Origin of the sequence: Mesorhizobium sp. M0340 (genome assembly GCF_040321535.1) — a bacterium.
Lineage (GTDB): Bacteria > Pseudomonadota > Alphaproteobacteria > Rhizobiales > Rhizobiaceae > Mesorhizobium.
This window is the reverse complement of the sequence record NZ_JAMYRR010000002.1, coordinates 166,344-281,686: the sequence shown is the minus strand read 5'-3', so window position 1 is coordinate 281,686 and position 115,343 is coordinate 166,344. Positions and strand designations below refer to the sequence as shown.

98 protein-coding genes and 2 tRNA genes (2 of these 100 cut by a window edge) are annotated in these 115,343 nt (G+C 63.3%); 52 read left to right on the top strand and 48 right to left on the bottom strand.

Features of this window, described 5'->3' with window-relative positions:
• From NKI79_RS04055 to NKI79_RS04035, 5 genes are all read right to left on the bottom strand, one after another.
• Positions 1-788, bottom strand: the 5' portion of a protein-coding gene (locus tag NKI79_RS04055) for an ABC transporter substrate-binding protein (protein ID WP_254816998.1). Its footprint begins 247 nt before the window's first position; 788 of the gene's 1,035 nt are visible here — the first part of the coding sequence; the start codon lies at positions 786-788; its stop codon lies beyond the left edge, outside the window.
• A 23-nt stretch (positions 789-811) separates the two neighbouring features.
• The gene (locus NKI79_RS04050) at positions 812-1,612 is read right to left on the bottom strand and encodes an ABC transporter permease (protein ID WP_352478301.1); all 801 of its coding nucleotides are present in this window, start codon (positions 1,610-1,612) and stop codon (positions 812-814) included.
• Entirely contained in the window at positions 1,605-2,525 is a 921-nt protein-coding gene (locus NKI79_RS04045) for an ABC transporter permease (protein ID WP_352800028.1), read from the bottom strand. Before NKI79_RS04045 ends, NKI79_RS04050 begins: the two co-directional genes overlap by 8 nt.
• A complete protein-coding gene (locus NKI79_RS04040; RefSeq protein WP_352478297.1) occupies positions 2,525-3,619 on the bottom strand; it encodes an ABC transporter ATP-binding protein in 1,095 nt (364 codons plus the stop codon). Before NKI79_RS04040 ends, NKI79_RS04045 begins: the two co-directional genes overlap by 1 nt.
• Before the next feature lie 139 nt (positions 3,620-3,758).
• Positions 3,759-5,429 carry an amidohydrolase gene (locus NKI79_RS04035; protein WP_352800026.1) on the bottom strand — a complete coding sequence of 557 codons (1,671 nt, stop codon included), beginning with the start codon at positions 5,427-5,429 and terminating at the stop codon, positions 3,759-3,761.
• Between the two features lie 141 nt (positions 5,430-5,570).
• Here NKI79_RS04035 and NKI79_RS04030 point away from each other — a divergent pair, with 141 nt between their 5' ends.
• The 6 genes from NKI79_RS04030 (at position 5,571) to NKI79_RS04005 (ending at position 12,450) form a co-directional block, all read left to right on the top strand.
• Positions 5,571-6,602, top strand: a complete 1,032-nt coding sequence (locus NKI79_RS04030) for a histone deacetylase family protein (RefSeq protein WP_352800024.1) — start codon at positions 5,571-5,573, stop codon at positions 6,600-6,602.
• A 204-nt stretch (positions 6,603-6,806) separates the two neighbouring features.
• A complete protein-coding gene (locus NKI79_RS04025; RefSeq protein WP_352800022.1) occupies positions 6,807-8,450 on the top strand; it encodes an MFS transporter in 1,644 nt (547 codons plus the stop codon).
• Between the two features lie 137 nt (positions 8,451-8,587).
• Positions 8,588-9,448: an FAD binding domain-containing protein gene (locus tag NKI79_RS04020; RefSeq protein WP_352689977.1), complete on the top strand. Its 861-nt coding sequence runs from the start codon at positions 8,588-8,590 to the stop codon at positions 9,446-9,448.
• Positions 9,448-9,924, top strand: a complete 477-nt coding sequence (locus NKI79_RS04015; RefSeq protein ID WP_352478287.1) for a (2Fe-2S)-binding protein — start codon at positions 9,448-9,450, stop codon at positions 9,922-9,924. The genes NKI79_RS04020 and NKI79_RS04015 overlap by 1 nt, the downstream gene beginning before the upstream one ends.
• A 16-nt stretch (positions 9,925-9,940) precedes the next feature.
• Positions 9,941-12,205: a xanthine dehydrogenase family protein molybdopterin-binding subunit gene (locus NKI79_RS04010; RefSeq protein WP_352800020.1), complete on the top strand. Its 2,265-nt coding sequence runs from the start codon at positions 9,941-9,943 to the stop codon at positions 12,203-12,205.
• On the top strand, positions 12,205-12,450 hold the full coding sequence (locus tag NKI79_RS04005) for a MoaD/ThiS family protein (RefSeq protein ID WP_023675441.1): 246 nt from the start codon (positions 12,205-12,207) through the stop codon (positions 12,448-12,450). The genes NKI79_RS04010 and NKI79_RS04005 overlap by 1 nt, the downstream gene beginning before the upstream one ends.
• Positions 12,451-12,644: 194 nt before the next feature.
• Here the strand turns inward: NKI79_RS04005 and NKI79_RS04000 are convergent, their stop codons facing one another.
• The 7 genes from NKI79_RS04000 to NKI79_RS03970 all read right to left on the bottom strand — a co-directional run bounded on the left by NKI79_RS04000 (position 12,645) and on the right by NKI79_RS03970 (position 19,229).
• A complete protein-coding gene (locus NKI79_RS04000; RefSeq protein ID WP_352478285.1) occupies positions 12,645-13,064 on the bottom strand; it encodes an Ohr family peroxiredoxin in 420 nt (139 codons plus the stop codon).
• Between the two features lie 56 nt (positions 13,065-13,120).
• Complete coding sequence (locus tag NKI79_RS03995) at positions 13,121-14,140, bottom strand: alpha/beta fold hydrolase (protein ID WP_352800177.1); 1,020 nt, start codon at positions 14,138-14,140, stop codon at positions 13,121-13,123.
• Positions 14,141-14,183: 43 nt separating this feature from the next.
• Positions 14,184-15,302 carry a redoxin domain-containing protein gene (locus tag NKI79_RS03990; RefSeq protein WP_352800018.1) on the bottom strand — a complete coding sequence of 373 codons (1,119 nt, stop codon included), beginning with the start codon at positions 15,300-15,302 and terminating at the stop codon, positions 14,184-14,186.
• A 72-nt stretch (positions 15,303-15,374) separates the two neighbouring features.
• Positions 15,375-15,971 (bottom strand): VOC family protein, encoded by a 597-nt coding sequence (locus tag NKI79_RS03985; protein ID WP_352800017.1) that lies wholly within the window; start codon positions 15,969-15,971, stop codon positions 15,375-15,377.
• A gap of 49 nt (positions 15,972-16,020) precedes the next feature.
• Positions 16,021-17,355, bottom strand: a complete 1,335-nt coding sequence (locus NKI79_RS03980) for an epoxide hydrolase family protein (protein ID WP_352800015.1) — start codon at positions 17,353-17,355, stop codon at positions 16,021-16,023.
• On the bottom strand, positions 17,352-17,780 hold the full coding sequence (locus NKI79_RS03975; RefSeq protein WP_352800013.1) for a DUF6130 family protein: 429 nt from the start codon (positions 17,778-17,780) through the stop codon (positions 17,352-17,354). Before NKI79_RS03975 ends, NKI79_RS03980 begins: the two co-directional genes overlap by 4 nt.
• An 87-nt stretch (positions 17,781-17,867) precedes the next feature.
• Complete coding sequence (locus tag NKI79_RS03970) at positions 17,868-19,229, bottom strand: epoxide hydrolase family protein (RefSeq protein WP_352800012.1); 1,362 nt, start codon at positions 19,227-19,229, stop codon at positions 17,868-17,870.
• A gap of 224 nt (positions 19,230-19,453) precedes the next feature.
• Between NKI79_RS03970 and NKI79_RS03965 the strand changes: the two genes are divergently transcribed.
• Positions 19,454-22,306, top strand: a complete 2,853-nt coding sequence (locus NKI79_RS03965; RefSeq protein ID WP_352800010.1) for an ATP-binding protein — start codon at positions 19,454-19,456, stop codon at positions 22,304-22,306.
• A 358-nt stretch (positions 22,307-22,664) separates the two neighbouring features.
• On the opposite strand, the gene NKI79_RS03960 is transcribed toward NKI79_RS03965, so the two are convergent.
• The 3 genes from NKI79_RS03960 to NKI79_RS03950 form a co-directional block, all read right to left on the bottom strand.
• A complete protein-coding gene (locus tag NKI79_RS03960) occupies positions 22,665-23,681 on the bottom strand; it encodes an aminopeptidase (RefSeq protein WP_352800008.1) in 1,017 nt (338 codons plus the stop codon).
• 364 nt (positions 23,682-24,045) lie between these two features.
• Entirely contained in the window at positions 24,046-24,465 is a 420-nt protein-coding gene (locus NKI79_RS03955) for a DOPA 4,5-dioxygenase family protein (RefSeq protein ID WP_352800007.1), read from the bottom strand.
• 150 nt (positions 24,466-24,615) lie between these two features.
• On the bottom strand, positions 24,616-26,412 hold the full coding sequence (locus NKI79_RS03950) for a chloride channel protein (RefSeq protein ID WP_352800005.1): 1,797 nt from the start codon (positions 26,410-26,412) through the stop codon (positions 24,616-24,618).
• 281 nt (positions 26,413-26,693) lie between these two features.
• On the opposite strand from NKI79_RS03950, the gene NKI79_RS03945 reads away from it, so the two are divergent.
• Positions 26,694-26,978, top strand: coding sequence for an SCP2 sterol-binding domain-containing protein (locus NKI79_RS03945; RefSeq protein ID WP_352800004.1), 285 nt, complete (start codon positions 26,694-26,696; stop codon positions 26,976-26,978).
• Positions 26,979-27,038: 60 nt separating this feature from the next.
• Here NKI79_RS03945 and NKI79_RS03940 read toward each other — a convergent pair whose 3' ends face one another.
• Positions 27,039-27,713 carry a GNAT family N-acetyltransferase gene (locus tag NKI79_RS03940; RefSeq protein WP_502909785.1) on the bottom strand — a complete coding sequence of 225 codons (675 nt, stop codon included), beginning with the start codon at positions 27,711-27,713 and terminating at the stop codon, positions 27,039-27,041.
• Positions 27,714-27,867: 154 nt separating this feature from the next.
• A complete protein-coding gene (gene odc2 / locus NKI79_RS03935; protein ID WP_352506312.1) occupies positions 27,868-29,001 on the bottom strand; it encodes an ornithine/lysine decarboxylase in 1,134 nt (377 codons plus the stop codon).
• A gap of 563 nt (positions 29,002-29,564) precedes the next feature.
• Between odc2 and NKI79_RS03930 the strand changes: the two genes are divergently transcribed.
• The 4 genes from NKI79_RS03930 to NKI79_RS03915 all read left to right on the top strand — a co-directional run bounded on the left by NKI79_RS03930 (position 29,565) and on the right by NKI79_RS03915 (position 33,550).
• A complete protein-coding gene (locus tag NKI79_RS03930) occupies positions 29,565-30,764 on the top strand; it encodes an amidase (RefSeq protein ID WP_352800003.1) in 1,200 nt (399 codons plus the stop codon).
• Between the two features lies 1 nt (position 30,765).
• Entirely contained in the window at positions 30,766-31,665 is a 900-nt protein-coding gene (locus tag NKI79_RS03925; protein ID WP_352647566.1) for a LysR family transcriptional regulator, read from the top strand.
• Positions 31,666-31,751: 86 nt separating this feature from the next.
• Positions 31,752-32,420 (top strand): DUF1007 family protein, encoded by a 669-nt coding sequence (locus NKI79_RS03920; protein WP_254816980.1) that lies wholly within the window; start codon positions 31,752-31,754, stop codon positions 32,418-32,420.
• A complete protein-coding gene (locus NKI79_RS03915) occupies positions 32,417-33,550 on the top strand; it encodes a nickel/cobalt transporter (RefSeq protein ID WP_352800174.1) in 1,134 nt (377 codons plus the stop codon). Before NKI79_RS03920 ends, NKI79_RS03915 begins: the two co-directional genes overlap by 4 nt.
• 25 nt (positions 33,551-33,575) lie before the next feature.
• Here NKI79_RS03915 and denD read toward each other — a convergent pair whose 3' ends face one another.
• The 4 genes from denD to NKI79_RS03895 form a co-directional block, all read right to left on the bottom strand.
• Complete coding sequence (gene denD, locus NKI79_RS03910) at positions 33,576-34,553, bottom strand: D-erythronate dehydrogenase (protein ID WP_352800002.1); 978 nt, start codon at positions 34,551-34,553, stop codon at positions 33,576-33,578.
• 1 nt (position 34,554) lies between these two features.
• The gene (locus NKI79_RS03905) at positions 34,555-34,761 is read right to left on the bottom strand and encodes a hypothetical protein (RefSeq protein ID WP_254816978.1); all 207 of its coding nucleotides are present in this window, start codon (positions 34,759-34,761) and stop codon (positions 34,555-34,557) included.
• A gap of 62 nt (positions 34,762-34,823) precedes the next feature.
• The gene (locus tag NKI79_RS03900) at positions 34,824-35,807 is read right to left on the bottom strand and encodes a cation diffusion facilitator family transporter (RefSeq protein ID WP_352800000.1); all 984 of its coding nucleotides are present in this window, start codon (positions 35,805-35,807) and stop codon (positions 34,824-34,826) included.
• A gap of 114 nt (positions 35,808-35,921) precedes the next feature.
• The gene (locus NKI79_RS03895; protein ID WP_352799998.1) at positions 35,922-36,608 is read right to left on the bottom strand and encodes a GNAT family N-acetyltransferase; all 687 of its coding nucleotides are present in this window, start codon (positions 36,606-36,608) and stop codon (positions 35,922-35,924) included.
• 83 nt (positions 36,609-36,691) lie between these two features.
• On the opposite strand from NKI79_RS03895, the gene NKI79_RS03890 reads away from it, so the two are divergent.
• Together NKI79_RS03890 and NKI79_RS03885 are read left to right on the top strand one after the other, a co-directional pair.
• The gene (locus tag NKI79_RS03890) at positions 36,692-37,876 is read left to right on the top strand and encodes a pyridoxal phosphate-dependent aminotransferase (RefSeq protein WP_254816975.1); all 1,185 of its coding nucleotides are present in this window, start codon (positions 36,692-36,694) and stop codon (positions 37,874-37,876) included.
• Between the two features lie 22 nt (positions 37,877-37,898).
• Entirely contained in the window at positions 37,899-38,279 is a 381-nt protein-coding gene (locus tag NKI79_RS03885) for a YciI family protein (protein WP_352799996.1), read from the top strand.
• Positions 38,280-38,302: 23 nt separating this feature from the next.
• Here the strand turns inward: NKI79_RS03885 and NKI79_RS03880 are convergent, their stop codons facing one another.
• Both NKI79_RS03880 and NKI79_RS03875 read right to left on the bottom strand, forming a co-directional pair.
• On the bottom strand, positions 38,303-39,058 hold the full coding sequence (locus tag NKI79_RS03880) for an SDR family oxidoreductase (protein WP_352478254.1): 756 nt from the start codon (positions 39,056-39,058) through the stop codon (positions 38,303-38,305).
• 222 nt (positions 39,059-39,280) lie between these two features.
• A complete protein-coding gene (locus tag NKI79_RS03875; protein ID WP_352799993.1) occupies positions 39,281-40,027 on the bottom strand; it encodes a tellurite resistance TerB family protein in 747 nt (248 codons plus the stop codon).
• Positions 40,028-40,303: 276 nt separating this feature from the next.
• Between NKI79_RS03875 and NKI79_RS03870 the strand changes: the two genes are divergently transcribed.
• Positions 40,304-40,663 carry a YybH family protein gene (locus NKI79_RS03870; RefSeq protein WP_352799990.1) on the top strand — a complete coding sequence of 120 codons (360 nt, stop codon included), beginning with the start codon at positions 40,304-40,306 and terminating at the stop codon, positions 40,661-40,663.
• 21 nt (positions 40,664-40,684) lie between these two features.
• Here NKI79_RS03870 and trhO read toward each other — a convergent pair whose 3' ends face one another.
• Positions 40,685-41,611, bottom strand: coding sequence for an oxygen-dependent tRNA uridine(34) hydroxylase TrhO (trhO, locus tag NKI79_RS03865; RefSeq protein ID WP_352799987.1), 927 nt, complete (start codon positions 41,609-41,611; stop codon positions 40,685-40,687).
• A 163-nt stretch (positions 41,612-41,774) separates the two neighbouring features.
• Between trhO and NKI79_RS03860 the strand changes: the two genes are divergently transcribed.
• Positions 41,775-42,413 (top strand): 2-dehydro-3-deoxy-phosphogluconate aldolase, encoded by a 639-nt coding sequence (locus NKI79_RS03860; protein WP_352799984.1) that lies wholly within the window; start codon positions 41,775-41,777, stop codon positions 42,411-42,413.
• A 41-nt stretch (positions 42,414-42,454) separates the two neighbouring features.
• Here the strand turns inward: NKI79_RS03860 and NKI79_RS03855 are convergent.
• The 3 genes from NKI79_RS03855 to NKI79_RS03845 form a co-directional block, all read right to left on the bottom strand.
• Positions 42,455-42,528 (bottom strand) — tRNA-Gln (locus tag NKI79_RS03855).
• A gap of 83 nt (positions 42,529-42,611) precedes the next feature.
• Entirely contained in the window at positions 42,612-44,456 is a 1,845-nt protein-coding gene (mepK, locus tag NKI79_RS03850) for a peptidoglycan L,D-endopeptidase MepK (RefSeq protein ID WP_352799982.1), read from the bottom strand.
• 359 nt (positions 44,457-44,815) lie between these two features.
• The gene (locus NKI79_RS03845) at positions 44,816-46,378 is read right to left on the bottom strand and encodes a sigma-54-dependent transcriptional regulator (RefSeq protein ID WP_352799979.1); all 1,563 of its coding nucleotides are present in this window, start codon (positions 46,376-46,378) and stop codon (positions 44,816-44,818) included.
• 152 nt (positions 46,379-46,530) lie between these two features.
• On the opposite strand from NKI79_RS03845, the gene NKI79_RS03840 reads away from it, so the two are divergent.
• From NKI79_RS03840 to NKI79_RS03780, 13 genes are all read left to right on the top strand, one after another.
• Positions 46,531-48,366, top strand: coding sequence for a M3 family oligoendopeptidase (locus tag NKI79_RS03840; protein WP_352799977.1), 1,836 nt, complete (start codon positions 46,531-46,533; stop codon positions 48,364-48,366).
• A gap of 387 nt (positions 48,367-48,753) precedes the next feature.
• Positions 48,754-49,560 carry a helix-hairpin-helix domain-containing protein gene (locus NKI79_RS03835; RefSeq protein WP_352799975.1) on the top strand — a complete coding sequence of 269 codons (807 nt, stop codon included), beginning with the start codon at positions 48,754-48,756 and terminating at the stop codon, positions 49,558-49,560.
• Positions 49,561-49,716: 156 nt separating this feature from the next.
• Positions 49,717-50,862: an aminodeoxychorismate synthase component I gene (locus NKI79_RS03830; RefSeq protein WP_352799974.1), complete on the top strand. Its 1,146-nt coding sequence runs from the start codon at positions 49,717-49,719 to the stop codon at positions 50,860-50,862.
• Complete coding sequence (locus NKI79_RS03825) at positions 50,811-51,473, top strand: aminotransferase class IV family protein (protein WP_352799971.1); 663 nt, start codon at positions 50,811-50,813, stop codon at positions 51,471-51,473. The genes NKI79_RS03830 and NKI79_RS03825 overlap by 52 nt, the downstream gene beginning before the upstream one ends.
• 17 nt (positions 51,474-51,490) lie before the next feature.
• A complete protein-coding gene (locus NKI79_RS03820; RefSeq protein WP_352688047.1) occupies positions 51,491-51,778 on the top strand; it encodes a YciI family protein in 288 nt (95 codons plus the stop codon).
• A complete protein-coding gene (locus tag NKI79_RS03815) occupies positions 51,775-52,713 on the top strand; it encodes a heme-dependent oxidative N-demethylase family protein (protein ID WP_352799968.1) in 939 nt (312 codons plus the stop codon). Before NKI79_RS03820 ends, NKI79_RS03815 begins: the two co-directional genes overlap by 4 nt.
• A 563-nt stretch (positions 52,714-53,276) precedes the next feature.
• The gene (locus NKI79_RS03810) at positions 53,277-54,515 is read left to right on the top strand and encodes a hypothetical protein (protein WP_352799966.1); all 1,239 of its coding nucleotides are present in this window, start codon (positions 53,277-53,279) and stop codon (positions 54,513-54,515) included.
• A 122-nt stretch (positions 54,516-54,637) separates the two neighbouring features.
• On the top strand, positions 54,638-56,083 hold the full coding sequence (locus NKI79_RS03805) for a homospermidine synthase (RefSeq protein ID WP_352799963.1): 1,446 nt from the start codon (positions 54,638-54,640) through the stop codon (positions 56,081-56,083).
• Positions 56,084-56,270: 187 nt separating this feature from the next.
• Complete coding sequence (gene omp10, locus NKI79_RS03800) at positions 56,271-56,645, top strand: outer membrane lipoprotein Omp10 (RefSeq protein WP_254817073.1); 375 nt, start codon at positions 56,271-56,273, stop codon at positions 56,643-56,645.
• 291 nt (positions 56,646-56,936) lie between these two features.
• On the top strand, positions 56,937-59,063 hold the full coding sequence (locus NKI79_RS03795) for a 5'-nucleotidase C-terminal domain-containing protein (RefSeq protein WP_352799960.1): 2,127 nt from the start codon (positions 56,937-56,939) through the stop codon (positions 59,061-59,063).
• Between the two features lie 150 nt (positions 59,064-59,213).
• Positions 59,214-60,278 (top strand): ferrochelatase, encoded by a 1,065-nt coding sequence (gene hemH, locus NKI79_RS03790; protein ID WP_352799957.1) that lies wholly within the window; start codon positions 59,214-59,216, stop codon positions 60,276-60,278.
• A gap of 131 nt (positions 60,279-60,409) precedes the next feature.
• On the top strand, positions 60,410-61,357 hold the full coding sequence (locus NKI79_RS03785) for an SPFH domain-containing protein (RefSeq protein ID WP_352688032.1): 948 nt from the start codon (positions 60,410-60,412) through the stop codon (positions 61,355-61,357).
• A 4-nt stretch (positions 61,358-61,361) separates the two neighbouring features.
• On the top strand, positions 61,362-61,826 hold the full coding sequence (locus tag NKI79_RS03780; protein WP_254816927.1) for an NfeD family protein: 465 nt from the start codon (positions 61,362-61,364) through the stop codon (positions 61,824-61,826).
• 13 nt (positions 61,827-61,839) lie between these two features.
• Here the strand turns inward: NKI79_RS03780 and NKI79_RS03775 are convergent, their stop codons facing one another.
• Entirely contained in the window at positions 61,840-62,841 is a 1,002-nt protein-coding gene (locus NKI79_RS03775) for a KpsF/GutQ family sugar-phosphate isomerase (RefSeq protein ID WP_352647736.1), read from the bottom strand.
• 150 nt (positions 62,842-62,991) lie between these two features.
• On the opposite strand from NKI79_RS03775, the gene NKI79_RS03770 reads away from it, so the two are divergent.
• The gene (locus NKI79_RS03770) at positions 62,992-64,746 is read left to right on the top strand and encodes an outer membrane beta-barrel protein (RefSeq protein ID WP_352799953.1); all 1,755 of its coding nucleotides are present in this window, start codon (positions 62,992-62,994) and stop codon (positions 64,744-64,746) included.
• 132 nt (positions 64,747-64,878) lie between these two features.
• Here NKI79_RS03770 and galU read toward each other — a convergent pair whose 3' ends face one another.
• The gene (galU, locus tag NKI79_RS03765; RefSeq protein WP_352736997.1) at positions 64,879-65,784 is read right to left on the bottom strand and encodes a UTP--glucose-1-phosphate uridylyltransferase GalU; all 906 of its coding nucleotides are present in this window, start codon (positions 65,782-65,784) and stop codon (positions 64,879-64,881) included.
• A 207-nt stretch (positions 65,785-65,991) separates the two neighbouring features.
• Here galU and NKI79_RS03760 point away from each other — a divergent pair, with 207 nt between their 5' ends.
• Positions 65,992-67,218: a lytic murein transglycosylase gene (locus NKI79_RS03760; protein ID WP_254816924.1), complete on the top strand. Its 1,227-nt coding sequence runs from the start codon at positions 65,992-65,994 to the stop codon at positions 67,216-67,218.
• Between the two features lie 26 nt (positions 67,219-67,244).
• On the top strand, positions 67,245-68,492 hold the full coding sequence (locus NKI79_RS03755) for an SGNH/GDSL hydrolase family protein (protein WP_352688030.1): 1,248 nt from the start codon (positions 67,245-67,247) through the stop codon (positions 68,490-68,492).
• A 36-nt stretch (positions 68,493-68,528) separates the two neighbouring features.
• On the opposite strand, the gene NKI79_RS03750 is transcribed toward NKI79_RS03755, so the two are convergent.
• Positions 68,529-69,983 (bottom strand): glutamate synthase subunit beta, encoded by a 1,455-nt coding sequence (locus NKI79_RS03750; protein WP_352799950.1) that lies wholly within the window; start codon positions 69,981-69,983, stop codon positions 68,529-68,531.
• A 143-nt stretch (positions 69,984-70,126) separates the two neighbouring features.
• On the bottom strand, positions 70,127-74,857 hold the full coding sequence (gene gltB, locus NKI79_RS03745; protein WP_352799947.1) for a glutamate synthase large subunit: 4,731 nt from the start codon (positions 74,855-74,857) through the stop codon (positions 70,127-70,129).
• A gap of 467 nt (positions 74,858-75,324) precedes the next feature.
• Here gltB and NKI79_RS03740 point away from each other — a divergent pair, with 467 nt between their 5' ends.
• A complete protein-coding gene (locus NKI79_RS03740; protein ID WP_352799944.1) occupies positions 75,325-76,377 on the top strand; it encodes a threonine aldolase family protein in 1,053 nt (350 codons plus the stop codon).
• A gap of 84 nt (positions 76,378-76,461) precedes the next feature.
• Here the strand turns inward: NKI79_RS03740 and NKI79_RS03735 are convergent, their stop codons facing one another.
• Positions 76,462-76,926, bottom strand: a complete 465-nt coding sequence (locus tag NKI79_RS03735) for an Hsp20 family protein (protein ID WP_352799941.1) — start codon at positions 76,924-76,926, stop codon at positions 76,462-76,464.
• 472 nt (positions 76,927-77,398) lie between these two features.
• On the opposite strand from NKI79_RS03735, the gene NKI79_RS03730 reads away from it, so the two are divergent.
• The gene (locus NKI79_RS03730; protein ID WP_352799938.1) at positions 77,399-78,373 is read left to right on the top strand and encodes an alpha/beta fold hydrolase; all 975 of its coding nucleotides are present in this window, start codon (positions 77,399-77,401) and stop codon (positions 78,371-78,373) included.
• Positions 78,374-78,512: 139 nt separating this feature from the next.
• Positions 78,513-78,971, top strand: a complete 459-nt coding sequence (locus tag NKI79_RS03725) for a styrene oxide isomerase (protein ID WP_352799935.1) — start codon at positions 78,513-78,515, stop codon at positions 78,969-78,971.
• Between the two features lie 149 nt (positions 78,972-79,120).
• Here the strand turns inward: NKI79_RS03725 and hisN are convergent, their stop codons facing one another.
• Entirely contained in the window at positions 79,121-79,894 is a 774-nt protein-coding gene (gene hisN, locus NKI79_RS03720; RefSeq protein ID WP_254816916.1) for a histidinol-phosphatase, read from the bottom strand.
• Positions 79,895-80,220: 326 nt separating this feature from the next.
• A complete protein-coding gene (locus NKI79_RS03715; protein ID WP_352799933.1) occupies positions 80,221-81,162 on the bottom strand; it encodes an N-formylglutamate amidohydrolase in 942 nt (313 codons plus the stop codon).
• A 153-nt stretch (positions 81,163-81,315) separates the two neighbouring features.
• Here NKI79_RS03715 and cpdR point away from each other — a divergent pair, with 153 nt between their 5' ends.
• Together cpdR and NKI79_RS03705 are read left to right on the top strand one after the other, a co-directional pair.
• A complete protein-coding gene (cpdR, locus tag NKI79_RS03710; protein ID WP_006199474.1) occupies positions 81,316-81,678 on the top strand; it encodes a cell cycle two-component system response regulator CpdR in 363 nt (120 codons plus the stop codon).
• A gap of 162 nt (positions 81,679-81,840) precedes the next feature.
• Positions 81,841-81,915, top strand: a tRNA-Val gene (locus tag NKI79_RS03705).
• A 92-nt stretch (positions 81,916-82,007) separates the two neighbouring features.
• Here the strand turns inward: NKI79_RS03705 and fcl are convergent.
• Entirely contained in the window at positions 82,008-82,970 is a 963-nt protein-coding gene (fcl, locus tag NKI79_RS03700) for a GDP-L-fucose synthase (RefSeq protein WP_352799930.1), read from the bottom strand.
• A 162-nt stretch (positions 82,971-83,132) separates the two neighbouring features.
• Positions 83,133-84,287, bottom strand: coding sequence for a dihydrodipicolinate synthase family protein (locus tag NKI79_RS03695; RefSeq protein ID WP_352478197.1), 1,155 nt, complete (start codon positions 84,285-84,287; stop codon positions 83,133-83,135).
• A gap of 244 nt (positions 84,288-84,531) precedes the next feature.
• On the opposite strand from NKI79_RS03695, the gene NKI79_RS03690 reads away from it, so the two are divergent.
• The 13 genes from NKI79_RS03690 to NKI79_RS03630 all read left to right on the top strand — a co-directional run bounded on the left by NKI79_RS03690 (position 84,532) and on the right by NKI79_RS03630 (position 99,212).
• Positions 84,532-85,587 (top strand): LacI family DNA-binding transcriptional regulator, encoded by a 1,056-nt coding sequence (locus NKI79_RS03690; RefSeq protein ID WP_352478195.1) that lies wholly within the window; start codon positions 84,532-84,534, stop codon positions 85,585-85,587.
• Entirely contained in the window at positions 85,584-86,600 is a 1,017-nt protein-coding gene (locus tag NKI79_RS03685) for a Gfo/Idh/MocA family protein (RefSeq protein WP_352478193.1), read from the top strand. The genes NKI79_RS03690 and NKI79_RS03685 overlap by 4 nt, the downstream gene beginning before the upstream one ends.
• Positions 86,597-88,198: an acyl CoA:acetate/3-ketoacid CoA transferase gene (locus NKI79_RS03680; RefSeq protein WP_352799927.1), complete on the top strand. Its 1,602-nt coding sequence runs from the start codon at positions 86,597-86,599 to the stop codon at positions 88,196-88,198. The genes NKI79_RS03685 and NKI79_RS03680 overlap by 4 nt, the downstream gene beginning before the upstream one ends.
• Positions 88,191-88,967 carry an enoyl-CoA hydratase/isomerase family protein gene (locus tag NKI79_RS03675; protein ID WP_352478190.1) on the top strand — a complete coding sequence of 259 codons (777 nt, stop codon included), beginning with the start codon at positions 88,191-88,193 and terminating at the stop codon, positions 88,965-88,967. The genes NKI79_RS03680 and NKI79_RS03675 overlap by 8 nt, the downstream gene beginning before the upstream one ends.
• Before the next feature lie 15 nt (positions 88,968-88,982).
• Positions 88,983-90,494, top strand: coding sequence for an aldehyde dehydrogenase family protein (locus NKI79_RS03670; RefSeq protein WP_352799924.1), 1,512 nt, complete (start codon positions 88,983-88,985; stop codon positions 90,492-90,494).
• A 60-nt stretch (positions 90,495-90,554) separates the two neighbouring features.
• Positions 90,555-91,808 (top strand): ABC transporter substrate-binding protein, encoded by a 1,254-nt coding sequence (locus tag NKI79_RS03665; RefSeq protein ID WP_254816907.1) that lies wholly within the window; start codon positions 90,555-90,557, stop codon positions 91,806-91,808.
• Between the two features lie 142 nt (positions 91,809-91,950).
• On the top strand, positions 91,951-92,910 hold the full coding sequence (locus NKI79_RS03660) for a carbohydrate ABC transporter permease (protein ID WP_254816906.1): 960 nt from the start codon (positions 91,951-91,953) through the stop codon (positions 92,908-92,910).
• Entirely contained in the window at positions 92,907-93,851 is a 945-nt protein-coding gene (locus NKI79_RS03655; protein ID WP_352478185.1) for a carbohydrate ABC transporter permease, read from the top strand. Before NKI79_RS03660 ends, NKI79_RS03655 begins: the two co-directional genes overlap by 4 nt.
• Before the next feature lie 4 nt (positions 93,852-93,855).
• Positions 93,856-94,971 (top strand): ABC transporter ATP-binding protein, encoded by a 1,116-nt coding sequence (locus NKI79_RS03650; protein WP_352478183.1) that lies wholly within the window; start codon positions 93,856-93,858, stop codon positions 94,969-94,971.
• 5 nt (positions 94,972-94,976) lie between these two features.
• Complete coding sequence (locus NKI79_RS03645; RefSeq protein ID WP_352799920.1) at positions 94,977-96,491, top strand: GMC oxidoreductase; 1,515 nt, start codon at positions 94,977-94,979, stop codon at positions 96,489-96,491.
• Positions 96,488-97,249 carry a 3-ketoacyl-ACP reductase gene (locus NKI79_RS03640; RefSeq protein WP_352799917.1) on the top strand — a complete coding sequence of 254 codons (762 nt, stop codon included), beginning with the start codon at positions 96,488-96,490 and terminating at the stop codon, positions 97,247-97,249. Before NKI79_RS03645 ends, NKI79_RS03640 begins: the two co-directional genes overlap by 4 nt.
• Positions 97,250-97,261: 12 nt before the next feature.
• Positions 97,262-98,890, top strand: a complete 1,629-nt coding sequence (locus NKI79_RS03635; protein WP_352799914.1) for a GMC family oxidoreductase — start codon at positions 97,262-97,264, stop codon at positions 98,888-98,890.
• A gap of 10 nt (positions 98,891-98,900) precedes the next feature.
• A complete protein-coding gene (locus NKI79_RS03630) occupies positions 98,901-99,212 on the top strand; it encodes a Dabb family protein (RefSeq protein ID WP_352799911.1) in 312 nt (103 codons plus the stop codon).
• Here NKI79_RS03630 and NKI79_RS03625 read toward each other — a convergent pair whose 3' ends face one another.
• The 12 genes from NKI79_RS03625 to NKI79_RS03570 all read right to left on the bottom strand — a co-directional run bounded on the left by NKI79_RS03625 (position 99,213) and on the right by NKI79_RS03570 (position 113,599).
• Complete coding sequence (locus NKI79_RS03625; protein WP_023675361.1) at positions 99,213-100,058, bottom strand: EamA family transporter; 846 nt, start codon at positions 100,056-100,058, stop codon at positions 99,213-99,215. It abuts the gene before it with no gap.
• Positions 100,059-100,065: 7 nt separating this feature from the next.
• On the bottom strand, positions 100,066-100,980 hold the full coding sequence (locus tag NKI79_RS03620; RefSeq protein ID WP_352799908.1) for an endonuclease/exonuclease/phosphatase family protein: 915 nt from the start codon (positions 100,978-100,980) through the stop codon (positions 100,066-100,068).
• Between the two features lie 89 nt (positions 100,981-101,069).
• Positions 101,070-102,620, bottom strand: a complete 1,551-nt coding sequence (locus NKI79_RS03615; protein WP_352799905.1) for a cation:proton antiporter — start codon at positions 102,618-102,620, stop codon at positions 101,070-101,072.
• Positions 102,621-102,761: 141 nt separating this feature from the next.
• Positions 102,762-103,826, bottom strand: coding sequence for an ABC transporter ATP-binding protein (locus NKI79_RS03610; protein ID WP_352799902.1), 1,065 nt, complete (start codon positions 103,824-103,826; stop codon positions 102,762-102,764).
• A gap of 17 nt (positions 103,827-103,843) precedes the next feature.
• Positions 103,844-104,635, bottom strand: a complete 792-nt coding sequence (locus NKI79_RS03605; RefSeq protein WP_352478173.1) for an ABC transporter permease — start codon at positions 104,633-104,635, stop codon at positions 103,844-103,846.
• The gene (locus NKI79_RS03600) at positions 104,632-105,546 is read right to left on the bottom strand and encodes an ABC transporter permease (protein ID WP_023675356.1); all 915 of its coding nucleotides are present in this window, start codon (positions 105,544-105,546) and stop codon (positions 104,632-104,634) included. Before NKI79_RS03600 ends, NKI79_RS03605 begins: the two co-directional genes overlap by 4 nt.
• A 64-nt stretch (positions 105,547-105,610) precedes the next feature.
• On the bottom strand, positions 105,611-106,717 hold the full coding sequence (locus tag NKI79_RS03595; RefSeq protein WP_254816895.1) for an ABC transporter substrate-binding protein: 1,107 nt from the start codon (positions 106,715-106,717) through the stop codon (positions 105,611-105,613).
• Positions 106,718-106,959: 242 nt separating this feature from the next.
• The gene (locus tag NKI79_RS03590) at positions 106,960-108,132 is read right to left on the bottom strand and encodes an iron-containing alcohol dehydrogenase (RefSeq protein ID WP_352478171.1); all 1,173 of its coding nucleotides are present in this window, start codon (positions 108,130-108,132) and stop codon (positions 106,960-106,962) included.
• 17 nt (positions 108,133-108,149) lie between these two features.
• Positions 108,150-109,538, bottom strand: coding sequence for an aldehyde dehydrogenase family protein (locus tag NKI79_RS03585; RefSeq protein WP_352799897.1), 1,389 nt, complete (start codon positions 109,536-109,538; stop codon positions 108,150-108,152).
• 180 nt (positions 109,539-109,718) lie between these two features.
• Complete coding sequence (locus tag NKI79_RS03580; protein ID WP_352799894.1) at positions 109,719-111,089, bottom strand: glutamine synthetase family protein; 1,371 nt, start codon at positions 111,087-111,089, stop codon at positions 109,719-109,721.
• A gap of 107 nt (positions 111,090-111,196) precedes the next feature.
• Entirely contained in the window at positions 111,197-112,753 is a 1,557-nt protein-coding gene (locus NKI79_RS03575; RefSeq protein WP_254816891.1) for an amino acid permease, read from the bottom strand.
• Between the two features lie 21 nt (positions 112,754-112,774).
• Positions 112,775-113,599, bottom strand: a complete 825-nt coding sequence (locus NKI79_RS03570; protein WP_352799891.1) for an N-formylglutamate amidohydrolase — start codon at positions 113,597-113,599, stop codon at positions 112,775-112,777.
• A gap of 145 nt (positions 113,600-113,744) precedes the next feature.
• Here NKI79_RS03570 and NKI79_RS03565 point away from each other — a divergent pair, with 145 nt between their 5' ends.
• Both NKI79_RS03565 and NKI79_RS03560 read left to right on the top strand, forming a co-directional pair.
• Positions 113,745-114,572, top strand: coding sequence for a MurR/RpiR family transcriptional regulator (locus tag NKI79_RS03565; RefSeq protein ID WP_254816889.1), 828 nt, complete (start codon positions 113,745-113,747; stop codon positions 114,570-114,572).
• Positions 114,573-115,090: 518 nt separating this feature from the next.
• On the top strand, positions 115,091-115,343 hold the 5' end (the start) of the coding sequence (locus NKI79_RS03560; RefSeq protein WP_352799888.1) for an SDR family oxidoreductase. The gene runs 563 nt beyond the window's last position; only the first 253 of its 816 coding nucleotides appear in the window; it begins with the start codon at positions 115,091-115,093; its stop codon lies beyond the right edge, outside the window.

Below are 115,343 nucleotides of genomic sequence, written 5' to 3'. Positions count from 1 at the left end.
TTTGCGTCCTTCAGGACCATGACATTGTCGCTCCAGAGGCCAAAACCTTCCTTGGGATAGAAATAGTGGATCTTGGGATTCGCCAGCCGCTGGCGCAGGGCTGAGCCGTTCCAGTCGCTGGTTGCCTTGAAATCGCCGGCGCCCATTTTCTCGATGGTATTGTATTCCATCGCGATCCAGTTCGGCTTGGCAGCAACCAGTGTGTCACGCACCTTCTTCAGCGTTTCCTTGTCGCTGGCGCATTGCGCGCCGCCGACATATTTGGTCGCCGCGAACATGACGTCGTTCATTTCCGGCACGACGTTGACCTTGCCCTTCAATTCGTCGGGTGTGTTGAAGATGATGCCCCAACTGTCCGACGGCCCCTTGTAGACATCGGTGTTCACCACGATGCCCACCGTGCCCCAGGCCCACGGCACGGAATATTTGCGGCCGGGATCGAAATCGGGATTGGCCCATTCTGGCGCCACGTTCTTGAAGTTCTCCATCTTGCCGGGATCGGTCTCCTGCACGAGGCCTTCCTTGATCCAGATCGGCACGAAGGTTTGCGAAGGCACCGCGATGTCGAAGCCGGTGCCGCCCTGGCGAACTTTGGCCAGCGCCGTATCGTTCGAATCGTAATCGGTGATGGTGACCTTGACGTTGTATTTCTGCTCGAACTTTTTGATCACATCGGGGCTGGTGTAGTTGCCCCAATTGTAGATGTTGAGCTCACCGTCGGCTCGAGCAAGGCTCGTCGAGGCGAGCAGCGCCAGCCCGATGGCGGTCGCCGTGGTCTTCCAGTTCATGGTCTTAGCTCCCATTTTCATGTCTAGTCCCGTTTCCTGCTGATGAAGAAAAACAACGTCACGATGGCGACCGACAAGAGCAGGAACACGGTCGATATCGCGTTGATCTCCGGCGTTATTCCCCGCCTGATCTGACCAAGCATGTAAGTGGGCAACGTGTCCTGGCCGCCCGATTTCACGAACTCGGTGATGACAACATCGTCGAGCGAGATGACGAAGGCCAACATCAGTCCCGCCAGAATGCCGGGCCACAGCAGCGGCAATGTAATGCGCCTGAACGTCTGCCACGGCGTCGCGTAGAGATCGGCGGCGGCGCGCTCCAGCGTCAGGTCCATGTTCTCCAGCCGCGCCCGGATCGGCAGATAGGCAAAGGGAATGCAAAACGCCGTATGCGCGGCGATCAGATAGCCGAGCCCCGAATAGCCGGTGAATATCTTTATGCGCGAAAAAAAGATCAGCAGCGCCACGCCGGTGACGATCTCGGGCACCATCAAAGGCTGGTTGATGGCGGCATATTTGAAGGTCAGGCCGGGATAGGGCGGCGTGCGCGTGGTAGCCAGCGCCGCCATGGTGGCGAAGACGGTGGCCAGGATCGCCGCCGTGGCGCCGATCTGAAAGGAGCGCAAGGTGGCGTCTATGACTTGCGTGTTCTGCCACGCCGACTGGAACCATTTGAGCGAAAAGCCGCCCCATTCCGACGTCGAGGTCGCGGCGTTGAAGGCATAGACGACGAGCACGACGATCGGCAGATAAAGCACGACGAAGCAGGTGGCGGCGATCGCGGTGAAGCCGGACTGATGCTTGATGGAGAAGCTGCTAGCCATGACGCATCTCCGATTGTCCGGCATTGCGCACATAGGCAAGCAGCGCCACCATGACGATGACCATCACAGCGATCGACAGCGCCGAGCCGAGCGGCCAGTTGCGGCCTTGCCCGAACTGCAATTCAATCAGGTTGGAAAGCATCATGTTCTTGCCGCCGCCCAATAGGCTCGGCGTGACATAGGCGCCCAGCGCCGGGATGAAGACGAGGATCGAGCCAGCGACGACGCCGGGCTTGACCAGCGGGAAAATGATGCGCCTGAGCACCTGGAAGCGCGTCGCATAAAGATCGTATCCCGCTTCGACCAGCCGGAAATCGAGCTTCTCCATGCTGGCATAAATCGGCAGCACCATTAGCGGCAGATAGACATAGGCCATGCCGATAAGGATCGCTGTGTCGGTGAAGAGTATTTGAACCGGAGCGGAAATGATGCCGAGCTTGAGCAGCACCGTGTTGATCAAACCCTCGTTGCGGATGATCTGCAGCACGGCGAAGGTGCGGATCAGCAAGTTGGTCCAGAACGGTATGGTGATCAGGAACAGCCAGAGATCGCGCGTCTTCTCGCTGCGCGTTGCCATGAAATAGGCGGTAGGAAAACCAAGGACCAGGGTGGCGAGTGTGGTCACGATGGCAAGCTTGATCGAGCGCCAAAAGATGGTGACATGGGCAGCGGCGAGCGACAGCGTGTCGTCGAAGATGTCGCGTTCCATGAACACCGAAATCCACGCCTCCGGCGAGAATTGCCACTTCACGTCGCCATAAGGACCGGGTGTCAGGAACGAATAGACCAGCACGATCAGCAATGGGCCGGTCGCTGCCAGGAAGATGATCAGCAGGGCCGGCGCCGACAGCAGCCAGCGGTCGCGGATGTCGCGCCGTTCGGCCGCCTTGGCGACTTCTTCCGCGCTCGCCATCAATCCCTCAGCACTTGCGCGGCGTCGTTGCCGATCGAGACGCCGACCTTGTCGCCCCGCTCGAAACCGCAGCCTGCGCTGCGCGTGTTCTGCTGGCGCACGGTGAAGGCTTCGCCGCTATCCAGTTGGACATGAATATGCGTGTCGGTACCGAAATAGACGATGTTTTCGACGGTTCCGGAAAGATCGCCCTTGCCGCCGGTCAGCTTTGCATGTTCCGGCCTGACCACCAGCGTGGCATTCGCCTTCGGCTGGAAGCCCTCAGCCACCGTCGCGTCGATCGTCGCGCCGGATTTTAGTGTCGCGCGCGCCTTGCCGTTGCCGATGCCGGTGATGGCCGCGGTCAGGAAATTGGTTTCGCCGATAAAGTCGGCGACGAAGCGCTCGGCCGGCTTGTCATAGATGTCCCAGGGCGTGCCGACTTGCAGGATCTTGCCGGCTGACATCACCGCGATGCGGTCCGACATGGTCAGCGCTTCTTCCTGGTCATGGGTGACGAAGATGAAGGTGATGCCGGTCTGGTGCTGCAGCCGTTTCAGTTCGATCTGCATTTCCTTGCGCAGCTTGTAGTCGAGCGCCGACAGCGGCTCGTCGAGCAACAGCACTTTCGGCTGCGGCGCCAGCGCGCGCGCCAGTGCCACACGCTGCTGCTGGCCGCCGGAGATCTGGCTGGTGCGGCGGGCACTCAGCGCCTCCATCTTGACCAGCTTCAGCATCTCGGCGACGCGCGCCTTGATTTCGGTCTTCGGCTTGCCCAGCATCTCAAGGCCGAAGCCGATATTCTCGGCCACCGTCATGTGCGGGAACAGCGCATAGGACTGGAAGACGGTGTTGACCGGCCGCTTGAACGGCGGCAGCGGCGCGATGTCCTGGCCATGCAGCAGGATTTCGCCTTCGCTGGGGAAGTCGAAGCCGGCGATCAGCCGCAGCAGCGTCGTCTTTCCGCAGCCCGACGGTCCTAGCAGCGTGAAGAACTCGTTCTCGCGGATCGACACCGAAACCGTGTCGAGGGCGGCGACTTGTGCGTCCCCGATACCGAACACCTTGCGGACGCCGCGAACCTCGATTGCACTCTTACCCGGTTGATCCGGCACGCATTACCCCATTCTCATGTCCGCTCTTGATGGCGGATCCAGTTCCCATTCGATTGTCAGCATATGCCGGTCGGCTTGGCAATCGTGCATCTGGGCCTCGGTTCAAAACGCAAGCTCCGTGCCATCGTCAGCGCCATCATCAAACCTGATAAGTGATCTTGCCGCCGCAGATGGTGCTGACCGGATGCAGCTTGTGCAAGGAAGCCGGTTCAGTTGCCTCGATATCGGCCGACAGCACCACCAGATCGGCCAGATAGCCTGGTTTCAGCCGGCCCTTACGGTGCTCCATGAATTCGGCATAGGCGCCTTCGACCGTGTAGCCGGCAAGCGCCTCGATCAGCGAGAAGCTCTGGTCGGGGTCGCCTTCTGCCCACGGTTTGCGCAGCATCGCCGCCTGAATGCCCAAGATCGGGTCGACCCGCGACACCGGCCAGTCGGAAGCGAAAACGACATGCGCGCCCGCCTGCTTCAGCGTCCGCCAGGCATAGCTGAGCGGCCATCTTTCGCGGCCGATGCGCGAAAGCGTCGGTTCCAGCGGGAAGTCCATTGCGCCGGGCGGGTGCGGCGGCTGCATCGAGGCGATGACGCCAAGTTCGGCGAAGCGTGGCACGTCGGCGCCGGTGATGACCTCGATGTGCTCGACGCGGTGCCGGCTGTCGCGCCTGCCGTTCTTCCGCCGCGCCGCCTCGTAACCGTCGAGGACCGCGCGCACCGCGCCGTCGCCTATCGAATGCACGGCGATCTGCAGGCCGCGTCGGTCGGCCTCCAGCGCCACCTCGGCGAAATGCTCCGGCGTGAACAGCGGCTCACCGCGCCAGCCCGGCCGGTCGGCATAGTCATCGACCATGACTGCGGTCCAGCCTTCCAGCACGCCGTCGTAAAACATCTTGACCATGCCGGACGACAGCCATTCCGATCGGTAGGCGGAGGCCATGCTCGATGCCTTTTCCAGCATGGCGAGCGTCATGAAGTTCTTGAAATGAAAAGGTATCTTGGTGCGACAGAGCAGCCGCCCTTCCTGCTCCAAACCGGCAAGCAGTTCGAGCTGGTAGAGGTTGCCGTCCATGTTCTGGATCGAGGTGATGCCGTGGCGGGCGCACCATTCCAGCCCGCGACGCATGAGGTCGCGATCGGCCGCGACTTCGGCGGCGGAAGGATACGGGTCGGGCTCGCCGCCTGTCGCAAGGCCGAGCCGCACGCGGTTCTGCCCGGAAAGCTCGAGGATCGGCCCGAACGCCTCGCCCTCGCGCAATTCGCCGGCCGCGAGACCGTCGGCGCCCATGACGATCTCGTTGCCGGGCCCGAGTTGCTTGCCATGCAGGATGCCGGCCAGCTCCAGCGCCTTGGTATTGGCCCACATCGTGTGGTGATCGGAAGCCGACATCGCGAACGGCCGGTCGGGGATGATGCGGTCGAGATGGTGGCGGGTGACCGGCTCTTCCCTGGACAGGATGGTGTAGTCGACGCCGGCCCCAAGCAGCAGCTTGGCGTACGGTCGTGCCGCCGCGTAGGCACGGATCGCTTCGCTCAGCGCATCGAAGCCATGCACGCCCTGAAGGTGCAGATTGTCGAGTTCGGCGGCGCCGCCGAAAAGATGCATATGTGCTTCGATGAAGCCCGGCACCACCGACCCGCCTTGCGCATCGATGACCTTCGTGGCCGGCCCTTTCAGCGCGCCCTCGATCGTCCGGCGATCGCCAACCGCCAGGATGTTGTCGTCCTTTATCGCCACCGCCTCGGCCGTCGGATCGCCTTCGTCCATGGTCAGCACACGGGCATTGGTGACGATCAGGTCGGCATTTGAACTCATGATTACCCGCGGTTCGGTTGCGCTGCCGACAGGCTAGACGACCGGCTGCCGGGCCAGCAAGCCATGGCTGGTTGGCCCAGCGCCTTGTGAAGGGCCATGCGGGACGGTTAGGGTCGCCGCGTCTCACCACGGAACAATTTCATGAAGACTGTTTTTTCGCCTCTCCATGCCGGCCATTCCGGCAATGTCGAATTGATCGCCGGCGCCATCGTGCCCGCATTTGAAAAGCCTTCGCGCGCCGAGTTCATCAGGGCGCGGGTGGAGAGCGAAAAACTCGGTCCGATCCTGCCGCCGGAAATCCACGACCTCGCCGCCGCCAGGAAGGTGCATGCCAGCGACTACATCGATTTCCTGCCGACCGTGTGGCCGCTCTGGGAAGCATCGGGCCGCAGCGGTTCGGCGATTCCCTTCACCTGGCCGACGCGCGGCCTGCGCGGCGACGTGCGCCCGAAAGGCATCGATGCGCTGCTCGGCTTCTACTCCTTCGACGGCGGCGCGACGTTCGTCAAAGGCACATGGGACGCGATCAAGTCGTCCTATGATGTCGCGCTGACAGCCGCCGCGCTGGTCAAGGCCGGTGAGCCTTCCGCCTTCGCGCTGTGCCGCCCGCCGGGGCACCATGCCGGCGCAGCCTTCATGGGCGGCTATTGCTTCATCAACAACGCCGCCGTCGCCGCGCAATGGTTTCGCGACCATGGCGCCGGGCGCGTTTCGATCCTCGACATCGACTATCACCACGGCAACGGCACCCAGGAGATATTCTATCGCCGCGGCGACGTGCAGGTGCTGAACCTGCATGGCGATCCGATGACCGAATATCCCTTCTTCCTCGGCCATGCCGACGAGCGCGGCGAGGGCGACGGCGAAGGCTTCAACGACAATTATCCGATGCCCTTCGGCACCGGCTGGGAGGTGTGGAACGCATCACTCGAGGACGCCTGCACGAGGCTTTCGGCTTATGCTCCTGACGTCGTCGTGGTTTCGCTCGGCGTCGACACCTTCGAGAAGGACCCGATCAGCCAGTTCAAGCTGAAAACGGGCGACTATCCCAGGATCGGCCGCCGCATCGCCAGGCTCGGCCTGCCGACGCTGTTCGTCATGGAAGGCGGCTACGCCGTCGAGGAGATCGGCATCAACGCCGTCGGCGTGCTGACCGGCTTCGAGGACCGCTAGAGGCGCTGCTGGTGCCCGCAACTCATATGGCGCACTCGGCGCGGCGAGCGCCACGGCGGGCCGGCGCTATCGTGTTGTTGGACCATGATGTTTTTCCAGAATGCGTTCGCCCTTTGCGAAATGATGTTCTATTTTTTGAATCCATGGCTTTGAGGGGCCGAATTCATCGGAAGAACAAACGCATTTGAGCCCGGGAAAGCATTTATGAGGGACGACACACCGGAAAGCGAAAGCGCCTCGGCGCTGGCGCCGTTCCGGCATGGCATCTTCCGGGCGGTGTGGTCCGCCAGCCTGGTTTCCAATTTCGGCGGCCTGATCCAGGGCGTCGGCGCCGCCTGGATGATGACGACGATCGCCACCTCGTCCTACCAGGTGGCATTGGTCCAGGCCTCGACCACCTTGCCGATCATGCTGTTTGCGCTGCTGGCCGGCGCCATCGCCGACAGCTTCAACCGGCGCAAAATCATGCTGATCGCGCAGATCTTTATGCTGATCGTCTCGGCTCTTCTGACCGTCTTCACCTATCTCGACCTGATGACGCCGTGGACGCTGCTCGCCTTCACCTTCCTGATCGACAGCGGCACCGCGCTCAACAGCCCGTCCTGGCAGGCTTCGGTCGGCGACATGGTGCCTCGCACCAAGGTGCCGGCGGCGATCGCGCTCAACTCGATGGGCTTCAACCTGACGCGCAGCGTCGGCCCGGCGATCGGTGGTATCATCGTTGCCGCGGCAGGTGCCGCCGCGGCCTTCGCCGTCAACACGCTGAGCTATGTCGGCCTCATCGTCGTGCTGGCCCGCTGGAAGCCGGAACTGCCGGCATCGACCTTGCCGCGCGAGACGCTGGGCGCCGCAATGGGCGCCGGCCTGCGCTACGTCGCCATGTCGCCTAACATCGGTAAGGTGCTGGTCAGGAGCTCCGCTTTCGGCTTCAGCGCCGGCGCGGTCCTGGCATTGCTGCCGCTGGTCACGCGTGACGTCGTCAAGGGTGATGCCCTGAGCTACGGCATCATGCTCGGTGCCTTCGGCATCGGCGCCGTCGGCGGCGCGCTGATCAGCGTCAGGCTACGGCAGCTGCTGTCCAGCGAAACCATGGTGCGCATGGCATTCGCCGGTTTCGCCGTCTGCGCCGTCAACGCCGCCGTCAGCAATCATGCCTGGCAGACGTCGCTCGGCCTGCTGGTCGGCGGCGCCTGCTGGGTGACGGCGCTGTCGCACTTCAACGTCACCGTACAGATGTCGACGCCGCGCTGGGTGGTCGGCCGCGTGCTTTCGGTCTACCAGACCGCGACCTTCGGCGGCATCGCGCTCGGCAGCTGGGTCTGGGGCGTCGTCGCCGACGCGCATGGCGCCGAAGTCGCCCTGATGGCGGCCAGCGTCGCCATGCTGGCGGGAGGTGCGATCGGCCTGCTGCTGCCGCTGCCGCAGCAGGCGGTGCTCAACCTCGATCCGCTCAACCGCTTCCAGGAGCCGCATCTGGCGCTTGATCTCAAGCCGCGCAGCGGTCCAATCGCGATCATGATCGAATATGTCATCCGCAACGAGGACGTGCCGGAATTCCTCGCCACCATGGCCGAGCGCGGCCGCATCCGCCGCCGTGACGGCGCCCGCAACTGGACATTGGCGCGCGATCTCGAAAATCCGTCGATATGGATCGAGCACTACCACACGCCGACCTGGGTCGAATATATCCGCCACAATCGGCGCGCCACCTACGCGGACGCCGTCATCGGCGAGCGTATAAGGGCGCTGCACAGCGGCAACGAGCCGCCGCGCGTCCGCCGCATGATCGAGCGCCCGACGACCGCCGGCACGGCGCTGGTCATGCCGAAGGGGCCGATCGAGCATTAGTGGCTGGCGGTGCGTCCAGTTGGACGAGCAAAATGAAATTGCGGCGCCTGGCCCAATCCGCGAATGCACGAACAGGATGGCCATTGTCGAGAGACGGTTATATCAGTTGATGTGACTATGACCAGTAAGGGGAGACGATGCGTTACATACGTCCGCTTTCAATTGAAGACGCCGCCGGCCTGTTGGCCAGTTCGGCCGGCACGGCCGCCATCCTCGCCGGAGGCAGTGACCTGTTGGTGAGAATGAAGGGCGGCTTTATCGAACCCGACCTGATCGTCGACATCAAGGCGATCGACGGGCTTGGCGAGATCAGGGAAACAGCCGAGGGCTTCAGCATCGGCGCGGCGGTCCCGTGCGCCGTGCTGGGCGAGAACACGGCCCTGCAGAAGGCATGGCCCGGCGTCGTCGAAGCGGCCAAGCTGATCGGCTCCAAGCAGGTGCAGGGACGCTGCACCATCGTCGGCAATCTCTGCAACGCCTCGCCGGCCGCCGACAGCGTGCCGGCACTGGTGGCCGCTGGCGCCAAGGCGGTGGTCGTCGGCCCGGGAACCAGGCGCACGATTGCCGTGGAAGCGGTGCCGACTGGGCCGGGCAAGACGTCGCTGGCAAAGGGCGAGATCATCGAGGCAATCCTGCTCGACAAACGTCTGCCGCGTTCGGGCGATGCCTATCTGCGTTTCATTCCGCGCACCGAGATGGACATCGCGGTGGTAAGCGCCGGCGTGAACCTGACGCTCGATGAGCAAGGTCGCGTCAAATCCGCCCGCCTGGCGCTGGGCGCCGTGGCGCCGACGGTGGTTCTGGTCGAGGAGGCCGCCGAGGTTCTCATCGGCTCCAAGCTGGACGAAGCCACGCTGGAGAGGCTCGCCAAGGTCTGCTCGGGCGCCTGCCGTCCGATCGACGACAAGCGAGGCACTATCGAATTCAGACGGAAAGTTGCGGGTGTGCTGGCCAAGCGGGCCGCCACGACCGCCTATGCACGTGCAGGAGGCAAGTGATGGCCGGTGTAGCAGTATCAACGACAATCAACGGCGACAATGTCGAGTTCCTTTGCCAGCCGGACGAGACGCTGCTTGATGTCCTGCGTGATCGCCTGGGACTGACGGGCGCCAAGGAAGGCTGCGGCACCGGCGACTGCGGCGCCTGCAGCATCATCCTCGACGATCGGCTGGTGTGCTCATGTCTGGTGCTCGGCGCTGAGGCCGAGGGCCGGCACCTCGAGACCATCGAGGGCATGGCGCATGGCGACAGGCTGCATCCGCTGCAGCAGAAATTCCTGGAGCACGCCGCACTTCAATGCGGCGTCTGCACGCCGGGCTTCCTCATGGCGGCCAAGGACCTTTTGGCCAAGAACCCCGATCCGACCGAGGAGGAGATCCGCTTCGGCCTCGCCGGGAACCTCTGCCGCTGCACCGGGTATGACAAGATCGTGCGCGCCGTCCAGGACGCCGCCATCGTAATGAAACAAGCGTGATGAAGGGAGCATGACGATGAATTTCGATCCACGTTACTCCGGACGCAATTTCACCTCTGTCGGCACGCGTCCCGTTCGTCCCGACGGCGTCGACAAGGTGACGGGCCGCGCACGCTATGGCGCCGACTTCAACATGGCCGGGCAGCTGGTCGGGCGCGTTCTCAGAAGCCCCCATGCGCATGCCACGATCAGGAAGATCGACACGTCGAAGGCGCAGATGCTCCCCGGCGTCAAGGCGGTGATCACCGCGGCCGACCTGCCCGACCTGACCGACGGCGATGCCGCCATGTACGACATCCTCGACAACTGCATGGCGCGCAAGAAAGCGCTCTATGACGGCCATGCCGTGGCCGCGGTCGCTGCGGTCGATGCCCGCACGGCGAAGCAGGCACTGAAGCTGATCGAGGTCGACTACGAGGTGCTGCCGCATGTCACCGACGTCGACGAGGCGATGAAGCACTCCGCACCCCTGATCAACGACGCCATCTTCACCGAGGGCCTCGAGGAAAAGCCCGTCAAGCCTTCAAACGTCACCAAGCGCACCCAGTACGGCCATGGCGACATCCATGAAGGCTTCGGCCAAGCCGATTTCGTCGTCGAACGCTCCTTCAAGACCGAGCAGACGCACCAGGGCTACATCGAGCCGCATGCCTGCGTCGCCAATGTCAGCTCCGACGGCACCGCCGACCTCTGGGTCTGTACGCAAGGCCATTTTGTCTACCGCCAGCACTGTGCCCAGCTGCTTGGCATGGAAGCCTCGAAGCTGCGCGTCACCTCGTCGGAGATCGGCGGCGGTTTCGGCGGCAAGACCCATGTCTGGGCCGAGCCGGTGGCGCTGGCGCTGTCGCGCAAGGCCGGCCGGCCGGTCAAGCTGGTCATGACGCGCGACGAGGTGTTCCGCGCCTCCGGCCCGACCAGCGCCACCTCGATCGATGTTCGGATCGGCGCCCGCAAGGACGGCACGATCACGGCGGCCGAGGCGACTCTGCGCTATAGCTGCGGCCCCTATGCCGGCATGTGGGCCGAGATCGGCGCCATGACCGCCTTTGCCTGCTACAAGCTCGAGAACGTCAAGACGGTCGGCTACGAAGTGCTGGTCAACCGGCCCAAGACCGCGGCCTATCGCGCGCCGTCGGCGCCGATGGCGGCGTTTGCGGTGGAAAGCGCGGTCGACGAGCTGGCCAAGGAGATCGGCATGGACCCGGTCGAGTTCCGGATCAGGAACGCGGCGCAGGAAGGCACCAGATCGTCCTACGGCCCGGTATATGGGCCGATCGGCATCGGGCCGACGCTGGAGGCGGCGAAGAACCATCCGCACATGAAGGCGCCGCTCGGCAAGAATCAGGGTCGCGGCATGGCCTGCGGCTTCTGGTTCAACTTCGGTGGCCAGACCTGCACCGACCTCAACATCGGCATGGATGGCTCGGTCTCGCTTGCTGTCGGCACGGTCGATGTGGGTGGTTCCCGCGCGTCGCTGTCGCTGGTGGCGGCGGAGGAGCTTGGTATCCCCTATGAGCAGATCAAGACGGTGGTCGCCGATACCTCCAGCCTCGGCTACAACGATATGACGGACGGCAGCCGCGGCACCTTCTCGTCTTCGATGGCGACGATCTCCGCCGCTCGCAACGCCATCAAGGTCCTCAGGCAGCGCGCCGCGCAGATGTGGGACATACCCGTCGACGACGTGGTCTGGGAAGAGGGTCATGCGATTGCCAAGGGCGCGACGCACGGCAACCTCTCGCCGCTGTCGCTGAAGGAGATCGCGGCCGCTTCCGGAAAGACGGGCGGACCCATCGCAGGCCATAGTGAGCTCGTCGCCGACGGCGCCGGCGTTTCGTTCGCCACCCATATCTGCGATATCGAGGTGGATCCCGAGACAGGCTCGACCAGGGTGCTGCGCTACACCGTCGTTCAGGACGCCGGCAAGGCGGTGCATCCGACCTACGTCGAGGGGCAGTACCAGGGCGGTGCCGCGCAAGGCATCGGCTGGGCGCTCAACGAGGAGTATATCTACGGCAAGGACGGGCGGCTGCAGAACCCTGGCTTCCTGGATTACCGCATCCCGGTCTGCTCGGACCTGCCGATGATCGACACGCAGATCCTCGAGATCCCCAATCCTAACCATCCTTACGGGGTGCGCGGCGTCGGCGAGACCTCGATCGTGCCGCCGCTGGCGGCGATCGCCAATGCGGTGTCGAACGCCGCGGGCGTGCGGATGACGCATATCCCGATGTCGCCGCCGCGCATCCTGGCGGCGCTCGAGGCGGAACGGGAAGGCTGATGGTCGAAGTAACGCTCTGGGGGTCGCTCGGCGCGATCGCCGGAGGCAAGAGCAAGGTCGAAATCGAGGCCAAGGATATTCGGGAGCTGTTCAGGAAACTGGCTGAACAGTATCCCGGCCTCGAGCCATACATCGATCGCGGCATCGCCGTCGCCATCGACGGGACGATCTATCGCGACACCTGGTCGAAGGAACTGCCGGAAGGGGCGGAGATTTTTTTGTTGCCGCGGTTGGCTGGGGGGTAGGTGAGGTCGTCGGCATTGCCTAGCATCAAGGTCTCGAACGTCGTTGATGGGGCCGACAACGGACCGGCAGCTTCGAGCCCGCGGATATCGAAAGCGGACATTCACGTCGATGTGGGCATGATCATGATCTGACCCCGAACAGACTGGGAGCGAGGTGCCAAAAGCTTCAACGCCGAAGAGCGATGTAGGTCAAATCAGACGATCCTCATTATGACATCGATATTGCCCCGTGTCGCTTTGGAGTAAGGACAAATCTCGTGCGCTTCATCCACCAGAATTTGTACCATATCGCGCTCCAGACTCGGCACGGCAATATCCAGTTGGACGCTAAGAAAGTGGCCGTTTTCTCCGTAGTTCAGATTCACCTCGGCCTCGATGCTCATCCCTGCAGGCAGCGCGATTTTTCGTTCGTGGGCCGCAGATGCGATTGCGCTTGCGAAGCTGGCCGACCAGCCGGCCGCGAGCAACTGCTCCGGATTGGTGCCGATGCGCGCCGATCCAGGCGTCGATAGCCAGATGTCCAGAAGGCCGTCGGAACTGCGCGAGGCGCCATTTTCGCGGCTGCCCGTGGTTGCGGTCCTGGCCGTATAGACAACCCTTGCGATGTGGCTCATTGGCATTCTTTTGCTGGTAGCGGTAACCGCCGCTTGGGCGGTTGCCGCGAACTCCATCAGGCGTCGGCTTCGACAACTGCATCGGCAAAGGCCTGCGGCGCTTCCTGGGGCAGGTTGTGCCCGATGCCGCCGGTGACGACCCGATGCGCGTATCTGGCCGGGAACATCGTGGCGTACACGCTGGCGTCCGGATGCGGCGCGCCATTGGCGTCACCTTCGAGGGTGACCGTCGGCACGCCGATGACCGGTGCCTGCGCGAGTCGCTCCTCGAACGCGTCGTATTGCTGCTCGCCGGCGGCGAGTCCGAGCCGCCAGCGATAATTGTGGATCACAATGGCCACGTGATCGGGATTGTCGAAGGCTGCGGCGCTGCGCTCGAATGTGGCATCGTCGAAATTCCACTGCGGCGACGCGAGTTGCCAGATCAGCCTGGCGAAATCCCGTGTGTATTTCTCGTAGCCGGCGCGGCCGCGATCGGTGGCGAAGTAATATTGATACCACCATTGCAACTCGGCCTTGGGTGGCAGCGGCAGCTTGCCGGCTTGCTGGTTGCCGATGAGGTAGCCGCTCACCGAGACCATCGCCTTGCAGCGTTCAGGCCATAGGGCGGCAATGATGTTCGCGGTGCGGGCGCCCCAGTCGCAGCCGCCAATCGTCGCCTTTTCGATGCCCAGCGCGTCCATCAGGGCGACAATGTCCGCGGCAATCGCAGACTGCTGACCGTTGCGCATCGTGTCATCCGACAGGAATCGGGTCGTGCCGTAGCCGCGCAGGTAGGGCACAATCACGCGGTACCCCTTTGCGGCAAGCAGGGGAGCGACATCGGCATAGGTGTGGATGTCATACGGCCAGCCATGTAGCAGGATGACGGGCGGGCCGTCGGTCGGTCCAAGTTCCGCATAGCCGACGCTCAGCACGCCGGCCTCGATCCGCTTCAAGGGCCCAAAGGACGCCGCAGGCTCGCCAGTCGTCTGTTGCGCTTGTGCCGGGCCGATCAGGCCGAACTGAGTGGCGGCGACAGCCATCGCGGCGGCGCCAAAGAACCGACGGCGATCTTGGTCGATCTCATCCGGTATATTGAGTGAATGCATTTGGGAACCTCTATCCTTGCGCGGGCGATCAGCCGAACGTGAATGCAAAGACCTCCACGCCTGAGTCGAGAAACTCGATCTCGAACTGCCGATCGATGATGGGTTTCGATTGTCGGATCAGTTGGTACAGGCGCTGCTCTGTCACTGCGCCTTCGCCCTTTTCATTGACGTCGATGCCGTGAGCCGTGCCTGGCGGCTGTCCGTCGATCAGCACGCGAAATCTCACAGACGTTCCCGGCGCTGCCGGACCCATGACCAGATGAAGGTCGCGCGCGTGAAAACGGTACGCGATGCGGCCATCGGACTTGTTCAGTACGGCGGTTTCTTTCCTTACCGTCCAACTGCCAGACAGCCCCCACTCATTCAGGCGTAGTCGCGCCGGCACGTCGTAGATGTGCGGCGCGTCCAAGACCGCTTCATCGCCGGACGTAAAATTCTGGGTGCGTTCGTAGCCGAGATAATTTTCCAGAGACTTGAGGGTCTCCCAATCGGCCGCGGCTTCGATGCCGCGGGCATCCACCGACACAGGCTCACGGTCGAATCCGCCGGCGCCAGCCTCAGTCAGCAATTCCTGGATGACCATTTCCGACTGTTGGTATGAGCCCTCGCCAAAGTGGTGATACCGGACGCGTCCTCGCGAATCGACGAAATAGAGTGCCGGCCAGTACTGGTTGCTGAAAGCCCGCCATATGAGATGGTCATTGTCGACGGCGATCGGGTAATCGATCCCCAGGTCTTTCACCGCCCGGTGCACGTTGTTCAGGTCTTTTTCGAACGCGAACTCCGGCGCGTGGATTCCGATCACCACCAAACCATGCTTCCGGTATTTCTCGTCCCAGGTCTGAACGTAGGGAAGCGTGCGCAGCCAGTTGATGCAGGTGTAGGTCCAGAAATCGATGAGGACGACCTTGCCATGCAAAGCCGACGCCGTCAGCGGCGGCGAATTTATCCACTCGTTCGCCACGCCAAGCGAAGCAAGCTCGGATTGACCCTCAAACTGGAGGGAGAAAAGTCCGTGAAGAAACGGAACCCTCATCGGTGCGGAGGCTATCGGCTGAGCCACATTCGTGTCTCCCAGAAAACTGGCAATCGGAGCCCCGATTGCCAGTGCGAGCGCCACGGCGACGAGCAGCTTGGTTGCTTTCATCGACGACGCCTTTTCAGTTTCGATCGATATCGCCGCGCAGACGATTCGGCGGCGCGCTGCGCGCTGAATCCTTCAAAGCGGAAGCTCTTTGCCGGCCTGCTCAGCCACCATGTATTCCGCGTACCAGTCCGGCCAGTTCTCATCGCGCTGGCCGCCGTTGCGCTTCTCGTGCTCGCCGTGGGCTGCCGACGCGCGTCGCAGCCCGGCAGCAAGATCCGCTCCGGAAGCGTAGGTCGTGGCATTGGAGTCGATCCGGCCGGGAAAGCGGGTGGTGATTTCCTGCAGCAGCCATTCGTTGCCGTCCGGGTCCTTGAACGTCGCGAACGAGGAGTAGCTGCGCCGCTCGGGATCGCGCCCCTTGACCGCCGGCTTGCCGGGACCTGTGCGGTGAAACGCCTCGCTGACCTCGGCGCCGTGGCCAATGAGCTCGACGCGCGCCGCCTCGATGTCCGACACGACAAGATAAAGTCCGCTTGCCGAGCCGGGCGCCGCCGTCGTGATCCCCGTGCCGAAGTGGATCGAGGCAGGCGAGCCCGGAGGTGTGAACTGCACACCCCGGAACGTATCGCCGACGACGAAATCGCCGTCGAGCCGCCAGCCCAGGCCGCTATAAAAGCTCTTGGCGCGATCGACGTCCGAGACGGGGATGACCACGACCTCGAGCTTCATGTCGAGCGCCTGCTTTTTGAGGGTCCCGGTCGCAGTTTCGCGCTTTTCGTCATGGGGCGGTTTCATGGTTTGAGACATTTGTCGTTCCTTTCGAGTGAGGTGGTTGTTTGGTTTGCCGCAGCGGCCTGAACGCGGCGCGCAACTCGGCAGAAAAGAGCTCCGGCTGCTCCCACGCGGCGAAGTGGCCGCCTTTGTCGACCTCATGGAAGTAGATCAGGTTGGGGTAGGCGCGCCGGGCCCAGGTCTCGGGGGCCCGATAGCCTTCGCCCGGAAAGACCGTGATGGCCACCGGCAGCGAGACTTCGCTGGTCTTTTCAGCGCCGGCAAACACGGGACTGCGCCCGCCGCCGTACTCCCAGTAAATTCGCCCGGACGAGGTGGCGGTGTTCGTCAGCCAATACAGCGTGATATCGTCCAGCACTTCGTCAGGCGACTTTTCAGGGTCGCTTTTGTCGTAGGTCCAGCCCGAAAAGCCCGGATGTCCGAGCATCCAAGCGGCGAGCCCTGCGGGGGAGTCATTGATGGCGTAACCGATCGTCTGGGGCCGGGTGCCCATCATCGTGGCGTAGGATCTGTTCCCCATCTTGGCGGCCATGCTGAGCGCATCGAAGGCCGCGCGCTCCTTGTCCATGAGCCCCGCCGGCGCGGGTCCGCCGGCGGCGAGCACCGCGGCAATCTCTGGCGGTACGACAGCCGGCAGGTTGACATGAATGCCGAGCAGGCCTGCCGGGGCCAGACGTCCCATTGCATTCGAAACGGGAGAGCCCCAGTCGCCGCCCTGGGCGACGTAATCTGTGTAGCCAAGGCGCTTCATCAGCTCTGCCCAGGCTCGTGCAATGCGGTCTGTACCCCAGCCAGTATCTGTGGGTTTGCCGGAGAAGCCGAAACCCGGCAACGACGGCAGTACGAGGTCGAACGCGTCTTCCGGGCTACCGCCATGCGCCGTGGGATCGGTGAGCGGGCCGACGGTCTTGAGCAGTTCGAGCACCGAGCCGGGCCAGCCATGCGTCATGATCAGCGGCAGGGCATTGGGATGTTTCGAGCGAACGTGAATGAAGTGGATGTCCACGCCGTCGATCGTGGTCATGAACTGGGGCAGGGAATTCAGCTTCGCTTCCGCTGTCCGCCAGTCGTAGGCCGTGCCCCAATACTCGACGAGCGGCCTGATCTTCGCGAGCTGTATGCCCTGCGACTGGTCCTCGACCGTCTCCCGGTCGGGCCACCGTGTCTGCGCAATGCGACTGCGAAGATCATCAAGCGGCGCTTGCGGCACATAGACTTTGAAGGGCCGGATCGAGCGATCCTCAACCGGGTTGGCGGAGGCGGGCGCGGAAAGGATGCAAAGCCCGAATGCCAGCACGGCCGCCAGTTGGTCTAGCCTCATGGCTGCACCGTCTTGTCCGGAGTGTGGAACGTCACCGTTTGTTTGGTGAAGACTTTGCCTTCTGGATCCACCACCTCGATCAGCACCATGTGCTGGCCGCTTGGCATGCCCACCAAGATGATGGTGTTGCTCTGACCGTAGTCCGCCCACGCCCAAGGCAGGTCGTCGACGGTGACGTGCAGATGCCCGACCCGCGGAGACACGTTACGCGCGGCCGCCCCGCCCACAGGCAGGATGCGCAAGTTCTCCACCCGGTACGGGATGAACACGACGCCGCCGGCCAGCGGACCCGGAAGCGGCGGCTCCACGATCAGCCTGGGTGCGGGCTCGTTGTCGATGGGAACGACTGTGCTCTGGGCAAACGCGCCCGTGGCGAGCACGGTGCAAGCCGCGAGTGCGGCGAGCGTCTTGATGAGGGGGTTCATTGCAGTCGCTCCCTTCGGAGGTTCGCTACGCAGCTATCGCTGGGCGGAAGATGACGCGCGTCCGGCGCGCCATCCCCCGCCAACACGTCATGTCTGCAACGTCTTGAATGTTGCGCGCACCTCATCGGTGAAACTCTTCGGCTGCTCCCAGGCGGCGAAATGGCAGCCCTTGTCCGTGCGGCCATAGTGCAGAAGCTTCGGGAACGCCCGTTCGGTCCAACTCTTCGGTGCGGTGTAGATTTCGCTGGGGTTCGCAGTCGCACCGACGGGAATGGTGATGCCCTTGGCGTCGAAGAAGCCGGCCTTCGCCGTTTGCGTATGTTCCCAATAGAGACGCGCCGACGAGATCGCCGTGTTCGTCAGCCAGTAGAACGTGATGTTGTCGAGGATGTCGTCGCGGGTAAGGCCCTCCGGCTCTCCATCGAAGGAGCGGGCGATCAGCGCATAACTGTCCGCATCGTGATCGAGGATCCACGCCGCCAGGCCGGCCGGTGAATCGACGATCCCGTAGAGAGTTTGCGGACGAAGAGCCATCTCGTTGGCGTAGCCCAGGCCGTTTTTGTAGAAGAACGCTACCTGCTCGTAGGCACGCTTCTCGTCGGGGCCAAGATCAGCGGGGGGCGGACCGCCGGAGGCTAGCGCCTTCACGATCTCCGGCGGAATGGTCCCCGGCATATTCGTGTGGATGGCGACCAGCTCGGGAGGTGCGATCAGGGCCATCTGTTCCGTGATGAGTGCTCCCCAATCGCCGCCCTGCGCGACGTAGCGGTCGTAGCCGAGGCGTTTCATCAGCACGATCCACGCCCGCGCGATGCGCCCCGGATCCCAACCGGTTTCGGTGGGCTTGCCGGAAAAGCCGTAGCCCGGCATCGACGGGATCACCACGTCGAACGCGTCGGCCGCGGTACCGCCGTGCGCAGTGGGATTGGTGAACGGATCGATGATCTTCAGGAGTTCGATGACCGAACCGGGCCAGCCATGCGTGATGATGACAGGCAGTGCGCCCCGATGTTTGGATTTCACGTGGATGAAGTGGATGTCGAGGCCGTCGATCTCGGTGACGAAATTCGGCAGCGCCTTCAACCGCGCCTCGCATTTGCTCCAATCATATTCCGTTCCCCAATACTGCATGAGCTTCTGCATCGTGGCGAGTTGCACGCCCTGCGTTGGCCCTACCGTCGCAGGGGTCGACCAGATCCGCCGGGAGGCCTCGTCGGATACGAGCTCGCGCTCGGGCCAGCGCGTAGCGACGATGCGCCGGCGAAGCTCGGTGAGCTCCTCCTGCGGGAAGCTAACGGTGAAGGGGCGGATGCCATCGCTGGTTGATGCGGCGGCCTTGTGTGACGGGAGCAGGCTCGCGGCGCCTGCGGCGGCGATGCCGACCGCGGCAGTGCTCAAGAGTCGCCGGCGATCCTGGTCGATTGTTTCGGAGGTTCTGGTCGTGTCCATGGGACTCTCCTGGGGTTGATGGATGCGATCTGCACTGCTTGACGTACCCCCGGGAGATGGGATTAGCCCGTTATGCGTCGTGAGCTCTTGTTAGTCGCTGCCCGCCAGCCGCTTTTTTGAGCAGATAGGAGGGGCCAGACAGTGGAGACTCCCTATGGTGCGGGAGCGTTCCTTGACTTAAACTGAGGCGCTGGGTGCAGGCGGCTCCCAAAAGAAGAGACGCCATGACGATAACGGCAAGTCAGGCCAAAGACAGATTGTCGTTTGGCCCTTTCTGCTTGGCTGCGGGTGAAAGGCTCCTGACAAGAGAGGGCGCTCCCGTAGAGCTGGGCTCGCGCGCCCTTGAAATTCTCATCGTCCTGACTTCCGCGCCGAATGAAGTCGTCAGCAAGAAGGATCTGATGTCGCGGGTCTGGCCCGATGTGGTTGTCGAGGAAGGCAGCCTGCGGTTCCACATGACCGGGCTGCGCAAGGCGCTGGGCGATGGAAAGGATGGCGCGCGTTACATCGCGACGCTTCCGGGGCGCGGCTATTGCTTCGTTGCACCGGTCTCGCGATCAAGCACACACGACGAAGCCCCATTCATCGCCGCTGGGTTTCCGCATGCGAATCTTCCAAACCGCTTGAGCAGAATGGTCGGGCGGGATGAGGACGTTCTCAAGCTGTCGGCGCAGCTGAATGCTTCGCGGTTCGTCACCATCGTTGGCGCCGGCGGTGTCGGTAAAACAACCGTCGCGATCGCAGTCGGGCATCATCTGATCGACGCATTTTATGGGGCAGTTCTGTTCGTCGATCTGGGAATGATCGGTGATCCCGGTCTGGTGACGACAGCCGTTGCCTCGATGCTTGGGCTGTCCGTTCAAACAGAAGATGCCACGCCCAACCTAATCGCTTACTTGCGCAACAAGCGGATTCTCTTGATCCTCGATACCTGTGAGCATCTCTTGGATGCGGTGGCGCCTTTGGCAGCAAGCATCGTCGATGCGACGTCACAGGTCCACATTCTGGCAACGAGCCGCGAGGTGCTTCGGGTTGAGGGCGAGCATATCTATCGATTGGATGCGCTTGCCTATCCGCCCGACGAACCTGGACTAACGGCGGCCATTGTCCAGACCTTCCCGGCCACCCAACTGTTCGTCGAACGAGCGGTGGCAGGCGGCGCTCGTTTGGACGTCAGCGATGCGGAAGCCCTGCTCATCGCAAGCATCTGTCGAAAGCTCGACGGCGTGGCGCTCTCCATCGAACTGGCGGCCAGGCGCGTCGAATCCTATGGGCTGCAACAGACCGCCGCGCTTCTTGATCAACGCCTGACACTGCTGTGGCTCGGTTCGCGGACCGCGCCGCCGCGTCAGCAAACCCTGCAGGCGACACTAGACTGGAGCTTGGGGCTCCTGACCGACCTTGAGCGCGTGGTGCTTCGCAGGCTCGCTGTATTCGTCGGTCATTTCACGCTCGATGCTGCACTGGAGGTGGTGACGAGCGCGACCCTCGACCGATCGACCGTCCTTGGCGCCATGGACAGTCTTGTCGCCAAATCGATCGTGGCGACGCGTCCGGTCGGAGCAATGATGCGCTACAGGCTCCTCGATACGACGCGCGCCTACGTTCTCGACATCCCGATCGATGACGCCGAGGCTGCCGATCTGGCAGTGCGCCACGCCGCCTACTATCGGAGATGGCTGGAGCAGACCGGGATCGAGTGGCCAAGCCTGGCGACCGGTGAGGAGCGGGCGCCTCACTTCGCCGCCATCAACAATGTCCGGGCTGCCTTGGAATGGTGCTTCGGCGACAGCGGAAACGCCGACATCGGCGTCGGACTCGCCACCGCTGTCGCGCCGGTTTTCCTGGCAATGTCCTTGTTGCCGGAGTGTCATCGCTGGTCTGAAAGAGCAATATTCGCTTTCGACGATGCCGCCCGCGGCGGACTTGACGAGATGCATCTTCAGGCAGCCCTCGGCGTGTCCTTCATGTTCATGCGGGGAGGACGCGACAGGGCGCGCGTAGCTCTGGAGAGGAGCCTGGCGATCGCCGAGGAGCGCGGCAATCCGCTGGACCGGGTGCGTCTGTTGGGTCCGCTCAACATGTTCCATCTGCGGACGGGCAATTTCGCAACCGCCCTTGAGTTTGCAAGGCGTTGTTCAGCCACAGCCGCGACCTTGGACGACTCGGTCGCCAGCGCGCTGGCACACTCGATCCTGGGCATCTCGCTCCACCTGCGAGGCGACCTCGCGCAGGCCCGCGCAGAGCTGGAGGCGGCGCTCGACCGTGGGCCGCGCTCCCAGCGGACCACGACGATCTATCTGGGGTTCGAAGGCAAAATCCTGGCCAGGGCCATCCTGGCGAGGAACCTTTGGCTACAAGGCCATCCGGATCAAGCCATGGCACACGCCCGACAGGCCGTCGAAGAGGCTGCCGCCATGGATCATTCTCTAACGTTGGCGATCGCGTTGATCTGGGCGATATCGGTCTTCCTTTGGACCGGCGACCTGAAGAGCGCCGAGGCGTACATAGATATGCTCATCGCCCGCGCGGAATCCCATTCCATGACTCCTTACCTGCTGGTCGGTCGGGGCTTCAAAAGCGAAGTCGCGATCCGTCACGGCGATGCAAAAAGCGGCGTCGAGGGCCTGCAGACATCTCTTCAGAAGCTCCACGCGGCGCCTTATGAATTGCTCACGACGCCGCTCAATCTCTCGCTAGTTAGGGGACTGTCCGCGACCGGTCAGGTTGATGAAGCCATTGCGTTGATCGACGAGTCGCTTGGTCAAGTCGAACAGAACGGCGATCAATTGTACCTCCCGGAGTTGCTCCGGATGAAGGGAAGCCTCCTTCTCCAGTCGGAGCGCAACCGTGATGAAGCTGCCGCCTACCTCATGCAGGCACTGGAGTTGAGCCGAAGTCAGCGCGCACGGGCATGGGAGTTGCGAACCGCAACCGACATGGCGACGCTGATGGCCGGGCGAAGGGAGGCGGATAGCGCTCGCGAGCTCTTGCAACCAGTCGTGGAGCATTTCGTTGAGGGCCAGGACACTGCGGATGTTAAGGCTGCCGAGCACCTTCTGGCTACGCTGAGGTAGCAATCGTGACCTCTGCTTTAGGAGTAAAGTTGCTTGTGGCCTGTGAATTTCGTGATGGCCGCTTTTGGCGAAGGACGGCACTGTCGTAGTGACTGGAATTGGGCGCAAAGCGGCCGGTCATGCCCGCCTGAACTGCACTGCAGGCACATGCGATTTCAGACGCCGAACCTCACATACCGAAGGGCACCCCGCCCTACGCCTCCAGCGTCGGCTCCGTATTCACCTCCAGCGCCTCTTCCGGCTCATCGTCCTCTCCCAGAATCTCCCCGTGCACTCCCAGCGCCCGCCCGATCCAGATCGGGTCGACCAGACGGTCGCGGCGAGGGTTGGTGGGCTCAGCCCGCCGCGCCTGTTCAACTCAATCACAGCTTTTCACCGCCTTCAGCGCTTCGGCGCGGGACGGTTTGTCCGCGATCCGTCGAACTGACGCGTAGAACCTTGGATAGTCGCCGGAACACAGGTCGAACAGGCGAAGAAATGCCGGAACCTGTTCGCCGTAGACGGAAGTCGCGGCGAGCTTGGCGTTGTTGATCGGCGTATCGAACCAGCGGTCGTATCCCCGGGATCCGGCCCAGCGCCGGTCGCGCATGTGCCGGTAGCGCAGCCGCAGCGTTTCGATCGCCGCTGCCTTGGCGGCCGCCATCTGCTCCGGGGTACGGGGACTTCGATAGACCTGGGCCAGCTCGTCGCGCGTTTTCGACACCAGTTTGAGAAAATCGGCGCTGCGCTTGCGAGCGACTTCGTAGCGGCGCAATCCGGCCCGATCGCCGGCGGCGCGGAGCCATTTCCTTGTGCCGGTGGTTTCGACGGCAACCGCGAAAGCCTCGTTGAACGCGGAATCGCCCTCCACATAGAGGCGCTGATGCGCCAGTTCATGGAAGACAAGGCTTGCGAGATAAATGTCGTCCTGACGAAGCATGGTGCTGAGCAACGGGTCACTGGACCAGCCCAGCGTGGAATAGGCGGTGATGCCTGTGACGTAGACGTCCAGCCCCTGTCTCTGAAGCGCGACAGCGCTGTCCGTCGCGGATTTCCGGGAGAAGTAACCCCGGTACGGAACGCAGCCGAAAACCGGAAAGCACCATGTTTTCGGCGCGAGCGAGAATTGCGGCGCGGCAAAAACGGCCCAAGTCACAGCGTCCCGGTGGATGTCGACGTAGCTGCGATAGCTGCTGTTGTCAGGCAGAGCCAGTTCATCTGTCGCGAATTGTCTTATGGCGCTCGCCGACGTCAGCTTGCTGCGCAATGCCCTGGGCGTCGAAGGATCACGGATCAGTCTTCCAATATTCTTGCGCGCCGCCATGATCCGTACATGACCCTCCAGCGACTGCGCGTAGTAGGAAATGCTTGTGCAGCCGGCCACCCCGAACGCCATGGTCAGCGCGGCCAGTATTCGAAAAACGCGCCTCACAGTTTGCCCACCGCTTGCTTGTCTGCCCATGCAGCTCCGTTCTCAAACAGAGCACCGATCTTCGTCAAGCAGACACCGGCCCAAAGTTACCGCACTCTTCGCCCGCCCCGACAACCGCATATGAGATTCTTGCGAGGAGGACCCACCCTAACCCTCCCCACAAGGGGAGGAACGCTGCCGCGCACCTTTACGTCCTCCTTGGCATTGAAAGGGCATGCAATTTGCCGAGGTCAGCGCCAACAGAAGTTTCCCTCCCCCTTGTGGGGAGGGGTTAGGGGTGGGGGTACTCGTAGAGCGAAGACCTTGGTTGCCCTATGCGATTGCCCTGCTACACCCCCACCGTCGGCTGCGTATTCACCTCCAGCGCCTCCTCCGCCTCATCCTCCTCGCCAAGCACCTCGCCCTTCACCCCCAACGGCCGCCCGATCCAGATCGGGTCGACCAGATGGTCGCGCCTGGGGTTGGTGGTGTTGGGGTGGATGAGGATGCTCAGGCCGCCATGGTTCAGCATCAGCCATGGAACCAGCGTAGCGAAAATCCCGGTGGCGAAGGAGACCTGGTACATGGCCTGCTGATGCGGGCCGACCGGCTCGTCGCGCCAATTGCCCAGGCGCACGCGGAAACGCTCGCCGATGCGCAGGCGCAGCCATTCGGCATGCTGCCGCTCGGCCTGCCCGTCATAGTAGATGTGCGCGTGATAGCTGGCAATTTCCGAAAGCGGCCTTGGACTGGCGGCGTCTTCGTTCACCTTGATGCTCTCCTTCGATGATTACCGGCAGACCCGAAGCATGGAAGGTCGACCTTGTCGAGGCTGCGTTGATGCCGCCTCTTGCAGGGGGGATAACCGGGACATCCGTCTCACTACCATCGATGACCAAGACTTGGCCTGTCACGTGCGCTACCCCTCGCCCGACAGATCGCGCCGCGCCTTGTCGAGTTCTTCGGCATAGCGCCGCATCAGATGGCCTTCGGTCAGCAGCCCGACCACCTTGCGGTCGGTGAAATCCTCGACCACCGCCAATTCCTCGGCGCCGGCGCGCTGGAAGGTTTCGGCGGCCGATTGCACGTTCATGCTCGGCACCAGCACCGCGTCCTTGAACTTGACGAAGGACAGCACCGGCCTCTCGTCGTCCGACAAATGGCTGTGCAGTTCGGCGACGATCAGCACGCCGACATAATGCAGGTCGGCGTCGACCGCGATGACGCGCTGCGAGGCACCGAGCGGCACCTGCTTGCGGAATTGTGCAAGCGTCGTCGAGACGTCGATGGTGCGGACATCCTTGCGCATCATCGAGCCGACAGTCAGGCTGCGCATCCAGCCGACATCATGCGCGCTGCGGATGGTTTCGCCGCGCAGGTGAAAACGCCATGTCGAGAAGGAATAGCCGAAAGTTTCGCGCACCAGGATCGCCGCCATGAGCGAGGACGCCAGCACCACGCCGGTCAGCGTCAGGTCACGGGTCGATTCCAGCGCCAGGAAGGTCATCGTCAACGGGCCGCCGACGACGCCTACGGCGAGCGAGGTCATGCCGACGACGGCGGCGACGGCCGGGTCGATGCCGGTCGCCGGCGAGACGAATGCCATAGCGCCGGCAAACATCTTGCCGAGCAGCGCGCCGAGGAACAGCGAGGCAAAGAACAGGCCGCCTCGGAAGCCGGAGCCGAGCGAGATCGCCGACGCCGCCAGCTTCAGCACGAAAACGCTGGCCACCACGGCCAGCCCGTAATTCATCGCGAATTCGCGGTGCAGCGCGCCATGGCCGCTGGACAGGACCTGCGGCGTGACCAGGCCCATCAGCCCGACCATCACGCCGCCGATGGCTGGGCGCAGCGAGGCGTCGATCGACAGCCGCGCAAAGACGCGCTCGATCATGCTCACCAGATGCATGATGGCGATGGAAGCGCCACCGCCCAGAAGCCCGAGCAGCATGAACGGCAAATACTGGCTGACGGTGAGCTGCGGCAAACCGGCGAGTTCCAGCGGAAACGGCACGCCGCCGAACACCTCGGCGGTCAGCGAGGCTGAGATCGCGGCGGCCATTACCGGCGCGACATTGGCGACCGAGTAGATGCCGATGACCAGCTCGAAACCGTAGAAGGCGCCGGTCAGCGGCGCGTCGAAAGCGGCGGCGATCGCGCCGGCGGCACCGCAGCCGACCAGGATGCGGACATCGTTGCGGCGCAGCCTGAATAAGCGCGCCAGCCGCGACGCCAGGCCCGAACCCACCTGCGTATAGCCGGCCTCGAGCCCGACCGAAGCGCCGAAGCCGCTCGAGATCATCGTCTGCCCGGCGATGATGAAGGTATCGGTCAGCGACATGCGGCCGCCGTAAAGTGCATTGGCTTCGATCGGATCGACCGGCGTGCGGAACTTCCGCTTTCTCAGCCAGATCACCGTCAGCCCGAGCAGGATGCCGCCGATCGCCGGTATCAGCGCCTGCTCCGGCCTTTGCAGCGAAAACATCGCCGAAAGCCGACCGCCGGGCTGAACGCCGAACATAAGCCCATGCAGGACCTGCACCAGTCCGCTCATGCCGGTGACCAGCGCACCCGCCATCATCCCGACCAGGGCCGCCAGAATGACCACGGCAATGCCGCGTGCCTCGAGCAGCGGGATCGATCTGATCAGCACCGCGCGCAACCGGCGGGCATAGACTTGCGGTTCGTTTCTGGGCGGTTCTTTTCTGGAAAGCACCGTGCGGCTCGCCGATATCCAAAAGGGGGAGTGGTGCCTGATACCCTCGGCAACATCGCATGGCAACATGAGGGCCGCCAAGGTGTCATGCCCGCGCGATGCTGCGGCGATAAACCCCATCTTCATCTCGGCGAGCCGCGTTGACGTAAACGTCAACCCGAAGCTATATGCGCCGGCGACCGTGATCGCGAAATGCGCAAGACGGCGACTTCGGCCAGATCGAAGTGTCCCGGATCGAAGTGCCAATGTGCGACAAACGCAACGAGACGAGGAGAACCGCCATGGACGTTCAGGAGATTGCCGACAAGATCAAGTCGCGCGTGGCGAGCGCCGGGTTCGATCGCTCCGTCAAATTCGACACCGGCAGCGACGGCGTCATCGTCATCGACGGCGCCGATGTCTCGACCACCGATGCGCCGGCCGATTGCACCATAAAGCTGTCACTCGACGATCTGGACTCGCTGATCTCAGGCGATCTCAACCCGACCATGGCTTTCATGTCCGGCAAGATAAAGGTCGAAGGCGACATGAGCGTCGCCATGGCGCTCAGCCAGCTGATCGGCTGATCCACTCCGGTCCGGGATGAAAACAAGCCGCCGTGCAATGGGCGGCTTGTTTCTGATCCGTCACGCAGCGAGCGGCAGCCGCTGTGCCTTCAGCTTGCGCCCGGCCGCCTTCAGCGTGCCTTGCGCGCCGTCGAGCGCGCCTTCCACCAGTTCCAGCGCCAACAAGCGGTGCCGTTCGTAAGGTCCCGGCATGGCCAGAGGGCCGGTCTTCGCGGCCGAAAACCCGAAGCGCTCGTAGTAGGGCGCGTCGCCGACCAACAGGATCGCCGCATGGCCAAGGCGCGCGGCCTCAGCGACCGCGTGGTGCATCAGCGCCGAGCCAATGCCGGCATTCTTGAGCGCCGGGTCGACCGCAAGCGGGCCGAGCAGCAACGCTGCCTTGCCGCCTTCGCCCAGTACCACGTCCCACAGCCGTACCGTGCCGGCAACAGTGCCCGACGCGTCGCGCGCGACAAAGGCCAGGCCCTCCGACGGCCGGCGGCCGCGCCGCAGCTTTTCCGACGACTTCTTCCGGCGCTTCGGTCCCATGGCGCGATCGAGCAAAGCCTCGCGCGATGCAATATCTGCCGCAGTTTCGGCGACGATCGCAAAAGCGCCGGTTATCTCCCCCCTTGAGGGGGAGATGTCGCCGCAAGCGACAGAGGGGGTCGGCACGTCCTGACGCGACACCCTATCGTGGACGAAGAACGTCGGCGCTTCACGCGCGGCGACCCCCTCTGGCCACTTCGTGGCCATCTCCCGCTCAAGGGGGGAGATTCCCGCGGCGCCTTCAACAATGAAATCTACAATGTCCATTTCCGCGATCCTTCACGAGCGGAGATCTGTTCCACAGGCGAACCCGGGGCGGGCGACAGGCGCCCACCTCGGGGTGATCTGAGGGCCGAAGCCTTCAGATCACGTAGGATCGGAGAGGCTCGAAGCCGTTGAAGGCGACCGAGGCGTAGGTCGTCGTGTAGGCGCCGGTGCCCTCGATCAGCACCTCGTCACCGATGGTCAGCGACAAGGGCAGCGGATACGGCGTCTTTTCATACATCACGTCGGCCGAATCGCAGGTCGGGCCGGCGAGCACGCAAGGCGCGGTCTCGCTGCCGTCATGCGCGGTGACGATCGGATAACGGATCGCCTCGTCCATCGTCTCGGCGAGACCGCCGAACTTGCCGATGTCGAGGAACACCCAGCGCACATTGTCGTTGTCGGCCTTCTTCGAGATCAGCACGACCTCCGATTTGATCACTCCGGCATTGCCGACCATGCCGCGGCCCGGCTCGATGATCGTCTCGGGGATGGCGTTGCCGAAATGCTTCCTGAGCGCCGAGAAGATCGCCTGGCCATAGGCCTGCGCCACCGGCACATCCCTGAGATAGCGGGTCGGGAAGCCGCCGCCCATATTGACCATCTTCAGCACGATGCCTTCGTCGGCCAGCGTCGCGAACACCTTCTTGGCATCGGCCAGCGCGCGATCCCAGGCAGTCAGGTCGGTCTGCTGCGAGCCGACATGGAACGACACGCCATGGGCGTCGAGGCCGAGCGCCTTGGCATGGCGCAGCACGTCGACCGCCATCGCCGGCACACAGCCGAACTTGCGCGACAGCGGCCATTCGGCGCCCTCGCCGTCGGTCAGGACGCGGCAGAACACACGGGCGCCGGGAGCAGCACGTGCGATCTTCTCGACTTCCTCGACGCAGTCCACCGCAAACAGCCGGATGCCGAGCTGGTAGGCGCGCTGGATGTCGCGCTCCTTCTTGATGGTGTTGCCGAAGGAGATGCGGTCCGCCGGCGCACCGGCGTCCATCGCCATCTCGACTTCGGCAACGGAAGCGGTGTCGAAGGACGAGCCCATCGCAGCAAGCAGGCGCAGGATTTCCGGCGCCGGATTTGCTTTCACCGCATAGTAGATCTTGGAATCGGGAAGCGCCTTCTCGAAGGCGCGGAAATTGTCGCGCACGACATCGAGATCGACGACGAGGCACGGGCCGTTCGGACGTCGGGTGGCGAGAAAGTCAAGGATGCGCTGGGTAGCCATCGGGTCTCTCCATCAGCGCCTTTCGGCGCGCACAAAGGCTTGCGGACGCGGGCTCTCGGCCTCGCGAACACGCGGTGGACAAAGGCGGGACGTCAAATCCATGGAACCAGCCGGTGGAGACCCCGGAACCATGAAGCGCCGTCTCGCGGCGGTGAACCTTGGCCTTGCCCGGCCTCGGTTCGCTTTGTCTGCCTTGGCTTGGATGGGAGACCCGTCCGCACTGCCGGCAATGAAGGTGTGCCTCTTCAGTAACCCCGGTCTTTGGACGACCGGCAGAACACCAGAAAGGCCCGCACCGTCGTTGCTTCAAGGTGTCCTCGGTTGGCGGTTGGCCGCTAAACCGACTGGAGGGGTTGGCTCCAGTTACCTTACCGATTGCCCTCACCATTCGAGGATCGGCGGACACCCACAGGCACGTGCGACTTTGGGCAAGCGCGATATAAGATCGAAAGATTTCACAATCAATAAAAATCGTATGGCAGGTTGTAAAATTTGTGGCATCGAACAATGCTGCGGCAACCAGAAGAAAAATGCTGCGGCAAGCACATCCGGATATCGAACGCATGACAGGCACTCGCGGCCCGCTGAACGCTTTTCTCGACCTTGATCCAATCCCTGTAGCCAATGCGCAATCCGGCGCGCTTGCCGGCTTGCGGCTGGCCGTCAAGGACATCTTCGACGTCGCCGGCTACCGCACCGGCTGCGGCAACCCGCAGAAGTACCGGGACGCTTCACCGGCCATGGCGACCGCGCCGGCCGTCCAGGCGCTGCTTGATTCGGGCGCGCGCTTCGTCGGCAAGACGCAGACCGACGAACTCGCATTTTCCCTGCTGGGGCTGAACGCGCATTTCCCGCCGCCCGTCAACCCGGCAGCACCCGACCGCGTCACCGGCGGCTCGTCCTCTGGTTCTGCCGCGGCAGTCGCCGGCGGGCTGGCCGACATTGCAACCGGATCGGACACCGGCGGCTCGATCCGAGCGCCGGCAAGCTTCTGCGGCCTGATCGGCCTCAGGACGACGCATGGCCGCATCTCGCTCGACGGCGCCATGCCGCTGGCGCCTTCGCTGGACACGTTCGGCTGGTTCGCAAGCGACATCGTCATCTACGAAAAGGTCGGCACGCTGCTGCTCGGCGACGATCCGCATCGCCACGAACTGAGGCGCCCCGTCGCCCTCGATGCACTGGACGGCCTCGTGCTCGGCACGCTGGAGGCCGCGGAATATCGCTCGATGATCCGCAGTGTCGCGTCCGTGCTGGGCGCATCGCGCACCGTCGGCCCGCTGTCGCATTCCACCGACGATCTCTATTGGTGCTTCCGCAAGCTGCAAGGCTATGAAGCCTGGCAAAGTCACGGCGCCTGGATCGCCGGCGGCGACCGCATGCTCGGACCCGGGGTCAAGGAGCGTTTCGAGCACGGCGCGACCATCGACGCGGCAACCGCACAACGTGAAACGGAACGTCGCGTTTCGTTTCGCCTCGCGCTTGCCGGCCTGCTTGGCGATGACGGCGTTCTTGTGCTGCCGACCGCGCCGGGTGCCGCGCCACTCAAGGCCGCGTCATTCGACGATTTGCAGGCCTATCGCGAGCGCGCGCTGAGATTGCTGTGTCTTTCCGGCCTGTCCGGCTTTCCGCAAATCACGCTGCCGCTCGGCAAGGTCGATGGGGCGCCGTTCGGGCTTTCGCTGCTCGGTCCGAAGAACAGCGACCGGCAGTTGATTGCGCTGGCCGCCCGCATCCTTTCAGCCCACCAAGGAGGCGCATGACATGGATACGCTGACCCGCATGCGCGCCTTCATCGACGTGGTCGAGGCCGAAGGCTTTTCGGCGGCGGCGCGCAAGATCGGCCGCTCGAAGGCGCTGCTGTCAAAATATGTGCGGGAACTGGAGGACGAACTCGGCGCGCTGCTGCTCAACCGGACCACCAGGCAGTTCTCCCTGACCGAGGCGGGCCACACCTATTACCGGCGCGCCTCGGAGATCGTGCGCGAGGTCGACAGCCTTGCCGATGCGGTGCGCGAATCCTCCGGCGACGTGCGCGGCAGGATCAAGCTATCGGCGCCGCGCACTTTCGCCGACGCGCCGATCGGCCAGTCGCTGATCGACTTCGCCAAGCAGCATCCCGATATCATACTCGACGTTCAACTCGACGACCGTTTCGTCGATCTGGTCGAGGAGGGCTTCGATCTGGCGGTGCGCATTTCGCGGCTGGAAAATTCCTCGTTGATCGCCAGGCGCCTGGCGCCGTTTTCGGTGCGGCTTTGCGCGTCTCCCGAGCTGATCGCCAAGCACGGCATGCCGGTCAGGCCGCAGGATCTGGCCCGTGTGCCCTGCATTATCGACACCAATGGCCGCTGGCTGACCAACTGGCCTTTCAAGGGCGACAGTGGCGATACGGTGAGCGTTTCGGTCTCCGGCCCGATGGAGGTCAATAGCCCGATGACGGCAAGGGCGGCCGCCGTGGCGGGCTTGGGGTTTTCCATCCTGCCGGATTTCATCGCCGCGCCCGACATCGAAAGCGGCAAGCTGGTGACTGCGCTGGATGACCGCATCCTGCCTGGTGGCGGCATTTTCGCCGTCTATCCGCACCGGCGCTATCTGCCTGCGAAAGTTCGCGTTTTCGTCGACTTCCTGGTGCAGTGGTTCAAGGCGCTGGACAGCGCATGAGCTTTCAGCCGCCTTGCGGTCCCATTTTCGCCCCCTTTCTGGTAACTGTCGGCAATTCACCGAAGCCGATTGAATCGCGACCGAGAATGCACCTGAAACAGCAAGCCATCATGCTGGCTTCGGCCTTGACCGCGACGTTTGCCGCCGTCGGACCGGCTGAGGTGCATCCCCACGTCTTCGCCGAAGCCCGCCTCGAAGTGGTCCTGGGCCCGGATCACCAAACTGTGAAGGCATTGCGCCATGTCTGGCGGTTCGACGATTTGTTTTCGAGCACGGTGATGATGGAGTTCGACAAGAATTCCGACCTGAAGCTCGACGACAAGGAGCTGAAGGATGTTGCCGACACCGTCCATGCCTCGCTTGCCGAATTCAACTACTTCCAGCTCGTCACCGTCGACGGCAAGGACGTGGCAATGACCCCGCCGCCGCATCTGATGGCCAATTTCGATAATGACCAGCTGATCATCCTGTTTGAATCCGAACCGAAGGTGCCGATCAAACTTAGCGGCAAGATCGATATCGGCGTCTACGATCCGACCTTCTACACCGCGATCGATTTCACCGAGGATGCCAATCTGCAGGTCGATGGCTTGCCGCCGGCCTGCACCAGCAAGGTTGTCCGCCCCAACCCGGACGAGGCGATCGCCGAGAACCAGAAGACCCTGACCGAGGCCTTCTTCAACGATCCGACAGGTACCGACATGAGCAAGATCTTTGCCACCAAGCTTGAACTGACCTGTCAGCCGGAAGGATAGATCCAGTGGCGAAACCGTCCCTGCGTTTGGCATTCGGTCTTGTGGCCGCCGCCTTTGTGATGACGCACTTTCTCGGCTCCGCCCACGCCCAGAGTTCGCTGGGCATCGGCACCAATGACGGCATGGCTCCAACCGCCACCGGCCCGTTCGCCCACATCCTGATGTGGATCAATCTGCGCCAGCAGGAATTCTATCATGCGCTTGCCGGCGCGATGAAGGCGATGCGCCAGGATGGCAGCAAGCTGTGGCTGCTCATCGGCCTGTCCTTTGCCTATGGCATTTTCCACGCCGCCGGCCCCGGTCACGGCAAGGCGGTGATCTCGTCCTACATGGTGGCCAATGAGGTGGCGCTCAAGCGCGGCATCATGCTGTCCTTCGTCTCGGCCCTGCTGCAGGCGCTGACCGCGATCGTGGTGATGCTGCTCGCCTATTTCGTGTTGCGCGGCACCGCGATATCGATGACCGACGCCGCATGGTTCCTCGAAATCATGAGCTATGTCTTCGTCACCCTGTTCGGCGCCTGGCTGCTGTGGCGCAAGGCCGGCCCGGCCATCCTTCGCCTGTTCGGCGCAAGCCCCGGCTACAGCCTCTCGGCTGCCCATGCCGGCCATTCACATGCCGGCCATTCACATTCCGCGCATGCCCATGCGGCACATTCCCACGCGCTTCATCCGCATGACCATCATGACCACGGCGCACACGACCACGCCCATGCTGCGCACGATCACCACAGCCATGCCGCGGGCGAGGTCTGCGAGACCTGCGGGCACTCGCATGCGCCCGACCCGGCGCTGCTTTCCGGCGATCGCTTCGATTGGCGCACGGCCTGGTCGGCTGTCGCTGCCGTCGGCATCCGCCCCTGCTCCGGCGCGCTGATCGTGCTGAGCTTCGCCTTGCTGAACGGGCTATGGTTCGGCGGCATCCTGTCGGTGCTGGCCATGGCCCTCGGCACCGCAATCACCGTCTCGGCTCTGGCGACGCTTGCGGTGACCGCGAAGAACTGGGCGGTGTATTTTGCCGGCGACGGCCGCATGGGCAACCGCATCCATTCCTTCGTCGAGATCGGCGGCGCCGCCTTCGTCTTCCTGTTCGGCCTGCTGCTGCTCTCGGCCAGCCTGACTGGCGCCTGACCTCGTTGCGTGCGATCGGGGCGATTTAGCTAGGTATCTTGCCGCCCAACTCGTCCTCGATATGGACGCGTATGATCTCGTCGAAGCTCGTTTCGGCGGCAAAGCCAAGCTCCTTCGAGCGCCGCGCCTCGAAGCGTGTCGGCCAGCCCTTGACGATCGCCCAGATCGTCTCGTCGGGTTCCTCGCGGATCAGTTTGACCGCCTTGGCGCCGGCGACGCGTTCCAGCGCTTCGATCTGCTCGCCGACGCTGACGGCGACGCCCGGCATCGTCAGGTTGCGGCGCGGTCCGACGGCGGCACCGTCGATCTGAGCCGCATGGATCAGGAAATTCACCGCCGAACGCGGGCTGGCGTGTGTGTGGACGACGGAGCGCGGCACCGGCAGGATCGCTTCATTGCCGCTCAGCGGCTCGCGGATGATGCCGGAGAAGAACCCCGAGGCCGCCTTGTTCGGCTTTCCCGGCCTGACGCAGATGGTCGGCAGCCTGATGCCTATGCCGTCGAAGAAACCGCGCCGCGTATAGTCGGCAAGCAGCGCCTCGCCGATCAGCTTCTGCGTGCCATAGGAGGTCAGCGGCGTCGGGTGGAACTCGTCCGGAATGACGTCGGGAAACGGTGCGCCGAACACAGCGATCGACGAGGTAAAGACGACGCGCGGCGCAAACCCCGCCAGCCTTATGGCATCGAACAGCGCCCTTGTGCCGTCGAGATTGACGCGGTAGCCGAGATCGAAATTGGCCTCCGCCTCGCCCGACACCACGCCGGCGAGGTGAAAGATCACGTCGGGGCGCAGCGCGACCAGATTTGCGGTCGCTCCCGGTGCGGCAAGGTCGCCGGTGTGGGGGGTAATGCCGACACCTTCGAGCACCGGCGCTTGCGGCGGCACGATATCGTGAAGATCGAGCGCGGCGATCTTGCGGCCGCCGAGCGTCCCGTCCTTGGCCAACCTGGCGATGAGTTTGCGGCCGACCATGCCTGCCGCGCCGGTAATCAGAATGCGCATGTCACTTTCCCTTTTTGCGCTGGCTGCGGCTACGCAGCCAGAACACGACGAAGATTGCCACCATGAAGATCGCCGCGACGACGCCGGCAAGAACCGTCGAGATCTTGCCGACCGCCAGCATCACTGTTGGAAGATTATAGGCTGCGATGCCGAACAGCAGCAAAACCCAGGCGGCGCCGATCGCCGCATTGCGAGTGTCGCGGTCCATCACGCAGCGCCAGGGCGGCGAGAGTTCATGTCGATCGTTGCCAATGCCCAGAACTCCCGAAGTCAGTGATAATGGCTGCGGTGCGGTGCCGTGTCATGCGCATGCTCGTGCTCGTCATCATGCTCATGTCTGTCTGCACATTCACCGAATTCCGGTTCGACCGTGGCATGGGCTATGCCATGTTCCGCCGCAAGCCGCTTCTTGATCGCGCTTACCGCCATATGCGCGTCGACGCCGTCGTTGAGGCAGGCATGCAACGTCGCCATGTTGCTGGAGCCGTCGAGCGACCAGACATGCATGTGATGCACCTCGCGCACGCCCTTGATCGAGCCTTCGATGTCCCTCGCGATCAGGTCGCGGTCGAGGCTTGCAGGCACGCCTTCGAGCAGGACGTGGGCAGCCTCGCGCATCAGCGACCAGGCCGTGGACAGGATCAGCAGCGAGACCAGGATCGACAGGATCGGATCGATAGGTGTCCAGCCCGTCGCCAGGATCACCAGTGCCGCGACGATCGCCGCCGCCGAGCCAAGCAGATCGCCGAGCACGTGCAGGATGGCGCCGCGCATATTCAGGCTGCCGCGATCGCCGCCGTGCAGCACGTAGAATGAGCCGAGATTGACCAGCAGGCCGGCGATCGCGACGACCAGCATCGGCCTGCCGAGCACCGGAGCCGGCGCTTGCAAGCGGCCCCAAGCCTCGTAGACGATCCACAGCGCAATGGCGAAGATGGCGATGCCGTTGGTGTAGGCGACCAGCGTCTTGACCCGGCCGAAACCGTAGGTGAGGCGCACGGTCGCCGGCCGGCTCGCAAGATGAAAGGCATACCAGGCAAGGCCGAGCGCGACGCAATCGGCAAGCATATGGCCGGCATCCGCCAGCAGCGCCAATGAGCCGGTGAAGATGGCGCCCAGCGTCTCCGCAACCATGAAGCCGGCGGTCAAGCAAGCAGCGATCAGCACGCGCTTCTTGTCGGTCGAGCCGTGCACATGACCTGCGGCATGGCTGTGGTCGTGGCCCTGCGCAGCATGGTCGTGGGTATGCGCCATCTATGAGCTCCTGCTAGAGCCTGATCCATCCCGGCAGACTCGGAACGGAGGCTCTGTCTTCATGTTTGACCATGATCTTATCCGAAAACCGGCGTTCACTTTTCGGGATCATGGTCAGGCGCCGAACTCAGCGCGAAAATCCTCGAGCCGTCGCTTCTGCCGGCCGTCGCCCTCGAAATTGGCCGGATCGAGCCATGCCTCATAGGCTCTGCGCAATGCCGGCCACTCCTTGTCGATGATCGAGTACCACGCGGTATCGCGGTTTTCGCCCTTTACCACAAGATGCTGGCGGAAAATGCCCTCGAACTTGAAGCCGAAACGTTCCGCCGCGCGCTTCGACGGCTCGTTGCGGTTGTTGCATTTCCATTCGTAGCGGCGATAACCAAGCTCATCGAAGATGTATTTCATGAACAGGAACTGCGCTTCCGTCGCCGCCGGCTTACGCGAGATCAGCGGACCCCAATAGATGTTGCCGATCTCGATCACGCCATAGGCGGCGTCGATGCGCATCAGCGTCTGGCGTCCGGCAATTTTTCCGCTGGCCTTGTCGATGACGGTGAAGAACAGCGGGTCCTCGCTGGCTTCGGCCTTCTCCAGCCAAGGCTGGAAGGCGGCACGGGTCTGCGGTGGGTAGTCGGGCAGCCAGGCGAAGCGGCCATCTATGTCGGGCACCGAAGATGCTTCAAACAAGCCGTCGCCGTGCTTTTCAGCGTTGAGCGGCTCAAGCCTGACAGTTCGTCCCTCCAGCACCTTGCGTTCCGGCCGCGGGCGCGGTTGCCAATTCTCAAGGTTTTCCGACACCAAAGACTCCAATCCGTTTGACTTTTGTGAGCGGACGCTCACAAAAACGCACGCTCGCTGAAAGAACCACACGGACGGGAAAAATGCTCCACACGATTTCGGCCTTCGACCGCCTCGGCGAGGAAAATGCGTTCGCGGTGCTGGCGCGCGCCACGGCACTTGCCCATCAAGGCCGCGACATCGTCAATCTCGGCATCGGCCAGCCCGACTTCAAGACGCCGCAGCATATCGTCGAGGCGGCGATCAAGGCGCTGCGCGACGGCCATCACGGCTATACGCCGGCCAACGGCCTGCTGGCGACGCGCGAAGCGGTGGTACGCCGCACACTGGCCACCACCGGCGTCGAAGTCTCGCCGGAAGCGGTGATGATCCTGCCCGGCGGCAAGCCGACAATGTTCGCGGCGATCCTGATGTTCGGCGAGCCGGGCGCCGAAATTCTCTATCCTGATCCCGGCTTTCCGATCTACCGCTCGATGATCGAGTTCACTGGCGCTGCCCCCATCCCGGTGCCGATGCGCGAGGAGAACGGCTTTGCCTTTTCGGCTGCGGAGACACTGGCGCTGATCACCCCGAAGACCAGGCTGTTGATCCTCAACTCGCCCGCCAACCCGACCGGCGGCGTCACCCCCCGAGCCGAGATCGAGAAGCTGGTCAGGGGCCTGGAAGCACACCCGGACGTCGCCATCCTCTCCGACGAGATCTACGACGTGATGACCTATGACGGCGAGACGCACTGTTCGCTGCTCACCTTCCCCGAAATCCGTAATCGGCTGATCGTCCTCAACGGCTGGTCGAAGACCTGGGCGATGACCGGCTGGCGCATGGGCTGGTCGATCTGGCCGAACGGCGACAAGGGCGCGCATCTCTATGACAAGGTGCGCAAGCTGGCGGTCAATTGCTGGTCCTGCGTCAACGCGCCGAGCCAGTATGCCGGCATAGCCGCCATCGACGGCCCGCAGGACGACGTCGACAAGATGATGCGCGCCTTCGACCGCCGCAGGAAGGTCGTGGTTGAGGGGTTGAATGCCTTGCCGGGCGTTTCATGCATCACGCCGAAAGGCGCCTTCTATGCCTTCCCTAATGTTTCCAAGACCGGCTGGAAGGCCAAGAAGCTCGCCTCGGCGCTGCTCGAGGATGCCGGCGTGGCGCTGATCGGCGGCCCCGATTTCGGCATTCTAGGCGAAGGCTATGTCAGGCTGTCCTACGCGAATTCCGAAGAGAACATCCTGCGCGCGCTGGAGCGGATCGAGGCGTTCCTGGCGAAGTGAGGACGACGAAAGGAGACGCCAGATGTTCTATGCCATTCTTGCCTATCACGAGGAAGAAGCGATCACGGCGCTGACGCCTGAGCAGGATGCGGCGCTGATGACCGATCTTCTCCAGATCAACGATGGGCTCTACCGTCAAGGCACCCTTGGGCCTGCGGCTCGGCTCGGCGCGACACAAGACGCCTGCACCTTGCGCGGGCCAGGCACCGGAATGGTTATCGACGGCCCCTTCGCCGAGACCAAGGAACAATTGCTGGGACTCTATGTCGTCGACTGCGCCAACCGTGACGCCGCTATCGACATTGCGCGCGACCTTCGCCGCGTCAATCCGACCGCCGTCTACGAAATCCGCCCGATTTCGCTATATTTACCCGGCGTGCCGCTTCCGGTCACCCGGCCCTGATTTAGGACCGGGTCGAGACTAATTTAGCCTCGCCCGACAAATGGCATCTTCGTCGCCATCACGGTCATGAACAGCACGTTGGCGTCGAGCGGCAGGCTGGCCATATGAAGGACCGCATCGGCGACGCGCTCGACATCCATCACCGCTTCGGCGGCAATGGTGCCGTTGGCTTGCGGCACGCCGACCGTCATCGCTTGCGCCATATCGGTCAGCGCGTTGCCGATGTCGATCTGGCCGCAAGCAATGTCGAAGGGCCTGCCATCCAGCGCCAGCGTCTTGGTCAGCCCGGTGATGGCGTGCTTGGTCGCCGTATAGGGCACCGAGCCCGGCCGTGGCGCATAGGCCGATACCGAGCCGTTGTTGATGATGCGGCCGCCCATCGGCTGCTGCCTACGCATGGCGCCGAACGCGGCGCGAGCACACAGGAACGAGCCGGTGAGATTGACCCCGACGATGTCGTTCCACACTTCGACCGGGATGTCGTCGATCAATGTCGATTTGTAGCTCGTGCCGGCATTGTTGAAGAGCAGGTCGACGCGCCCGAAAGCCGCAGCCACCGTCTCGAACAGATCGTCGACCTGATCGGCCTTGCTGATGTCGCAGGCGAAGGCCAATGCCTTGGCCTGCGTCGGCCCGGCCGCGGCGATCGCATCCTCCAGCACTGGCTTGCGACGACCGCAGAAGACCGTATTCCAGCCGGCCTTGAGCAGCGCTGTGGCGACGCTCTTGCCGATGCCCGTGCCGGCGCCGGTGACGATGGCGGTTTTATAGTCGGTCATGGCTGTACTCCCTGAAAGGGATGAGGCATCGCAAATGACGGGAACCATGGCAAGCCGGCCCAAAGCCTGTGCTCACAAAAAGGGCGGCCGTTGGCGACCGCCCCTGATCCGAACCGGGCCTGGGAGGAGGAAAGCCGATCCGACTGCCTGAAATCATGCGCTTCCGCGGTTAACGAGAAGCTAACGCCAACGGCGCCGAGTTCCCAGGCTTCCTCTTTCGAGCTACCAGCGCGAGCCTGCGACCGGCTTGGCTGTGCTGCCCGCTGCCGGCACCTTCGCCGCCGTCACCGTCGCCTCGACATGGTCGACCAGTGCATCCGGCAGGCCGAGACGGCCGGCAAGCAGGTCGAGATAGCCGCGTTCGGCCCGCTTGTCCGGATCGATGGCAAGACGCGAGGCGGTGTAGAGTTCCAGCTTTTGCGCATCGGTCTTGGCCCCTGCGATCAGCACATCCAGATCGAGCGGCGCCTCCAGTTCCGACATCAGGAATTTCTCCGCTTCGGCGCCGACGCCGGCGAGGCTGAGCTTGCCGGCGATCTTCTGCCGCTCTTCGTCATCGACGTGGCCGTCGGCCTTCGCCGCCGAGATCATCGCCCTGACCAGCGTCAGCGTGAATTCGTCTTCGCCCTGCGGCGCTTGCGACGGATGGAAGGCGGTATCGGCCGGCGGCGGCAGCAATTCCGGTTCGCCTGCAGCTTGCGTCTCGGCCGGCGCGTTGCCGTTCTTGTAGTTCTGGTAGGCCTTGTAGGCGAGGCCGCCGATCGCAGCCAACCCACCAAGCTTCACCGCCGCACCGGTGACCTGACGGCCTGGGCCGGTTCCGAGCAGCACCGCGGCCAGCGCACCGGCTGCAAGCGGATTGTCCTTGGCCATCTGCACCGCCTGCCCGGCCTTGTCGCGGACGGTCGATCCGGTGCCAGGAATTTGCGAGCCGAGCAGATCGTCGAGGAGCTTCTTGGGATCGAACATCTATGCCTCCAGAATTGGCCCGGCCGAAGGTGCGCGGGCAGGTTTGGACGTCGAAGACCTAGGTCCCGCAGTTTGACATTACAATGACGGGTGCATCCTTTTACCCGCTGCCACGCATGACCCCGCACCGACATCTGCTGGGATTTCACGCGGAACTCAAAGTGCTGCAGCCTCCTGCCGCGCCCAAAAAAACACGCGGCGCTGGGGACATGGGATGTGTCGAACCGCCCTCGACTTCGGGTAGTGTCGCGGCATGTCGCTTGGAAGGAGCCTGGCATGACCGATGAGACAGACCGCCAGCCGGCACGCGACCCCCAGGAACTGGAGCGCCTGCTGATTTCACGGCAATGGATCGGAGACATTGACGGCATGGCCGCGCTTTTCGAGCCGCATGCAGTCATCGACAGCGGTGGCGGACAGCTGACGTTCGGCCGCGAAGCCATCCGGGCGCTGTTCGCGGAGATCACCGCAACCGGCCGAAAATTTCAATCCGGAGATCAGCGTCCGGCTGTCGTCAATGGCGACCTGGCGCTCACCTCGACCCGGCTTCCCGACGGCACGATCACCACCGAGGTCGCGCGCCGGCAGAACGACGGGACATGGCTGTGGGTCATCGATCGCTTCTCTGTTGCTTGACGTGAAGTTGCTTCACGTGAGCTAACTTCCGATGTGGCGGGCGCCGCGTGCTTGCGCCAACTCGACCTGGCGCTGGCGCTCGGCGTAACGGGCGCGATCTTCGTCCGAGCGGGCATCGAAGCAATGCGGGCATGAAACGCCGGTAGCATATCTCGGCGACAGCCGGTCTTCCGCGGCTAGCGGATGCCGACAGGCGCGGCAGAGTTCGGCCTCGCCTTCGACCAGCCCGTGCGATACCGAAACGCGCTCGTCGAAGACGAAGCATTCGCCTTGCCAGAGGCTCTGTTCTGCGGGCACATCCTCGAGATATTTCAGAATGCCGCCCTTGAGGTGGAACACATGCTCCAAACCGAGCGACTTCACATAGGCCGTCGCCTTCTCGCAGCGTATGCCGCCGGTGCAGAACATGGCGACCTTGCGCCCGTCGAGTTCATGCCGATGCTGCTCGACCCAGGCCGGGAATTCGCGGAAGCTGGTGGTGGCGGGATCGACAGCGCCCTTGAAGGTGCCGAGCGACACCTCGTAAGCGTTACGCGTGTCGATGACGATGGTGTCCGTATCCGAGATCAGTGCGTTCCAGTCGGCCGGCGCGACATAGGTGCCTGCACCTGCCGCCGGATCGATATTGTCCACGCCCATGGTGACGATCTCGCGCTTCAACCGCACCTTCATGCGGTGGAACGGCATCGTTGCGGCGCTGCTGAATTTGATCTCGAGGCCGGCGAGACCGTCGATGGATTCGAGATGATCGATGAGCGCGGCGATTGCCGTTTCACTGCCGGCGACCGTGCCGTTGATGCCCTCACGCGCCAACAGCAGCGTGCCTTTGATGCCCCGCGCGCAGCAGAAGGCAGCAAGCGGCGCGCGCAGCACCTCGAAGGTGTCGAGCCGGGCGAAGCGGTGAAGCGCGGCAACCCGGAAGGCTTGGCTGGGCAGTGTCATCACCATGCCACTAAACGCTCACGACAGCCGGATCAAGGCGGAGCCGGGAGTGGTCTGGCCGCGGAGGTTTCGAACACCACGCGTGACATCGCGACACGCCGCGTTTCGTGGACAGAAAAATCGCCTTCTGCTAACCGGTCGACTTGATTAACAGAGGAGATGAAGACGAATGCCCAGCACGACCGAAAAGCTCCTGTCGCTCCTCAACGGCCAGCCGGTCATACCGGTGCTGAAGATCGCCAATCCCGCCGACGCGGTGCCGCTGGCCCGGGCGCTGGCCCGCGGCGGCCTGGCGGCGATCGAGATCACGCTGCGCACCGCCGACGCGCTGGAGGCGATCCGCCGGGTGGCGGGTGAGGTTGAAAACGCCGTCGTCGGCGCGGGCACCATCCTGGACGCCCGCCAGTTCGGCGAGGCGGCGGCCGCCGGTTCGAAATTCATCGTCAGCCCCGGCATCACCCGCGAGCTTCTCGCGGCAGCCAAGGACAGCGACGTGCCGTTGCTGCCCGGCGCCATCACGCCGGGAGAGGTCATGGCCGCGCGCGAAGCCGGCCTGCGCTTTCTGAAATTCTTCCCGGCCGAACAGTCGGGCGGCATTGCCTCGCTCAAGGCTTTTGCCTCGCCGCTTGCCGACGTGAAATTCTGCCCGACCGGCGGTATCACCGGCAAGAACGCCGCCGACTATCTCAGCCTGCCCAACGTCATCTGCGTCGGCGGTTCCTGGGTGGCGCCGGACGATCTGGTCAAGGCCGGCAAATGGGACGAGATCGAAGCCTTGGCACGCGCGGCAAGCAAGCTCGGGCGCTAGCATCATCTGCATCAAAGTCGCCGCCGATCTGGTTCGCCGGCTGGTTCCCGCTCATGGGCTCGAACCACGATTCACGCCTTCAAAGGGCGCTGTCCTACCATTAGACGAAGCGGGAGAATGCTGACCGCTGGTTAGCATCCCGGGATGAAGGAATCCAGTGCCGGTGTGGAGGCAGCCGCGCGAGGTGCCCAGTGCGGCCTACTCGGTCTTGAAGCGTGCCACCGACATGAACTTGACGGCCTTGCCGGTGAACCGGTTGGCGTCGGCCATCTCATTGCCCGGCCGGAAGCCTACCGTATAGACCTCGCTCGGCGCCGTACGGACGAAGTCGTAGGCGTAGCGCGGCGCCGTTGTCGCATCTGAAACGGTTGCTACATACTCACCGCTGTGCAGCGCCCATCGGGCGGCCTGCGGCGCGGCGGCGACCACCACCGGCTTGGGGCCGGGTTTCAGGTCGCGGGCGGTTGCCCTGGGTTCCTTGCGTGTGGTCTTCACGCCTGCACCGATGACGGCAGCCGGATCGGAGCCGGCCGGGCGGGCAACGATGGCCTCGCGCGGCGATGCCCCGTCGTTCGATGCCCGGTCGTCGCTAGCCGGTTCTTCGAACACCGATGCTTGCTCGGAAAGCGACGCGACCTTGTATTCGTCGGTCGCGCTGACCCTTTCCAGAACGGCCTTGACGTCGTCGGGCTGGGAAGTGTCGGGCCGCGCCGACGGCAATACCGAGAATGCGTCGGTGGCGGTGTTGCTCCGCTCTGCCGCACTCGCCAGCGCCAGCAACACTTGCTTGTCCTGCGGCGCAAGACCCGCCGGCGACAGGTCGGCCGGCAGCGAATGGTCGGGCCGCCAGCTCGGCACGGGAATGTTGTTTGCCGCGACCTGCACCGGGCCGGCAGCGGCAGACGGGTCTGCTATGCCGAACGGAACATTTGCCGGCGCCACGCTTGCCGGCGTTTGCGCGGTCGCCACCGCCTGTTCAGTCGATCCAGCCGCATCCGCCACGCCGAACGGAACGTTTTCGGGCGGCTGAGCGCCGACGTCGGTCTTCGGACGCGGGGCAAAGTCCGGCAGCGGGATGCTGCGCGCCGGCAATGCCGCGATGATCGTCTCCGGCGTGTCGTTCTCCGGTTCAGGCGCCGGAGCATCGGCGACTTCCGGAATCTCGGCGCGCTTGGCATCCTGAGGCGCCACGATGGCAATACCAGGCAGGTTGCTGCTCTTGGCGGACGGCGCCGGCTTCACGTTACGGGGCTTTGGTGCCGGCTCGGCCATCGCCACATCGGCGCTGTCGTCCGCCTCGTCGTCGCCACCGCCGAACAAGGCTGCCAGGAACCCGTGGGATTTTTTGCCGCCGCTTGCGCTGGCCAGCTCAATGGCCGGCGCGCCGGCGCCCTTGCGGGCTTTGTAGGAGGCGAGCGCCTGTTGATAACCCGGCAGCGGCTTGCCGTCGCTCGGCACATGCAGCGTCTTGCCGTTGGGGAACACGCGCGCCAGTTCCTGGCGGCTGATGCCGGGCCAGTGGCGCACATTGCCGACATCCATATGCACGAAGGGCGAGCCGGAGCTGGGATAGTAGCCGACGCCGCCGCCCTGCATCCTGAGGCCGATATCACGCAGCTTCTTCAATGGGACACCGGGAATGTAGAAATCCATCGCCCTGCCGAGCATGTGCTGGCTCTTCTCGGCGACGCCCCTGCTGCGGCTGCGCAGCATCGAATTCGTGGCCGGCGAACGATAGCCACAGACGACCTGGATGTAATCGGTGGCGCCGCTCTCCCGGTACGCTTCCCAGACTAGGTCCAGCAGACGCGGATCCATCTTGGTCGGCTCGTTGCGACGCCAGTCGCGCAGGATGATGTTGATCTTTCGCAACCCCGCCTGATCGTAGCGGCCGTTGCGCTTGTAGACGATCTCCGCCTTTTCATGCGTGTGGAGATGATAGAGCTTCAGCGAACGTGTCTCGGCGCTGGCGCCGGTTGCCGCCGCTGCAAGGAACCCCACGGCAACAATCACCGCTGCCAGCCATCTCGGCCAGACGCTCATGTGATAATGCCGCCCGTTTTCGTGTCGTTCGATTCTGTTCAAATCAAAAGGCCTTGCAGGCTGCCGTTTTGTCCCCGGATTTGACCAAACGGATGCGTGGTGTGTGCATCCGAATATCGATCCTAATGGTTAATCATCGCTTATTGAAGCCGAAATGCGGTAACACGGTGGCGATATCCCGCCAAAAATATTGCGCCGGATATCTTGGTAAACCGCTGGTTTAGATCATGTTTTGGCGCCAGCTCGAAACACGATCTGTTACCGTCCGCCTTAATACGTGAACACTGTGGCGAACACATCATTTCGAGGCGCAGTTGCGTGGAATGATGTCCGGATGCGAACCGGCTTGGCCCTGTAACTCACGAAGCGAGCCGTTCGACGCGGCCGGTTTCCGGGTCGATGCCGTATTCCTTGAGCTTGCGGTAGAGCGTCGACCGACCGATGCCGAGGCGGCGGGCGACTTCGCTCATCTGGCCGTTGTAGTGATCGATGGCGAGCTTGATCATTTCGAGTTCGACGTCGGCCAGCGCACGCACATTGCCGCGCTCGTCGAGCGCCCGCAGCGTGCCGAAACGAGGCTCGGCCGGTGCATCGGCGTCGGCGGCTGCGATGCCGCCAACGGCCGATATGTTATCACGCGGCAGGCTTCCCGAAGCCAACCCGGAAACTGGCCACCCTGAAGCTGGCCCCACTGAATTGGGCAAGGCGATACCCGAATCGAGATTGACCGTGCCCTCGACCTGCGCCCGGATCTGCGGGAATTCCTCTTCGGTCAGCATGTCGCCGTCGGCGAGCACCGAGGCCCGGAAGACGGCGTTTTCGAGCTGCCTTATGTTGCCCGGCCAGTCATAGGCCTGCAGCATGGCAAGCGCCGCAGCCGAGATGCCTCGCAGGCGGCGGCGCGGATCGGCGGGCGCCACCTTCTCCATGAAGTGCTCCACCAGATAGGGGATGTCGTCGCGACGGTCGCGCAATGGCGGCACGAAGATTGGATAGACGTTCAGCCGATAGAATAGGTCCTCGCGGAACTTGCCGTCCTTGACCTGCTGCAGCAGGTTGCGATGGGTTGCCGAGATCAGCCTGATGTCGACCCTGACGGTCGCGCGCCCGCCAACCGGATCGACCTCGCCGTCCTGTACCGCGCGCAACAGCTTGACCTGCACGTCGAGCGGCAGGTCGCCGATTTCGTCAAGGAACAGCGTGCCGGTGTGCGCTTCGACGAACTTGCCGGTATGTTTTTCGGTGGCGCCGGTGAACGAACCCTTCTCGTGCCCGAACAGAATCGATTCGACCAGATTGTCGGGGATGGCGCCGCAATTGACGGTGACGAAAGGTTTCGAGCGGCGGTCGCCGCTGCCCTGGATGGCGCGCGCCACCAGTTCCTTGCCGACGCCGGATTCACCTTCGATCAGGATCGGGATGTTGGACGCCGCCGCCTTGCGGCCGAGCCGAATCACCCGATCCATCGCCGGACTGTGGGTGATCATGTCCTTGAACGTCAGATGGCCGCCGCGCTGCCTTGACGAGCGCTTCACCTCGCCTTCGAGCGCTTCGACCTTGAGGGCGTTGCCGATCGACGCCTGCAGCCTGTCGGGGGAGGCCGGCTTGACGACGAAGTCGAAGGCGCCGTGGCGCATTGCCGAAACGACGGTTTCGATGCCGCCCTGCGCGGTCTGCACAATGACGGGAATGTGGATGCCACGCTCGCGCATCGCCTTCAGCACGCCGATGCCGTCGAGCCCAGGCATCATAAGGTCGAGGATGACCACCGACACGTCGCGCGCATTGGGTCCGTCGACAAACTCGAGACCCGCCTCGCCGCCATCGGCGACGATCGCGGTGTGGCCGAATTTCGTCACCGCCGCCTCGAGCAGCCTGCGCTGCACGGGATCGTCATCGACTATGAGTATGGAAGCTGCCATGACTGATCCGACCGTGCCCGCCCGAGAATGCGCCCTATGGATCATCTTGGCACAGGGTTCTAAATAAGCTTTCAAAAAACCCGGTGAATGAATTCCTTAGGATTTGACCGGCTTCTCGTTTCCTCGAATTTTTGTGTCTGGAAGGATCGGCAATGCGCATGGTTTTTGCTCGAAAGCTGGCGGCGGCGCCCGGTCAGGGCGTGGCGGAGCTTGGCGACCTGCCGGAATGGAATCTGGCCGATCTCTATTCGGGCATGGAAGCGCCCGAATTGAAGCGCGACATCGCCAAGGCCGCCGCCGATGCCATCGCCTTCGAGAGCCGTTGGAAAGGCACGCTCGCCGCCGAGGCCGGGCGTGGCAGCGCCGGCAGGCTTGGCGAGGCGCTTCAGGCCTATGAAGCGCTGGAGGAGCTGATCGGCCGCATCGTCTCCTATGCCGGGCTTGTCTATGCCGGCAACACGTCGGATCCGCAGCGCGCCAAGCTCTATGGCGATGTCCAGGAAAAGATGACCGATGCCAGCGCGCACCTGCTGTTTTTCGCGCTCGAGCTGAACCTCATCGACGATGGCGCGATCGAAACCGCACTCGCCGCCGATCCGGCCTTCGCCCATTACCGGCCCTGGGTGCTCGATCTGCGCAAGGACAAGCCCTATCAGCTCGAAGACCGCATCGAGCAGCTCTTCCATGAAAAATCGATCACCGGGCGCGGGGCCTGGAACCGCCTGTTCGACGAGACGATGACCGATTTGCGCTTCGACATCGACGGCGAGGAGCTGACGCTGGAGCCGGCGCTCAATCGCCTGCAGGACGCAGACAGCGAGGTGCGCCGCCGGGCGTCCGAGGCGCTGGCCACGACCTTCCGCAAGAATTTGCGCGTCTTTACGCTGGTCACCAACACGCTGGCCAAGGACAAGGAGATTTCTGACCGCTGGCGCGGCTTCGAGGATATTGCCGATTCCCGCCATCTCGCCAATCGTGTCGAACGCAGCGTGGTGGATGCACTCGCCGCCGCGGTTCGCGACGCCTATCCGCGCCTGTCGCATCGCTATTATGCGATGAAGGCGCGCTGGCTCGGCATGGAGGTGATGAACCACTGGGACCGCAATGCGCCCCTGCCGGAGACCCCGCAGGCGGTCATCGGCTGGGACGAGGCCAAGAACACCGTGCTTTCCGCCTACCAGCGCTTTTCGCCCGACATGGCGGAGATCGCCAGAACTTTCTTCGACCGCAACTGGATCGATGCGCCGGTGAGACCCGGCAAGTCGCCTGGCGCCTTCGCGCATCCGACCGTGCCTTCGGCGCATCCCTATGTGCTGCTCAACTACATGGGCAAGCCGCGCGACGTGATGACGCTGGCGCACGAGCTCGGCCACGGCGTGCACCAGGTGCTGGCCGGCGGCCAGGGCGCCTTGATGGCGTCGACGCCGCTGACGCTGGCCGAAACGGCATCGGTGTTCGGCGAGATGCTGACTTTCCGCTCGCTGCTCGAGCAGACCACCGACAAGCGCGAACGCAAGGCCATGCTCGCCCAGAAGGTCGAGGACATGATCAACACCGTCGTGCGCCAGATCGCCTTCTACGAGTTCGAGCGCAAGGTGCATGCCGAGCGCAAGAGCGGCGAATTGACCTCCGACAAGCTCGGCCAGTTCTGGCTGGAAGTGCAGGCGGAAAGCCTCGGGCCGGCGATCAAGCTGCGCGAGGGGTACGAGGTTTTCTGGACCTATATTCCGCATTTCATCCACTCGCCTTTCTACGTCTATGCTTATGCATTCGGCGATTGCCTGGTGAACTCGCTCTACGCGGTCTACCAGAACGCCGAGCGCGGCTTTCAGGAGAAATATTTTGCCATGCTGCGCGCCGGCGGCACCAAGCATCATTCCGAGCTTCTGGCGCCGTTCGGCCTCGATGCGGCCGACCCTGCCTTCTGGCAAATCGGGCTTGGCGTGATCAGCGGACTGATCGACGAGCTGGAAGCACTGGACAATTGATGCGCAACACTGGGTGATGCGCAACACCGGATGACTGGGTTCCAGAACAGTTTAGCTGCAATGCATATTGGCGGTGGTTCTATTCTTGTCTTGGTTATTTGTTCTTAAATAACTTCCATGGAAGTTTTCCGTTAGATTCCCGTAAGCTGTATGATAGCGTCCGCCCTCAAGCTCAGCCGGGCACGAATGGATCTGGTCGGAAAGTCCCGACCGGTCATGGCGTGTCGGCGGATGCGACAATGGCTGTTGGCCAGGGGCAACCGGTCGCCGACAGCTCGATCGAAGCCGGCTGTTCTGCAAATTGCGGAACCACCATCGAATGGTCCTTCGCCGAGGTCATGGCTCTACAGGCCAGGGCGGACGGATCGGACTGGAGAGAGAAAGACAATGGGCACTTTTTTCTACATGCTCCTGGCGTTCCTGGTAGGTGTGTTGGTTGGCTGGTTCATTTGGGGACGCCTGAGTGGCGAGATCGACAGTTTGCGCGGCGATCTAGACCGCACGCGCAGCGAACGCGACAGATTGCGGGCCGATAGCGACCGTCTGACCGGCGAGTTGGATGCATGCGGCCGCGCCCGCGCCGATCTCGAACGCCGGCTGGGCGAGGCGAAAACCACCCAGGCGCCAACCGCGAAGGCGGCAACAGCCAAGGCGCCAGCCGTCAAGACCGGCGCGACCAAGGCCGCGATGCAGGCGCCTTCAACGCTGATGTCGACATCCGCACCAGCCAAACCGGCGCCGAAGAAATCTGCAACGGCCAGGGCTGCGACCGCGCCACGCGCAAGTGCCGCGAAAACAGCAATGCCGAAACCGCCTGCATCGAAAGCGAGTGCGCCCAGGACCGCGCCGGCGGCAAGCAAGGCTGCGCCGGCTGCAAGCAAGGCCGCACCAGCTGCAAAGAAAGCCGCGACCGGCAAGGCAACAGCCACCGCGGCAGGCAAAGCCAACGATCTGCGTCGCCTGATCGGCATCGGCCCGACCAACGAGCGGCTGCTCAAAGGGCTTGGCGTCACGACCTATGCCCAGATCGCCGCCTGGACGCCCGACGATGTCAAGCGGATCGAGGCGACATTGAATTTCGACGGCCGCATCGAACGTGAACGCTGGATCGAGCAGGCGAAACTGCTTGCCGCCGGTGACGAGAAGGAATTTGCGCGCCGCTTCCCGACCGCGGGGGAAGCCAGCAACACCTGACCCATCGCGAGGTGGCATTTTGGAACAAGGCGGCGCCCACTGGCGCCGCGTTTGTTTTTGCCCCGCGCCTTTGCGTCTTGAGACGCCGCTCCCTCGATTGCACACGGTCGAGCCCCCATATAGATCGATCGCTGGTGACCGCAGCATTCGAGCCTTATGCCCCTGCCCTTTGCAATTTTCCGGAACGACGAGACCGCGCGTCAGCTCGTTTTCGACCGGCCGGCCGAGATAATCGCAGCGCATGGCGAGGCGGACTTTTTGCCGGCCCTGGAAGCCGCGCAGGCAGCACATGACGGCGGCAAATGGCTGGCCGGCTATTTCTCCTACGAGGCCGGTTACCTGCTCGAACCCAAGCTCGTTCCGCTTCTGCCGGCCGGCCGCCGCGCCCCGCTTTTCTGCCTCGGCGTGTTCGACGCGCCAGTCGAAGAGACGGTCGCGCCAGGCGATCTGCCGGTTAGCAACGGCCCAATCTTCGACGCCAAGGCAGCCTGGTCTTCGGACGACTACGCCAAACGCTTTGCCAGGCTGCATGACCATATCCGCAAGGGCGACTGCTACCAGGGCAATCTGACCTTTCCGGTCCACGCACAATGGTCGGGCGATCCACTGGTCGCCTTCAACGCGCTGACTGAACGCCAGCCGGTGAAGTATGGGGCGCTGGTCGCCCTCGGCGATCCGATCGTCTTGTCGCGTTCGCCCGAACTGTTCTTCGAGGTGGACGCGGAAGGCATGATCGAGACGCATCCGATGAAGGGCACCGCGCCGCGCGGCGCAACAAAAGCCGAGGACGATCGCCTGAAAGCATTCTTGCGCAACGACGAGAAGAACCAGGCCGAGAACCGGATGATTGTCGATCTCCTGCGCAACGACATCTCACTGATCAGCGAGGTTGGCACGCTCGATGTGCCGGAGCTTTTCCGCATCGAGAGCTACCCGACCGTCCACCAGATGGTGAGCCGCGTGCGGGCGAAACTCTTGCCCGGCCTCACCATCCGCCAGATTTTCGCCGCGCTGTTCCCCTGCGGCTCGATTACCGGCGCACCGAAGATCCGCGCCATGGAGATCCTGCGCGAGCTGGAAGGTGGCCCGCGCGATGTCTACTGCGGCGCCATAGGCTGGATCGCGCCCGGCGGCGGGATGCGCTTTTCGGTGGCGATCCGCACCATCTCGCTCTTTGCCAATGGCGAGGCGGTCTACAATGTCGGCGGTGGCGTCGTCTTCGATTCGACAGCCGAAGAGGAGTACCAGGAGTGTCTGCTGAAAGCCCGTTTCGCGACGGGAACACTGCCGAGTTCGAACTGATCGAAACAATGCGCTGGGAACCCGGCTCGGGTTTCCTCCGTTTAGACCGCCATCTCGCGCGGCTCTACGGCTCGGCAAACGAACTCGGCTTCGCCTGCGATCCGCAACGGGTCGGCGAAGCGCTGATGAATGCGGTCGGCCGCCAGCACATCGCGTTGCGCACCCGCCTCGTCCTGTCGCGCAATGGCGAAGCAGCGGTTTCGGTGCAGCCCTACGAGCCGCTCGCCGCAGACAAGGTCTGGACCCTGCAGCTGGCAGGGGTGCGGCTTGATTCGAGCGACACGCTGCTGCGTCACAAGACCAGCCGCCGACAAACCTATACGCGCGCCCGCGCCGAATATCTGGCCGGCCGGGCCGACGAGGTGCTGCTCGCCAATGAGCGCGGCGAAATCTGCGAGGGCACGATCACCAACGTCTTTGCCGATTTCGGCGACGGCGTGCTGGCCACGCCGCGGCTCGATTGCGGTCTGCTGGCTGGCGTCCTGCGCGGCGAACTGCTGGATCAAGGCCGCGCCAGTGAAGCGGTCTACACGTGGAACGAACTGAAATCGGCCAAGGCGCTGTTCGTCGGCAACTCGCTGCGCGGATTGATCCCGGCGCGACTGGGCTGAAGCATCGGGAGACAACAATGTTCGTGGTTTCGCTGAACTACAAGGTGCCGCTGACCGAGATCGACCGCCTGCAGCAAGCGCATGTCGAGTGGCTGAAGGCCTGCTATACGCAAGGTATCTTTGTCGCCTCCGGGCCAAAGCGGCCAAGGACCGGCGGCATCATCATCGCGCGCGGTCCACGCGAAGTGCTCGATGCCAGACTGGCGGACGATCCCTTCGCCAAGGCAGGTGCCGCCGACTACGAAATCACCGAATTCACGGCGAGAATGGCCGCCGCCGCACTGGAAGTCTACAAAGAAGCATGAGTTTCCGCCCACCGACCCACACACCCTATGACGGCTCCTCGAAACTGTTCACCATCGGGTTGAAGCCGCTCAGTCTCGATAGATGGATCGAAGTCGACGAATATCTGCTGCCCTATCTTGCCGAGAAACGCCGGCTTTACACGGAAATTCCCGACAAGGTTTTTGTCGAGGAGCAAGCAACGCGCGACGCCCAGCGCGAAGTGCTCGATCTGCTCGGTGTGCATCTGGCGGCGAACTTTCCTGAGACCCACAGGCGTGCCGACAATGCGATCGAGGTGATCGGCAGCACCGACAATCTCGAGCGCTCACACACCTCAGCGTCTTTCAGCGATGCGCCGCTTGTCGCGGCCTCGTTGCTCGTCCAGGAGGATTTGATCCTGATGCGCCGCGACGAGAGCGGCTGGCGTCTGGCGGCCGGCTCGCTCTGCTTCCCGTCGTCATGGTCGCTGATCGAAAAATTCGGCAAGCCGCTGCAGCAGATCCACGCGCCGGTACCGGGTTTCGGTCCAGGCACACGCCCGGCCGATCTCATCAACCGCATGTTCGATGGCCTCCAGGGCCAAGCCGTCGAGCGCTACAACTGGTCGATCCAGGCCGGCGACGCACTCTACCATCCGCTCTCCAACATCGAACGCATCGACCGCGCCAGCAATCGCCCGTCGAGATTCCCGGACGGCGACATCGACGCTCATGCTTTCATCCGCGTCGAGCGTCAGACGCTGAGAAAGCTCCCGGTCTCCGGCGACATACTCTTCACCATCCGCATTCATCTCGACCCGCTCGCCGTGCTGGAGCGCCACCGCGACCGCGCGGCGCTCGCAGCATCCTTGGCCGAACAACTTCTGGCGCTGGACGAGGCACAGCTCGACTACAAGGGGATGACCGCCGGCCGTGACCGGCTGGTCGCGTGGCTCAGGGCGCTGGCGCTGTCCTAGTACTACAGTTGCCAGAGCAGTTCGTCGTTTCACGGAAGCGCCGAACCGCTCTATCTCTTTGTCCTTGCTTGTTCTTGCGCAATTCCGGACGGAAAACCGTTTCACACTTTTCCTCGGATTCCCTAAATCGCAGCCACGCCCAGCAGCAGGATCGCGGACATCGCGGTAAAGACGGTGACGTTGACAATCCCACCGCCAGCCCGCCGGTCCAAACGGCGGCCGGAACGGCAGATAGCCGTTCTCGTCATACAGCACGCCGCCATACATCGGCCGCGAGAGCATGGCCGCGAAGAATGCTCCATACATGGCCGCGGCCAATCCGCCCGCGAGATAGAGCCGCTCGGCTTCGAGTTGCCCCTTGATCCAGATAAGTCCGAGCGCAATCAGCGCCACTCCGGTGTAGCTGAAACGGGCGGACGTGCCATCCGCACCAGGGGCGGCGTCGCAGCTTTTTTCGCTGAGCAGCGTCTGGTGCTGGACGAGGCACAACTTGACTACAAGGGCCTGACAGCCGACCGTGACTGCTGGCGGACGACAACTCTAACTTGTGGCTTGGGGGAACAATGATCCAGCATCTTGGCAGGCCGGTCACGTTCATGGCCGCGATCCTGGTACTGTCGACAGCAGCCGAGGCAGAGCCGGTGACTTATGCCGGCAAGCTTGGAAAGAGCGATATCGTCGTCGAATTCACCGACGACCCCGCGGCGCCCGGCAGCCCGCTGGCCGGCCGCTATTTCTACCGCTCGAAGGGCGTCGACATCCCGCTGCAGGCCCGGTCCCAAAAGGGCAGCAGGTTCGAACTGGCCGAGGAGGAGGCATGCGGCGCCGACAATTGCGATGACGGAAAGGCCGCGCCGATTGCCGCCGTGTGGCGCCTGGCCTCATCCAGTAACGGCAAGACCCTTGAAGGCAGTTGGAACGGAAAGAGGGCGCTGCCGCTCAGATTGGAGCGGGTCGCAAGTCGGCAGGTGACCGGGAACGAGCCCGGCAGCCCGCTCGATCTCTACGATTTCAGCTTCATGAAGTTCTTCGCCAATGACACGCCGATCACCATGGAGACGTCCCCGTATGACTATCTGCGGCTGAACACTCAGCTTGATAACGGCAAGACGACTGGCTGGCCGGACGCGACCTACCGCTATGTCGTCGACCCCCGCACCAAATTCGCCACGCCGCGCATCGTCGAACTGTCCGGCAACGTTTCGGTCGAGGCCGCGAATGCTCTGCTGCAAGACAGGCACTGGCGCGCAAACATCGGCGCACTGGGCTGCGTGGCGGCGCAATATGCCGGTTTCAACGAAGGCGGGCCGATTGACGGTGTGAACGACGGCACGCTCGGCGGCTATGCGGACAGCACATTCGAAGTGAGCTCGCTGACGCCGCGGCTGATAAGCTGGCGGGAATCCGGCAGCATTTTCTGCGGCGGAGCGCATCCGACCAACTATTCGGACGCCTACATCATGGATGTGCGGCGCGGCGTCCTGCTTGGCCTCCAGGACATTTTCTCGGATACGGTGGATGGCAAGCCAGGTCCTTCCCTCGCCTCCTTGGTCAAGCAGCGGCGCAAGAAACCGACCGATCAGACCGATATTGATCACGAAGCCGAATGCGGTATGGACGATCTCGTCGGCGAATATTTGGCGGTCAGCCTCTGGCGTGAGGGCGACAAGCAGGTTCTGGTGTTCGGGCTCCAGACCCTACCGCATGCCATCCAGGCCTGCGCCGACGATCTGCTGGAACTGCCGGTCTCCGAGGCACATGCCCTCTTCAAGCCTGAATTCGCAAGACTGGTCGAGCCGTAGCCGGGATGGCGCGGCGTGAGGCCGGCCGTCCGCTTTTCGCTTTATTGTGACAATGATCTATGGTTTGTCGCGCCGCGGCCAAGCCGCTGTTCCGAAGCGTTTTTTGAGGGAGTAATCGATAAATGGCGAATGAAAACTGGCCCGTTTACGGTGAGATCACCGGCCCTGTCGTGATGATCGGCTTCGGCTCGATCGGACGGGGAACGCTGCCGCTGATCGAGCGCCATTTCAAATTCGACAAGTCGCGCATGACGGTCATCGACCCGCGCGACGCCGACCGCAAATTGCTCGACGAGCGCGGCATCACTTTCATGCAGGATGCAGTGACCAAGAAGAACTACAAGAAGCTGCTGACGCCGCTTTTGACCAATGGCGGCGGCCAGGGCTTCTGTGTCAACCTGTCGGTCGACACTTCCTCGCTCGAGTTGATGAAGCTCTGCCGCAAGCTTGGCGTCCTCTACATCGACACGGTGGTCGAGCCCTGGCTCGGCTTTTATTTCGACGAAAAGGCCGACAACGCCTCACGCACCAATTATGCGCTGCGCGAAACGGTGCGTACCGAAATCGCGAAGAATCCGGGCGGCACTACCGCGATCTCATGCTGCGGCGCCAATCCCGGCATGGTCTCGTGGTTCGTCAAGCAGGCACTGGTCAACCTCGCCACAGATCTTGGCCTCGACTTCGCGGAACCCGCGCAGCACGATCGCGAAGGCTGGGCCAAGCTGATGAAGAAGGCCGGCGTAAAGGGCATCCATATCGCCGAGCGCGACACCCAGCGCACCAAGAAACCCAAGCCGATGAACGTGTTCTGGAACACCTGGTCGGTCGAAGGCTTCATTTCGGAAGGCCTGCAGCCGGCCGAGCTCGGTTGGGGCACGCACGAGGCGTGGATGCCGAAGAACGCCAAAAAGCACAAGAACGGCTCGAAGGCCGCTATCTTTCTGGAGCAGCCCGGCGCCAACACGCGCGTGCGCACATGGTGCCCGACGGCCGGTCCGCAATACGGCTTCCTGGTGACGCATAATGAGGCGATTTCGATTGCCGATTTCTTCACCTTGCATGGCAAGAAGGGCAAGGTGCAGTACCGGCCGACCTGCCATTACGCCTATCATCCCTGCAACGACGCCGTGCTGTCGCTGCATGAGATGTTCGGTGCCGCCGGCAAGGCCCAGCCCGCGCATCACGTGCTCGACGAAAACGAATTGGTCGATGGCATCGACGAACTCGGCGTGCTGCTCTACGGCCACGCCAAGAACGCCTACTGGTACGGCTCGCAGCTGTCGCTGGCCGAGGCGCGCAAGCTGGCGCCCTATCAGAACGCTACCGGCATGCAGGTCACGTCGGCGGTGCTGGCGGGCATGGTCTGGGCGTTGGAAAATCCGGAGGCCGGCATCGTCGAAGCCGACGAGATGGATTACAAGCGCTGCCTCGACGTGCAGAACCCCTATCTGGGGCCGGTCAGGAGCTATTATACGGACTGGACACCGCTCGACAATCGGCCTGGTCTGTTTCCCGAGGACCTCGACACCAAAGACCCGTGGCAATTCCGCAACATCCTCGTTCGATAGCAGCGTTGCCTCGACACTCCGCCAGCTTGCAATCGCCCGGAAATCGGGCGATTGAAGAGGGCCGGCCTAGGGCGACGTGCGTCCATTTGGACGCACAAAGTACGCTCTAGCACTTTGAATGTGCGCATCGTGCTTTCCGAAAAGCGGATCGATTTTCGAGCCGATGCGAGAGGAGAGGATCTTGATGATGACGATTGCGCAAAGACTGCTTTCGGCTGGCATTGCCGCGGCCGCTGCCGTCACGTTGGCGGCCTGCACCACCACCGGCCCGGGCGAGCCGCCGGTGATCACCGCCAAAGGGGTCGAAGGCTCCTGGATCGACGCGCAGGGCACCGGCTTATCCACCTTCAAGGGCGGCAGCTTCGCGACCGTCGCCACCGACACCGGCCAGAAGCTTGCCGATGGCAGCTACACCATGACCGGCGGCACCTCGGTCGAGATCCATGGCACGTCGCTGATCCGCCAGACGCCGATCAGCTTCAACTGCTTGATGGTCTCGACCAGCCAGCTCAATTGCACCAGCGCGAGCGGACAGAATTTTGTGCTGACCAGGCGCACCTGAAGTTCGATTCCGAATTGACTTTGCACAAGGCGGCGGCTTCAAGCCGCCGTTTTCTTGCGCCGGCAAAGCTGATGCCGATTTCCGCTTGCATCGACTGAAACGCGATGTGAACATGGCCCGAGAGGGCTGTTACATCCAAGTCAAACAAGAGCGTTAAACGCGTCTGCGCATGACCCCGAAAATCGGAGTCGATTTTCGGAAAGGATCATGCGCAAAATAAAAATGGTACAGCGTCCTTTGCGCGTCCCAAATGACGCGCGGCGCTGTACTCGAGTCATCCGGGAGACGAGAATGAAGAAGATCGCTGCCATCGCCGCGCTGTCGGCATCGGCGCTTGGCCTGTCGGCAGGGGCATCCTTTGCCGACTACACGCTGAACATCCTGCACATCAACGACTGGCACAGCCGCATCGAGAGCAACAACAAGTACGAATCGACCTGCTCGGCCGAGGAAGAGACCAAGGGTGAATGCGTCGGCGGCGCCGCCCGCCTGGTCACAGCGATCGCGCAGGAGCGCAAGAAGCTGGAAGGCCAGAACGTGCTGCTGCTCAGCGCCGGCGACAATTTCCAGGGTTCGCTCTTCTACACGACCTACAAGGGCAAGACAGAAGGCGAATTCCTCAACCAGATGAAGTTCGATGCCGAGGCTCTCGGCAATCATGAGTTCGACGATGGCGAGTCGGCGCTGGCGCCGTTTCTCGACATGATCCAGTTTCCGGTGCTCGGCGCCAACGTGAAGGCCAATGCGCGATCCAAGCTCGGCGACCGCGTCAAGCCATCGATCGTGGTCGAGGTCGGCGGCCAGAAGATCGGCATCGTCGGTGCGGTCACCAACGACACGCCGGAGCTTGCCTCGCCTGGCCCGAACATCGCCATCGAAGACGACGTCAAGTCTATCACCGCCGAGGTCGAGAAACTGAAGGGAGAGGGCGTCAACAAAATCATCGCGGTCACCCATATCGGCTACAAGCGCGAGCGCGACGTGATCGCCAAGATCCCGGGCGTCGACGTGGTGGTCGGCGGCCACAGCCATTCGCTGCTCTCCAACACCGACCCCAAGGCGGAAGGCCCTTATCCGACGATGGTCGACAATCCGGACGGCTACAAAGTGCCGGTCGTCCAGGCGGCGTCCTATTCGAAATATCTCGGCGAGCTCAAGGTCGTGTTCGACGACAACGGCGTTGTCAAAGAGGCCAGCGGCGATCCCATACATCTCGACAAATCGATCACGCCCGACCCCGCCGTGCTTGCCCGCATCAAGGAACTCGGCGCGCCGATCGAGGCTTTGAAGAACAAGGAAGTCGCCGAGACCACCAAGGCGATCGACGGCAGTCGGGAAAACTGCCGCGCCCGCGAATGCGAGATGGGCAATCTGGTCTCCGACGCCGTCCTCGACCGGGTCAAGGGCCAGGGTGTCGAGATCGTCATCTCAAATGGCGGCGGCTTGCGCGCCTCGATCGACCAGGGCACCGTCACCATGGGTGAGATTCTCACCGTTCTGCCGTTTCAGAACACGCTGGCGACCTTCCAGATCTCCGGCAAGGATCTGGTTGCCGGCCTCGAAAGCGGCCTCAGCCAGGTCGAGGACGGCGCCGGGCGCTTCCCGCAGGTTGCCGGCCTGAAATATGCGTTCGACAGATCGGCACCGCCTAACGGACGCGTCAAATCGGTCGAGGTCATGGAAGGCGGCGTCTGGACGCCGATCAAGCCGGACAAGGATTACCTTGTCGCCACCAACAACTATGTCCGCCAGGGCGGCGACGGCTATAAGGTGTTCGCCGAGAAGGCCAAGAACACCTATGATTACGGCCCGGGACTGGAACAGGTCGTCGCCGACTACCTCGGCGCGCACCGGCCCTATACGCCCAAGCTCGACGGCCGCATCACCGAGATCGCCGCGACCGTGGCCCCGGCCGCGGAACCGGCCAAGCCTGCCGAACCGCCAAAACCTGCTGAGGCTGCGCCGGCAAAGCCTGCTGAACCGGCAATGCCCGAAATGCCGGCCGGCTCAGGCGACATTTCCAAGACACCGCCGGCCGTCCCGGCGGAAACCGCGCCGGCGGCACCCGCACCCGCCGAGCCGGCCCAGCCGGCGGCACCTGCGGCTCCGGTCACACCGGCTCCGGCGACCCCTGCTCCGGCCGAGCCCGCCGAGACAGCGCCTGCCCCGAGTCAGCCGGCCCCAAGTGAACCGGCGCCAACCGAGCCGGCAAAACCTGCCGAGCCCGCCAAGCCGGCTGAGCCGGCACCGGCCGAAGGCAGCCATGTAATCGTCGCCGGCGATACCTACTGGGATCTCGCGGTGAAGGCCTATGGCGACGGCACCAAATGGAAAATGATTTCCGATGCCAACAAAGCCTACGAGCCACGCCGGCTGCCGGTCGGCGCAACTTTGACGATCCCGGCGGCGTCGAAGTAATCCGGCCGCAGGAACGCAATGCACCCGCCCGGCAGACCGGGCGGGTGTTGCATTTCTGGGATAAGGTGCGGCCAGACGCAGCATTTGAAAACCGGCGCGGCATCGCTACTTTCGCCGCGGCACCGTTGGTTCGCGGTGTTGGAGAACCTCATGACGCTTGCCAACCCTGCTGAAATCAAAGCCGAGAAGACCGCCGCCTCCCCGTCGGCAGGGCGCCCTCCGGTCAGGACCGGCAAGGTCGGTGTCATGCTGATCAATCTCGGCACCCCCGACGGCACCGGCTTCAAGCCGATGTGGCGCTACCTCCGGGAGTTCCTGTCCGATCCACGCGTCATCGAGCTAAACAAGGCGATCTGGTATCCGATCCTCTATGGCCTGGTCCTCACCACCCGGCCGAGGAAGTCGGGCGCCAACTATGCCAGGATATGGAACCGGGAGCGCAACGAGTCGCCGCTGCGCACCTACACCCGCGCCCAGGCCGAGAAGCTCGGGCTCGCGCTCGGCGACCTCCCCAATGTCGTTGTCGACTGGGCGATGCGCTACGGCAACCCTTCGACCGCGAGCGTGGCCGAGAGACTGGTCGAGCAAGGCTGCGATCGCATCCTGTCTTTCCCGCTCTATCCGCAATATTCGGCGACGACGACTGCGACTGCCAACGACCAGCTGTTTCGCGCGCTGATGAAGATGCGCCGCGCCCCGGCCATTCGCAGCGTGCCGCCCTATTACAATGAGCCGGCCTATATCGAGGCGCTCGCCCGTTCGATCGAAAAGCATCTGGCGAGCCTCGACTTCGAACCGGAAATTGTCATCGCTTCCTATCACGGCATTCCGAAACCCTATTCCGATAAGGGCGACCCCTACCAAGCCCATTGCCTCGAGACGACGCGGCTGCTGCGCGAAAAGCTCGGCTGGGATGAAAACAAGCTGATCACCACCTTTCAGTCGCGCTTCGGCGCGCAGGAATGGCTGCAGCCCTACACCGACAAGACGGTCGAGAGACTAGGGCGCGAAGGCGTGAAATCGATCGCCATCGTCAACCCCGGCTTTTCCGTCGACTGCATCGAGACGCTGGACGAGATCGGCAGGGAAGCGGCCGAGACCTTCCACCATGCCGGCGGTGAAAAGTTCGCACACATCCCTTGCCTCAACGACAGTACCGAGGGCATGGCGGTGATCGAGGCAATGGTGCGGCGCGAGCTGTCCGGCTGGGCCTGAACAGATCACCCGTCTATTCACCGGCAATCCATGATCACCTGATTGTAACGTTGCTGAAACACACTTAACTGTTTGATCAAGCCGGCCGCGTGGAACTGTCCGGCATGGCCGGCCTTTGAGGGGAGAGCCAAATGGGTTTCAGTGGTTTCGATATCGCGCTTCTTGTTCTTGTCGCCCTTGTCGTGCTGGTGCTTTTCAAAGGCATCCGGACAATTCCGCAAGGCTATAACTATACCGTCGAACGCTTCGGCCGTTACACCAAGACATTGAGCCCGGGCCTCAACCTCATCGTGCCCTTCGTCGACCGTATCGGCGCCAAGATGAACATGATGGAGCAGGTGCTCGACGTCCCGACGCAGGAGATCATCACGCGCGACAACGCCACCGTTGCCGTCGACGGCGTCGCCTTCTATCAGGTGCTCAACGCGGCGCAGGCCGCCTACCAGGTCGCCGGCCTGCAGAACGCTATCCTCAATTTGACGATGACCAACATCCGCACCGTCATGGGCTCGATGGACCTCGACGAGCTGTTGTCGAACCGCGACGCCATCAACGAGCGCCTGTTGCGCGTCGTCGACGAGGCCGCGCATCCCTGGGGCATCAAGATCACCCGTGTCGAGATCAAGGACATCAATCCGCCGGCCAATCTCGTCGAATCGATGGGCCGCCAGATGATGGCCGAGCGCAATAAGCGCGCCCAGATCCTCGCCGCCGAGGGCCTCAAGCAGTCGCAGATTCTGGAGGCCGAGGGGCGCAAGGAAGCCGCCTTCCGCGACGCCGAGGCGCGCGAGCGATCGGCCGAGGCTGAAGCACGCGCCACGCAGGTGGTGTCGGAGGCGATTTCCAAGGGTGACGTGCAGGCGCTCAACTACTTCGTCGCGCTGAAATACACGGAAGCGCTGACCAGGATCGGCTCCGCGACAAACAGTAAACTCGTGCTGATGCCGATAGAGGCTTCCTCACTGATCGGCACGCTTGGCGGCATTGGCGAAATCGCCAGGGAAGTTTTCAAGGGCGAAGGCACCGCCGGTCCAGCACGACAGGCCCGCCCGCCCGTGGTTCGTCCCAGCGAGACCTGAGGCCATGTTCGACCGCATTGTTTCCGAACTCGGCCCGTGGAGCTGGATGGTCCTCGGCCTCATCCTGCTGGTGATGGAGGTCATCGCGCCCGGCATTTTCATGCTGTGGATCGGCATTGCCGCGCTGTTGATCGGCGTCGTCTCGCTGCTCATCTGGGACGCCGGTTTCTGGACCTGGCAGGTCCAGGTCGTCGCCTTCCTCGTGCTGTCGCTGGTCTCGGCTTATGTCGGCAAGCGGCTGGTGGGCGGACGCCACGATGAGACCGACCAGCCTCTGCTCAACCGCCGCGGCGCACAGATGGTCGGCCGGACGGCGACCCTTGCCGAGCCGATCAAGGACGGGCGCGGCCGCATCAAGCTGGGCGACACGTTGTGGCGTGTCTCCGGCCCCGACCTCCCGGCCGGCACGCAGGTGCGCGTGACGGGTGCCGCTGATACCGATCTGGAACTGACGGTCGAGGCGGTCTAGAAAACTCGCCAGACTAGGCAGCACCGATACGCAGCAGGTCGTGCAGATGGACGAGCCCGATCGGCCGCCTGCCTTCGACCACCATCAGGCTGGTAATAGCCGAGTCGTTGATCGTCTGCAGCGCCGTCGCCACCAGCGTGTCGGGCGCGGCCATTTTTGGCTCTCTGGTCATCACCTGATCGACGCTCATGGCCAAGAGATCGCTGCCGATATGGCGCCTGATGTCGCCATCGGTGATGATGCCGATCAGCTTGCCGTCCGCCGCAGTCACCGCCACGCAGCCAAACCCCTTGCGCGACAATTCGAGGATTGCCTCGCGCATGCCGGTGCCGGACGACACCAGCGGCAGCCTGTCACCGACATGCATGATCTCGCGGATCTGAGTCAGGTTGGCTCCGAGCTGGCCGCCGGGATGGAACGTGCGGAAATGGTCCGGGGTGAAGCCGCGTGCTTCGAGCAGCGCGATGGCCAGCGCATCGCCCATCACCATTTGCAGCAGCGTCGAGGTCGTCGGCGCAAGGCCGTGCGGGCAGGCTTCCGGTGCTCGCGGCAACAGAAGCACCACGTCGGCCGCACGCGCCAGCGCCGATTTTTCGCCGGCGGTGACCGCGACCAGCGGGATCGAGAAGCGCCTCGAATAGGCGATGATGCCCTTGAGCTCGAGGCTTTCCCCCGACCACGACAGCGCGATGATGGCGTCGTTCCTGGCGATCATGCCGAGGTCGCCGTGATTGGCTTCGGCAGGGTGAACGAAGAAGGCCGGCGTGCCGGTCGAGGCGAGCGTTGCGGCAATCTTCGAGCCGATATGGCCGCTTTTGCCGACCCCGGTGACGATGACGCGGCCATCGATCCGCGACACCATGTCGACGGCCCGTGCGAACGGCTCGGCCAGCCCGTTTTCGAGCGCGTCGGCCAATGCCGCGACGCCGGCCTGCTCTGTCGCTACCGTTCTCAGCGCCGAAGCAATCGCGGCCTGCCCGTCGTGCCGCTTCCTGTCTGGGGATTTCACGTCCATGGACGATGCGATTAGCGCTTCGGCGCGCGCCTGTCCAACGGAATTGCCGCCCCGAACACCCTGGCGGGCCATCCCTCAACGCTCCGTTAACCATCCCCATTTACGGTTTCGTAAGTATGGCGCGCGTGCGCCGCGCAAGCAGTGGTGCCGATGTCCGGGTTTCAGCCTCAAAACAAAATGGGACGAAAGGGCAAGGCGGTTCGCGCATTGCTGCTGGCAACCACCGTCTTTGCGTTGTCGCGTCCGACACTGCTTTGCGCCCAGGAAGCCGAGCTGCGCGGCGAGGTTTCGGAATCGACAATCCTGGACGACCAGCAGTACAAGATCAGGCAAACGAGCATGGCTGGAACCCAAGCCGCCCAGGCGGCTGCAACCCCCAACGACAATACGCCGCTGCCTACCTATCGTCCGGCCAGCCAGGGGGCGTTGCCTGACGACGGCACGGGCGAAGCGGCCGCGACCGGCGGCACTTTCGATCCGCCGGCGGCCAGCGGCGACCCATTTCCCGACAACCCTGCTCCGCCGCGACGGCGGCCAAGCGCAACGCGCGCCGCCAACGCGGCCAACGCCGAAGCCGAGACCGCGGACAGCCATACGAGCAAGAGAACCGCGACTGCAGCGACGACCAATGACACCGATACCGCCGCCATAGACGAGCAGGATACGGCCAACCGCCGTGCGGTGACCATCGATTCCGCCGAAAGGCTCAGGCTCGACCCCGGCGCCGAGCGCACCGAGGCCATCGAAGGCCAGAACAAAAAGAACGAGGACGACCCGTTCGCCGCCACCGGCATCAAGCTCGGCTCGTTCGTGATCCGGCCGACGCTCGAGCAAGGCCTGACGTCTTCGACAAACGCCGATTCGAGCAGCCTCGGCAAGCCGGCCCTGCTGTCGGAAACGACGCTGCGCTTCAACGCCGTCTCCGATTGGCGGGAGAATTCGGCGACGGTTGAGGGCTATGGCATCTTCCGCGAAACCTTGTCCGGCTATGACATTCACGAGGCGCAAGGCCGCGTCGACGGCACACTCAACATCGATCTCGACAATGATCTGCGCGCCATCGCCAAGCTGGGCTATGAGGCCGTGCCCGAATCGGCCTCGGCGCCGGACGCAGTCGTCGGCGCCGTTGGCCAGCCGGTGCGCCAGACAGTGAACGGCAGTCTCGCCGTCGAGAAGGATGCCGGCAAGATGCGCTTCGCGCTGACCGGCGCGGTCGAGCACGACGTCTTTGGCGACGCCAAGCTTTCGTCGGGCGGATCGCTGTCGCAGAAGGGCCGCGACTCGACGCTCTACACGGCCATTTTGCGCACCGGTTACGAGATCTCGCCTGCCATCACGCCGTTCACCGAAATCGAGATCGGCCGGCGCGCTTATGATTTGCGCGTCGATCCAAACGGCTTCCAGCGCTCCTCGACCAGGCTTGGCGCACGGGCCGGCGTCGAGCTCGATCTCCGCGAGAAGCTTACCGGCGAGTTCTCGGTCGGCTGGCTGCGCGAAGCTATCGACGACGACGCCCTGCCGGCGATTTCGGGCGCGACGGTCAATGCCGATCTCAAATGGTCGCCGGAACGCGGCACCACGATCGGGCTCACCGCACAGACGACCGCCGAGAACACGACGAATGCGGGCGAAAGCGGCTCCATGCTCTATTCCGGCAGCCTCACGGGCGAGCGGCAGATCCGCGCCAACCTGACCGGAAATGCCGCGCTCGGCCTTGAATGGCGCGACTATACCGGCTCCGACGATCATGATTTGACGCTGAGCGCCGAGGCTGGGCTGACGTGGTGGCTGAACCGCTACACCGGGCTCACCACCCGCGCCAGGACTGAAAAACTGACCAGCAACCTGGTTGGGCGCGACTACACGGCCAACAGTATCTTCGTTGGCTTGAAGTTGCAGCGCTAAATGCATATCGCGCAAAAGTGTGCAGCGGTTTTGCGATAACGACTTGCATAAAAACAAGAACCTAGGTGCGTCGCATGAGGCCTGTCGAACGCGGCGCGCTTTCGCCGACCAGCGCGGCAACCGGCGCTGACACTATAAGGCTAGGCCGCGGCGCTCTGACGGCGCGAGTTCGTCGAGAAGTGTGCGAATGACACCGGCCATGCTTCCATTCATGTCGCTGCGCCACAGCGCGAAGGCAACGTTGGCCTCGACGAAGCCTTCGGGCGAGCCGCAGTCGAACGTGCGCCCGCGATAATGATAGCCGTAGAAGGGCTGTTGTTTCTGCAGTTTCAGCATTGCATCGGTGAGCTGTATCTCGTTGCCGGCGCCTTTTTCCTGGCCTTCGAGTATCTTGAATATCTCAGGCTGCAGGATGTAGCGTCCGTTGATGTAGAGGTTCGACGGCGCCGTTCCGGTCTTCGGCTTTTCCACCATGCCGGTGATGCGGAAACCGTGATGCGCGTCATCGCCGCGGCCGACAATGCCGTATTTGTGCGCCTCGGCCGGATCGCATTCCTGCACGGCGACGATGTTGTTGCCGGTCTCGGCGTAAAGCTCGACCATATCCTTCATGCAGCTTTTTTCCGACTGCATGATCATGTCGGGTAACAGCAGCGCAAAGGGCTCGTCGCCGACAAGCTCGCGCGCGCACCAGACGGCGTGACCAAGGCCGAGTGGTACCTGCTGGCGGGTGAAGCTGGTCTGCCCCGGCGCCGGCTGCAGCCGCTGCAGGCGGGCGAGCTGGTCGTCCTTGCCGCGCTGCGCAAGCGTGTCGTAGAGCTCGAACTGGACATCGAAGTGATCCTCGATGACCGCCTTGTTGCGGCCGGTCACGAAGATGAAATGCTCGATCCCGGCATCGCGCGCCTCATCGACCACATACTGGATGACCGGCCTGTCGACGACCGTCAGCATTTCCTTGGGAATGGCCTTGGTAGCAGGGAGAAAGCGCGTGCCGAGACCGGCAACCGGGAACACTGCCTTGCGAACTCTCTTCATGTGCCAATTATCCATTTGCATGCCTGTTCGGCAATCCCGATTCGAGACATTTTCATGCCGAAATCGAGGATTACTGAACGGCGGGTCATAAATCTCAGCTGGTAAAGCATTGACGCATCTTTTCACCCCGCACGGCACCTATGGTAAACCAAATGCTAACCGGGTTCGGCGATGAATAGTCTTCCTGAGATGAAGAAGGAGGAAAAGATGTCCGTTCGCAACGCCGCAAGGCGCTTCACCAGCGTCCTGACGGCCGCCAGCCTCTCGCTTGCTTTGCTCATGCCCAGCGGGCCGGCTTTTGCCGATGCCGGCTTCCGCCAATGGGTCGCCAGCTTCCGTGCTACCGCCGTGGCGAGCGGCGTTTCCGGCTCCGTCTACGACCAGGCATTCAAGGGCATCAACGATGCTGACCCGGTAGTGCTGGAAAAGGCTCGTACTCAGCCCGAATTCACCGCACCCGCCTGGGATTATTTCGACAACCGCGTCCATGACCAGTCGGTCGCCGTCGGCCAGCAAATGGCAAGGAAATGGAAGCCTTGGCTGGACAGGATCGAGGCAAGATACGGCGTCGACCGCTACATCCTGCTGGCCATCTGGTCGATGGAATCGAACTACGGCGAAACCCTCAAGCGCGATGATATCATGCGCAATGTCGTGCGCTCGCTGGCGACGCTTGGTTATGCCGACCCCAAGCGAGCGAAATTTGCCCGCACCCAGCTGATCGCGGCGCTGAAGATCCTGCAGACCGGCGACATCGACGAAAGCCATCTCAGCGGCTCATGGGCCGGCGCGATGGGCCATACCCAGTTCATCCCTACCAGCTACCTGTCCTATGCGGTCGATATGGACGGCAACGGCAAGCGCGACATCTGGAATTCGATTCCCGACGCACTGGCGACAGCCGCCAATTTGCTGCGGAAGAACGGCTGGCAGGCAGGCAAGACCTGGGGCTATGAAGTCAGCCTTCCGGACGGCAAGAAGCTGCCCGGAGGCTCGAAGTCGCTGTCGCAATGGCAGGCGCTGGGCGTCACCCGTGCCAACGGCAAGCCGTTCAAGAACGGTGCCGACAAGGCGACGTTGAAACTGCCCGGCGGCCGCGGCGGGCCGGCTTTCCTGATGATCACGAATTTCTCGGTCATCAAGCGTTACAACAATGCCGACAAATATGCGCTCGCCGTGGGCCTTCTTGCCGACGAAATCGCCGGCTATGGCGGGCTTGTGCAGGACTGGAAGCGACCGTTTACCAAGCTCTCCTTTGAGGAAAGGCAGGAGCTTCAGAAGCGACTTTCCGAGCACGGCTTTTACGACGGCAAGTTCGACGGCAAGATCGGTGACGGATCGAAAACCGCCATCATGGCCTTCCAGGCAAAGGCCGGCTTGACCCAGGACGGGTATCCGAGCAAGGAAGTGCTCAAATGGCTCAGGCAGAACTAGAGCCGGTTACGGGATGGAGAGGGTGATTGGTTTCGGCTGCGCGCATCCGGTTAATCGTTCGTCGCGTGCCGATTCTGGTTCTGGCGATCGCCGTTCTGGCCGTCGGCGCCGCCAGTGCCTTTCATACCTCGGCCATGGCGCAGGAGCCGGAAAGTCGTGGCTGGTCGCTGCGCGACCTGTTGTTTCCGCGCAGAAGCGAGCGGTTTGAGCAGCCGCCGCCCGAATTCCAGAGAGAATTCCAGAGAACAAAGCCCAGGCCCAAGCTGAGAAAGCCCCGGTCAGTTCGCCGGCCGCCGCCGGCCGAGCCGACAACCCCAGTGGCCGAGAAGGCGCCGGATGCACGCGTCGTTCTGGTGGTCGGCGATTTCATGGCGTCTGGGCTGGCTGAGGGGCTCGACGCCGCCTTTGCCGAAAACACCGGCGTCAGGATCGTCGTCCGTGCCAACGGATCGTCCGGCTTCGTGCGTGACGATGTCTACAACTGGCCAGAACAGGTCAAGTCGCTGATCGCTGCCGAAAAACCGGCAGCCGTCGTCGTCATGCTCGGATCCAACGACCGGCAGCAGATGCGCGTCGGCGATGTGCGCGAGCAGCCGCGATCCGAGAACTGGACCAAGGAATACGAGCGCCGGACCGATGCGTTCGGCAAGGCCATCGCCGCAACCAAGGTGCCGTATTTGTGGGTTGGCATGCCGGCCTTCCGGGTCTCGAAAATGACTTCCGACATGCTGGCCTTCAACGATATCTTCCGCTCGTCCGCCGAAAGCCACGGCGGCGAATTCGTCGACGTCTGGGACGGGTTTGTCGACGAGAACGGCGCCTTCATCACCAGCGGACCGGACATCAACGGCCAATCGGTGCGCCTGCGCTCCGACGACGGCATCAACATGTCGAAGGCCGGCAAGCGCAAGCTCGCCTTCTATACCGAAAAGCCGCTGATGAAGATCCTGGGGCTGGCCGCGCCGGGAAGCGTGGTGACGGCTTCTGCCCCGGCCGGCGCTCCCGTCGAGGCGCCGGCACCTGCTGCCGCGCCGATAGCTGTCGATCGCACCGTGCCGATGCTGCTCAGCGATCCGGCGCTGGACGGCGGTTCGGAACTTCTCGGCGCCGCCCCGCCGGCAAAAGCTGACAAGAATTTGCCGGGCGAAAGGCTGATCGTCGAGGGCAAGGCGCCCGACGCCTCACCGGGACGCGCCGACGATTTCTCCTGGCCACCCAAGACACAGCCTGCGACGGCGGCCGCATCCGATACGACGACGGCGATCCGGCAGTAAAGCTGGCGCCTCTTTCTGTAGAATTTCGGAACGGGCTCAGCGCGGCAGCACGCTCGATCCCATCAGCGCCTCGTCGATTGCACGCGCCGCCTGGCGGCCCTCGCGGATCGCCCAGACGACCAGCGACTGGCCGCGCCGCACGTCGCCCGCCGCATAGAGCTTTTCGACGCTGGTCCTGTAGTCCCGGTCATTGGCCTCGACATTCTTCGAGCGGCGGCTGTCGGTGACGATCTTCATCTGCCCGTCGAGTTCCGAGACCGGCCCGCGAGCGGCTGGCCCGGCAAAGCCGATGGCGATGAACGCGAGATCTGCGCGGATGACGAATTCCGTGCCCGCGATCGGCTTGCGCTTTTCGTCGACTTCGCAGCATTTTACCCCGGTCAGCTGGCCGTCTTCGCCGATGAATTCAAGCGTCGCCACCTGGAATTCGCGCTCGGCGCCTTCGGCCTGCGAGGATGACGTGCGCATCTTGGTCGCCCAGTAGGGCCACACCGACAGCTTGTCCTCCTTTTCCGGCGGCTGCGGCCGGATGTCGAGCTGGGTGACGCGCACCGCGCCTTGGCGGAAGGCGGTACCGACGCAGTCGGAGGCAGTGTCGCCGCCGCCGACGACGACGACGTGCTGGCCGCCGGCGACGATCGGGCGCGACGGCCATGCCACCGACTGGATCGGCTCGCCGCCGATACGCTTGTTCTGCTGAACCAGATACGGCATCGCGTCGTGCACGCCGTCGAGATCGTCGCCAGGGATGTTGGCCGGACGCGGTGTTTCGGAACCGCCGCAATAGAGGACCGCGTCATATTCGGCGAGCAGTTCGGCGACCGGCTTATCGACGCCGACATTGACGCCACACTGGAAGCTGACACCTTCGCCCTGCATCTGCTCGATGCGCCGGTCGATATAATGCTTCTCGATCTTGAAGTCGGGGATACCGTAGCGCATCAGCCCGCCCGGCCGGCTCTCGCGCTCATAGACGTGAACGTCATGGCCGGCGCGGCCGAGTTGCTGGGCAGCCGCCATTCCCGCCGGCCCCGAGCCTATGATCGCGACGCGCTTGCCGGTCTTCCGTTCCGGCGGATAGGGCCGAATATGGCCGGTTTCATAGGCTTTGTCGGCAATCGCCTGCTCGATCGTCTTGATGGCGACCGGAATATCCTCGAGGTTCAGCGTGCAGGCTTCCTCGCAAGGTGCGGGGCAGATGCGGCCGGTAAATTCCGGAAAATTGTTGGTCGAATGCAGGTTGCGGATCGCGTTTTCCCAGTCGCCATTGTAGACGAGGTCGTTCCAGTCCGGGATCTGGTTGTGGATCGGGCAGCCGGTCGGTCCATGGCAATACGGAATGCCGCAATCCATGCAGCGCGCGGCCTGTTTCTCGACCTCCTTGTCCGACATCGGCAGCGTGAACTCACGGAAATGCCGGATGCGGTCGGAAGCCGGCTGGTACTTGTGCACCTGCCGGTCGATCTCGAGAAACCCTGTTACCTTGCCCATAGTCCAGTCCCTGCTGTCCGGAAGGTACGCCTGGCGACGCACCCGTTAACCTCATAAGGCAGCCGTGGCAACCTTCAGTCCGAGGTCAGGATTGTTGATGAAGATGGTTGCCAGGACGCATGGGCCCCCGGCAATTTCCAAATCTATTCCGCCGCCACGTTCATGCGCATCCGCTCCATCTCGATCAGCGCGCGGCGGTATTCGACCGGCATGATCTTCCGGAATTTCGGCCGGAAAGTCGCCCAATCGTCGAGGATTTCGCGACCTCGTACCGAGCCCGTGTAGTGGACGTGGTTGGAGATCAGCTGGTAGAGCCGCTCCTCGTCGTGGCTGGTCATATCGCCCGATACGTCGACACGGCCCTTATGGTCGAGATCGCCGCCGTGGTGGAGCAGCTTCTCCATCAGGTCGTCCTCTTCCGGAACCGGCTCCAACTCGACCATCGCCATGTTGCAGCGTTCGGCGAAATCGCCCGCCTCATCGAGCACATAGGCGACGCCGCCCGACATGCCGGCGGCGAAGTTGCGGCCGGTCTGGCCGATGACGACGACGATACCACCAGTCATGTATTCGCAACCGTGGTCGCCGACGCCTTCAACGACCGCGGCGACACCCGAATTGCGCACAGCAAAACGCTCGCCGGCAACGCCGCAGAAATAGGCCTCGCCCTCGGTTGCGCCGTAGAGCACGGTGTTGCCGACAATAATGGACTCGGCAGCAACGATTTTCGTGTTCTCCGGCGGGCGGATGACGATGCGGCCGCCCGACAGACCCTTACCGACATAGTCATTGGCAGCGCCCACCAGTTCGAACGAAATCCCACGCGCCAGAAAGGCGCCAAAGGATTGGCCGGCCGTGCCGGTGAGCTTCACCGAGATCGTGTCCTCGCGCAGGCCCTTGTGCTTGAAGCGCTTTGCCACTTCACCCGACAGCATGGCGCCCGTCGAACGGTCGACGTTGCGGATCGGCAGTTCGATGCTGACCGGCTGCCTGGCTTCGAGCGCCGGCTTTGCCAGTTCTATCAGCTTGCGGTCGAGCACGTCGTCGATCGGATGCTTCTGCCGCTCGGTCCAGTGCACCGCCGCGTGTGGCGCATCGGGCTTGTAGAACATCTTGCTGAAGTCGAGTCCGCGCGCCTTCCAGTGCTGGATCAGCTCGCGCTTTTCCAGAAGGTCGGTGTCGCCGATGATCTGGTCGAGATGGGTGTAGCCCATCTCGGCAAGCAGCGCCCGCACCTCTTCCGCCACATAGAAGAAGAAGTTGATGACGTGCTCGGGCGTGCCCTTGAAGCGCTTGCGCAGCACCGGGTCCTGCGTCGCGACGCCGACCGGGCAGGTGTTGAGATGGCACTTGCGCATCATGATGCAGCCGGCCGCGATCAGTGGCGCGGTCGAGAAGCCGAACTCGTCGGCGCCGAGCAGCGCGCCGATGATGACGTCACGCCCTGTGCGCAGGCCGCCATCGACCTGCAGCGCGACGCGCGACCTGAGGCCGTTGAGCACCAGCGTCTGGTGCGTCTCGGCAAGGCCCATCTCCCACGGGCTGCCGGCATGCTTGAGCGAGGTCAGCGGCGAAGCGCCGGTGCCGCCGTCATAGCCTGATATGGTGATGTGGTCGGCACGCGCCTTGGCGACGCCGGCCGCAACCGTGCCGACGCCGACTTCCGAGACCAGCTTGACCGATACGTCGGCCGCCGGATTGACGTTCTTCAGGTCGTAGATGAGCTGCGCCAGATCCTCGATCGAATAGATGTCATGATGCGGCGGCGGCGAGATCAGGCCGACGCCCGGCGTCGAATGCCTGACCTTGGCTATGGTTGCGTCGACCTTGTGGCCCGGCAGCTGGCCGCCCTCGCCGGGCTTTGCCCCTTGCGCGACCTTGATCTGCATCATGTCGGAATTGACCAGATATTCGGCAGTGACGCCAAAGCGTCCCGAAGCGACCTGCTTGATCGCCGAGCGTTCGGGGTTCTTGCCGCCGCCCGGCAGTGGCAGATAGCGGTCGGCCTCTTCGCCGCCCTCGCCGGTATTCGACTTGCCGCCGATGGCGTTCATGGCGCGCGCCAGCGTCGTATGCGCTTCCCTGGAGATCGAGCCGAAGGACATCGCCCCGGTCGAGAAGCGCTTGACGATTTCGGCCGCCGGCATCACCTCGTCGAGTTCGACCTTCTTGCGCCCGGTCTCTTGCGCAAGCTTGATCTTGAACATGCCGCGAATGGTCTGCGCCTGCGCCGTCTCGCTGTCGATCTGGGCGGAATAGTCCTTGAACGTCTCCCACGAGCCCTGGCGCACAGCGTGCTGCAAGGTCGCCACTGCGTCGGGCGACCAGATATGGGCCTCGCCGCGCATGCGGAACATGTATTCGCCGCCGACCTCGAGGCTGTTGCGCAGCACCGGGTCGTTGCCGAAGCCGTCGGTGTGGCGGCTGACCGTTTCGGCGGCGATCTCGTCCAGCCCGACGCCTTCGATCAGCGTCGCCGTACCGGTGAAGTACTTGTGCACGAACTCCGACTTCAGCCCGATGGCATCGAAGATCTGCGCGCCGCAATAGGACTGATAAGTCGAGATGCCCATCTTGGACATCACCTTCAGGATGCCCTTGCCGATCGACTTGATGTAGCGGGAGACGACCTCGTAGGCATCGACCTCCGCTGGCAATTCGCCACGCTTGTGCATGTCGAGCAGCGTGTCGAAAGCGAGATAGGGGTTGATCGCCTCGGCGCCGTAGCCGGCGAGACAGCAGAAATGATGCACCTCGCGCGGCTCGCCGGATTCCACGACGAGCCCGACCGAGGTGCGCAATCCCTTGCGGATCAAATGATGATGCACGGCCGCCGTTGCCAGCAGCGCCGGAATGGCGATGCGGTCCGGGCCGAGCTGACGGTCCGACAGTATGATGATGTTGTAGCCGCCGGCGACCGCCGCCTCGGCGCGCTCGCATAGCCGGTCTATAGCGCCCTGCATGCCGGCCGCGCCTTCATTCGAAGCATAGGTGATGTCGATCGTCTTGGTGTCGAAACGGTCCTCGGTGTGACCGATGGAGCGGATCTTTTCGAGATCGCCATTGGTCAGGATTGGCTGGCGCACTTCGAGCCGCTTGCGGCGCGAATTGCCGACCAGGTCGAAGATGTTGGGCCGCGGCCCGATGAAGGACACCAGGCTCATCACCAGTTCCTCGCGGATCGGGTCGATCGGCGGGTTGGTGACCTGGGCGAAATTCTGCTTGAAATAGGTGTAGAGCAGCTTCGATCTGTCCGACATCGCCGAAATCGGCGTGTCGGTGCCCATCGAGCCGACTGCTTCCTGGCCGGTGGTCGCCATCGGCGACATCAGCAGCTTGGTGTCTTCCTGGGTGTAGCCGAACGCCTGCTGGCGGTCGAGCAGGCTGACGTCCCTGCGCAGGGCGCGCGGCTCGACCGGCTTCAAATCTTCGAGGATGAGCTGGGTATTGGCGAGCCAGCTCTTGTAGGGGTGCCTGGTCGCGATCTCCGACTTGATCTCCTCGTCGGAAACGATGCGGCCCTTGTCCAGGTCGATCAGCAGCATGCGGCCGGGCTGCAGCCGCCACTTCTTGACGATCCTTTCCTCCGGCACCGGCAGCACGCCGGCTTCCGAGGCCATGATGACGCGGTCGTCGTCGGTGACGATGTAGCGCGCCGGCCGCAGCCCGTTGCGGTCGAGCGTGGCACCGATCTGGCGGCCGTCGGTGAAGGCAACCGCCGCCGGCCCGTCCCACGGCTCCATCAGGGCTGCGTGATATTCGTAGAAGGCCTTGCGGTCCTGACCCATCAGCTTGTTGCCGGCCCAGGCTTCCGGGATCAGCATCATCATGGCGTGGGCGAGCGAATAGCCGCCCTGCGTCAGGAATTCGAGCGCATTGTCGAAGCAGGCGGTGTCCGACTGCCCTTCGTAGGAGATCGGCCACAGTTTCGAGATGTCGTTGCCGAACAGTTCGGAATCGACCGAAGCTTGGCGCGCCGCCATCCAGTTGACGTTGCCGCGCAGCGTGTTGATCTCGCCATTGTGGGCGACCATTCGGTAGGGATGCGCCAGCTTCCACGACGGGAACGTGTTGGTCGAGAAGCGCTGGTGGACCAGGATCAGCGCCGTCTCGAAACGCGGGTCGGTGAGGTCCTTGTAGTAGGCTCCGACCTGATAGGCCAGGAACATGCCCTTGTAGACGATGGTCCGCGACGACATCGAGACGACATAGAAGCCGTTGTCGACGCCTTTGGTCTCCTCGTGGATACGTCCGGAAATGACCTTGCGCAGGATGTAGAGCCGCCGCTCGTAATCGTCGTCGTTCTCGATCTCGGCGCCGCGGCCCAGGAACACCTGCCGGTGCACCGGCTCGGAAGCGGCGATGTCGGGCGCCTTGGACAGCGACGAATTGTCGACCGGCACGTCGCGAAAGCCGAGCAGCGGCTGGCCCTCGAGTTGCGCCACCTCGGCGATGATGCCTTCGATATGCGCCTGCAGCTCCGGGTCGCGCGGCATGAACACCTGGCCGACGGCATAGTGGCCGGGCTTCGGCAGTTCGACCCCTTGCTTGGCCATCTCCTCACGGAAGAAGCGGTCCGGCAGTTGCACCAGCACGCCGGCGCCGTCGCCCATCAGCGGATCGGCGCCGACCGCGCCGCGATGCGTCAGGTTTTCGAGCACGGCAAGGCCGTCCTCGACGATCTGATGCGACTTCACGCCCTTCATGTTGACGATGAAGCCGACGCCGCATGCATCATGCTCGTTGCGCGGATCATAGAGGCCGTGCGCGGTATAGCCGGTGTTGGTTCGCCGTATATTGGTCGGGGACGGATTTTTGACGGCTGCCGCTTTCGTCTGCGCGGCCTTCGTCGCAGATGGCGTCATGTCCGTCATCGTCCTGTCCTCCGTTCCGTCCCCTTCGGGCGCTGGTTTCCGTCGGGAAGCGCGTGGCTCCCCTTTCAATCTTGCGGCACGTCTTGCGAAATTCTTGCCGACGGTGCGGCTTTCCGCATCGTTCGCATATGGTATTCGTACAGGCCGGAGCCAGGCTGTCTAGCTGTCGCTCGCGGCAATGGCCGCAGAGGCGCAATCATATGCCAATGCGGCCAGTTTTGTGCGACAAAATAAGACAGCACTACTGTCCTAAATTTTTATGACAGAAATTTTGGATGCACACAAGACCGATTCACAAAATTCTTGAAGCTTTCGCGACAGAAAATTGCGCGGAACCCGGTATCAGCGTAACCTTTCGTCGCTGCATGTACGCTCACTGGCTTTAGCGGATTTTCGGTATCTGCCCCTTGCGGCCGGCATGCGAAAGCGGCCAAGCTCGCCCCGATTTCCCCAGCATAGGCAGACGCATGATTTTCGCTTCCGACAATTGGGCAGGCGCCCATCCCCGTATCGCTGCCGGCCTCTCGGCCCATGCCGACGGCTTCTCCACCGCCTATGGCGACGGCGTCCTCGACAAGGCAGTTTACCAGCGCTTCAATGAAATCTTCGAATGCGAAGTCGCGGTGTTTTTCGTCGCCACCGGCACCGCTGCCAATTCGCTGTCGCTGACTACCTATAACAAGCCAGGCGGCATTTCCTTCTGCCATCGCGAATCGCACATCATCGAGGACGAATGCGGTGCACCGGAATATTTCACCGGCGGTTCGCGGCTTTATACAGTCGAAGGCGCACTCGGCAAGATCGATGCCGGCAATCTGGAGCGGGCGGTGGACCGTTTCGCACCGGAAAACGTCCATTCCGGGCGGCCGGTTGCCGTTTCGATCACTCAGTCGACCGAGGTCGGTACCGTCTACACGCTGAACGAAATCGCCAGGATTTCGGCGATCGCAAAGCAGCACGGACTGCCGCTGCACATGGACGGGGCCCGCTTTGCCAATGCGCTCGTCGCGCTGGAAACGACGCCGGCCGAAATGACCTGGAAGCACGGTGTCGACATCCTCTCCTTCGGCGGCACCAAGAATGGCTGTTGGTGCGCCGAGGCGATCGTGCTGTTCGACCTCGAGCGAGCCAAGGAATTGGCCTTTTTGCGCAAGCGCGCGGCCCAGCTGTTCTCGAAATCGCGCTTCATCGCCGCGCAATTCGATGCTTATTTCAGGGGTGGGCTATGGCTCGATACGGCACGGCACGCCAATGCCATGGCGGCACGGCTTGCCGCGGCGATAGAAGATTCCCCTTCCGCCCGGCTGGCCTGGCTGCCGCAGGCGAACGAGGTCTTCGCGGTCATGAAAAAGGCCGAGGCCGAAAACATGCAAGCGGCAGGCGCGGCCTTCCATGACTGGCACAGGCCGCTCGGCTACGATGGCCACATCGGCGAGGACGAAGCGCTCTATCGCTTCGTCACCAGCTTCGCGACCACGCCCGACGAGGTCGACCGTTTCGGCTACCTGCTCGCCGGATAGCAAGCCAGCAAAAAGAGCGGCGCATTGCTGCACCGCCCTTTCTTCCCGGGAAGTTGGCGTCCCCAGAGAACTTAGCTGCCTGGCTTAGGCGGCAGTCTTGGCCTCGATCTGCTTGGCCTTGGCCGGAGCCGAGGTGATCGCGATCTTGCGCGGCTTCAGCTCTTCGGGGATGTTGCGCTTGAGGTCGACGGAGAGCAGCCCGTTCTTCAGCGCGGCGCCGACAACCTCGACGTGATCGGCAAGCTGGAAGCGGCGCTCGAAGGCTCGGCTGGCGATACCGCGATAGAGCAGTTCGGAGCCTTCGCCACTGCCTTCCTCCTTGCGCTCACCCTTGACGGTCAGCACATTGCGGTGAGCTTCGATCGAAATCTCATCTTCCGAGAAGCCGGCCACAGCCATCGAGATGCGATAGGCATCCTCGCCCGTGCGCTCGATGTTGTAAGGCGGATACGTCTGACCTTCCGGCTGCGCAAGCGAATCGAGCATGGTGAACAGCCGGTCGAAACCGACGGTCGAACGGTAGAGCGGGGAAAAATCAACGTGACGCATGATGTGTTCTCCTGTTGAGCAACAAGGTTGCGTATGGCCGGTGCGAAACCCGTAACAGCGTTCCGGATGGGCCAGCGGCCCCGACATTGGCGACCGCATGACAAATTTGGGAAGCGGACAACGGCATTTCAAGATTTTCCCGCGTCCAAACGGGACCGGTCTCGGCCGACGTCCCGATGCCGATGAACGGCAGATGAACGGTGGCTTCGGCGAGCGTTCAGCCAGGCGGCATTAAAACTGTTCTCGAGATGACGAACAGGTCGCGAAAAAGGCGACACGACGAGGCCGAACCGGGTGCAACGTCCCTTCCTCCCGGGTCGACAGAGGCCGGAAGTACGCCCAAGGCTGCTTCCGGCCTTGCTCGTTTACTACCTCGGTCGACCTCCCCCGCGTCCCGAATTGCTTTGCTTTTGGCGCATGGGCGTTTATGCCTGACTTGCGCCCGTCGGCACCGACACCAGCCAAACACCGTATGACCGATCTTTTCCACCAGACCCCCGTCTTCCACGAAACTCCGGGCAATCCGCTGCCGGAAAACGCAGCCGGTGGCTTCTTCACCACGCGCGACGGCAAGAAGATCCGCTATGGGCTGTTTGCCGCGATTGCCCGCCCCATGAAGGGCACCGTGGTCGTCCTGACCGGCCGCAACGAGTGCATCGAGAAGTATTTCGAGACCATTCGCAACCTTGCCGACCGGGGCTTTGGCGTGGCAACCCTCGACTGGCGTGGCCAGGGCGCTTCCGACCGGATGATCGGCGACCGACAGCGCGGCCACGTCCAGAGCTTCTTCGACTATACCGGTGATCTGGAGCAGTTCTTCGAAGAGATCGTGCTGCCCGATTGCCGAGGACCCTACTACATACTGGCCCATTCGGCTGGCGCGGTGATTGCGCTGCTCGCCGCGCCCTCGATGGCGAACCGCGTGCGCCGCATGGTGCTGATCGCACCGTTCTTCACGGTGCCCGACCTGCCGGTTTCGGTAAAAACCGTTCGCCGCATCTGTTCGCTGTTCTGCCTTCTCGGCCTCGGCCGGCTCTATGCCGCATGGGGGCCGCGGCCGAAGGAATCGGTGCCCTTCGCCATGAACAAGCTGACCAGCGACCCGGCGCGCTATCGGCGCAATACGCTGATCTACGAAACCTATCCGCAACTGGCGCTCGGCGGACCGACGATCCGCTGGCTGAAGGCGGCCACGGAGGCATCCTTGATCGTCAGCGACCCGGATTTCATGGCCAAGATCCAGGTGCCCTTGCTGATGATCGCCGCCGGCGCCGACCAAGTCGTCTCGACCAGGGCAGTCGAAGCCTATGCGAGACGTCTGCGCGTCGGCTCGCTGGTGATGATCGACGGCGCCCGCCATGAGATCCTCCAGGAAGCCGACCTCTATCGCGAGCAGTTGCTTGCGGCATTCGATGCCTTCATCCCCGGAACCGGCGACGCTGTTTGACCGCTTCGCCGGCGCCCGCCGACAAGGCCCGCACGGGTCGCTTGTCCGGCGCAGCGTGCCCCCCTTATTCCCGTTCAGGCATCGAGCGCTAGCTTGCTGCCAAAGAGGTTGGAGGCCATTCGCCGGGAGAAAAACGACCATGAACGCATCGAATACGCTGTCATGTCAGGGGCATCGGCTACTGCAGATTGGCGTCGCACTGCTGCTGTTTTCGTCATTCGAAGGGTTTGCAAGACCGTATCTCGCCGCACCGCGGCTCGGACTGTCCGCGCACACGCTCAGCGCCCTGGAGGGCGTTCTCTTGCTGGCGCTAGGCCTCACATGGTCTAGGCTCAATCTCGGCGCGGCGACGTCGCGGATTGCATTCTGGCTGCTGATCTATTCGGCTTTGGCGATCCTGGCCGCCTACGTGATCGCCAGCGCCTGGGCGGCCGGCAACGAGACTATGCCGTTAGCGTCCGGAGCCTTCCACGGAAGCGCCCTTCAGGAAGCAGTGATCAAAGGTGTGGCGTATTCGTCCGCGCCGACCGGCCTCATCTCTTTCGTGCTCATTTTGTGGGGCCTGCGTCTCTCGGACGCTTGGCCTGCCGATAGCTAATGCATGTCGCGCGAAAGTTCGCAGCGGTCGTGCGATAACGACATACAAAAGATGCGAGCGCGCCCCGTTCAAACGCGACGCACTTTGGAACCGTACCGCGGTTTCCGTCGGATTTTGCGCAAAACCAGACGCGTGGGTGCACCGGATGCCTAGCCGCGCAGCGCCGCCATCGCCGCCGCGTGCAGTTCCGGTGTCGCCGCCGCCAGGATGTCGCCGCCGTTTTCCGCCGGTCCGCCTTCGAAGGTGGTGACAACGCCGCCTGCCTTCTCGATGATCGGGATCAGCGCGACGATGTCATAGGGTTTCAATCCGGGATCGGCAACGATATCGACGCTGCCCGCCGCCACCATGGCGAAGGCATAGCAGTCGGTGCCGTAACGGGCGAGTTGGACCTGTTGCTCGAACAGGTCGTAGCGCAGGCGCGCGTCTCCCTTGAACAGCGCCGGCGTGGTGGTGAACAGCGTCGCCTCGGCGAGATTCGTCGTCTTGCGCGTCGCGAGTTTTCGCGGGCCACCGGGACCTTCATAATGCGAGCCGGAGGCATTGGCGTAGAACAGCTCGCCGGTGAAGGGCTGCGACATCATGCCGGCGACGGCATCGCCGTCGACCGTCAGCCCGACCAGTGTTCCCCACACCGGCAGGCCGGAAATGAAGGCGCGCGTTCCATCGATCGGATCGATCACCCAGACATGCCGGCTGGAGATGTTTTCGCTGCCATGCTCCTCGCCGAGGATGCCGTGATCGGGGTATTGCGCGTTGATCAGCGCGCGGATGGCCCGCTCGGCCTCGCGGTCGGCCTCGGTGACGGGGTCGAAGCTGCCGCGCTCCTTGTTGGTGACCGCGCCCTGATTGCGGAAGCGCGGCAAGGTCTCGGCTGCGGCGGCATGCGCAACGCGCCGCATGAACTCGATGCTGACGTCCAACTGATTCTCCCGCTCCAGCATGTTTGAGATGCCCGTTAGCCCACGGTTTTATGCCGAAACAAGGGCGTTCGGAGCCTTTCGCTGGACGCTAACTGTTGCTCGAATGCAACGCAATCATCGTGGAAATGCAATTTCCACTTCACAGTGAATTAAAAAACCCGGAACGCGCCTTGACATTTGTGCAGCGCACAATACGTTTGTTCTCGGACAGGGTTCCTGTCCATGCCCTCCTTGGGCGTTTCCTCCCTAGACTTCGACCGTGTCGTGCAAACGATGCGGTCTTTTTTTATGCCGCCGCATGAGCGGCGAGTGCCGCGATTCCTGCGCTATTCTGCGGCCAGAGGCAGATCCATGAAATTGTTATCGGGCATCGCCATCAGTTCGGCTGAAAACCGCGCCAGATCGTCCGCCAGGGCGTCGAAACCAGATGATCTCTGGAACGTCCGCTCATTCATGTAGAGCCCCCGATTGACCTCGATCTGCAGCGCATGCAGATGGCGCACTGGGCGGCCATAGTGCTCCGTGATGAAGCCTCCGGCATAGGGCTTGTTGTGGGCGACGCTGTAGCCCATGCCGGTGAGCAGGCCGATCGCGGTCTCGGTCAACGCCGCCGCGGCCGAGATGCCGAAACGGTCGCCGACGATGAAATCCGGCCGCAATCCGCTGTCGCCGACCCTTATGCTTGCCGGCATCGAGTGGCAGTCAATCAGCACAGCATAGCCGAAGCGCGCATGGGTTCTGGTCAAGAGCCGTTTCAGCGTCTCGTGATAGGGCTTGTAGACCGCTTCGATGCGCGCCACGGCCTCCGCCAGCGGCAAGCGGCCGGAATAGATGTCGAGCCCCTCGCCTACAAGTTTGGGCACGGTGCCGAGTCCGCCGGCCACCCGCGCTGAGCGGATGTTGCAGAATGACGGCACCGGTTCGGCGAACATGCGCGGGTCGAGTTCCCACGGCTCCCGGTTGACGTCGAGATAGGCACGCGGGAAGTTTGCCGCCAGCATCGGCGCCCCTAGCGCGACGGCACCGCCGAACAATTCCTCGACATAGCAGTCCTCGGAGCGACGGATCGCGTTGCGGTCCAGCTTGGCCATCGCCATGAACCGGTCCGGATAGTAGCGGCCGCTATGCGGCGAGTTGAAGAGGAAGGGAACGCGCTGTTCGGCGCCCGATCGGATTTCGAAGGGTGGAACGACCGAAAAATCCTCGGCTGCCGTTTTCAATTTGAACGAACCCGGGAATACCAATGCATCATGATAGGAAGGTGCCACCTCGCCGCTCGCATGTCCAGCCGCCGAAGCGCCAGCCAAATCAGGATTGTGCGCCCAACGTTCACTTGATGTTTACCGTCACCTCCTCATATACAGCATGGTTAACGGGCTTGCCGCACGGCATTGTCGGTTGGGTGATTCGGACGGGACAAGATGGCACGCATTCTGCTGGCGGAAGACGACGACGACATGCGCCGGTTCCTCGTCAAGGCGCTGGAGCGCGCCGGTTATCAGGTCAGCGATTTCGACAATGGCGCCAGTGCCTATGAGCGGCTGCGCGAGGAGCCTTTTTCGCTGCTTTTGACCGACATCGTCATGCCCGAGATGGATGGCATCGAGCTCGCCCGTCGCGCCACCGAGATCGATCCTGACCTCAAGGTGATGTTCATCACCGGCTTCGCCGCCGTCGCGCTGAACCCTGACTCCAAGGCGCCGAAAGACGCCAAGGTGCTATCGAAGCCGTTCCACCTGCGCGACCTCGTCAACGAGGTCGAAAAGATGCTGCAGGCCGCCTGACGCGCTTTTTGTCGCGTCTTGACCGACGAGAGCAATTCCAGGAAAAGTGTGAAGCGGTTTTCCGTCCGGAATTGCGTCAAACACAGAAACAGACCAGCCATTCTTTCCCCTTTCCCGCTATTGACGTGCCGAACCAAAAATGGTGTATGCGCGGCTTCGGATGGGCGTGTAGCTCAGCGGGAGAGCACTGCATTGACATTGCAGGGGTCACAGGTTCAATCCCTGTCACGCCCACCATCCAGACAATCCCTCAATTGGCCGTCGGTATTTTCATCCGCTGGCGTTCCCGGCCTCATCCGATCCTGATGCCGAGCTCGCCTATTCCAGCCTCAGGCCGCGCCGAGGCGGAGATCACCGGTCTCGACGTGCTGGAGAAACCACGCATAGGTCTGTTCCAATCCGCTGCGCAGCGAGTAGCGCGGGCGCCAGCCGGTGGCGAACAGGCGCGACACGTCCATCAGCTTGCGCGGCGTGCCGTCCGGCTTCGTCGCATCGAATGTTATTGCGGCATCGGCGCCGGCAACCGACACGATGGTGCGGGCAAGGTCGGCAATGGTGATGTCTTCCCCCGAGCCGACATTGATGTGGCTGTCGCCCGAATAATTCTTCAGCAACCAGACCAGCGCGTCGGCGGCGTCGTCGACATGCAGGAATTCACGCATCGGCGTGCCTGATCCCCACACCTCCAGGCTCTTGCGGCCGGCGCGCTTGGCCTCGTGCGCCTTGCGCATCAGAGCGGGCACGACATGGCTGGAATTGAGGTCGAAATTGTCGCCCGGACCGTAGAGATTGGTCGGCATCGCCGAGATGTAGTCGACGCCGTGCTGGCGCCGATAGGCCTGGCACAGTTTCAGCCCGGCGATCTTGGCGATCGCATACCATTCGTTGGTGGGCTCGAGCGGCCCGGTCAGCAAGGCGTCCTCGGAGATCGGCTGCGCCGCGAATTTGGGATAGATGCAGGATGAACCGAGAAACAGCAGCTTCTGCACCTCGTTGCGGAAGGCGCTGTCGATGACATTGTTCTGCATGACGAGATTGTCCTGCAGAAAATCCACCGGAAGCCTGTTGTTGGCCAGGATACCGCCAACCTTGGCCGCCGCCATCACCACTGCATCCGGCTTGCAGTCGGCCATCCAGCGCCGCACGCCGGCCTGGTCGAGAAGATCGAGCTCGGCGCGCGAGGCGGTCAGGATCTCGCAATCCTCGTCGGCCAATCGGCGCAGGATGGCCGAGCCGACCATGCCGCGATGTCCGGCCACGAAAACACGCTTGCCCTGAAGGTCGAAGGTCATCAGCTTACCCCAATGCAGAACGGCAGCTATGCCAGTTGGCCGGCGGAGCGCCGGATCGGCTTCTCTGTTGCCGGACGCATACCGCATACAGATTTGCCCAGACAAGGCAAATCGCAAAGCCACGCGAAGCAACCTTTGGATCGGACGCTGTAGCGCTCGCGATCAGACGCCCGCTACCGCGCAGAGGCTTGTCATTCTGGCAATGGCAAGCTCGGGGTCGGCCAGCAACCCTGCCTGGTCGGCAAGGCGAAAGACATCGGAATAGTGGCGGATGCCGCGCGCCGATTGCATGCCGCCGATCATCGAAAAATGCTCCTGGTGGCCGTTCAGCCATGCCATGAAGACGATGCCGGCCTTGTAATATTCGGTCGGCGCCTCGAAGATTTTGCGCGACAGCGGCACTGTCGGCGCCATCAGCGTGTCATAGCCGGCGCGGTCGCCGTCGGCCAGCTTTGCCAGCGCTGCATTGGCGACCGGCGCGATCGCATCGAAAATGCCGAGCAGCGCGTGCGAATGTCTGTCGCCGTCGCCGGCGATCAGCTCGGGGTAATTGAAGTCGTCGCCGGTGAACATCACCACGCCCTCGGGCAGCCGGTCCCTGAGCGCGATCTCCTTGCCGGCATCGAGCATCGATATCTTTATGCCCTCGACGGTGCCGGCGTGACGTTCGATGATCGCGATCACCGTCTCGAGCGCAGTTTCGAAATCGCTGCTGCCCCAATAGCCTTTCAGCGCCGGGTCGAACATGTCGCCCAGCCAGTGCAGGATGACCTTGCCGGATGCCTGGGACAGGATGCGGTCGTAGACGCTGGCATAATCGTCGGGGCCTTTGGCGATCGCCGCAAGCGGGCGGCTGGCCATCATGATCACCTTGCCGCCAAGCCCTTCGATGAACCCGAACTGCTCCTCGTAGGCCGCGATGACATCGTCGAGCGTGCTCGCCGCCCCCGCCGTCAGATGGTCGGTGCCTGCGCCTGACGCGAGAGCGGCGCCCTCGACGCTCCGCGCCTCGGCGATCGAGCGGCGGATCAATTCCCTGGCATTTACCCAGTCGAAGCCCATGCCGCGCTGCGCGGTATCCATCGCTTCGGCGACACGGAAGCCGAGCCGCCAGAGGTGATGGCGAAACGCCATCGTCTTGTCCCAGTCGACCGCCGGCCTCGACCATGGATTGGTCATGGCGAAAGGATCGGCGACGACGTGGGCCGCGGCGTAGGCGATACGCGAGAACCGCGCGCCGGCCACAGGCTGCACCGGCTGGCCGATAAGCCGGTAGAGGATGCGGCCGCCGCCTTCCCCGGGCAAGGTGATGTCCATGGCTTTCTCCTTCCCAGCGCCTATTAAGTGGAACGTTCCAATAAATCAAGAGACTTTGCCGCCCTGCCTCGCGCAACTCAAATTGCTGCATCGCAGCAGGTGAAAGCCGTGCTTACTGGACGATTGTGCCCACTGAGCCGCATTTTTCTCGGGTTCGCAAAAACACGATTGACTCAAATGCCTCGCAGAGATTAGATCGTTCCAATAAAAATCGCATAAGAAACCTCCGGGAGGACAGATCTGGATGGCCAGCCGGGCCAAGGCAACGATACTCGACATCGCCCGTGAGGCGGGCGTGTCCAAATCGACGGTATCGCTGGTGTTGCAAGGCAGCCGGCTGATCCGGCCTGAGACCGCGCTCAAGGTGCGCAAGGCGATCGAGGATGTCGGCTATGTCTACAACCGCGGCGCCGCCAATCTGCGCAAGGCCCATTCCAACGTCATCGGCATGGTCATCAACGATCTTACCAATCCGTTTTTCGCCGAGATGGCGGTCGGCATGGAGCGCGTCTTCCAGTCGGCCGGGATCGTGCCTTTCATCGCCAACACGGCGGAGAGCCCGGTGCGCCAGGAAGAGGTTCTGAAATCGCTGATGGAGCAGGGTGTCGCCGGGCTCGTCGTGTCGCCGGCGCGCGGCACCACGCCGGGCGCGTTCCGCCGCCTTGAGACCGCAGGCGTTCCGGTCGTTTTCGTCATGCGCCGCCTCCCCGAAAGCCGCATCCCGGTGATCACGCCCGACAATCATCGCGGCGCCTATCTTGCCACCGCCCATCTGATCGGCAAGGGCCACTGCCGGCTGGCCTTCTTCGGCGGCTCGTCCGACCTTGTCGTCTACCACGAGCGGCTGGGCGGCTTTCGCGCGGCCTGTGAAGCGCTCGGCATCGCACCAGCCGACAGGCTGGTCTTTGAGGGCGAAACCAGCCGCAAGGGCGGCATAGCCTGCCTGGAAACCGCGCTCGCCATGGCCGCGCCGCCGACCGCGGCCCTTTGCTTCAACGATGCGGTCGCCTTCGGCGTCTTGCTGGCGCTGCGCAAGCGCGGCCTGGAACCCGGCGCGGACTTTGCCGTCGTCGGCTTCGACGACGTCGCCGAGGCCGAGCACTACATGCCGGCGCTGACCAGCGTCGCGGTGAACACCGCCGGCCTCGGCGAGCGCGCCGCCCATGTCGTGCTGAAGATGATCCAATCGCGCACCACGCGCGCCGAGGATCATATCGGCGCCGTCAACCTCGTGGTCAGGGAAAGCTGCGGCCCCGATCGCAAGGAGCATGGCTGCGCAGGAATGGGAGACGCGGCATGACCGTCAGTTGGGGGCTGATCGGCGCCAGCACGATCGCAAGACAGTTCATGATCGGCGCCATCCGCGCGCGGCCGGACGGCGAGATCGCCGCAGTGATGAGCTCCAGCCCGGAGCGCGCCGCCACCTACGCTCGGGAAAACCGCATTCCGGCGGCGGTCTCGACGCTTGATGAATTGCTCGGCTCCGACATCGACGCCGTCTACATCTCGACCACCAACGAATTGCATCTCGAACAGGCACTCGCCGCCATTGAGGCGGGAAAGCATGTGCTTTGCGAAAAGCCGCTGGCGCTGACCAGCGCCGACGCCCGCAAGATGGTCGCGGCGGCCAGGGCCGCCGGCGTCGTGCTCGGCACCAATCACCATCTGCGCAATGCGGGCTCGCATCGGGCGATGCGCGAAGCGATCGCTGCCGGCCGCATCGGCAGACCGATCGCCGCGCGCGTCTTCCACTCCGTCTATCTGCCGGAAAACCTGCAGGGCTGGCGCATCACCAGGCCGGACGCCGGCGGCGGCGTGGTGCTCGACATCACCGTCCACGATGCCGACACGCTGCGCTTCGTGCTCGGCGACGATCCCGTCGAGATCTCGGCGTTCACGCAATCGGCCGGCATGGCCGCCTGCGGGCTGGAAGACGGCGCCATGTGCCTCTGGCGCTTCGCATCGGGCGTCATCGCCCAGTCGCATGAGGGCTTCACCACCAGATTCGCCGGCACCGGCTTCGAGGTGCATGGCAGCGAAGGCTCGCTGATCGCCAGGGATGTGATGACGCAGAAGCCGGTCGGCTCGGTGTTGCTGCGCACGGCACAGGGCGAGGAGGAATTGAGCTTCGACCGCGAAGATCTCTATGCCCGTTCGCTGCGCCAATTCCACGCGGCGATCCGTGGCGAGGGCCAGCCTTCCGCCACCGGCGAAGACGGCGTCTGGTCGCTGACATCAGCCGAAGCGGCATTGCAATCGGCCAGGTCCGGCAAGGCCGTTGCCATCGACCCGAAGCTCGGGAGTGCTGGATGAGCAAGCTCGTGTCCGCGGCTGAGGCTGCCGGCCTGATCAGGGATGGCGTGGTCGTTTCCGTGTCGTCGTCGAGCGGCCTCGGCTGCCCGGATGCGGTGCTTGCCGCGATCGGCGAGCGCTTCGACGCCGAAGGCCATCCCAAGGACATCACGACGCTGCACCCGATCGCCGCCGGTGACATGTACGGCATCAAGGGCATCGATCACTTAGCCAAGCCCGGCCTGTTGAAGCGCACTTTGTGCGGTTCCTATCCTTCCGGGCCGTCATCTTCCGAACCACCGCAGATCTGGAAGATGATCGGCGACAATTCGGTCGCTGCTTACAACGTGCCGTCCGGCATCCTGTTCGACATGCATCGCGAAGCCGCCGCCAAGCGTCCCGGCGTGCTGACCAAGGTCGGGCTCGACACCTTCGCCGACCCGCGCCACCAGGGCTGCGCCATGAATGCTGCCGCCAGCGAGCCGATCGTTTCGGTGCAGCAGTTCGATGGCGAGGAGTGGCTCTATTTCCGCGCGATCGTGCCGCAGGTCGCGGTCATTCGCGCCACCACCGCCGACGAGCGCGGCAACCTCACCTATGAGCATGAAGGTGCCTATCTCGGCGGCCTCGAACAGGCGCTGGCCGCCCGCAACAATGGCGGTATCGTCATCGCGCAGGTCAAGCGCGTCGTCGAGAACGGCACGCTGAAGCCACACGATGTGCGCGTGCCCGGCGTGCTGGTCGATCATATTGTCGTGGCGCCCGACCAGTTGCAGACGACGCTGACGCCCTACGATCCGGCCATCTCCGGCGAGATTTTCCGGCCGCTGTCGAGCTTTCGCAACGCCGAGATGAACGTCCAGAAGGTCATCGCCCGCCGCGTCGCCATGGAGCTTGCCGACGGCATGGCGGTCAATATCGGCTTCGGCATCTCGGCCAATGTGCCGCGTATCCTGATCGAGGAAGGCCAGCACGGCAAGGTCACCTGGGTCATCGAACAGGGGGCGGTCGGCGGCGTGCCGCTGCTCGACTTCAAGTTCGGCTGCTCGTCCAATGCCGACGCCTTCATGCCCTCTCCGCACCAGTTCATCTATTTCCAGGCCGGTGGCTTTGACGCCTCGCTGCTGTCCTTCCTGCAGATCGACCGCCACGGCTCTGTCAACGTCTCGAAGCTTTCGGCGCGGCCCCACGTCACCGCCGGCGCCGGCGGCTTCGTCGACATCACCGCGCGAGCGAAGAAGATCGTCTTTTCCGGTTTCTTCAACGCCGGTGCCAAGCTGTCGCTTGCTGATGGCGGCATCCGCATCGACCAGGAGGGCAAGGTCAAGAAAGTCGTCGGCGAAGTCGAGCATATCTCCTTCTCGGGCAAGCGTGCCGTCGCGCAGGGGCAGGACATCACCTATGTCACCGAGCGCTGCGTGATGAAGCTGACGCCGGCGGGGCTGATGGTGACGGAGCTGGCGCCGGGCATCGACCTCGAGCGCGATGTGCTGGCGCAGGCCGAGATCCCGCTCGCCGTCGCCAACGACCTGAAAATCACACCGGATGCGCTCTACCGGGACCGGCCGATCGGCCTGTCGCTCAATGGCGGCGCCTCGCTTGGAGGCGCCCATGGCTGAGCGCCTCGTCACCTTTGAAACCGACGGCGCCATCGGCACAATCACGCTGCGCCGGCCGGAGAAATTCAACGCCCTCGACATCCCGATGCTGCGAGCGTTGGAAGCAGCACTCGACGAAGCCGAGGCGGCGGACGGCATCCGCGTCGTGCTGATCTGCGGCGAAGGCAAGGGCTTTTGCGCCGGCGGCGACGTCGAGGCATGGGCAGAAATGAGCGCCGCCGATTTCCAGGTGCAATGGGTGCGCTACGGCCACCGCGTCTTTGATCGGCTGGCGCGGCTGCGGCAGCCGACGATCGCCGTGCTTGCCGGCCATGCGCTGGGCGGCGGGCTGGAACTGGCGGCGGCTGCAGACTTCCGCGTGGCGGAAACACAGGTGAAGCTGGGGTTCCCCGAAACCTCGATCGGCGTCGTTCCCGGCTGGTCCGGCACCCAGCGCGCCGTGCGCCGCTTCGGCGCGCAGGCAGTGCGGCGGATGGCGCTCGGCGGCGAAGTGTTTCTGGCTACCGAGGCTCTTGCTCTGGGGATTGTCGACCGGGTGGTCGAGACCGGTAAGGCGTTCGCCGAAGCCAAGGCCTGGGCCGGCAAGATCGCCGAGCGCGGCCCGCTCGCGACCGAAGCCGCCAAGCTGATGATTGCCATCGCGGAGGGCGAAGAGAGTGCTGCCGCGACCGAAGCGCTGGCCAGCGGCTTCATCGCGCTGACAAGCGATCTCAGGACCGGCGTCGAGGCTTTCAGCGCCAAGCAGAAACCGGCGTTCTCAAGATCTTAGGAACCTGAAACTCACATGAACGCACCTCTCAACATCGCCATGCCCGCCGAGGCAGCCGCAGCGCCGAAAAGCTACCGGCTGCTGATCGGCGGCAAGTTCGTCGATGCCCAGGACGGCCGCACGCTGGAGCGCCGCAGCCCCGGCCACGGCTTCACCGTCTCGCGCTATGCACAGGCCGGCGCGGCGGACGTCGAGACGGCGGTACAGGTTGCCCACAAGGCCTTCGAGACCGGCCCCTGGCCGCGCATGAAGGCCGCCGAACGCGCCGCGATCCTGCTCAAGGCTGCTGACCTGATCGAGGCGCGGCTGGACGAGATTGCCCGGCTCGACGTGCTGGAATCCGGCAAGCCGATTGCCCAAGCGCGCGGCGAGATCGGCGGCGCCGTCGACATCTGGCGCTATGCCGCGGCACTTGCCCGCACGCTTCACGGCGAAAGCTACGCCAATCTCGGCGACGCCATGCTCGGCGTCGTGCTGCGCGAACCGATCGGCGTCGTCTCCATCATCACGCCGTGGAATTTCCCGTTCCTTATCGTCAGCCAGAAACTGCCCTTCGCGCTCGCCGCCGGCTGCACGGCGGTGATCAAGCCGAGCGAGATGACCTCGGCCTCGACTTTCGTGCTCGGCGAGATCCTGATGCAGGCCGGCCTGCCGGATGGCGTCGTCAACATCCTTGCCGGTCTGGGCGCCGATGTCGGCGCACCGATGGTCAGCCACCCGCTGGTCGAGATGGTGTCGTTCACCGGCTCCACCCGGGTCGGTAGGATGACCATGGCCTCTGCTGCCAACTCGCTGAAGAAAGTCTCGATGGAACTCGGCGGCAAGAACGGCCAGCTTGTCTTTCCCGATGCCGACCTCGAAGCCGCTGCCGACGCGGCGGTATTCGGCGGCTTCTTCAACGCCGGCGAATGCTGCAATGCCGGCAGCCGGCTAATCGTCCATGGGGCGATCGCCGACGACTTCCTCGGCGCCGTCAAAGCACTTACTGCCAAGATGGTTGTCGGCGACCCGCTCGACGACCGCACCAAGGTCGGCGCGATGATCTCCGCCGACCATGTGGCCAAGGTCACCGGCTACGTGACGGCAGCGGAAAACGACGGTTGCCGGATCTATTGCGGCGGCAAGCAGCGTGCTTCAAGCGCCGGCCAGTACCTTGATCCGACAATCGTTCGCGACGTCACCGAAGACATGGCCATTGCGCGCGAGGAAGTGTTCGGGCCGGTGCTCTCGGTGCTGACTTTTGAATCGATTGAAAGGGCGTTGCGCATCGCCAACAACACGCCCTATGGTCTGTCGGCCGGCGTGTGGAGCGCCAGCATCGATACCTGCATGTCGGTGGCGCGGAATGTGCGTTCGGGTACCGTTTGGGTGAACACGTTCATGGAAGGTTATCCCGAACTGCCTTTCGGCGGCTACAAGCAGTCCGGTCTGGGACGCGAACTCGGCAAGCGCGCCGTCGAGGATTATACCGAGGAAAAGACAATCCAGTTTCATCGCGGCCAGCGCACCGGATGGTGGGTCGGCTGAGTTGGGAAGAACCCGGTGGCCATCCGCCGGTCGTTGTAAGTTCAACAAGGGAGGAAGTACATGTTGCGCAAACTGCTTATCGGGACGGCTCTCGCAGCGGGCGTTGCGTTCGCGGCCCATGCCGAGGACGTCAAGGAAGTCCAGATGCTGCATTGGTGGACGTCGGGCGGCGAAGCTGCCGCTCTGAACGTGCTCAAGCAGGATCTGGCCAAGGAAGGCTTTGCCTGGAAGGACGTGCCGGTGGCCGGCGGTGGCGGCGACGCCGCCATGACCGCGCTGAAGGCGATGGTGGCGGCCGGCAACTACCCGACCGCCTCGCAGATGCTTGGCTATACCGTGCTCGACTACGCCGCGGCCGGCGTCATGGGCGACCTGACCGAGACGGCGATAAAGGAAGGCTGGGACAAGTCCGTTCCCGCCGCCCTGCAGAAATTCTCCGTCTATGACGGCAAGTGGGTCGCGGCTCCGGTCAACGTCCACTCGGTCAACTGGCTGTGGATCAACAAGGCGGTGATGGACAAGATCGGCGGGACCGAGCCCAAGACCTTCGACGACTTCATCGCGCTGCTCGACAAAGCCAAGGCGGCGGGCGTCATCCCGCTCGCGCTGGGCGGCCAGAACTGGCAGGAAGCGACCATGTTCGACTCGGTCGTGCTGTCGACCGGCGGACCTGAGTTCTACAAGAAGGCCTTCAACGACCTCGACGAGGAATCCCTGAAGTCCGACACGATGAAGAAGTCGTTCGACAATCTCGCCAAGCTCGTCACCTATGTCGACCCGAACTTCTCGGGCCGCGACTGGAACCTCGCCACCGCCATGGTCATCAAGGGCGACGCCTTGGTACAGGTGATGGGCGACTGGGCCAAGGGCGAATTCAACGCCGCCAAGAAGGTCCCGGGCACCGACTTTCTCTGCTATCGCTTCCCGGGCACCGACGGCAGCGTGATCTACAACTCCGACATGTTCGGCATGTTCAAGGTTCCGGAAGACCGCAAGGCCGCCCAGATCGCTCTGGCCACCGCAACTCTGTCGAAGAGCTTCCAGTCGGCCTTCAACGTGGTCAAGGGCTCGGTCCCGGCCCGCACCGACGTGCCGGACACCGACTTCGACGCATGCGGCAAGAAGGGCATGGCCGATTTGAAGGCCGCCAACGAAGGCGGCACCCTGTTCGGCTCGCTGGCGCAAGGCTACGGCGCCCCTCCGGCGGTTGCCAACGCCTACAAGGATGTCGTCTCGAAGTTCGTCCACGGCCAGATCAAGACCTCGGACGAGGCGGTGACCCAACTGGTCAGCGCGATCGAAGACGCCAAGTAAGCACCCGCCCATGTGAACGATCTCCCCGGCGCAAGCCGGGGAGATCCCCTGCGGAGGGGTTTTGCGGTTGCGCTGACCGGCACGCTTCGTGCCGCAGAGGCCGCGACGACAGAATTCCGGACCCGCGATACGGAATGGATCGATGAGCATAGTTGCTGAAACCAGTATCACGCTGACGCCGGAGCACGACGCCCGTCCGGGCGCTTCGGTGCGCTCGCGCCTGCAGGATGCGCTGCCGAAGCTCGTGCTGGCGCCGAGCTTCGCCGCCACCATCGTCTTCGTCTACGGCTTCATCCTGTGGACGATCTATCTGTCCTTCACCAATTCCAAGACCTTTCCCTCCTATGCGATCACCGGGCCACGCGCCTATCAGCGGCTGTGGCGCTGGACTTTCGAAAGCGATCCGCCGTCCTCCTGGTACACCTCGATCACCAATATGGGGATTTTTGGCTTCCTCTATATTTCCATCTGCCTGGCGCTCGGGCTGTTCCTGGCGATCCTGCTTGACCAGAAGATCCGCGGCGAAGGCATGTTGCGGCCGATCTATCTCTACCCGATGGCACTGTCCTTCATCGTCACCGGCGTTGCCTGGAAATGGTTTCTCGACCCCGGCCTCGGCCTCGAGCAGACGCTGCACCAATGGGGCTGGACGAGCTTCCATTTCGACTGGATCAAGAACAAGGACTTCGTCATCTACACTGTGGTCATCGCCGGTGTCTGGCAGGCGTCAGGCTTCATCATGGCGATGTTCCTGGCCGGCCTGCGCGGCATCGACGGCGAGATCCTGAAGGCGGCGCAGATCGACGGCGCCACCACCTTCCAGCTCTACCGTCGCATCGTCATCCCGCTGCTGCGGCCGATCTTCCTGTCCGCCTTGATCGTCCTCGCGCATCTCGCCATCAAGTCCTACGATCTGGTCGTCGCGCTGACCAGCGGCGGGCCGGGCGGCTCGGCCTGGCTGCCGTCGAACTTCATGTATGAGTACACCTTCAAGCGCAACGAAATGGCCGTCGGCTCGGCCAGCGCCGTGATCATGCTGATGACTATCACCGCGATCATCGTTCCCTATCTCTATTCCGAGCTTCGGGAGAAGCCGCGATGAGCGCCATAGCCACTCCTGCTCGCCAGAGCACTGGCGGTATCAGCGCCAGGACGGTCAACCGTATCGTCATCTACGGGCTGCTGGCGCTGTTTGCGCTGTTCTATCTGATGCCGCTGCTCGTCATGCTGGTGACCTCGTTCAAGACCATGGACGAGATCCAGAACGGCAACATGCTGGCGCTGCCGCAGGCGCCGACCTTCGCACCCTGGATAAGGGCATGGAGCGAAGTCTGCTCGGGTCTCACCTGCGTCGGCATGAAGGGTTATTTCTGGAACTCGATCAAGATGGTGGTTCCGGCGGTCATCATCTCGACCCTGCTCGGCGCGCTCAACGGCTATGTGCTGACGAAGTGGCGCTTTCGCGGGGCGACGCTGGTGTTCGGGCTGATGCTGTTTGCCTGCTTCATCCCGTTCCAGTCCGTGCTCTTGCCGATGGCAACGATCCTCGGCAGCCTCGGCCGGTTCGGCGTCAAGCTGCAGAACGCGACCGGCTTCACCTTCGGCTTCGGCAATCCAACCGTGAACCTGGTGTTCGTTCACGTCGTCTACGGCATCGGCTTCACCACCCTGTTCTTCCGCAATTATTACGAAGCGTTTCCGAACGAGCTGGTGAAGGCGGCGCAGATCGACGGCGCCAGCTTCTTCCAGATCTTCCGGCGCATCATGCTTCCCAACTCGCTGCCGATCATCGTGGTGACGGTGATCTACCAGTTCACCAACATCTGGAACGACTTCCTCTTCGCCTCCGCTTATGCCGGCTCAGGCGACGTGATGCCGATGACGGTGGCGCTGAACAACGTCGTCAACACCTCGACCGGCGTCGTCGAATACAACGTCAATATGGCGGCGGCGATGATCGCCGCGCTGCCGACGCTCCTCGTCTATGTGCTCGCTGGCCGCTATTTCGTGCGCGGCCTTATGGCCGGCGCCGTCAAAGGATAATCGCATGGCTTTTCTGGAAATTGACGGGCTGAAGAAGCGGTTCGGAGCGGTCGAGATCCTGAAAGGCATCGACCTCGACCTGGAAAAGGGCGGCTTCCTCGTGCTGGTCGGGCCTTCCGGTTGCGGCAAGTCCACGCTGCTCAACACCATTGCCGGCCTGGAAACCATCACCGAAGGCGAAATCCGCGTCGACGGACGCACGATCAACGATCTCCACCCCTCCAAGCGCGACATCGCCATGGTGTTCCAGAGCTACGCGCTCTATCCGAACATGACGGTGGCCGGGAATATTGCCTTCGGCATGGAGATGCGCGGCGTGCCGGCCGATGAGCGCCAGAAAGCGATCGACAAGGTGGCAAAGGTCCTGCAGATCGGCCATTTGCTGAAGCGCAAGCCAAGCCAGCTTTCCGGCGGCCAGCGCCAGCGGGTCGCCATGGGTCGGGCGCTGGTGCGCGATCCAAAGCTGTTCCTGTTCGACGAGCCTTTGTCCAATCTCGACGCCAAGCTGCGCGTCGACATGCGCATCGAGATCAAGCGCCTGCACGCCACCACCGGCACCACCATCGTCTACGTCACGCACGACCAGATCGAGGCGATGACGCTGGCCACCAAGATCGCGGTGATGCGCGACGGCGAGGTGCAGCAGTTCGGCACACCTGCTGAAATCTATAACAATCCGGTCAACCTGTTTGTTGCCGACTTCATGGGCTCGCCGGCGATGAACCTGATCCCGGCGACGATCGGCAGCAACGGATCCGGCTTCTCCGTCGTCATGGAGCGCGAGGCGCGCCAGCCGATCTCGCTGCCGCTGGCCAATGCGCCGGCCGGCCTGTCGGCATTCCACGGAAAACCAATCATCTTCGGCGTCCGCCCGGAAGCACTGACCGATCCCGAAGGCGCCGAACGCAACGCCTCGAACATCGCCCGCGCCGACTGTCACATCGAGGTCATCGAGCCGGCCGGCTCGGATACGTTCGCGGTTACCAATCTCGGCGGCAAGGCGGTGGTGGCGCGGCTGCGCGCCGATGCCAACATCCAGCCCGGCACGGTCACGCCGCTCGCCTTCAACCTGACCAAGGCGGTGTTCTTCGATCCGGCGACCGAGAAACGCATCGTCTGACGGCCATGACAAATCCAGACATCGTCATCATCGGCTCCGGCATCGGCGGCGCCACGATCGCCTCCGGCCTTGCCGGCAGTGGCGCCTCGATCCTGATGCTGGAACGCGGCGAAGCCCTGCCGGCAACCCCGCACGCACGCGACACCCGCGCAATCTTCGTCGATGGCCACTATAGGCCGAAGGAGATGTGGCTCGAGGCCGGCGGAGCGCCTTTCAACCCGGGCAATTACTACTATGTCGGCGGCAATTCGAAATTCTACGGCGCGGTGCTGATCCGCTACCGCAGGGAAGACTTTTCGGAGATGGAGCACTATGGCGGCATCTCGCCGGCCTGGCCGTTTTCCTACGAGGAATTCGAACCCTGGTATTCCAGGGCCGAGCAGCTGTACCGCGTGCGCGGTGCACTCGGCGAAGACCCGACCGAGCCGTTCCACTCGATGCCCTACCCTTTCGGGCCGGTGCCGGACGAGCCGCCGATCGCGCGTGCCCGCGCCGAGCTCAGGAGCCTGGGCCTGCACCCGGCATCGCTGCCGCTCGGCGTCGACCTCGAAGCCTGGCTGAAAGACGGCAGCACGCCGTGGGACGCTTTTCCCAACACCGGCGTCGGCAAGGTCGACGCCCAAACGGGGCCGCTGACCGCCGCCCTTGCCGACCAGAACATCAAGCTCGAGACCGGCGCCCACGTCGAACATCTCGAGGCATCGCCGGATGCGAGGACAATCGCCGCCGTCCATTATCGACAGAACGGTACGCTGAAGAAAGTCGCGCCGAAGTTGGTCATCCTATCGGCCGGCGCAGTCAATTCCGCCGCCATCTTGCTGCGCTCGCCCACCCCTCAGGGCAGAGGCGGTGGCAAAGGCCTGGCCAACCGCTCCGACCAGGTCGGCCGCAACTTCATGAACCACAATTCGAGCGCCATGCTGGCGATCGATCCACGCCGCCGGAACAAATCCGTCTACCAGAAGACGCTGATGCTGAACGATTATTATCTGTCCGACGGCAGGGGCGGCAAGCCGCTCGGCAATGTCCAGCTCCTCGGCAAGATCGACGGCAATATCCTCAAGGCCAATGTCAGGCGCGCGCCCAAATTCGCGCTCGATTTCATGGCCGGCCACGCCGTCGACTGGTATCTGATGTGTGAAGACCTGCCCGATCCCGAGAGCCGCATCATGGTCGACGGCAAGGACATCGTCATGCAGTGGCGGCGCTCCAACATGCAGTCGCTCGACGGACTGACCAAGGTGATGCGCGAGAATTTCCGCGCCTGCGGCTATCCGATCGTCCTGTCGCGGCCGTTTGACAAGCGCACGCCCTCGCATCAGTGCGGCACGGTGAAGATGGGCAACGATCCAGCGACCTCGCCGCTGGATCCGTTCTGCCGCTCCTTCGACCACAGCAATTTGTTTGTCGTCGATGCCGGCTTCCTGCCGAATTCGGCCGCCGTCAATCCGGCGCTGTCGATCGCCGCACAGGCGCTGCGCGTCGCCGACCACATCCGCAAGACGGAGCTTGCAACATGAGCCGCCCGGCAGCCATCGTCACCGGCGGCGCGCGCGGCATCGGCCTTGCTTGCGCCGAGGCGCTGGCCGATGCAGGCTTCGACATCCTCGTTGCCGACCTTGCCGGCGAAGCCGCCGACGAACTCGCCGCCGACATCACCGGGCGCGGCGCGAAATTTGCCTATGCCAGCAGCGACATCGCCGACCTCGACGGCCATGCAGCGCTGATCGATGTCGCGACAAGCGCCTTCGGCCGCATCGACTGCCTGGTCAACAATGCTGGCATCGGCACTGTCCTGCGCGGCGATCTGCTCGAGCTCAAGCCGGAAAATTTCGACCGGGTGCTCGGCATCAATCTGCGCGGCACGGTGTTCCTCAGCCAGGCCGTCGCCAAAGCGATGCTAGGCCTGCCGGGCGATGGTGCGAGATCGATCATCACCGTCACCTCGGTCAGTGCCGCCATGGCCTCGCCGGAACGTTGCGACTACTGCATTTCCAAGGCCGGGCTTTCGATGTGGGTGAAGAACCTGGCGCTGCGGCTTGCCACCGAAAACATCGCCGTGTTCGAGGTGCGGCCGGGCATCATCCGCACCGAGATGACCGCGGGTGTCACCGCCAAATATGACGCGCTGATCGAGAGCGGGCTGGTGCCGGCGATGCGCTGGGGCGAGGGCCGGGATATCGGTGCCGCCGTGGCGGCGCTCGCCAGCGGCAAGCTCGGCTTTTCGACCGGCTCGGTCATCAATGTCGACGGCGCGCTGTCGGTGCCGAGGCTATGAACAGGTGACGCCATGACCGACTACATAATCGTCGGCGCCGGCCCGGCCGGCTGCGTACTCGCCAACCGGCTGAGCGAAGATCCGTCGCATCAGGTGCTGCTGCTCGAAGCCGGCGGCAAGGACTGGCATCCGCTGATCCACATGCCGGCCGGTTTTGCCAAGATGACCAAGGGCATCGCCGCCTGGGGCTGGTCGACTGTGCCGCAAAAGCACATGAAGGACCGCGTCTTCCGATACACGCAGGCCAAGGTGATCGGTGGCGGCTCGTCGATCAACGCCCAGATCTACACGCGCGGCAACGCCCGCGACTACGACGCCTGGGAGAAGGAAGAAGGTCTTGCCGGCTGGGGCTATCGCGACGTGCTGCCCTATTTCAAACGCGCCGAGAACAATCAACGTTATGCCAACGATTTTCACGGCGACCAGGGCCCGCTCGGCGTGTCGAACCCGATCGCGCCGCTGCCGATCTGCGAGGCCTATTTCCGCGCCGGGCAGGAGATGGGCATCCCCTTCAATCCCGACTTCAACGGCGCCAGCCAGGAGGGCGTCGGCTATTACCAATTGACGCAGAAGGACGCAAAACGCTCTTCGGCCTCGGTCGCCTATCTCCGGCCGATCCGCGAACGCAAGAACCTGACGGTCAGGACCGGCGTTCTGGTGACGCGCATCGTCGTCGACAAGGGCCGCGCCATCGGCGTCGAGATCGTCGACAGGCCGGGCGGTCAGGCAGCGATCCTGCGCGCCGAACGCGAGGTGATCGTCTCGTCCGGCGCCATCGGCTCGCCGAAGCTTTTGATGCAGTCGGGCATCGGCCCGGCCGACCATTTGAAGGCGGTCGGCGTGACGCCTGTGCACGACCTGCCAGGCGTCGGCTCCAATCTGCAGGATCATCTCGACCTGTTCGTCATCGCCGAATGCACCGGCGATCACACTTACGACAACTACGCCAAGCTGCACTGGATGGCGTGGGCCGGCCTTCAGTACCTGCTCCTGAAGAAGGGCCCGGTGGCCTCCAGCCTGTTCGAGACCGGCGGCTTCTGGTACGCCGATCCGACCGCCGCCTCTCCCGATATCCAGCTGCATCTCGGCCTCGGCTCCGGCATCGAGGCCGGCGTCGAGAAGCTGAACAATCCGGGCGTGACACTGAATTCGGCCTTCCTGCGCCCGCGCTCGCGCGGCACGGTGCGGCTGAACAGTGTCGACCCGGCAGACCGCCCGCTGATCGATCCGAACTATTGGTCCGATCCCTATGACCGCGACATGTCGATCAAGGGGCTGAGGCTGGCGCGCGAGATCATGCGGCAGAAAGCGCTGCAGCCCTATGTGCTGCGCGAGGTACTGCCGGGACCCGACCTGCAGAGCGGCGACGAGCTGTTCGACTACGCCTGCCGCAGTTCCAAGACCGACCACCACCCGGTCGGCACCTGCCGCATGGGTTACGATGCGATGAGCGTGGTGACGCCGGAGCTCAGGCTACGTGGCATCGATGGCCTGCGTGTCTGCGACGCCTCGGTGATGCCGCGCATCCCCTCCTCGAACACCAATGCCCCGACGGTCATGGTTGGTGAAAAGGGGGCCGATCTGATCCTTGGCCGCGAGCCGCTGCCGCCGGCGGTGTTTTCCACCAACCGAGCGGCATGAGGGACAAGGAATGATCCGGCACTGTGTTTTCGTCAGATTCCGCAACGATGTCGCTAACGCCGAGCGGGCGGCGATCCATGCCGATCTCGAAGCGTTGCGGTCGATGATCGACGGCATGGGCAAGGTCGAATTCAGCGCCAACACCAGCCCCGAACCCTTCGCCCGCGGCTTCACGCACGGCTTCACCATCGACTTTCGCGATGCCGCCACGCGCGATGCCCATCTCGTGCATGAAGCGCATCAGCGAGCCGGCACCCGGCTGGTGGCGGCGCTCGAAGGCGGCACGGACGGCCTGATGGTGTTCGACCTGGAGATCGCGTGACTATCCCATTCTCAGCGCAACGACGCCGGCAACGATGCTAAGCACCGCGGCACCTCGCCATGCCGTCATCTTCTCGCCGAGCGCGAACACCGAGATCATCATGGCGAACAGGATCGATGTTTCGCGCAGCGACGCCACCGAGGCGATCGGCGCCTTGGTCATCGCCCACATCACGATCCAGTAGGCGCCGCCGCTGAGCACGCCGGTATAGATTCCTGCCTTCCAGTCGCGGGCCAGTACCGGCAGCGCCTGTGGGCCGCGAAAGACGACGCAAAGCACCAGCGCCCACAGCGCATCGCAGACGAACAGCCAGGCCGCATAGCTCGATGCGGTGGCGGCCAGCCGCGCGCCGCTGCCGTCTGACAGCGTATAGCTGGCGATGAAGATCGATGTGCCCAACGCGAAACCGACAGCGCGCAAGTTCAATTTCTCCAGATGCGCGCCGCCGCGAAACGACAGCACCAGCGTGCCCGCCGACAACAAGAGAATGCCGAGAATGGCGAGCGGCGCCGGCATCTCGGCAACCACCACAACGCCCCCCAAAGCGGCCAGCAAGGGCGCGGTGCCGCGCGCCAGCGGATAGGTCTGGGCGAAATCGCCGGCCTTGTAGGCGCCGATCAGGAACGTCCTGTAGCCCATGTGGAAGACAACCGAGGCGAGGATGTATGGCCACACTTCCGGCTTCGGCACCTCGACGAAGGGCAACGTCACCAGCGCGGCGGCACCCATGCCGAGCGTCATCAGCGTTATCGACAGGAAACGGTCGAGATGGACCTTGACCAGCGCATTCCAGATCGCATGCATGGAAGCGGCGGCGAGCACCGCGAAAAAGACAAACAGGCTCATCGGCGGTTCATCCGCCGCCCGTCCCTATGGCGATAGGCGTCTCCAGGTCGATATCGACCCAGAGCGGAAAATGATCGGAGGCGACTTGGCCGATATCGGCGCTGACCGATCGCACGCGCCCGGCAAACATGCCGCCGACGAAGCAATGGTCGAGCCGGCGCTTTGCGATCCTGCCGTCGATGGTCTTCACATGGGTGTGGAAGTCCGACGTCGGTTCGCGGGCGACGGCGGCGGCGTCGACAAAACCGTCGAGATAGGCGGCACCGCGATGATAGGGCGCGCTGCCGACGATGCGGCGGTACTCGGCGCTACCCGGCTCCATATTGAAGTCGCCCAACCAGATCGCCGCTACGGGGTTTTCTGGCTCCTGTTCGCCATTGCTCCAGTTGCGCGCCGGCTCGTCGTCGGCGCCGCTCCATGGGCCGCCCTCGGACCGCGCGCGGCGATGCTCGGCCAGCAAATAGTCGATCTGCTCCAGCCGCTCCTCGGCCGCGATATGCGCCAGATGCAGCGAAAAGAACCGCACCGGGCCGGCAGGGGTGCGGATCATGCATTCGAGTGCGGCGTTGCGGGTGTTGAGCGGACGCAGCGTGCGCCTGAGCGGCAGCGCGTGCAGCCGCGACCAGACGATCGGCAGCTTCGACAGAACCATGGTGCCGAATTGCCGCCGCCGGTTGACGATGCGGCCTTCACGCCTGTGGCTGGCATCCATGTCGAATGCCGGGCCGTAGACCCAATGGTAGTCAGGCAGCAATCGCGAAAGAAGTTCCGGCTGGTCGTCCTCGTTGCTGCGTAACCAGTGCCGCTCGACTTCCTGCAAGGCGATGATGTCGGCACCGGCGACGACCTTGGCGCAACGCGCCAGATCGTAGCGGCCATCGCCGCCGAAGCCGTACTGGATGTTATAGCTGACCAGCTTCATTGCTTATCCGGCTCAGTTTCCTGCTGGCAGTAGCCGTTCGGTGGATTGGTTGCAATGTGCAGCCGGACGGAGGGAGCTTGGGCCAGATGCTAAGTCGTCAGTGGCTGAAACCGCCCGGGCGGGGATGCCGCCAGTTCCGACCAGTCGATCTCTTCCTCGAGGCGGTGGTAGGCCTCGTCGCCGATCGTTCCGTCGATGCGCAGGCGCTCCAGCGCATCGCGCTGGCTCTTGATGGCATAAAGACGCAACCTGTCATACTCGGTCGCCGCCTGGGCATCCTCCGGGTTCTCGGCGATGGCTCGCTGGGCGGCATATTGCTCGCGCACCGCCCCCGCGGCGCTCGACGTCTTGCTGCTGAGCACGTCGAGCGCAGCCTGCATGATGGCGACGCGCGCCTGCGCCACCTCCCGGTCGACCGTTTGGTCGGGCTTGAGATTGAGCACACTCAGCAACGGCTTCAGGCTGACGCCTTGCAGCACCAGCGTGCCGAGCACGACCGTGAAAGCGGCGAGCACGATCGGATCACGGCCCGGAAAGTCGGCCGGCAAGGCGAAGGCTGCCGCAAGCGTCACCAGGCCGCGCATGCCGCACCAGCCGATAAGCACGCCGCCGCGAAATGTCGGCGCGTCCTTCCGCCTGTCCTCGTCGCCCAGACGTGCCAGCGCTCTGAGGATCGCGCCGCAGCCCAGCACCCAGACGAGCCGCGATACGATGACAATGGCCAGCACCGCCAGGGCAAAGACGAACGCCTCGCTTTGTCCTTGCTCGGCAAGTCGACCGACAATCGATCGCGCTTGCAGGCCCATCAGGACGAAGGCCAGGACGTTGAGCACGAACACCGCCGTCTCCCAGACCGAGTAGGAGCTGACACGATTCCTTGCCGGCATGCGGCGCGGCGATGTACGGGCGATCGTCATGGCATAGACGACGATCGTGATGATGGCGGACAGCCCTATCCTGTCGGCCAGGATCCAGACGCCAAAGGTTGAGGCGAATTGCACCACGGTGCCGCTCGCCGGATCGTCGATACGGCCGAGTATGGCGAGAGACAACCGGCCTAGCACATAGCCTGCGGCAAGGCTGCCGACCGTCGACAGCAGGATCATTGGTATGGCACTGCTCAATAGGATGGAGCCGGCGGCTGCGGAAACCGACATTCGGTAGATCAGCAGTGCCGTCGCGTCATTGAGAAGGCTCTCGCCTTCCAGGATGGCGGTGATGCGGTGCGGTACCTTGAACTGCCCGAGCACGGCCGCCGCTGCCACCGCATCGGGCGGCGCCACAATCGCGCCAAGCGCTATGGCGGCGGCGACGGGCAGGCCTGCCATCGTCCAGCCCACCAGAGCGACCGCCACCGTGGTGAAGATGACGGCGCCAAGCGCCAGCAGGATGAGCGAAACCTTGTAGCGGTTGAGATCGCGCAGCGACGTGTCGTAGGCCGCGTCGAGCAGAACCGGCGCGATGAACAGAGCGAGCGCCAGCTCCGGGTCGATCTCGATGGTCGGGGCAAACGGCAGGAAGGCGATGCCAGCGCCGGCCAGCGCCAACAATGAAGGATAGGGAATCTGCAGACGCCGCGACAGCGCGGTCAGGACGACCGCGATGAGAAGCAGGACAAGGGTGAGTTCAAAAAGCGCCATGCCTTATCGTAGCGGTGAAGCCGGGCGATTGGCACTGCAAAAACGGCAACGGCTTTGGCTGCTCGTGAATGGTGAATGGCTGCGTGCAGAGGAATTTCGGCGCGTAAAGCGCTTGCTCACCATTCACTATTCCCTCTTCCCCTAATGCAGCACCAGCATGTCGCCCGACGAGAACGAAATCTCGGCCTTTTCGCCGACGGCTGGCGGCGGCGTGGCCGGGCTGTTGAACGTGTCGAGCGAGACCGTGCTGCCGCCGATACCGACGCGCACCCGGATGACCGAGCCGAGGAAATGCACCTCGGCGATTTCGCCCGAAAGGCTGGAGTCGCGGCCGGGGTGGCGGCCGAGCGAAATCGCTTCCGGACGCAGTGCCAACGACAGCGTGTCGCCGGGTTTCGAGCCGTTGAGCTTGCCCTTGAGCGAAACCTCTTGCGAATTGACGCGCACCTTGCCCGAAGCCGCGTCGGTGACCGTGCCTTCAAGCACGTTCAGCGTGCCGACGAAATTGGCAACGAATTTGGTTGCCGGCCGGTTGTAGATCTCGAACGGCGTGCCTACTTGCTCGGCCTTGCCGCCATACATGACGGCAATGCGGTCGGAGATCGACAGCGCCTCTTCTTGGTCGTGGGTGACGAAGATGGTGGTGATGCCGAGCTTCTTCTGGATCGAGCGGATTTCCTCGCGCAGCGACACGCGCACCTTCGCGTCGAGCGCCGATAGCGGCTCATCGAGCAGCAACAGCTTCGGCTTCGGCGCAATTGCCCGCGCCAGCGCGATGCGCTGCTGCTGGCCGCCGGAAAGCTGGTAGGGATAGCGGTCGCCCATCTGCGGCAGCTTGATGATATCGAGCATTTCGGCAATGCGCCTGTCGGCATCGGCCTTTGGCATGCCGGCGACCTTCAGCCCGAAGCCGATATTCTGCGCCACGGTGAGGTTCGGAAACAGCGCATAGGCCTGGAACACCATGCCGACATTGCGCTGATTGGGCTTCAGCCGGGTGATGTCCTTGCCGGCCACGACGATCTTGCCGGCGGACGGCTCTTCGAAACCAGCGACCATGCGCAGCACCGTCGTCTTGCCGCAGCCCGATGGCCCAAGGAAAGAGACGAATTCGCCCGGCTCGACGTCGAGGTTGAAATCCTGCACCACGGTGATGGGGCCGAAGGATTTTCGCACATGCTGGATTGAGAGGAATGGCTCGGCCATGGCTTTCTTCTTTCGGGTCAGTTCGGCCGGTTCGCCGATCGCGGCGCGAAACGCGACAGGATCTGGATCAGCGACATGCAGCCCCAGGTGATGGCGAAGGCGATGATGGCAAGCGCCGCCGGCTCGTAGGCCCGGTTGGCGCCGACGTTCTGCAGATAGGGTCCGAAGGCAGGCCGGTTGAGCAGGCTGGCCATGGTGAATTCGCCTATCACGATGGCGAAGGTCAGGAAGGCGCCCGACAGCACCGCGATCAGCACATTGGGCAGGATGACCCGGGTGATGATCGTGCCCCAGCCGGCGCCGAGAATCTGCGCCGCCTCGGTCAGTGTCCGCACGTCGATCGTGCGAAGTCCGGTGTCGACGGCGCGATACATATAGGGCAGCGCCAGCGTCGCATACCCGATGACCAGCAAGGCATTGGCTCCTGTCTCGCTGCCCAGGAACGGCAGCGGTGAGTTCGACCCGTACATTCTAATGTAGCCGAAGACGATGACGATGGCGGGAATGACCAGCGGCAGCAGCGTGATGAACTCGACGACGGGCCTGAGCTGCGGCATCCGCAGACGGATCCAATAAGCGGTAGGCACCACGATCAGCACGCCGAGAATGATGGTGAAAACAGCAGCGAGTACGGAATAGCCGAAGGTCGCCTGGAAACGGGGGTCGCCAAACACGACTTTGTACGCATCGAAGGAATAGGCGCCGCGCCGCATGCGCATGGAAAATTCCACCGTCGCGATAAGCGGAATGAAGAAGTAGGCAGCGCCCAGCGCGAAGACGACCCAGGCCCAGAAACGTCCGCTCTTCATTTAAGCCACCTTTCCGAGCGCGTCCGGAACCAGATGTAGAAGACATTGGCAAGCCCGGTGATGACGATCATACCGAAGGCAATGGCATAGCCGAGATGGGCATTGTGCAGCACGTCACCGCGGATCTGCGCGTAGAGCAGGATAGGGACGATGTTAAGCGAGGAGCCGGTCAGAGCGTAAGCGGTGGCGATGGCACCGAAGGCGTTGGCGAACAAGAGGATGACGGTGCCGAGGAAGCTTGGCCAGATCACCGGAATGACGACCATACGCCAGAACTGCGCCTGGGTCGCGCCAAGCGTTGCCGCCGCTTCGCCCCATTCCTTCTTCAGCCCGTCGATCGCTGGCACGATGATCACCACCATCAGCGGGATCTGGAAATAGACATAGGTCAGTGTCAGGCCCCAGAACGACAGAATGTTGAAACCATGGGCATAAATGTTGAAGCCGACCAAGACGTTGAGCAGCACCGTGGCGAGCCCGAGCCGGCCGAGCGTCGCGAGAAAGGCGAAGGCCAGCGGCACGCCGGCAAAATTGGAGGCCACGCCGGAGAAGGTCAGTGTCGCCGAGCGTATCCATTCCGGCAGCCCGCCGCGCACGATGGCGATGGCAATGGCAAGCCCCGCGAAAGCACCGATCAGCGACGAGGCGAGGCTGACCTTGATTGAGATCCAGTAGGCGGCAACGATCGACGGCTGCGCCAAGGCCGCTATGTTTTCGAAAGTGAATTCGCCGGCATCGTTCCGGAATGCGCCCAGCATCAGATAGAGCGTGGGCAGGATCAGGAACATGATGGCGAAGATGAAGAAAGGCGCAACGCCAAGCCATTGTGTCGGCAGCCTCATGCTGCGGGCGTCGGCAGGAGGCGCGGTCTTCCCGGCAACAGCGTGATCGGACAACGAGATATCGGTCATGCGCCGGCTACCGTCCTGGAGGTATGCCGGGCGGCGATCTAAGCCGCCCGGCTGATCTCAAGTCTTACTTGACGTTGGCGCCGACGACGGCATCCCAGTTCTTGGTGATGGCTTCCTTGGCCTTGCCCTGCTCGTCGAGCGTCGGGAACACCGCGGCTGCATAGGACTCGGCCGGCGGCAGCTTGGCCATCACGTCAGCCGGGAGCTTGCCATTCTTGGCGAGGTCGTTGAAGCGGATCGGGTGACAATAGCCCTTCAGCCAGCCGATCTGGCCTTCGTCGGAATAGAGATATTCCAGCCATAGCTTGGCAGCATTCGGGTGTGGCGCATAGGCGCTGATCGCCTGAACATAGACGCCGGCGACGACACCGGTCTTCGGCACGACGACGTCGACCGGCGGATTGCCCTTCAGCGTATCGCGGCCGGCAAGCGCGTTATAATCCCAGGTCACCAGGATTGGCGTCTGGCCTTGGGCAAGCGTCGCGGGCTTGCCAATGACCGGCACGAAATTGCCGGCGGCGTTGAGCTTCTTGAAGAAGTCGAGACCAGCCGTGCCGGCGGCTTCGCCGGCGGCCGCACCGCTGGAAAGGCCGGCGGCATAGACGGCCTGGATGGCCTGGTTCGAAGCACGCGGGTCACCGGCGAGCGCCACGGTATTGGCAAATTCCGGCTTCAGCAGGTCGGCCCAGTCGGCCGGCGCTTCCTTGACCAGGTCCTTGTTCACCAGAAACGAAAGCACGCCGTAGTAGTCGCCGGTCCAAAAGCCTTCGGCATCCTTGGCGCTGTCCGGGATCGAGTCCCAGGTCGATACTTTATAAGCCTGGATCAGGCCATCCTTCTTTGCGGTCGGGCCGAAGGACAGGCCGACGTCGATAACGTCGGGCGCCTGCGGGCCCTTGTTGTCCTTGTTGGCCTTGATCGCCTCGACCTCGTCGCCGGAGCCGGCATCGGGGTTGAGTTCGTTGATGGTGATTTCCGGGTACTTCGCCTTGAAGCCGTCGATGACGGCGCCATAGCCGCACCAGTCATGCGGCAGCGCGATGGTCGTGAGCTGGCCTTCAGCCTTGGCTGCGGCGACCAGTTCATCCATGGACTGGGCCGACGAGATGGCAGAGGTCGCCATCAGGGCGACGGCCGTAAGGGAAAGCAGTTTTCCCGTGAATTTGAACATGTGTTCTCTCCGTTGAACTGACGCCGTTGGACGCCTGCGATGCGGTATCGTTTTCGTGTGACAGCCAGATGAAAGCTTTGTGAAAGCGATGCCCTGCAGTACGAAAAAGTAAACTCTTTTTAACCGGCTGTAGCAATCGCTACGCGGCTATTTTTCCGGCTAACTAGTTTCGGCCTTGCCGTTCATCCTTTCCCCCTTTCTTCGCCTCTTTTCCAAAGTGGATTTCCAATGCGGAAGTTGTCTCAGACGGCGCCGGCGATGGCGTTTTCGAGCAGCGTCAGCGCCGCCTTCTTGGTCAGCTTGACCGGGTTGCCGCCGGCGGTCGGGTCGACCACCGCCATGTCGGCGATCAGGCCCTTGCGCTTCTTGTCCATGTCGAGCCCCTTGATCAGGCCGGGCAGCGCATGCGGCACCTTGAGCTCTTTGCGCAGCTTGATGATCGCCTTGGCAAAACCGTCGAAGCCGCCCTTGATGCCGCAATAGGCGGCGAGCCGGGCGATGCGCGGCTCGATCGCCTCGCGATTGAAGGCCAGCACATAGGGCATGAACACGGCGTTGGTCATGCCGTGGTGGGTGTCGTAGAGCGCGCCGATCGGATGCGACAGCGAATGAATCGCGCCAAGCCCTTTCTGGAAGGCGGCGGCCCCCATGGCGGCCGCGCTCATCATGTTGGCGCGGGCGACTAGATCCTTGCCGTTGGCATAGGCTTTCGGCAGGTTTTCGAAGACCAGCCTGATGCCTTCCACCGCGATGCCGTCGGCCATCGGGTGATAGCCCGGCGCACAATAGGCTTCGAGGCAATGGGCAAGCGCATCCATGCCGGTGCCGGCGGTGATGAAACCGGGCATGCCCACCGACAGCTCCGGATCCGCAATGACGATCGCCGGCAAGAGTTTGGGATGGAAGATGACCTTTTTGGTGTGGGTCGCCTCATTGGTGATGACGCCGGCGCGACCGACCTCCGAGCCGGTGCCGGCCGTGGTCGGCACCGCGATGATCGGCGCGATCGCATCGGCATCGGCGCGCGTCCACCAGTCGCCGACATCCTCGAAATCCCAGACCGGGCGTGTCTGCCCGGCCTGGAAGGCGATCAGCTTGCCGAGGTCGAGCGCCGAGCCGCCGCCAAAGGCGATGACGCCGTCATGCTTGCCCTGCTTGAACACGGCGATGCCGGCGGTCAGGTTGGAATCGACCGGGTTCGGCTTGACCTCGGAAAACACGCCATGCGGCACCTTGGCGTCGTCCAGTATTTTCAGCGTCGAAGCCACCACCGGCAGTTTGGCCAGTCCCGGGTCGGTAACGAACAGCGGCCGCTTGATGCCGGTCGCCGCCAGCACCTCCGGCAGCTCCTTGATGCGTCCGGCGCCGAAGCGGACGGTCGTCGGGTAATTCCATTTGGAAACGAGTTTTGTCATTTTTGTCTTTCGAAAAGTCAGATGGCTTCGCGCAGATGGTATGATTTCGGCCTGGTCAGATTGTCGTAGCCGATGGCCGACAGTGCCGCGCCCTTGCCGGTGTCCTTGACGCCGGTCCAGACCAGCGCCGGGTCGAGATAGTCGCAGCGGTTCATGAACACGGTGCCGGTCTCGACACGATCGCCGATCGCCGTCGCATGCTCAATGTCGCGCGTCCAGATAGAGGCCGTCAGCCCATAGGGGCTGTCGTTCATCAGCGCGATCGCTTCCTCGTCGTTGCGCACCTTCATGATGCCGACGATCGGCCCAAAGCTTTCCTCGCGCATGACGCTCATCTGGTGGTCGACCTGGGTCAGCACTTCCGGCGCCAGATAGGGCGAACCTTGCCTGTCGTTGGCCACCTTCATATTGATGTGTGCCCTGGCGCCCTTGCGCAACGCCTCGGCCTTCTGCTCGCGGATCAGGTCGGCGAAGCGCGCCTGCGCCATCGGCCCCATGGTGGTCGCCTGGTCGAGCGGATTGCCGACGACGTAGTTCCTGGTCTCGGCAATGAAGCCCTCGACGAATTCATCGTAGACCTTCTCGTGGACATAGACGCGCTCGATGCCGCAGCAGCACTGGCCGGAATTGTAGAAGGCGCCGTCGACCAGATTGGCAACGGCATGGTCCATCTTGGCGTCCGGCAGCACATAGGCCGGATCCTTGCCGCCGAGTTCGAGGCCGAGCGTCATGAAGGTGCCCGCGGTGGCCTTTTCAATGGCGCGGCCGCCGGCGACCGAGCCGGTGAAGTTGACATGGTCGATCTTGCCGGAGCCGAGCAGCCTTTCGGTCTGCGCGTGGTTCATGACAAGGTTCTGGAACAGGCCCTTGGGCAGGCCTGCTGTGTCAAACGCCTGCTGAAAACGTTCGCCGACCAGCAGCGTCTGCGCCGCGTGCTTGAGGATGACGGCGCTTCCGGCCATCAGCGCCGGGACGATGGTGTTGACGGCGGTGAGATAGGGATAGTTCCAAGGCGCGATCACCATGACCACGCCGAGTGGCACCTTCTTCACATAACGGCGAAAGCCGTCCTTCGGGTTGGAGGCCATGACCGGCTTCAAGGCCGCCTCGGCGATCTCGACCATGTAGCTGACGCGTTCCCTGACGCCGCCGAACTCGCCGCCATAGCGCACCGGCCTGCCCATCTGCCAGGCGATCTCCGGCACGATCTCGCCGGTCATGGCCACCAGCGCTTCAAGCATGGCAAGCATGTATTTGCCGCGCTCGACGACCGGCGTCTGCGCCCACTTCTCCTGCGCCGCCTTGGCGCGCTCAACCGCGGCACCGATCGCCGGGTCGGTGGCAAGAGGCCGTTCGGCATAGATCGAACCGTCGACGGGGGATTTTATCTTCACGGTTTCGGTCATGCCTTGGGTCCTCGCATTCTACAATAATTATCGTTGGTCACGCCGCCCTCATCCGCCTGCCGGCACCTTTCCGCCTATAGTGACGGAGAAGGGACAAGCTCCAGCGCTGGCGACCCCCTCTCCCCGTTCTTCACGAGAGGGTAAAGGTGAGGGGCGGGCGGCGCCGACATTGCCAGCCATTCAATACCGCTCGAACCCCCTGTGCAGTTCCCAGTCCGTAATCCGGCGGTCGTACTCGAACTGTTCCCAGTGTGCCGTGTGGATGTAATGCTCCAGCACATCATCGCCGAGCGCGTGCCTCAGCATCTTCGATTCCGCCAGCGTTGCGGTGGCGTCGCGCAGTGTCTTTGGAATTTCAGGCAGCTGCGAGGCCTGGTAGGCGTCGCCGACGAAGGGCTTCTGCAGTTCAAGCTTTTCATCGATGCCGGCAAGCCCGGCCGCGATCAGTGCCGCGAAGGCGAGATAAGGATTGAGGTCGGCGCCGCCGATGCGGCATTCCATGCGGATGCCCTTGGTGCCCTCGCCGCAAAGACGGAAGCCGGCGGTGCGGTTGTCCTCGCTCCACATGATCTTGGTCGGCGCAAAGGTGCCGGCCTGGAAGCGCTTGTAGGAATTGATGTAGGGCGCCAGGAACCAGGTGAATTCCTTGGCATATTTGAGCTGGCCGGCCGCCCATTGCTGGCCGAGTGTCGACAGCGTCCACTCGGCATTTTTGTCGTAGAATAATGGCGTCTTGCCGTCGGCGCTCCACAGCGAATTATGGACGTGGCTGGAATTGCCGGCGAGCCCGTAATTGTACTTGGCCATGAACGAGATCGCCTTGCCTTCGGACTCGGCGATTTCCTTGGCGCCGTTCTTCAGGATGACGTGGCGGTCGGCCATGTCGAGCGCCTCGGCGTAGCGGACATTGATCTCTTCCTGGCCTGGCCCCCACTCGCCCTTCGAATTCTCGATCGGGATGCCGGCCGCCTCCATCTCGTTGCGCAGCCGGCGCATGACGCCTTCTTCCTTGGTGGTGATGCCGATCTGGTAGTCGCCGACGTAGGGTGATGCCGTCTCGAGGCCCTGCCAGTGCTTCTTGCGGGCGGAATCATAGGTTTCGCTGAACAGATAGAATTCGAGCTCGGATGCGAAATAGCCGATATAGCCACGTTCCTGCAGCCGCTTGACCTGCTTCTTCAGCATAGCGCGCGGCGAATGCGCCAGGTCGTCATGGGTATGGTGGTCGAGCACGTCGCAGATCACCAGCGCTGTCTTCTCCAGCCAGGGGATACGCCGCAGCGTCGCAAGGTCCGGCTTCATGACGAAATCGCCATAGCCCTTCGACCAGCTCGCCGCCTTGTAGCCGGGCACCGGTTCCATATCGATGTCGGCAGCCAGCAGGTAGTTGCAGCCATGCGTCTCGTCATGCGCGGAATCGACGAAATACCGGGCTAGGAACCGCTTTCCCGCAAGCCGTCCCTGCATGTCGACGATGCAGGCCAGCACGGTGTCGACCTCTCCGCTGGAGACCGCTTGCTTCAACTGATCGAAGGAGAAATTTCCGGCCATTCCTTTGGCACTCCAGCGCTTGTCGTTTCGGGCCTGTAAAAAAGACCACTTTGAAGATGTGGGAAGCTATGGCCGGCAAAGCGCCGGCCATAGCTGGAGGACTTGCCTCAGTGGCCGGTTTCGCCGACGGCCTGTTCCGCAGCCTTGATCGCTGCCTGGCGCGCCGCGATGATGTCGCCGAGCGGCGGGCCCTGGAAGCGGTTGCGCTCGAAGGCAAACCAGACGATCGCCGTCAGGATGAAGAAGCCGACGGTGATGTAGAGCGCCCAGTCGTTCGGCGGCTGGATGCCGATGACGAAGATCAGGAGCATCGACAGGATCGAAAGCACGCCGAACAGCATGAAAATGGCGCGCCCCATATTCCACGGCCCCATCTTGTCCCATTTCGGCGTTCCCCAGGCCAGCATGCCGAGCACGATCGGCACGGTGAAGGAGAGGAACAGGAAGATGACGGTGCACGACACGACGATGGTGTACGCCGAGGTGCCTGCGACTGAAACCAGCGTCGAGCCCCAGACAAACAGGACGGACAGGATCGACGCCGTCCAGATCGCCGCCACCGGCGTGCGGTAGGTCGGGCTGACCTTGGCCAGTGCCGAGGAACCCGGCAGGCCGCCGTCCCGCGAGAAGGCGAAGATCATACGCGAAGCGGAGGTGACGGTGGCGAGGCCGCAAAGCAGCTGTGCCAGGAAGACGACGAGGTAGACGAACTCCTTGACGCCCGGGCTGACGCGCTGGTCGAAGGCCCAGAAGAACACGTTCCAGCCCTGCTTGGCCGCATCGTCCATGTTCGGGATCATCAGCACGAAGGCTGCGAGGAACAGATAACCGAAGACGGCCGACCAGATCACCGACATGACCATGGCGCGCGGCACGGAGCTCGCCGCCTTGATTGTCTCCTCGGAAGTATGCGCGGACGCATCGTAGCCGGTGATCGTATAGATCGGCAGCAGCAGGCCAAGCGCGAACACCCAGGCATTGGATACCGACGGCCACACACCGGCCCCGGCATCGCCGGAATAATTGTGGAAGGTGAACAGCCGGCTGAAATCCCAGGTTTCGGCCGAGATCAGGCAGACGACCGCGATGAGGATCGAGCCGAAGAAGATCAGATAGCCCGAGAAGTCGGTCAGCTTGGCCGTCAGCTTGATGCCGAGGTGGTTGATCAGTGCCTGGGCGCCCGTGATGATGACCAGGAAGATCATCTGGTTGGTCAGCGTACCCTCGATGCCGAGCGCCGGTCCGAAGGCGCCGAGGAAAAACGTCCAAGTGCCGACATTGATGGCGCCGAGCACGGTGATCAGCCCGAGCAGGTTGAGCCAGGCCGTCACCCAGCCGGTGCCGCGATTGCCGAGGATCGAGCCCCAATGATAGAGGCCGCCGGCGGTCGGATAGGCCGAGCTGATCTGCGACATCGCTACAGCGAAGGTCAGCGAAACGAAACAGCCGACCAGCCAGCCAATGCCGATGCCGATGCCGCCGGAGCCGGAGGTTGCCTGCGCCAGCGAGTTGATGCCGCCGGACAGGATGCAGATGATCGAAAAGGAGACCGCGAAATTTGAAAAGCGACTGAGGCGCCGCTCCAGTTCCTGGGCATAGCCCATATTGTGGAGAACCTTTACGTCCTCCGCCTTGTCAACTTCAGTGTAGCCCGATGCTGCCATTTTTAGTCCCCTTTTGGTTTCTTAGCTGGCCGATTGAACTGACTTTCCGACTGCGCTTGGTCTGGAGGCCTTGGCCGCCTCGGGCTCCAGATTGAGAAAAATACTCGCGAGCAAATCCGCCCATTTCCGCTGCCCGGCTGCGCCGGCGATCTCGTCGTTGCGGATTTCGATCATCGCGCAAGGCAGCCCGCGCGAGCGCGCATGGCGTTCCAGCGTGAAATAGACCCGGTCGGCCGGCGAATAGGGTTCATTGACGCCGACGGTGACGCCGGCAAGCTGCTGCAGCGCCGCGATCAGCGGCACCGCCAGCCGGCGGTCCTCGTCATGGATGATGCCGATGTGCCACGGCCGGCTTTTGCCTTTATAGAGCGGCGTGAAGGAATGGATCGAGACCAGCCTGGTCTCCCGCCCGGCCGCCTGGCGTTCGTCGATGATCGTCGCGATCCGCTCGTGAAACGGTCGCCACGCCAGCGCGATGCGCGCCTCCCGCTGGTCGGCCGAAAGTCCCTGGTTGGCCGGGACCACGGTTTTTTCGCTGGCGCTGACCGTCACTATCAGGTCCGGCGCGTCGAGCGGCCGGTTGCAGTCGATAACGAGCCGCGAGATGCAGGTCTCGACCAGCGTCGCATCGAGTGCCTCGGCCATGCGGCGCGCCACCGGCAAGGCGCCGGGATCCCAGGCGATGTGGCGGGAAAGATCCTCGGCGGCAAGGCCGAGCGTTCCGAATTCCGGTGGCAGGAAGTTTGAGGCGTGGTCGCAGGTCAGCACGAAAGGGCTCGATCCGCCAGGGTTCGTCACCCTTACGGTTTCAGGCGATGCAAGGCTGGCGGGCCGTGCTGTCTCCATTGTCTGCTGTCCCCGGGGAGCGCTGTATCGTATGTTACGTATTTTGCCTCATTGCGTCCCTGCGGATGATTTCATACAGTTTGGCCGGCTTTGTCAAACGCGATTTCAATAATGCGGTAACGGCACGGCCAGGGTGGGGGAAAACATGGTTTCCAGCATTGCCGAACTGATCTCCGACCGCATCGGCGCCATGCCGGCCGGCGAGCGGCGCGCTGCACAAACACTGATCGCCAGCTATCCGCTGATCGGGCTGAAGACGGTCGCCGAATTCTCGGCTGCCGCCGGCGTGTCGTCGCCGACGATCCTGCGTTTCGTCGCCCGGCTCGGCTTCCAGAACTATCCGGAATTCCAGTCGACGCTGCAAGACGAGCTGGCGGCGCAATTGCAGTCGCCGGCCTCGCGCACGCTCAATCCGCCATCGCAGGGCGCCAGCGCCGTCTCGCCGATGCTGGAGGCAACGCTCGACAATATGCGCGAGACATTCCGGCATCTCTCGGACAAGCAGCTTGCCGACATCGTCGCCAAGCTGGCCGACCGGCGCGGCAAGACATTCCTGATCGGCGGCCGCTTCACCGATCCGCTGGCGCGCTATATGGCGGCCCACCTTGCTATCATCAAACCCAACGTCTTCCATCTCGCCGGCCAGGAAAGCGTCTGGCGCGACCGGCTGATCGACATGGGCAAGCGAGACGTGCTGGTGATCTTCGATATCAGGCGCTATCAGGACAGCCTCGTCCGCTTTGCCGAGACCGCCAACCAGCGCGGCGTGCAGATCGTGCTGTTTACCGACCAGTGGCTGTCGCCGATCGCCCGCTTCGCCCGCCACGTCATCGCCGGGCGCACCGCAGTGCCTTCGGCCTGGGACTCATCCGCCGCCCTTTTCGTCGTTGCCGAAGCGCTGATCGGCGCCGTCACAAGGCAGCTCGAGGCCGACGGCGCCAAACGCATCCGCGAGCTGGAAAGCCTGCGGTAGCGCAGGCTTTTGGAAAGCACGCTCCTGGCCGTGCCTAATCAACCAAAAAACTGACCATCTGCAGGATCAGGATCAGCAACAAAACGCCAAAGGCAGACGCCAAAACAGCTGCCAGTAGGACGATGCGTTGTTTCTTACCCACAGCTCCCCCGGGAAAGCATAGCTCCAGTCCACGAACGAATGTCAGTCCTGCCCTATCGCTCGGCCACCGTCCCACGTCATCAAGACCCGCCTGCGGCTTGGCGGAGGAGTAATGACGACTTGCTTCACGCGCGAAATGAACCGCTGGGGTCAAGGTGCTCGCTTAGAGGGACGGCTGCATCATTCATCCGACCCATGTCACGGCCGAATGACCACCTTGCCGTTCGGGCTTAACCATTCAGCCGCAAACCGTGCCATCGCCGCAGTCCGGATACTTTTGGCGTGGCAAGGACAATCGTAGTTCGGCTAGCCTTGTCGATGCGAAGCCGCTCCTTGAACCATCAGTCAAACAGCGGTGAACTGCGCGGAGGAAATCGATGAGTTATCTGGACGAGCTGTTCTCAGTCGCCGGCAAGACGGCGCTGGTCACCGGCGCCGCGACCGGCATCGGGCGCATGGCGGCGACCGCTCTGGTCAAGGCCGGCGCCACCGTGATGATCGCCTCGCGCAAGGGCGAGGATTGCGTCGGGGTTGCCGGCGAACTGAACGGCCTTGGCGCATCCGGCCGGGCCGAGGGTTTCGCCGCCGACGTCTCCAGCGAGGCCGCCATTGCGGCCCTTGTGGCCGAGG

Coding starts and splice junctions, on each gene's coding strand:
- NKI79_RS04050 (WP_352478301.1), bottom strand. CDS start 1,612: ATGGCTAGCAGCTTCTCCATCAAGCATCAGTCCGGCTTCACCGCGATC.
- NKI79_RS04045 (WP_352800028.1), bottom strand. CDS start 2,525: ATGGCGAGCGCGGAAGAAGTCGCCAAGGCGGCCGAACGGCGCGACATC.
- NKI79_RS04035 (WP_352800026.1), bottom strand. CDS start 5,429: ATGAGTTCAAATGCCGACCTGATCGTCACCAATGCCCGTGTGCTGACC.
- NKI79_RS04030 (WP_352800024.1), top strand. CDS start 5,571: ATGAAGACTGTTTTTTCGCCTCTCCATGCCGGCCATTCCGGCAATGTC.
- NKI79_RS04025 (WP_352800022.1), top strand. CDS start 6,807: ATGAGGGACGACACACCGGAAAGCGAAAGCGCCTCGGCGCTGGCGCCG.
- NKI79_RS04020 (WP_352689977.1), top strand. CDS start 8,588: ATGCGTTACATACGTCCGCTTTCAATTGAAGACGCCGCCGGCCTGTTG.
- NKI79_RS04015 (WP_352478287.1), top strand. CDS start 9,448: ATGGCCGGTGTAGCAGTATCAACGACAATCAACGGCGACAATGTCGAG.
- NKI79_RS04010 (WP_352800020.1), top strand. CDS start 9,941: ATGAATTTCGATCCACGTTACTCCGGACGCAATTTCACCTCTGTCGGC.
- NKI79_RS04005 (WP_023675441.1), top strand. CDS start 12,205: ATGGTCGAAGTAACGCTCTGGGGGTCGCTCGGCGCGATCGCCGGAGGC.
- NKI79_RS04000 (WP_352478285.1), bottom strand. CDS start 13,064: ATGAGCCACATCGCAAGGGTTGTCTATACGGCCAGGACCGCAACCACG.
- NKI79_RS03990 (WP_352800018.1), bottom strand. CDS start 15,302: ATGAAAGCAACCAAGCTGCTCGTCGCCGTGGCGCTCGCACTGGCAATC.
- NKI79_RS03985 (WP_352800017.1), bottom strand. CDS start 15,971: ATGAAGCTCGAGGTCGTGGTCATCCCCGTCTCGGACGTCGATCGCGCC.
- NKI79_RS03980 (WP_352800015.1), bottom strand. CDS start 17,355: ATGAGGCTAGACCAACTGGCGGCCGTGCTGGCATTCGGGCTTTGCATC.
- NKI79_RS03975 (WP_352800013.1), bottom strand. CDS start 17,780: ATGAACCCCCTCATCAAGACGCTCGCCGCACTCGCGGCTTGCACCGTG.
- NKI79_RS03970 (WP_352800012.1), bottom strand. CDS start 19,229: ATGGACACGACCAGAACCTCCGAAACAATCGACCAGGATCGCCGGCGA.
- NKI79_RS03965 (WP_352800010.1), top strand. CDS start 19,454: ATGACGATAACGGCAAGTCAGGCCAAAGACAGATTGTCGTTTGGCCCT.
- NKI79_RS03960 (WP_352800008.1), bottom strand. CDS start 23,681: ATGGCGTTCGGGGTGGCCGGCTGCACAAGCATTTCCTACTACGCGCAG.
- NKI79_RS03945 (WP_352800004.1), top strand. CDS start 26,694: ATGGACGTTCAGGAGATTGCCGACAAGATCAAGTCGCGCGTGGCGAGC.
- NKI79_RS03940 (WP_502909785.1), bottom strand. CDS start 27,713: ATGGCCACGAAGTGGCCAGAGGGGGTCGCCGCGCGTGAAGCGCCGACG.
- odc2 (WP_352506312.1), bottom strand. CDS start 29,001: ATGGCTACCCAGCGCATCCTTGACTTTCTCGCCACCCGACGTCCGAAC.
- NKI79_RS03930 (WP_352800003.1), top strand. CDS start 29,565: ATGACAGGCACTCGCGGCCCGCTGAACGCTTTTCTCGACCTTGATCCA.
- NKI79_RS03925 (WP_352647566.1), top strand. CDS start 30,766: ATGGATACGCTGACCCGCATGCGCGCCTTCATCGACGTGGTCGAGGCC.
- NKI79_RS03920 (WP_254816980.1), top strand. CDS start 31,752: ATGCACCTGAAACAGCAAGCCATCATGCTGGCTTCGGCCTTGACCGCG.
- denD (WP_352800002.1), bottom strand. CDS start 34,553: ATGCGCATTCTGATTACCGGCGCGGCAGGCATGGTCGGCCGCAAACTC.
- NKI79_RS03905 (WP_254816978.1), bottom strand. CDS start 34,761: ATGGACCGCGACACTCGCAATGCGGCGATCGGCGCCGCCTGGGTTTTG.
- NKI79_RS03900 (WP_352800000.1), bottom strand. CDS start 35,807: ATGGCGCATACCCACGACCATGCTGCGCAGGGCCACGACCACAGCCAT.
- NKI79_RS03890 (WP_254816975.1), top strand. CDS start 36,692: ATGCTCCACACGATTTCGGCCTTCGACCGCCTCGGCGAGGAAAATGCG.
- NKI79_RS03885 (WP_352799996.1), top strand. CDS start 37,899: ATGTTCTATGCCATTCTTGCCTATCACGAGGAAGAAGCGATCACGGCG.
- NKI79_RS03880 (WP_352478254.1), bottom strand. CDS start 39,058: ATGACCGACTATAAAACCGCCATCGTCACCGGCGCCGGCACGGGCATC.
- NKI79_RS03875 (WP_352799993.1), bottom strand. CDS start 40,027: ATGTTCGATCCCAAGAAGCTCCTCGACGATCTGCTCGGCTCGCAAATT.
- NKI79_RS03870 (WP_352799990.1), top strand. CDS start 40,304: ATGACCGATGAGACAGACCGCCAGCCGGCACGCGACCCCCAGGAACTG.
- trhO (WP_352799987.1), bottom strand. CDS start 41,611: ATGGTGATGACACTGCCCAGCCAAGCCTTCCGGGTTGCCGCGCTTCAC.
- NKI79_RS03860 (WP_352799984.1), top strand. CDS start 41,775: ATGCCCAGCACGACCGAAAAGCTCCTGTCGCTCCTCAACGGCCAGCCG.
- mepK (WP_352799982.1), bottom strand. CDS start 44,456: ATGAGCGTCTGGCCGAGATGGCTGGCAGCGGTGATTGTTGCCGTGGGG.
- NKI79_RS03845 (WP_352799979.1), bottom strand. CDS start 46,378: ATGGCAGCTTCCATACTCATAGTCGATGACGATCCCGTGCAGCGCAGG.
- NKI79_RS03840 (WP_352799977.1), top strand. CDS start 46,531: ATGCGCATGGTTTTTGCTCGAAAGCTGGCGGCGGCGCCCGGTCAGGGC.
- NKI79_RS03835 (WP_352799975.1), top strand. CDS start 48,754: ATGGGCACTTTTTTCTACATGCTCCTGGCGTTCCTGGTAGGTGTGTTG.
- NKI79_RS03830 (WP_352799974.1), top strand. CDS start 49,717: ATGCCCCTGCCCTTTGCAATTTTCCGGAACGACGAGACCGCGCGTCAG.
- NKI79_RS03820 (WP_352688047.1), top strand. CDS start 51,491: ATGTTCGTGGTTTCGCTGAACTACAAGGTGCCGCTGACCGAGATCGAC.
- NKI79_RS03815 (WP_352799968.1), top strand. CDS start 51,775: ATGAGTTTCCGCCCACCGACCCACACACCCTATGACGGCTCCTCGAAA.
- NKI79_RS03810 (WP_352799966.1), top strand. CDS start 53,277: ATGATCCAGCATCTTGGCAGGCCGGTCACGTTCATGGCCGCGATCCTG.
- NKI79_RS03805 (WP_352799963.1), top strand. CDS start 54,638: ATGGCGAATGAAAACTGGCCCGTTTACGGTGAGATCACCGGCCCTGTC.
- omp10 (WP_254817073.1), top strand. CDS start 56,271: ATGACGATTGCGCAAAGACTGCTTTCGGCTGGCATTGCCGCGGCCGCT.
- NKI79_RS03795 (WP_352799960.1), top strand. CDS start 56,937: ATGAAGAAGATCGCTGCCATCGCCGCGCTGTCGGCATCGGCGCTTGGC.
- hemH (WP_352799957.1), top strand. CDS start 59,214: ATGACGCTTGCCAACCCTGCTGAAATCAAAGCCGAGAAGACCGCCGCC.
- NKI79_RS03785 (WP_352688032.1), top strand. CDS start 60,410: ATGGGTTTCAGTGGTTTCGATATCGCGCTTCTTGTTCTTGTCGCCCTT.
- NKI79_RS03780 (WP_254816927.1), top strand. CDS start 61,362: ATGTTCGACCGCATTGTTTCCGAACTCGGCCCGTGGAGCTGGATGGTC.
- NKI79_RS03775 (WP_352647736.1), bottom strand. CDS start 62,841: ATGGACGTGAAATCCCCAGACAGGAAGCGGCACGACGGGCAGGCCGCG.
- NKI79_RS03770 (WP_352799953.1), top strand. CDS start 62,992: ATGTCCGGGTTTCAGCCTCAAAACAAAATGGGACGAAAGGGCAAGGCG.
- galU (WP_352736997.1), bottom strand. CDS start 65,784: ATGAAGAGAGTTCGCAAGGCAGTGTTCCCGGTTGCCGGTCTCGGCACG.
- NKI79_RS03760 (WP_254816924.1), top strand. CDS start 65,992: ATGTCCGTTCGCAACGCCGCAAGGCGCTTCACCAGCGTCCTGACGGCC.
- NKI79_RS03750 (WP_352799950.1), bottom strand. CDS start 69,983: ATGGGCAAGGTAACAGGGTTTCTCGAGATCGACCGGCAGGTGCACAAG.
- gltB (WP_352799947.1), bottom strand. CDS start 74,857: ATGACGGACATGACGCCATCTGCGACGAAGGCCGCGCAGACGAAAGCG.
- NKI79_RS03740 (WP_352799944.1), top strand. CDS start 75,325: ATGATTTTCGCTTCCGACAATTGGGCAGGCGCCCATCCCCGTATCGCT.
- NKI79_RS03735 (WP_352799941.1), bottom strand. CDS start 76,926: ATGCGTCACGTTGATTTTTCCCCGCTCTACCGTTCGACCGTCGGTTTC.
- NKI79_RS03730 (WP_352799938.1), top strand. CDS start 77,399: ATGACCGATCTTTTCCACCAGACCCCCGTCTTCCACGAAACTCCGGGC.
- NKI79_RS03725 (WP_352799935.1), top strand. CDS start 78,513: ATGAACGCATCGAATACGCTGTCATGTCAGGGGCATCGGCTACTGCAG.
- cpdR (WP_006199474.1), top strand. CDS start 81,316: ATGGCACGCATTCTGCTGGCGGAAGACGACGACGACATGCGCCGGTTC.
- fcl (WP_352799930.1), bottom strand. CDS start 82,970: ATGACCTTCGACCTTCAGGGCAAGCGTGTTTTCGTGGCCGGACATCGC.
- NKI79_RS03695 (WP_352478197.1), bottom strand. CDS start 84,287: ATGGACATCACCTTGCCCGGGGAAGGCGGCGGCCGCATCCTCTACCGG.
- NKI79_RS03690 (WP_352478195.1), top strand. CDS start 84,532: ATGGCCAGCCGGGCCAAGGCAACGATACTCGACATCGCCCGTGAGGCG.
- NKI79_RS03685 (WP_352478193.1), top strand. CDS start 85,584: ATGACCGTCAGTTGGGGGCTGATCGGCGCCAGCACGATCGCAAGACAG.
- NKI79_RS03680 (WP_352799927.1), top strand. CDS start 86,597: ATGAGCAAGCTCGTGTCCGCGGCTGAGGCTGCCGGCCTGATCAGGGAT.
- NKI79_RS03675 (WP_352478190.1), top strand. CDS start 88,191: ATGGCTGAGCGCCTCGTCACCTTTGAAACCGACGGCGCCATCGGCACA.
- NKI79_RS03670 (WP_352799924.1), top strand. CDS start 88,983: ATGAACGCACCTCTCAACATCGCCATGCCCGCCGAGGCAGCCGCAGCG.
- NKI79_RS03665 (WP_254816907.1), top strand. CDS start 90,555: ATGTTGCGCAAACTGCTTATCGGGACGGCTCTCGCAGCGGGCGTTGCG.
- NKI79_RS03660 (WP_254816906.1), top strand. CDS start 91,951: ATGAGCATAGTTGCTGAAACCAGTATCACGCTGACGCCGGAGCACGAC.
- NKI79_RS03655 (WP_352478185.1), top strand. CDS start 92,907: ATGAGCGCCATAGCCACTCCTGCTCGCCAGAGCACTGGCGGTATCAGC.
- NKI79_RS03650 (WP_352478183.1), top strand. CDS start 93,856: ATGGCTTTTCTGGAAATTGACGGGCTGAAGAAGCGGTTCGGAGCGGTC.
- NKI79_RS03645 (WP_352799920.1), top strand. CDS start 94,977: ATGACAAATCCAGACATCGTCATCATCGGCTCCGGCATCGGCGGCGCC.
- NKI79_RS03640 (WP_352799917.1), top strand. CDS start 96,488: ATGAGCCGCCCGGCAGCCATCGTCACCGGCGGCGCGCGCGGCATCGGC.
- NKI79_RS03635 (WP_352799914.1), top strand. CDS start 97,262: ATGACCGACTACATAATCGTCGGCGCCGGCCCGGCCGGCTGCGTACTC.
- NKI79_RS03630 (WP_352799911.1), top strand. CDS start 98,901: ATGATCCGGCACTGTGTTTTCGTCAGATTCCGCAACGATGTCGCTAAC.
- NKI79_RS03625 (WP_023675361.1), bottom strand. CDS start 100,058: ATGAGCCTGTTTGTCTTTTTCGCGGTGCTCGCCGCCGCTTCCATGCAT.
- NKI79_RS03620 (WP_352799908.1), bottom strand. CDS start 100,980: ATGAAGCTGGTCAGCTATAACATCCAGTACGGCTTCGGCGGCGATGGC.
- NKI79_RS03615 (WP_352799905.1), bottom strand. CDS start 102,620: ATGGCGCTTTTTGAACTCACCCTTGTCCTGCTTCTCATCGCGGTCGTC.
- NKI79_RS03610 (WP_352799902.1), bottom strand. CDS start 103,826: ATGGCCGAGCCATTCCTCTCAATCCAGCATGTGCGAAAATCCTTCGGC.
- NKI79_RS03605 (WP_352478173.1), bottom strand. CDS start 104,635: ATGAAGAGCGGACGTTTCTGGGCCTGGGTCGTCTTCGCGCTGGGCGCT.
- NKI79_RS03600 (WP_023675356.1), bottom strand. CDS start 105,546: ATGACCGATATCTCGTTGTCCGATCACGCTGTTGCCGGGAAGACCGCG.
- NKI79_RS03595 (WP_254816895.1), bottom strand. CDS start 106,717: ATGTTCAAATTCACGGGAAAACTGCTTTCCCTTACGGCCGTCGCCCTG.
- NKI79_RS03590 (WP_352478171.1), bottom strand. CDS start 108,132: ATGACAAAACTCGTTTCCAAATGGAATTACCCGACGACCGTCCGCTTC.
- NKI79_RS03585 (WP_352799897.1), bottom strand. CDS start 109,538: ATGACCGAAACCGTGAAGATAAAATCCCCCGTCGACGGTTCGATCTAT.
- NKI79_RS03580 (WP_352799894.1), bottom strand. CDS start 111,089: ATGGCCGGAAATTTCTCCTTCGATCAGTTGAAGCAAGCGGTCTCCAGC.
- NKI79_RS03575 (WP_254816891.1), bottom strand. CDS start 112,753: ATGGCAGCATCGGGCTACACTGAAGTTGACAAGGCGGAGGACGTAAAG.
- NKI79_RS03570 (WP_352799891.1), bottom strand. CDS start 113,599: ATGGAGACAGCACGGCCCGCCAGCCTTGCATCGCCTGAAACCGTAAGG.
- NKI79_RS03565 (WP_254816889.1), top strand. CDS start 113,745: ATGGTTTCCAGCATTGCCGAACTGATCTCCGACCGCATCGGCGCCATG.